The 115343-nt window shown below is 35.3% G+C and carries 115 protein-coding genes, 1 tRNA gene and 4 pseudogenes (1 of these 120 cut by a window edge); 82 read left to right on the forward strand and 38 right to left on the reverse strand.

What is annotated here, in order from left to right; genetic code table 11:
- The first annotated feature begins 29 nt into the window (after positions 1 to 29).
- Genes PSR14_RS05955 through PSR14_RS05975 form a run of 5 tightly spaced genes read left to right on the forward strand, consistent with a single transcriptional unit; the run spans position 30 to position 8393 of the window.
- Positions 30 to 1505 (forward strand): distal tail protein Dit, encoded by a 1476-nt coding sequence (locus PSR14_RS05955; RefSeq protein WP_169509375.1) that lies wholly within the window; start codon positions 30 to 32, stop codon positions 1503 to 1505.
- The gene (locus PSR14_RS05960) at positions 1502 to 5467 is read left to right on the forward strand and encodes a phage tail spike protein (protein ID WP_257230158.1); all 3966 of its coding nucleotides are present in this window, start codon (positions 1502 to 1504) and stop codon (positions 5465 to 5467) included. Before PSR14_RS05955 ends, PSR14_RS05960 begins: the two co-directional genes overlap by 4 nt.
- Positions 5468 to 5484: 17 nt before the next feature.
- Positions 5485 to 6993, forward strand: a complete 1509-nt coding sequence (locus tag PSR14_RS05965; protein WP_262726983.1) for a tail fiber domain-containing protein — start codon at positions 5485 to 5487, stop codon at positions 6991 to 6993.
- A 39-nt stretch (positions 6994 to 7032) separates the two neighbouring features.
- Positions 7033 to 7458 carry a holin family protein gene (locus tag PSR14_RS05970; RefSeq protein ID WP_069355143.1) on the forward strand — a complete coding sequence of 142 codons (426 nt, stop codon included), beginning with the start codon at positions 7033 to 7035 and terminating at the stop codon, positions 7456 to 7458.
- Positions 7458 to 8393 (forward strand): N-acetylmuramoyl-L-alanine amidase, encoded by a 936-nt coding sequence (locus PSR14_RS05975; protein WP_169509374.1) that lies wholly within the window; start codon positions 7458 to 7460, stop codon positions 8391 to 8393. The genes PSR14_RS05970 and PSR14_RS05975 overlap by 1 nt, the downstream gene beginning before the upstream one ends.
- A 137-nt stretch (positions 8394 to 8530) precedes the next feature.
- Here the strand turns inward: PSR14_RS05975 and PSR14_RS05980 are convergent, their stop codons facing one another.
- The 4 genes from PSR14_RS05980 to PSR14_RS05995 all read right to left on the reverse strand — a co-directional run bounded on the left by PSR14_RS05980 (position 8531) and on the right by PSR14_RS05995 (position 13903).
- Positions 8531 to 9253, reverse strand: coding sequence for a geobacillin-26 family protein (locus tag PSR14_RS05980; RefSeq protein WP_069355145.1), 723 nt, complete (start codon positions 9251 to 9253; stop codon positions 8531 to 8533).
- 1529 nt (positions 9254 to 10782) lie between these two features.
- A tRNA-Ile gene (locus PSR14_RS05985) sits at positions 10783 to 10856 on the reverse strand.
- 445 nt (positions 10857 to 11301) lie between these two features.
- Positions 11302 to 12990 carry a S8 family peptidase gene (locus tag PSR14_RS05990; protein ID WP_113733084.1) on the reverse strand — a complete coding sequence of 563 codons (1689 nt, stop codon included), beginning with the start codon at positions 12988 to 12990 and terminating at the stop codon, positions 11302 to 11304.
- A gap of 82 nt (positions 12991 to 13072) precedes the next feature.
- Positions 13073 to 13903 (reverse strand): helix-turn-helix domain-containing protein, encoded by an 831-nt coding sequence (locus tag PSR14_RS05995; protein ID WP_218952556.1) that lies wholly within the window; start codon positions 13901 to 13903, stop codon positions 13073 to 13075.
- A 665-nt stretch (positions 13904 to 14568) separates the two neighbouring features.
- Between PSR14_RS05995 and PSR14_RS06000 the strand changes: the two genes are divergently transcribed.
- The 12 genes from PSR14_RS06000 to glpD all read left to right on the forward strand — a co-directional run bounded on the left by PSR14_RS06000 (position 14569) and on the right by glpD (position 26690).
- Positions 14569 to 14766 carry a hypothetical protein gene (locus PSR14_RS06000; RefSeq protein ID WP_000884893.1) on the forward strand — a complete coding sequence of 66 codons (198 nt, stop codon included), beginning with the start codon at positions 14569 to 14571 and terminating at the stop codon, positions 14764 to 14766.
- A 424-nt stretch (positions 14767 to 15190) separates the two neighbouring features.
- Entirely contained in the window at positions 15191 to 16135 is a 945-nt protein-coding gene (locus PSR14_RS06005; RefSeq protein ID WP_000272995.1) for a ring-cleaving dioxygenase, read from the forward strand.
- A gap of 44 nt (positions 16136 to 16179) precedes the next feature.
- Positions 16180 to 17157, forward strand: a complete 978-nt coding sequence (locus PSR14_RS06010; protein WP_061131470.1) for a ring-cleaving dioxygenase — start codon at positions 16180 to 16182, stop codon at positions 17155 to 17157.
- Positions 17158 to 17413: 256 nt separating this feature from the next.
- Complete coding sequence (locus PSR14_RS06015; RefSeq protein WP_071741428.1) at positions 17414 to 18508, forward strand: tetratricopeptide repeat protein; 1095 nt, start codon at positions 17414 to 17416, stop codon at positions 18506 to 18508.
- The gene (locus PSR14_RS06020) at positions 18508 to 18864 is read left to right on the forward strand and encodes a Phr family secreted Rap phosphatase inhibitor (RefSeq protein ID WP_000473356.1); all 357 of its coding nucleotides are present in this window, start codon (positions 18508 to 18510) and stop codon (positions 18862 to 18864) included. Before PSR14_RS06015 ends, PSR14_RS06020 begins: the two co-directional genes overlap by 1 nt.
- A 237-nt stretch (positions 18865 to 19101) precedes the next feature.
- The gene (locus PSR14_RS06025; RefSeq protein ID WP_113732940.1) at positions 19102 to 19974 is read left to right on the forward strand and encodes an alpha/beta fold hydrolase; all 873 of its coding nucleotides are present in this window, start codon (positions 19102 to 19104) and stop codon (positions 19972 to 19974) included.
- A gap of 80 nt (positions 19975 to 20054) precedes the next feature.
- Positions 20055 to 20255, forward strand: a complete 201-nt coding sequence (locus PSR14_RS06030; protein ID WP_000449227.1) for a sporulation YhaL family protein — start codon at positions 20055 to 20057, stop codon at positions 20253 to 20255.
- 173 nt (positions 20256 to 20428) lie between these two features.
- Positions 20429 to 21280 carry a DUF2935 domain-containing protein gene (locus PSR14_RS06035; protein ID WP_061185156.1) on the forward strand — a complete coding sequence of 284 codons (852 nt, stop codon included), beginning with the start codon at positions 20429 to 20431 and terminating at the stop codon, positions 21278 to 21280.
- 479 nt (positions 21281 to 21759) lie between these two features.
- Positions 21760 to 22320: a glycerol uptake operon antiterminator GlpP gene (gene glpP / locus PSR14_RS06040; RefSeq protein ID WP_000394287.1), complete on the forward strand. Its 561-nt coding sequence runs from the start codon at positions 21760 to 21762 to the stop codon at positions 22318 to 22320.
- Positions 22321 to 22548: 228 nt separating this feature from the next.
- Positions 22549 to 23370: a glycerol uptake facilitator protein GlpF gene (gene glpF, locus PSR14_RS06045; protein WP_001272193.1), complete on the forward strand. Its 822-nt coding sequence runs from the start codon at positions 22549 to 22551 to the stop codon at positions 23368 to 23370.
- 13 nt (positions 23371 to 23383) lie between these two features.
- Positions 23384 to 24874, forward strand: coding sequence for a glycerol kinase GlpK (glpK, locus tag PSR14_RS06050; protein WP_000759991.1), 1491 nt, complete (start codon positions 23384 to 23386; stop codon positions 24872 to 24874).
- A 133-nt stretch (positions 24875 to 25007) separates the two neighbouring features.
- Positions 25008 to 26690: an aerobic glycerol-3-phosphate dehydrogenase gene (glpD, locus tag PSR14_RS06055; RefSeq protein ID WP_000672812.1), complete on the forward strand. Its 1683-nt coding sequence runs from the start codon at positions 25008 to 25010 to the stop codon at positions 26688 to 26690.
- 198 nt (positions 26691 to 26888) lie between these two features.
- On the opposite strand, the gene PSR14_RS06060 is transcribed toward glpD, so the two are convergent.
- Entirely contained in the window at positions 26889 to 27053 is a 165-nt protein-coding gene (locus tag PSR14_RS06060) for a hypothetical protein (RefSeq protein ID WP_000561154.1), read from the reverse strand.
- Between the two features lie 238 nt (positions 27054 to 27291).
- Between PSR14_RS06060 and PSR14_RS06065 the strand changes: the two genes are divergently transcribed.
- The 4 genes from PSR14_RS06065 to PSR14_RS06080 all read left to right on the forward strand — a co-directional run bounded on the left by PSR14_RS06065 (position 27292) and on the right by PSR14_RS06080 (position 29941).
- Positions 27292 to 27459, forward strand: coding sequence for a hypothetical protein (locus PSR14_RS06065; protein ID WP_000877814.1), 168 nt, complete (start codon positions 27292 to 27294; stop codon positions 27457 to 27459).
- A gap of 264 nt (positions 27460 to 27723) precedes the next feature.
- Positions 27724 to 28257 (forward strand): sigma-70 family RNA polymerase sigma factor, encoded by a 534-nt coding sequence (locus tag PSR14_RS06070; RefSeq protein ID WP_073541620.1) that lies wholly within the window; start codon positions 27724 to 27726, stop codon positions 28255 to 28257.
- A gap of 4 nt (positions 28258 to 28261) precedes the next feature.
- Entirely contained in the window at positions 28262 to 28669 is a 408-nt protein-coding gene (locus tag PSR14_RS06075) for a PadR family transcriptional regulator (protein WP_000390164.1), read from the forward strand.
- A 6-nt stretch (positions 28670 to 28675) separates the two neighbouring features.
- Positions 28676 to 29941 carry an FtsW/RodA/SpoVE family cell cycle protein gene (locus tag PSR14_RS06080; protein WP_001034637.1) on the forward strand — a complete coding sequence of 422 codons (1266 nt, stop codon included), beginning with the start codon at positions 28676 to 28678 and terminating at the stop codon, positions 29939 to 29941.
- Between the two features lie 57 nt (positions 29942 to 29998).
- Here PSR14_RS06080 and PSR14_RS06085 read toward each other — a convergent pair whose 3' ends face one another.
- On the reverse strand, positions 29999 to 30484 hold the full coding sequence (locus tag PSR14_RS06085; protein ID WP_000841457.1) for a MarR family winged helix-turn-helix transcriptional regulator: 486 nt from the start codon (positions 30482 to 30484) through the stop codon (positions 29999 to 30001).
- A 281-nt stretch (positions 30485 to 30765) separates the two neighbouring features.
- On the opposite strand from PSR14_RS06085, the gene PSR14_RS06090 reads away from it, so the two are divergent.
- The 3 genes from PSR14_RS06090 (at position 30766) to PSR14_RS06100 (ending at position 34150) form a co-directional block, all read left to right on the forward strand.
- The gene (locus PSR14_RS06090) at positions 30766 to 31131 is read left to right on the forward strand and encodes a DoxX family protein (RefSeq protein WP_000156910.1); all 366 of its coding nucleotides are present in this window, start codon (positions 30766 to 30768) and stop codon (positions 31129 to 31131) included.
- Positions 31132 to 31284: 153 nt separating this feature from the next.
- The gene (locus PSR14_RS06095; protein WP_000227532.1) at positions 31285 to 32676 is read left to right on the forward strand and encodes an MFS transporter; all 1392 of its coding nucleotides are present in this window, start codon (positions 31285 to 31287) and stop codon (positions 32674 to 32676) included.
- Between the two features lie 25 nt (positions 32677 to 32701).
- Positions 32702 to 34150: an MDR family MFS transporter gene (locus tag PSR14_RS06100; RefSeq protein ID WP_001097156.1), complete on the forward strand. Its 1449-nt coding sequence runs from the start codon at positions 32702 to 32704 to the stop codon at positions 34148 to 34150.
- 173 nt (positions 34151 to 34323) lie between these two features.
- Here PSR14_RS06100 and PSR14_RS06105 read toward each other — a convergent pair whose 3' ends face one another.
- The 4 genes from PSR14_RS06105 to PSR14_RS06120 all read right to left on the reverse strand — a co-directional run bounded on the left by PSR14_RS06105 (position 34324) and on the right by PSR14_RS06120 (position 39246).
- Positions 34324 to 34887, reverse strand: coding sequence for a hypothetical protein (locus PSR14_RS06105; RefSeq protein WP_001017107.1), 564 nt, complete (start codon positions 34885 to 34887; stop codon positions 34324 to 34326).
- Positions 34888 to 34974: 87 nt separating this feature from the next.
- Positions 34975 to 37305: an RNA polymerase recycling motor HelD gene (helD, locus tag PSR14_RS06110; protein ID WP_001035414.1), complete on the reverse strand. Its 2331-nt coding sequence runs from the start codon at positions 37303 to 37305 to the stop codon at positions 34975 to 34977.
- Between the two features lie 457 nt (positions 37306 to 37762).
- Positions 37763 to 38626, reverse strand: a complete 864-nt coding sequence (gene prsA, locus PSR14_RS06115) for a peptidylprolyl isomerase PrsA (RefSeq protein WP_048557270.1) — start codon at positions 38624 to 38626, stop codon at positions 37763 to 37765.
- A gap of 425 nt (positions 38627 to 39051) precedes the next feature.
- Positions 39052 to 39246, reverse strand: a complete 195-nt coding sequence (locus PSR14_RS06120) for a hypothetical protein (protein WP_000172692.1) — start codon at positions 39244 to 39246, stop codon at positions 39052 to 39054.
- A 118-nt stretch (positions 39247 to 39364) separates the two neighbouring features.
- Between PSR14_RS06120 and PSR14_RS06125 the strand changes: the two genes are divergently transcribed.
- Entirely contained in the window at positions 39365 to 39700 is a 336-nt protein-coding gene (locus PSR14_RS06125) for a DUF1878 family protein (RefSeq protein ID WP_000383662.1), read from the forward strand.
- Positions 39701 to 39705: 5 nt separating this feature from the next.
- Here PSR14_RS06125 and PSR14_RS06130 read toward each other — a convergent pair whose 3' ends face one another.
- The 3 genes from PSR14_RS06130 to PSR14_RS06140 form a co-directional block, all read right to left on the reverse strand.
- Positions 39706 to 40263 carry an HTH-type transcriptional regulator Hpr gene (locus PSR14_RS06130; protein WP_000834918.1) on the reverse strand — a complete coding sequence of 186 codons (558 nt, stop codon included), beginning with the start codon at positions 40261 to 40263 and terminating at the stop codon, positions 39706 to 39708.
- A gap of 298 nt (positions 40264 to 40561) precedes the next feature.
- The gene (locus PSR14_RS06135; protein ID WP_000030301.1) at positions 40562 to 40924 is read right to left on the reverse strand and encodes a YtxH domain-containing protein; all 363 of its coding nucleotides are present in this window, start codon (positions 40922 to 40924) and stop codon (positions 40562 to 40564) included.
- A 178-nt stretch (positions 40925 to 41102) separates the two neighbouring features.
- Positions 41103 to 41537: an HIT family protein gene (locus PSR14_RS06140; RefSeq protein WP_001016840.1), complete on the reverse strand. Its 435-nt coding sequence runs from the start codon at positions 41535 to 41537 to the stop codon at positions 41103 to 41105.
- Positions 41538 to 42096: 559 nt separating this feature from the next.
- Here PSR14_RS06140 and ecsA point away from each other — a divergent pair.
- The 3 genes from ecsA to ecsC are packed head-to-tail and all read left to right on the forward strand — an operon-like array spanning position 42097 to position 44765.
- Positions 42097 to 42840: an ABC transporter ATP-binding protein EcsA gene (gene ecsA / locus PSR14_RS06145; protein WP_001292602.1), complete on the forward strand. Its 744-nt coding sequence runs from the start codon at positions 42097 to 42099 to the stop codon at positions 42838 to 42840.
- Entirely contained in the window at positions 42833 to 44044 is a 1212-nt protein-coding gene (gene ecsB / locus PSR14_RS06150; protein WP_001089163.1) for an ABC transporter permease EcsB, read from the forward strand. Before ecsA ends, ecsB begins: the two co-directional genes overlap by 8 nt.
- 13 nt (positions 44045 to 44057) lie before the next feature.
- Entirely contained in the window at positions 44058 to 44765 is a 708-nt protein-coding gene (gene ecsC, locus PSR14_RS06155; RefSeq protein WP_000634131.1) for an ecs operon protein EcsC, read from the forward strand.
- Positions 44766 to 44875: 110 nt separating this feature from the next.
- On the opposite strand, the gene PSR14_RS06160 is transcribed toward ecsC, so the two are convergent.
- The 3 genes from PSR14_RS06160 to PSR14_RS06170 all read right to left on the reverse strand — a co-directional run bounded on the left by PSR14_RS06160 (position 44876) and on the right by PSR14_RS06170 (position 46140).
- Positions 44876 to 45193, reverse strand: coding sequence for a hypothetical protein (locus PSR14_RS06160; RefSeq protein WP_000759578.1), 318 nt, complete (start codon positions 45191 to 45193; stop codon positions 44876 to 44878).
- A gap of 115 nt (positions 45194 to 45308) precedes the next feature.
- The gene (locus tag PSR14_RS06165; protein ID WP_001027812.1) at positions 45309 to 45638 is read right to left on the reverse strand and encodes a hypothetical protein; all 330 of its coding nucleotides are present in this window, start codon (positions 45636 to 45638) and stop codon (positions 45309 to 45311) included.
- Positions 45639 to 45819: 181 nt separating this feature from the next.
- Positions 45820 to 46140 (reverse strand): hypothetical protein, encoded by a 321-nt coding sequence (locus PSR14_RS06170; protein WP_002163728.1) that lies wholly within the window; start codon positions 46138 to 46140, stop codon positions 45820 to 45822.
- 167 nt (positions 46141 to 46307) lie between these two features.
- Here PSR14_RS06170 and PSR14_RS06175 point away from each other — a divergent pair.
- Positions 46308 to 46538 (forward strand): annotated as a pseudogene (locus PSR14_RS06175) (peptide ABC transporter substrate-binding protein); the annotation flags it as partial.
- A gap of 91 nt (positions 46539 to 46629) precedes the next feature.
- On the opposite strand, the gene PSR14_RS06180 reads toward PSR14_RS06175, so the two are convergent.
- The 3 genes from PSR14_RS06180 to PSR14_RS06190 form a co-directional block, all read right to left on the reverse strand.
- Positions 46630 to 46941: a hypothetical protein gene (locus PSR14_RS06180; protein WP_000710474.1), complete on the reverse strand. Its 312-nt coding sequence runs from the start codon at positions 46939 to 46941 to the stop codon at positions 46630 to 46632.
- 110 nt (positions 46942 to 47051) lie between these two features.
- The gene (locus PSR14_RS06185) at positions 47052 to 47366 is read right to left on the reverse strand and encodes a DUF1433 domain-containing protein (RefSeq protein ID WP_000902682.1); all 315 of its coding nucleotides are present in this window, start codon (positions 47364 to 47366) and stop codon (positions 47052 to 47054) included.
- 538 nt (positions 47367 to 47904) lie between these two features.
- A complete protein-coding gene (locus tag PSR14_RS06190) occupies positions 47905 to 48228 on the reverse strand; it encodes a hypothetical protein (protein ID WP_001220548.1) in 324 nt (107 codons plus the stop codon).
- Positions 48229 to 48341: 113 nt separating this feature from the next.
- Here PSR14_RS06190 and PSR14_RS06195 point away from each other — a divergent pair.
- Positions 48342 to 48637, forward strand: a pseudogene (locus tag PSR14_RS06195) (hypothetical protein); the annotation flags it as partial.
- Between the two features lie 215 nt (positions 48638 to 48852).
- On the opposite strand, the gene PSR14_RS06200 reads toward PSR14_RS06195, so the two are convergent.
- Both PSR14_RS06200 and PSR14_RS06205 read right to left on the reverse strand, forming a co-directional pair.
- A complete protein-coding gene (locus PSR14_RS06200; RefSeq protein ID WP_000234843.1) occupies positions 48853 to 49185 on the reverse strand; it encodes a hypothetical protein in 333 nt (110 codons plus the stop codon).
- A gap of 219 nt (positions 49186 to 49404) precedes the next feature.
- A complete protein-coding gene (locus PSR14_RS06205; RefSeq protein ID WP_000511535.1) occupies positions 49405 to 49731 on the reverse strand; it encodes a hypothetical protein in 327 nt (108 codons plus the stop codon).
- A 114-nt stretch (positions 49732 to 49845) separates the two neighbouring features.
- Between PSR14_RS06205 and PSR14_RS06210 the strand changes: the two genes are divergently transcribed.
- The 3 genes from PSR14_RS06210 (at position 49846) to PSR14_RS06220 (ending at position 52159) form a co-directional block, all read left to right on the forward strand.
- Positions 49846 to 51051: a lipase family protein gene (locus PSR14_RS06210; RefSeq protein ID WP_370647151.1), complete on the forward strand. Its 1206-nt coding sequence runs from the start codon at positions 49846 to 49848 to the stop codon at positions 51049 to 51051.
- 14 nt (positions 51052 to 51065) lie between these two features.
- A complete protein-coding gene (locus tag PSR14_RS06215) occupies positions 51066 to 51362 on the forward strand; it encodes a hypothetical protein (protein ID WP_001137439.1) in 297 nt (98 codons plus the stop codon).
- A 200-nt stretch (positions 51363 to 51562) separates the two neighbouring features.
- Positions 51563 to 52159 carry a TetR/AcrR family transcriptional regulator gene (locus tag PSR14_RS06220; protein ID WP_406644167.1) on the forward strand — a complete coding sequence of 199 codons (597 nt, stop codon included), beginning with the start codon at positions 51563 to 51565 and terminating at the stop codon, positions 52157 to 52159.
- A 121-nt stretch (positions 52160 to 52280) separates the two neighbouring features.
- Here the strand turns inward: PSR14_RS06220 and PSR14_RS06225 are convergent, their stop codons facing one another.
- Positions 52281 to 53510: an IS110 family transposase gene (locus PSR14_RS06225; protein ID WP_098487274.1), complete on the reverse strand. Its 1230-nt coding sequence runs from the start codon at positions 53508 to 53510 to the stop codon at positions 52281 to 52283.
- A 369-nt stretch (positions 53511 to 53879) separates the two neighbouring features.
- On the opposite strand from PSR14_RS06225, the gene PSR14_RS06230 reads away from it, so the two are divergent.
- The 10 genes from PSR14_RS06230 to PSR14_RS06275 all read left to right on the forward strand — a co-directional run bounded on the left by PSR14_RS06230 (position 53880) and on the right by PSR14_RS06275 (position 61789).
- Complete coding sequence (locus PSR14_RS06230; RefSeq protein WP_406644168.1) at positions 53880 to 54047, forward strand: hypothetical protein; 168 nt, start codon at positions 53880 to 53882, stop codon at positions 54045 to 54047.
- 79 nt (positions 54048 to 54126) lie between these two features.
- Positions 54127 to 54603, forward strand: coding sequence for a PH domain-containing protein (locus PSR14_RS06235; RefSeq protein ID WP_098487467.1), 477 nt, complete (start codon positions 54127 to 54129; stop codon positions 54601 to 54603).
- Complete coding sequence (locus PSR14_RS06240) at positions 54596 to 56047, forward strand: PH domain-containing protein (protein ID WP_098487468.1); 1452 nt, start codon at positions 54596 to 54598, stop codon at positions 56045 to 56047. Before PSR14_RS06235 ends, PSR14_RS06240 begins: the two co-directional genes overlap by 8 nt.
- Positions 56048 to 56152: 105 nt before the next feature.
- On the forward strand, positions 56153 to 56587 hold the full coding sequence (locus tag PSR14_RS06245; RefSeq protein WP_000514473.1) for a hypothetical protein: 435 nt from the start codon (positions 56153 to 56155) through the stop codon (positions 56585 to 56587).
- A 9-nt stretch (positions 56588 to 56596) separates the two neighbouring features.
- Complete coding sequence (locus PSR14_RS06250; protein ID WP_000877827.1) at positions 56597 to 56863, forward strand: CPCC family cysteine-rich protein; 267 nt, start codon at positions 56597 to 56599, stop codon at positions 56861 to 56863.
- Between the two features lie 432 nt (positions 56864 to 57295).
- On the forward strand, positions 57296 to 57667 hold the full coding sequence (locus tag PSR14_RS06255) for a DUF1304 domain-containing protein (protein WP_061535852.1): 372 nt from the start codon (positions 57296 to 57298) through the stop codon (positions 57665 to 57667).
- 632 nt (positions 57668 to 58299) lie between these two features.
- Positions 58300 to 59283 (forward strand): hypothetical protein, encoded by a 984-nt coding sequence (locus PSR14_RS06260; protein WP_046198652.1) that lies wholly within the window; start codon positions 58300 to 58302, stop codon positions 59281 to 59283.
- A 246-nt stretch (positions 59284 to 59529) separates the two neighbouring features.
- Positions 59530 to 59826: a hypothetical protein gene (locus PSR14_RS06265; protein WP_061185146.1), complete on the forward strand. Its 297-nt coding sequence runs from the start codon at positions 59530 to 59532 to the stop codon at positions 59824 to 59826.
- A gap of 75 nt (positions 59827 to 59901) precedes the next feature.
- Positions 59902 to 60378, forward strand: a complete 477-nt coding sequence (locus PSR14_RS06270) for a PH domain-containing protein (protein ID WP_098487469.1) — start codon at positions 59902 to 59904, stop codon at positions 60376 to 60378.
- Positions 60371 to 61789, forward strand: coding sequence for a PH domain-containing protein (locus PSR14_RS06275; RefSeq protein ID WP_000278160.1), 1419 nt, complete (start codon positions 60371 to 60373; stop codon positions 61787 to 61789). Before PSR14_RS06270 ends, PSR14_RS06275 begins: the two co-directional genes overlap by 8 nt.
- A 189-nt stretch (positions 61790 to 61978) precedes the next feature.
- Here PSR14_RS06275 and hmoB read toward each other — a convergent pair whose 3' ends face one another.
- On the reverse strand, positions 61979 to 62476 hold the full coding sequence (gene hmoB / locus PSR14_RS06280; RefSeq protein ID WP_000644059.1) for a heme-degrading monooxygenase HmoB: 498 nt from the start codon (positions 62474 to 62476) through the stop codon (positions 61979 to 61981).
- Between the two features lie 127 nt (positions 62477 to 62603).
- On the opposite strand from hmoB, the gene PSR14_RS06285 reads away from it, so the two are divergent.
- From PSR14_RS06285 to hemY, 4 genes are all read left to right on the forward strand, one after another.
- Complete coding sequence (locus tag PSR14_RS06285; protein WP_098487470.1) at positions 62604 to 64721, forward strand: transglycosylase domain-containing protein; 2118 nt, start codon at positions 62604 to 62606, stop codon at positions 64719 to 64721.
- A gap of 179 nt (positions 64722 to 64900) precedes the next feature.
- Positions 64901 to 65947, forward strand: coding sequence for a uroporphyrinogen decarboxylase (hemE, locus tag PSR14_RS06290; protein WP_000252614.1), 1047 nt, complete (start codon positions 64901 to 64903; stop codon positions 65945 to 65947).
- Between the two features lie 14 nt (positions 65948 to 65961).
- Entirely contained in the window at positions 65962 to 66897 is a 936-nt protein-coding gene (gene hemH, locus PSR14_RS06295; protein WP_000726777.1) for a ferrochelatase, read from the forward strand.
- Positions 66898 to 66916: 19 nt separating this feature from the next.
- Positions 66917 to 68338: a protoporphyrinogen oxidase gene (hemY, locus tag PSR14_RS06300; protein WP_098487471.1), complete on the forward strand. Its 1422-nt coding sequence runs from the start codon at positions 66917 to 66919 to the stop codon at positions 68336 to 68338.
- Between the two features lie 39 nt (positions 68339 to 68377).
- Here hemY and PSR14_RS06305 read toward each other — a convergent pair whose 3' ends face one another.
- Positions 68378 to 69730 (reverse strand): DUF4026 domain-containing protein, encoded by a 1353-nt coding sequence (locus PSR14_RS06305; RefSeq protein ID WP_000453738.1) that lies wholly within the window; start codon positions 69728 to 69730, stop codon positions 68378 to 68380.
- A 241-nt stretch (positions 69731 to 69971) separates the two neighbouring features.
- Here PSR14_RS06305 and PSR14_RS06310 point away from each other — a divergent pair, with 241 nt between their 5' ends.
- On the forward strand, positions 69972 to 72338 hold the full coding sequence (locus PSR14_RS06310; RefSeq protein WP_098487472.1) for a DUF6359 domain-containing protein: 2367 nt from the start codon (positions 69972 to 69974) through the stop codon (positions 72336 to 72338).
- A 152-nt stretch (positions 72339 to 72490) separates the two neighbouring features.
- On the forward strand, positions 72491 to 72790 hold the full coding sequence (locus tag PSR14_RS06315; protein WP_001148847.1) for a hypothetical protein: 300 nt from the start codon (positions 72491 to 72493) through the stop codon (positions 72788 to 72790).
- A 54-nt stretch (positions 72791 to 72844) separates the two neighbouring features.
- On the opposite strand, the gene PSR14_RS06320 is transcribed toward PSR14_RS06315, so the two are convergent.
- Entirely contained in the window at positions 72845 to 73690 is an 846-nt protein-coding gene (locus tag PSR14_RS06320) for a membrane protein (RefSeq protein ID WP_000984154.1), read from the reverse strand.
- A gap of 427 nt (positions 73691 to 74117) precedes the next feature.
- On the opposite strand from PSR14_RS06320, the gene PSR14_RS06325 reads away from it, so the two are divergent.
- From PSR14_RS06325 to PSR14_RS06340, 4 genes are all read left to right on the forward strand, one after another.
- Positions 74118 to 74690 carry a TetR/AcrR family transcriptional regulator gene (locus PSR14_RS06325; RefSeq protein ID WP_086707448.1) on the forward strand — a complete coding sequence of 191 codons (573 nt, stop codon included), beginning with the start codon at positions 74118 to 74120 and terminating at the stop codon, positions 74688 to 74690.
- Between the two features lie 215 nt (positions 74691 to 74905).
- Positions 74906 to 77719 carry a YhgE/Pip family protein gene (locus tag PSR14_RS06330; RefSeq protein ID WP_098487473.1) on the forward strand — a complete coding sequence of 938 codons (2814 nt, stop codon included), beginning with the start codon at positions 74906 to 74908 and terminating at the stop codon, positions 77717 to 77719.
- A 143-nt stretch (positions 77720 to 77862) separates the two neighbouring features.
- The gene (locus tag PSR14_RS06335; RefSeq protein ID WP_002163726.1) at positions 77863 to 78075 is read left to right on the forward strand and encodes a hypothetical protein; all 213 of its coding nucleotides are present in this window, start codon (positions 77863 to 77865) and stop codon (positions 78073 to 78075) included.
- A gap of 38 nt (positions 78076 to 78113) precedes the next feature.
- Positions 78114 to 78419 (forward strand): DUF2087 domain-containing protein, encoded by a 306-nt coding sequence (locus PSR14_RS06340; RefSeq protein ID WP_000138195.1) that lies wholly within the window; start codon positions 78114 to 78116, stop codon positions 78417 to 78419.
- A 31-nt stretch (positions 78420 to 78450) separates the two neighbouring features.
- On the opposite strand, the gene PSR14_RS06345 is transcribed toward PSR14_RS06340, so the two are convergent.
- The 4 genes and pseudogenes from PSR14_RS06345 to PSR14_RS06360 form a co-directional block, all read right to left on the reverse strand.
- Positions 78451 to 79644 (reverse strand): hypothetical protein, encoded by a 1194-nt coding sequence (locus PSR14_RS06345; protein WP_000721064.1) that lies wholly within the window; start codon positions 79642 to 79644, stop codon positions 78451 to 78453.
- A gap of 64 nt (positions 79645 to 79708) precedes the next feature.
- Positions 79709 to 80446, reverse strand: coding sequence for a hypothetical protein (locus PSR14_RS06350; protein WP_098487474.1), 738 nt, complete (start codon positions 80444 to 80446; stop codon positions 79709 to 79711).
- A 581-nt stretch (positions 80447 to 81027) separates the two neighbouring features.
- A complete protein-coding gene (locus PSR14_RS06355; protein ID WP_000713022.1) occupies positions 81028 to 81528 on the reverse strand; it encodes a DinB family protein in 501 nt (166 codons plus the stop codon).
- An 84-nt stretch (positions 81529 to 81612) separates the two neighbouring features.
- A pseudogene (locus PSR14_RS06360) lies at positions 81613 to 82556 on the reverse strand (helix-turn-helix transcriptional regulator).
- Positions 82557 to 82753: 197 nt separating this feature from the next.
- Here PSR14_RS06360 and PSR14_RS06365 point away from each other — a divergent pair.
- Positions 82754 to 83767, forward strand: a complete 1014-nt coding sequence (locus tag PSR14_RS06365; RefSeq protein WP_000103718.1) for a LacI family DNA-binding transcriptional regulator — start codon at positions 82754 to 82756, stop codon at positions 83765 to 83767.
- A 39-nt stretch (positions 83768 to 83806) separates the two neighbouring features.
- Here PSR14_RS06365 and yhfH read toward each other — a convergent pair whose 3' ends face one another.
- Complete coding sequence (gene yhfH / locus PSR14_RS06370; protein WP_000567010.1) at positions 83807 to 83935, reverse strand: protein YhfH; 129 nt, start codon at positions 83933 to 83935, stop codon at positions 83807 to 83809.
- Positions 83936 to 84115: 180 nt separating this feature from the next.
- Here yhfH and PSR14_RS06375 point away from each other — a divergent pair, with 180 nt between their 5' ends.
- The 11 genes from PSR14_RS06375 (at position 84116) to PSR14_RS06425 (ending at position 92966) form a co-directional block, all read left to right on the forward strand.
- Complete coding sequence (locus tag PSR14_RS06375) at positions 84116 to 84850, forward strand: MBL fold metallo-hydrolase (RefSeq protein ID WP_000784663.1); 735 nt, start codon at positions 84116 to 84118, stop codon at positions 84848 to 84850.
- Between the two features lie 9 nt (positions 84851 to 84859).
- Positions 84860 to 85849, forward strand: coding sequence for a lipoate--protein ligase (locus tag PSR14_RS06380; protein WP_000897258.1), 990 nt, complete (start codon positions 84860 to 84862; stop codon positions 85847 to 85849).
- 234 nt (positions 85850 to 86083) lie between these two features.
- Positions 86084 to 86512: a hypothetical protein gene (locus PSR14_RS06385; RefSeq protein WP_000832616.1), complete on the forward strand. Its 429-nt coding sequence runs from the start codon at positions 86084 to 86086 to the stop codon at positions 86510 to 86512.
- 161 nt (positions 86513 to 86673) lie between these two features.
- Positions 86674 to 88206 carry a fatty acid--CoA ligase family protein gene (locus PSR14_RS06390; RefSeq protein WP_098487476.1) on the forward strand — a complete coding sequence of 511 codons (1533 nt, stop codon included), beginning with the start codon at positions 86674 to 86676 and terminating at the stop codon, positions 88204 to 88206.
- 112 nt (positions 88207 to 88318) lie between these two features.
- Complete coding sequence (locus PSR14_RS06395; protein ID WP_000435468.1) at positions 88319 to 88570, forward strand: hypothetical protein; 252 nt, start codon at positions 88319 to 88321, stop codon at positions 88568 to 88570.
- Positions 88571 to 88659: 89 nt separating this feature from the next.
- Complete coding sequence (locus PSR14_RS06400; RefSeq protein ID WP_098487477.1) at positions 88660 to 89685, forward strand: S-layer homology domain-containing protein; 1026 nt, start codon at positions 88660 to 88662, stop codon at positions 89683 to 89685.
- Between the two features lie 263 nt (positions 89686 to 89948).
- Entirely contained in the window at positions 89949 to 90434 is a 486-nt protein-coding gene (locus tag PSR14_RS06405) for a barstar family protein (RefSeq protein ID WP_001217227.1), read from the forward strand.
- Positions 90435 to 90615: 181 nt separating this feature from the next.
- A complete protein-coding gene (locus PSR14_RS06410; protein WP_000282232.1) occupies positions 90616 to 90861 on the forward strand; it encodes a hypothetical protein in 246 nt (81 codons plus the stop codon).
- 43 nt (positions 90862 to 90904) lie between these two features.
- Positions 90905 to 91429 carry a hypothetical protein gene (locus PSR14_RS06415; protein ID WP_001008519.1) on the forward strand — a complete coding sequence of 175 codons (525 nt, stop codon included), beginning with the start codon at positions 90905 to 90907 and terminating at the stop codon, positions 91427 to 91429.
- Between the two features lie 115 nt (positions 91430 to 91544).
- Positions 91545 to 92147, forward strand: coding sequence for a hypothetical protein (locus tag PSR14_RS06420; protein ID WP_000382051.1), 603 nt, complete (start codon positions 91545 to 91547; stop codon positions 92145 to 92147).
- Between the two features lie 168 nt (positions 92148 to 92315).
- A complete protein-coding gene (locus PSR14_RS06425) occupies positions 92316 to 92966 on the forward strand; it encodes a hypothetical protein (protein WP_001037221.1) in 651 nt (216 codons plus the stop codon).
- A gap of 101 nt (positions 92967 to 93067) precedes the next feature.
- Here PSR14_RS06425 and cytK2 read toward each other — a convergent pair whose 3' ends face one another.
- Positions 93068 to 94078, reverse strand: a complete 1011-nt coding sequence (gene cytK2 / locus PSR14_RS06430; protein WP_000830619.1) for a beta-channel forming cytolysin CytK2 — start codon at positions 94076 to 94078, stop codon at positions 93068 to 93070.
- A gap of 315 nt (positions 94079 to 94393) precedes the next feature.
- Here cytK2 and PSR14_RS06435 point away from each other — a divergent pair, with 315 nt between their 5' ends.
- Positions 94394 to 95500 (forward strand): metallophosphoesterase, encoded by a 1107-nt coding sequence (locus PSR14_RS06435; protein ID WP_098487478.1) that lies wholly within the window; start codon positions 94394 to 94396, stop codon positions 95498 to 95500.
- A 213-nt stretch (positions 95501 to 95713) separates the two neighbouring features.
- The gene (locus tag PSR14_RS06440) at positions 95714 to 96691 is read left to right on the forward strand and encodes an HD domain-containing protein (protein ID WP_098487479.1); all 978 of its coding nucleotides are present in this window, start codon (positions 95714 to 95716) and stop codon (positions 96689 to 96691) included.
- A gap of 40 nt (positions 96692 to 96731) precedes the next feature.
- On the opposite strand, the gene PSR14_RS06445 is transcribed toward PSR14_RS06440, so the two are convergent.
- Together PSR14_RS06445 and PSR14_RS06450 are read right to left on the reverse strand one after the other, a co-directional pair.
- A complete protein-coding gene (locus PSR14_RS06445; RefSeq protein WP_098487480.1) occupies positions 96732 to 97850 on the reverse strand; it encodes an anti-sigma factor in 1119 nt (372 codons plus the stop codon).
- 5 nt (positions 97851 to 97855) lie between these two features.
- On the reverse strand, positions 97856 to 98341 hold the full coding sequence (locus tag PSR14_RS06450; protein ID WP_061131517.1) for an RNA polymerase sigma factor: 486 nt from the start codon (positions 98339 to 98341) through the stop codon (positions 97856 to 97858).
- A 137-nt stretch (positions 98342 to 98478) separates the two neighbouring features.
- On the opposite strand from PSR14_RS06450, the gene PSR14_RS06455 reads away from it, so the two are divergent.
- From PSR14_RS06455 to PSR14_RS06465, 3 genes are all read left to right on the forward strand, one after another.
- On the forward strand, positions 98479 to 99381 hold the full coding sequence (locus PSR14_RS06455; RefSeq protein WP_098487481.1) for an AraC family transcriptional regulator: 903 nt from the start codon (positions 98479 to 98481) through the stop codon (positions 99379 to 99381).
- Between the two features lie 59 nt (positions 99382 to 99440).
- Positions 99441 to 99806: a VOC family protein gene (locus PSR14_RS06460; protein ID WP_098487482.1), complete on the forward strand. Its 366-nt coding sequence runs from the start codon at positions 99441 to 99443 to the stop codon at positions 99804 to 99806.
- Between the two features lie 182 nt (positions 99807 to 99988).
- Entirely contained in the window at positions 99989 to 100141 is a 153-nt protein-coding gene (locus PSR14_RS06465) for a hypothetical protein (RefSeq protein WP_000394952.1), read from the forward strand.
- Between the two features lie 413 nt (positions 100142 to 100554).
- Here the strand turns inward: PSR14_RS06465 and PSR14_RS06470 are convergent, their stop codons facing one another.
- Positions 100555 to 102297, reverse strand: coding sequence for a sensor histidine kinase (locus tag PSR14_RS06470; RefSeq protein WP_406644171.1), 1743 nt, complete (start codon positions 102295 to 102297; stop codon positions 100555 to 100557).
- A 9-nt stretch (positions 102298 to 102306) separates the two neighbouring features.
- The gene (locus PSR14_RS06475) at positions 102307 to 103011 is read right to left on the reverse strand and encodes a response regulator transcription factor (RefSeq protein ID WP_000272687.1); all 705 of its coding nucleotides are present in this window, start codon (positions 103009 to 103011) and stop codon (positions 102307 to 102309) included.
- Between the two features lie 141 nt (positions 103012 to 103152).
- Here PSR14_RS06475 and PSR14_RS06480 point away from each other — a divergent pair, with 141 nt between their 5' ends.
- The 10 genes and pseudogenes from PSR14_RS06480 (at position 103153) to aceA (ending at position 112440) form a co-directional block, all read left to right on the forward strand.
- Positions 103153 to 104001 carry a CPBP family intramembrane glutamic endopeptidase gene (locus PSR14_RS06480; RefSeq protein WP_001067975.1) on the forward strand — a complete coding sequence of 283 codons (849 nt, stop codon included), beginning with the start codon at positions 103153 to 103155 and terminating at the stop codon, positions 103999 to 104001.
- Between the two features lie 37 nt (positions 104002 to 104038).
- Positions 104039 to 104338 carry a hypothetical protein gene (locus PSR14_RS06485; protein WP_001006054.1) on the forward strand — a complete coding sequence of 100 codons (300 nt, stop codon included), beginning with the start codon at positions 104039 to 104041 and terminating at the stop codon, positions 104336 to 104338.
- Positions 104339 to 104349: 11 nt separating this feature from the next.
- On the forward strand, positions 104350 to 104538 hold the full coding sequence (locus PSR14_RS06490) for a hypothetical protein (RefSeq protein ID WP_000949420.1): 189 nt from the start codon (positions 104350 to 104352) through the stop codon (positions 104536 to 104538).
- A gap of 134 nt (positions 104539 to 104672) precedes the next feature.
- Positions 104673 to 105938: a M48 family metallopeptidase gene (locus tag PSR14_RS06495; RefSeq protein WP_001233284.1), complete on the forward strand. Its 1266-nt coding sequence runs from the start codon at positions 104673 to 104675 to the stop codon at positions 105936 to 105938.
- A 95-nt stretch (positions 105939 to 106033) separates the two neighbouring features.
- On the forward strand, positions 106034 to 106936 hold the full coding sequence (locus PSR14_RS06500) for a DMT family transporter (RefSeq protein WP_076856150.1): 903 nt from the start codon (positions 106034 to 106036) through the stop codon (positions 106934 to 106936).
- A 123-nt stretch (positions 106937 to 107059) separates the two neighbouring features.
- Positions 107060 to 107290, forward strand: a pseudogene (locus PSR14_RS06505) (S-layer homology domain-containing protein); the annotation flags it as partial.
- Between the two features lie 411 nt (positions 107291 to 107701).
- Positions 107702 to 108361 (forward strand): S-layer homology domain-containing protein, encoded by a 660-nt coding sequence (locus PSR14_RS06510; protein ID WP_000739933.1) that lies wholly within the window; start codon positions 107702 to 107704, stop codon positions 108359 to 108361.
- A 339-nt stretch (positions 108362 to 108700) separates the two neighbouring features.
- Complete coding sequence (locus PSR14_RS06515) at positions 108701 to 109360, forward strand: S-layer homology domain-containing protein (RefSeq protein WP_000726288.1); 660 nt, start codon at positions 108701 to 108703, stop codon at positions 109358 to 109360.
- Positions 109361 to 109549: 189 nt separating this feature from the next.
- Positions 109550 to 111139 (forward strand): malate synthase A, encoded by a 1590-nt coding sequence (gene aceB, locus PSR14_RS06520; RefSeq protein WP_048557247.1) that lies wholly within the window; start codon positions 109550 to 109552, stop codon positions 111137 to 111139.
- Between the two features lie 23 nt (positions 111140 to 111162).
- Complete coding sequence (aceA, locus tag PSR14_RS06525; protein WP_000787354.1) at positions 111163 to 112440, forward strand: isocitrate lyase; 1278 nt, start codon at positions 111163 to 111165, stop codon at positions 112438 to 112440.
- Between the two features lie 183 nt (positions 112441 to 112623).
- Here the strand turns inward: aceA and PSR14_RS06530 are convergent, their stop codons facing one another.
- A complete protein-coding gene (locus tag PSR14_RS06530) occupies positions 112624 to 113415 on the reverse strand; it encodes a phosphotransferase (RefSeq protein ID WP_406644173.1) in 792 nt (263 codons plus the stop codon).
- Between the two features lie 353 nt (positions 113416 to 113768).
- Here PSR14_RS06530 and cspA point away from each other — a divergent pair, with 353 nt between their 5' ends.
- Entirely contained in the window at positions 113769 to 113972 is a 204-nt protein-coding gene (gene cspA / locus PSR14_RS06535) for an RNA chaperone/antiterminator CspA (RefSeq protein WP_000301522.1), read from the forward strand.
- Between the two features lie 200 nt (positions 113973 to 114172).
- Here cspA and PSR14_RS06540 read toward each other — a convergent pair whose 3' ends face one another.
- Entirely contained in the window at positions 114173 to 114376 is a 204-nt protein-coding gene (locus PSR14_RS06540) for a hypothetical protein (protein WP_000412679.1), read from the reverse strand.
- Between the two features lie 307 nt (positions 114377 to 114683).
- Positions 114684 to 114869: a hypothetical protein gene (locus tag PSR14_RS06545; RefSeq protein WP_000659565.1), complete on the reverse strand. Its 186-nt coding sequence runs from the start codon at positions 114867 to 114869 to the stop codon at positions 114684 to 114686.
- Between the two features lie 284 nt (positions 114870 to 115153).
- Here PSR14_RS06545 and PSR14_RS06550 point away from each other — a divergent pair, with 284 nt between their 5' ends.
- Positions 115154 to 115343, forward strand: partial view of a competence protein ComK gene (locus PSR14_RS06550; protein WP_000444431.1) — the beginning only. Its footprint extends 392 nt past the window's final position; only the first 190 of its 582 coding nucleotides appear in the window; it begins with the start codon at positions 115154 to 115156; its stop codon lies off the right edge, out of view.

The following is a 115343-nucleotide window of genomic DNA, read 5'->3' on the forward strand; positions in this document are numbered from 1 at the left end:
TTTATTTTATAAAGAAATGAGGTGTCAAAATGAGCTCTTTCAAATTTAACAATGAACGTAAAAAGTATATCCAAATTGCAAAAGGTTGGAAAAGACCAACTTGGGCACCATTGAAACGGAATTTCCTAAGTACTCCAGGATATCCAGGGGCAAGATTATTAAATACACAAACAGAAATGCGTGTTTTATCAATTCCTGTAGGGATCATAGTTCCTGATAATTCGGATTTGGAAATGTTAAAAGAAGAAATTGCAAGTTGGTTAATAACAGATCAACCAGTAGAGCTTATTTTTGATGTAGAACCCAATAGAACATATTTAGCAGTTGTGGATGAAAGTTTTGATCCAGATGAGTTTGTAACACTTGGAATAGGTACACTTAAGTTCATTTGTCCAATGCCATACAAATTAGGTCCTGTACAAAGTAAAACTCTTGCTATTGAGAACAGTGATTTAAAGTCTAACTTTATTAACAAAGGATCTGTAGAGTCTAATCCAATTATTGATATAACTGTAGGGGCAAAGAGTCCTTTTCTTGATGTATGGAATGGTGACGAATACTTTAGGCTAGGTTATCCAGTTTCAGTACAGACGGTTGTGGTATCTAGAGAGGAACGTATTTTATGGGATGAAATGACTGACTTAACTAAATGGACACCGTATACTCAAAAAATCGGTTATATTCAGCCCGCAGGTAGTTTTAAAGTATGGCAAGGTTACGCATTCTATGCTGAAGATTATGGTAATGGTACCGCATGGCATGGACCTGTAATGACTAGAGCAATCCCTCAAGATGCTACTGATTTTATTTTGGATTGTCAATTCACACTACGTTCTAATAGAGTTGGTCAGATGGGTTCTGTAGCTGTATTCCTTCTAGGAGACAATGATGAAGTTATGACTATGCTGGATTTAACAGATTACTACAATACTATGCAAAATATTAACGCTAGAGTTGGTGTAGGTTGGATGGAATCCGAAGTCAATAAAGATAACTATAGAATTATCGAATCTACAGGTGGTATTCGTGAAGGATCGTTCAATGACTTTAGAGGTCATTTGTCAATGAAGCGTGAGGGAAACAAGTGGTTTGCTAAAGCATCTAAATATAGAACGAATACAGAGATTGATAACGATACTGAATTAGATTATTGGATAGACATAAGCAATACATCTAAATACACAAGTATGAAGCCCAAAAAAATTGCTGTAGCAGTTACTAAATACGGAAATAATGATGCGATGGAAGTCGCATTTATTGAAGATGTTAAGTTTTACAAGATTAATCATTTTGATAAAGATGTAACACCTTATATTTTTGATATAGGAGATAAAATTCAAATAGACACAGAAAGATCATTAGTAACAATCAATGGAACAAATGCGATTGCACTAAAAGATATATTCAGTTCATTTCCTGTTATAAAGCGTGGGAAAAATGAAGTTATAATACGTCCAGCAAATGTAGGAATAGCAAAATTGACGTATAGGGAGCGATTTAGATGAGTGCACCAAGTGGAGACTTACATGTTGTTGATTTTAAAACAAATCAAATCGTCTCAGCTGTACAACCTAAAGACTATTGGGATGACAAACGACATTGGGAAATCAAAAATAATATCGATACTCTAGAGTTTAGGGTATTTGAAAATACAGATCATGCAGCAACACTTGTACAACAAAATTTAGTACTAAAAGAAGTACGCGGTGGTAGAATCGTTCCTTACGTCATTACAGAAACGGAAAAGGATTCTAAAGATAGATCATTAATGGTTTATGCATCTGGTGAATGGATTCAGCTTGCTAAAGCAGGAATTATTGAGCCACAAAAAATAGAAAGTAAAACATTGAAACAATGTATGGAAATAGCCCTTAAAGGGATGAAGTGGAAAATAGGTAAAGCGGAACATGACGGAGCACATTCAATGGTAATTGAAGAATTTACCGATCCATTGAATTTACTTAAGAAAATTGCCGCTTCATTTGAATTAGAAATTCAATATCGTGCTGAAGTTGTTGGTTCTAAAATTGTTGGTCGTTACGTGGATATGGTTAAGAGACGAGGACGAGATACAAGAAAAGAAGTAACCTTTGGTAAAGATTTAATAGGAATTAAGCGTATTGAGAACTCTCAAAACATTTGTACAGCCTTATTAGGTTTTGTAAAAAAAGAAAATGGAGAATTTATTACAATCTCATCCATAAATAAGGGTATTCCTTATCTTGTGGATGATGCAGCTTACCAGCGTTGGAATGAGAACGGAAAACACAAATTCGCTTTCTATACTCCCCAAACAGACGACCAAAATATGTCTCCAGAGAGACTTTTGATTCTAATGAAAACGGAAATGAGTAAGATTGTGAATGCTTCTGTTTCTTACGGAGTCGATGCACAAAATATAGCAAGAGTACCTGGTTTATCACATGAAGAAATCAATGAAGGAGATACAATCCGAATTATAGATGAAGGGTTTACACCTAAGTTATATCTTGAAGCGCGAGCTATTGCTGGTGATGAATCTTTTAAAGATCCTACACAAGATAACTATGTGTTTGGTGATTATCGTGAAATCGTTGATCAAAATGATGAGTTGCGAAGATTGTATCAAAAGATACTAAGTTCATTGTATGACAAGGTTCCACAGGAGTTATTTGACCAATTAAATAATAAAGTAAAAGAACAAAACAAAGACATCATTGATGCTAAAGATAAAGCTGATCAAGCTCAAAAAGAAAGTCAAACAGCAAAAGATTTGGCAGAAACAACACAGAAATATATGGAGCAAAACATGGTTGATATTATCGAACAACCAACGGCTCCTACTGAGAATTTACGTGATGGAAAAACTTTGTGGATAGATAGTTCTGATCCTGAAAATAAGGTGCAGAAACTTTGGAAAGGTGGTCAATGGCAAAGGGTTACTCCAGATACAGGACCATTAAAGCAAAGTATTAAAGAGGTTAAGGAAGATATTGAAACAGCTAAAACAGAATTGAATCAAAAGGTTCAAAGTGTGGAAGGTAAAGCGCAAGAAATAGCTGGACAAATAGTGGATGTTCAAAAGCAAGTTAATGGAAAAGTGGATCAAACATGGATTAATACACAGTTAAAAGATAAAGCTGATAAATCTGGAGTGTTTACAAAAGAGGAAATTAACAATGGATTTATTGGTAAACAAATCTATGAAACTGATAAGAATGGTAACGTTAAAAAGTTCCAAGATATTAATACATCTATGGATCAAACGAATGAAGCTCTTAGACAGAAAGCGGAGAAGTCAGAGCTAACGAAAACAAATGACGATTTAACTAAACTACAAAACAAAACAAATGAAATTGAAACAACAGCAAGTGGCACAAAACAAAAGTTAAGCGAACTAGAAACCGCTGTTGAAAATACGGAAATCAGTATACGTAACCTAGTTCCAAACAGCGCAATCAAACAAACATCAAGTGATTACGGTTTCGGATTAAGAATCACAACTATTGATTTAGTTGCAGGTGAAACATATATCTTAATGGGAAATGGTCGAGTAGACCAACAAACACTAGATGATGGGAAATACCTAGTTATTTACATCTATGAACCTACTTGGAAGTATGTCAGTAAAAACTTTACGATAAAAACATTAACTGATTCCACAGGATACACATTGTTCACCCCTACGTGGACTGGGAAATATACGGTTGCAAGTTATTTATCGCCTACTGGTGGAAACCGTTTAGGTAAAGTTACAACAAATTGGGTCGCTTTATACAAAGGTAACGTTCCAATGGGGTGGTCGCCTGCTCCCGAAGACCAAGTTACGACAACTGATTTTACTAAAAAGACAGTAGAAATTGAGACGACTATTAAAGGGATTAATACCTCTGTTTCTAGCATACAAAGCGAACAAGGAAAGCTTACAGAACGTCTGACGAAAACAGAGCAAACCGCAGATGGATTTAAAACTTCTATTGAATCGTTAACTAAAAAAGATACTGAAATTAGTAATAAATTAAATACGGTTGAATCGACTGTGGAAGGTACGAAACAGACGATTTCTGATGTACAACGAACAACAAGTGAGCTTAAGAAAACAACAACTGAAATTAAAGAAGAAGCAGGAAAAGTCACCGAGAAGTTGAGTAGTGTGGAGAAAAAGTTTGATGATATGAAATTTAGTGGACGTAACCTTCTGTTAAGTACAAGTGGCACACTTAAATCTGACACTGGAACGACCATTTCAAATACTGATTTAAAATCTTTTAAATTTGCTCCTGATACTTTCGAAATGATTAGAGGTCAAGAAGTTGCTCTTTCTATTACGGCTAGAACGCAAGCTTTTTCGAAGGGAACACCTAGCCCTTGGATGGGTATGGAATTATCAGTGACATATGAAGATAATGAGCAAGTTTGGCTACCTATTCGTATAGAAGACAAAGTTGCTATCTCTCAAGGTTGGGTTCGTTATTCTGCTGTTGTTACAATAAAAAATAAAGCAGTTAAAACTGGTTATCTAAATAGTTTAATTCGAAATGTAAAAGGTATGGTTGAACTTAAAGAATGGCAAATTGAAATTGGAAATAAAGCAACTGAATATAGACCAGCGGCAGAAGATCAAGTAACAACCGATGAATTCACCAAGAAAACAACCGAAATTGAAAAAAGTGTGGATGGTGTGAAAACTACTGTATCAACTGTTCAAAAAGATCAAGGTACAATGCAAACTACCTTGAATCAAGTTAAACAAGCAACAGATTCTAATGCACAAACCATTACAACTCTATCGCAAACACAGGGCAAACAAGGGGAAATTATTCAACAAAACACGAGTGATATCACACAGTTGAATAATCAAATCAAATCCAAAGTAACAGATACTCAAATGCAAGAGTATGTGGGTAGAGTAGGAAGTACGAACTTACTATTTAATGCTGCATTTGAAGACCGAGTAATAAACTCTACTACAGGAGTTGTAACGAGTAGAAAACCGAGTATTTCTAAATGGAGTGTCGGTCCAAACGGCAGTAACTTTACAGCTGTACCAGAAACAGCGAGAAACCATGACGGTATGAATTCCGTTAAATTAGAATCGTCCGGGCAGACAGTAGACAGAAATGCAGCGTTCTATCAATCATTACCTGTATCTCCTAACTCCGGTGATTATGTGTTATCTGCATGGTTCTACACAGATGCAGTTGCTACGATAGATAATACAGCATTTGTAATGATTGAATTTTACAATGGTTCTACTTGGGTTACGAATAAAGTTGTACAACTTGTACCGTTACTGACTAATGGATCATGGAAATTTATTAGTGTAACTATGCCGGCTCCTGCATCAGGTGTTACTATGATACGTTTAATGGTAGTTATTGGAAAAAAGGTAGACTGTGGGTATCGCAACCGCAACTACAACAAGGTATTACACCTTCTAGTTTCATGGAGAATCCGAAAGACTATGCTAACTATGACCAACTTGTAGGCGAAATCGGAAAGAAAGTGGCTACTTCTGATTTTGATAGTAAAGTTTCTAAAATGGAAACAACTATCAATCAGCAATCTAATCGTATTGACTTAAAGGCTGAGAAAAATGATGTTTATACGAAAACAGAAGCAAACGGTCAATTTGGAAGTAAGGCTTTAGTGGATTCGCATACTTCTCAGTTATCTGTAATGAGTAATGAAATTAATTCTACAGTCAAAAAGGGCAATATTATCTCATCTATCAATCAAACTGCAGAACAAATTCAAGTCCAGGCTAATAAAATCAACCTTGTAGGATACGTTACAGCCGAACATCTTAAAGGGGATGTTTTGGAAGGGATGAATATTAGGACTTCCCGGCAATCGAATGACCCTAGATGGGTAGAGATAATGAAATCTAATGTTCGATTAAAAGAGGATGGACTTGTAAGAAGTTATTGGGGATTTTATACGCGTAATGATGGTGGGGTTCAGCCTTCTTTATTTTTGGGGAAAGATTCAACAGATACTGTAGGTTCTATAGCAATTACACAAGTGACGCCGAATAAAACAGATTTTGCAAATGCTTGGGGAACAATTGGTATGGTTAATGAAATTAGTAATAATATGTTTAAAACAAATGCTACTGTAGGGTTCTTTAGAGATAGTGGTGGTAGGTTAGAGTTGAGTGCGGGTGGACATGTTCTCATAGATTCTAAGGGATTAATTAACGTAAGAAGCGATGATTTTCTGTTATTAAGAGCTAAGAGAACAATGAGGTTGGAAACTACATGGGATAATGGTGGTACCAATATTAACATGGAAGCAACAAAAAGTTTTAATGTTATGGCTCATTCTCAAATTTGGCTAGCTTCTAATGAGGAACATTTTTACGATAATAATGCAGGTAAGTTTTATTTTAGAAATAGAAATAAACCATCTGATCAGAATAGTGTCTTAATTGATGATGATAATGCTAATGCTGATATAAGACTAGCATATATACGAGTGAGAGCATCTCATGTTTCGGGATATCAAAATTCTCTTCAAGTTAAGAATTATAACGGTACTGAATTTAGGGATTTGGAATGCCGAAGTCTAACTGTTAATGGGAACTTTTACAATAAATCAACTAAGAATATTAAAGCTAATATTAGGGATTTGCCGTTTGATCCTGTAGAAAAAATTATGGCTTTGCAACCAAGGAGTTACAACTTAAAAACGGAAGTAGAAAAGTTGTATAAGATGAGAGAAGGAAAAGAAGAAGGAGAAGAGCCGTTCACAACAAAAGATATTGTAGCGAATTATGGTTTTATAGCAGAAGAGACCGATGAAATATTCAAATCAGAAGATGGTAAGGCTGTTAATATATATGGAACTTTGGCAATTCATATCGCAGCCACTCAAAAGATGCATATTGAATTGAAAGAAGTAAAGGAAGAAAATAAACAATTAAAAGAGCAAGTTTCAATGCTTATAAATGAAGTATCCACATTAAAAGATTTAGTTCGAAAATTAATAGACGAGAAACCAGAGCAGCCATAAGTTGGTCTATTTTTATTATCTAAAAAAGGAGAGGAAAAGATGGGTCGTATTGATGTATTATTAAAAACTTTTATTGCCACTTTTGGTGGCTTCTGTGGGTATTTTTTGGGAGGATGGGATGCAACATTGAAAATCTTATTGACGATGGCAGTTATTGATTATTTAACTGGCATGATTGCAGCAGGATATAACGGAGAATTAAAAAGTAAAGTTGGTTTCAAAGGCATCGCCAAAAAGGTGGTGCTTTTTCTTTTGGTCGGAGCGGCCGCTCAACTAGATTCAGCACTGGGAAGTAACAGTGCAATTCGTGAAGCGACTATTTTCTTCTTCATGGGTAATGAGTTACTTTCACTTTTAGAAAACGCTGGTCGTATGGGAATCCCCTTACCTTCAGCATTAACAAATGCAGTTGAAGTTTTGGGGGGAAAACAAAAACAAGAAGAGAAAAAGGGAGATGTCCAATAATGGAAATTAGAAAAAAATTAGTTGACTCAAGTAAATATGGTACAAAGTGTCCGTATACAATGAATCCAGAATTCATTACAGTCCACAATACGTACAACGACGCTACAGCAGAAAATGAAGTCTCTTATATGATTCGCAATGATAATCAAGTATCGTTTCATATCGCGGTAGATGATAAGGAGGCTGTACAAGGAATTCCTTTAGAGCGTAACGCCTGGCATACTGGCGACGGTAACGGGAATGGTAATCGTAAATCTATTGGGGTTGAAATTTGCTACTCTTTAAGCGGTGGAGATAGATATTATAAAGCGGAACACAATGCAGCTATCGTTGTAGCTCAACTAATGAAACAGTACAATGTTCCAATTAATAAAGTCCGTACACATCAATCGTGGAGTGGGAAGTACTGTCCTCATCGTATGTTGGCAGAAGGACGTTGGAATAACTTTATTGAAAGAGTCCAAAATGCATACAATGGAGAAGGCAAAGAAAATCCTACGCTTATTTCAACGTCATCAACTAACGGGACAGGTATTGCGTATATTGAGGGCAATGGCATTAACCTTCGTAAAGGCCCAGGCACTGGATACGGGATTATTCGTCAATTAGGTAAAGGTGAGTCCTACGAAGTATGGGGACAATTAAATGGATGGTTAAATCTTGGTGGGGATCAGTGGATTTATAATGATTCATCTTACATTCGTTATACTGGAGAGAGCACATCAATAAGTTCGCAATCAGTCAATAATGGTGTAGGAATAGTTACTGTTACAGCAGATGTATTACGTGTTCGTAAAGGTCCAGGAACTAATTATGGCATTGTAAAAAATGTGTACCAAGGAGAACAGTATCAATCGTGGGGATATCAAGATGGATGGTATAACGTTGGTACCGATCAGTGGGTTTCAGGTGGATATGTGAAATTGGAAAGGTAAAACATATTATGTAACAGCAAATGTGAAGCCCATGTATATGCTAAATAAATGGAAAGAAGGTCTACTCATGGATAGGGAGGACCTTCTTTTCGAACTATGTTTACTTTTTTTCCTTGTAATTAAACAAATAAGCTGCTTTATATTCTATTAAAGTGGTATCTACAATTATCAGCTTCTTGAAATACTTTATATAAATCTGGAACTGCCCATGCTGCAAGTCCTATAGTAGCTGCTGCTCCAGAAACTACTGTCCAAGGAGTTGGAGTCGATAATAAAGCTATACAAGCTATAGCTACATCTCCTGAAACTTTAGAAAGAAAAGCAATTTCATGAGTCATCAAATTATTTACTGAATTTCTAAAACCATTTAAATCAGCTTTATTATCACTATTTTCAACAGGATTTTTAGCATTTTCTCCAGGAACTCGAAGTAACCATACGTTTTTATTGTAATAAGTATATTCAAACTTACCATCTAAAGAAGAAGCGTGATCTAAAACTTCAATGTCCCAACTTTCACGTTTTTTTCTAATATTTAAAAGGGAATTAGCATGTTGTAAATTAACAGTTTTAGTAGATATAGTATTATCAGCTAAATTTTTAGTTACGATATTTAATGTTTTATTTTTTTTATCATATGTAGAAGTAGAAACTATACGATTATCACTTGCTTCTACTATTTTTTCATTCGTGTCATCCTTTAAAACTTTTAAGTTAGGTTGCTGAGTTTGAATGAGTTGGGTAGGCTTGTTAGAAGATATAGAATTCTTTTCTTCTGCCAATGATAATGTTGGAAGTGAAGTTGTTAATAAGCCTAAAGCCATAGCTGAACTAGCTATTTTTCTGTTTGTTGTATTCATTTAAAATTCCCCTCTTATTTAATTGTTATTTTTTGTGTTGCCATATATAGGTAACTGACAATTGAGATTTTATCATAGAAATTTTAGAAGAAAACCTCATAAAAAGTCCTTTAGTAAAAGACTTTTTATGGTATATTTTATTTGCAAGAATGTGATAGACTGTATATTTGAATGCATGTTGGGATATCAATCAACCTATATCAGTGATTCTTAAAGCTCAGCTATTTTTATAGTAATTAATTTTTCAGGGGTGAGTATATGAATAAAATATTTGGTATAATGGCATTAATTTGTTTGCTTATAGCAATATGTTCTTTTCAATTATATGTATCAGGAGTTGACCTCAAATTTAATTCACATATTTTATTAGGAATTATGGGTGTAACATTATGTTGTACTGCGATATTCGCAATATTTAACAGAGAAAAATTCTTAAAAAAAACACTCATTACAAGTTCAATATTCCTTATAATTCTTATTTGTTATCATGTTGGATTATATGCAAAATAAGAAGTAACAAGTGAAGCTTATGTGTATGTGAAGTAAACTAAAAAGAACATTCCCCTGGCGAGTGTGAGGAATGCTCTTTTTTACATTACAAAGAAATATATATCTAAATTGATTTGCCATGGTATTATATGTAACACGTGGAAGTAATATGAACATGAAAAATAAAAAAACAGCGGATTCTTGACAGGAGTACACTGTTGTGTGATAGAACCATCTATGTGAAGCGATGCTGAATCACTTTTAGTATATGTGACCAAATCTTTGGTGTGATAATTTATTAAAAATAAAAATTAGCGTAAATTTATGCTTATATTTCGGTTTAAATAACCATAAAGGAAAAACATTCAAATGAAGCGTTTGTGTACGTGGGACAGTAGGAAAAGAAAAAGCAAGGATAGTAAACACCTTGCTTTTTTCTAAAAGAATGTCTTCTTGAGGGAACCCTCCTTTAATCATCCACAGAAGGATATCAGGCAACCACATGATGAGCACACTAAAGATAATTCCTAGACCTAGCCCGAATAGTAAGGAAGAGCGTATAAAGTAGCTAACGACAATCAAAGTGAATCCTAGTATGAATAGTAATGTGATCAAGCATAATTTATATAACAACCTAGTCCCTCCGATATAGATGCTTATACATTGGAGTATATCGATTTTCAGAAAAGAAGTATATAGTATTTCCGTTCAAATAGCGAAGCGGTAGGAAAAATAACAAAAATTAGTGAGGAAAATAAGCATTAAAAAAGATGAATGTCTGAATAGCATGGAGGTATAGAGGAATATACAGAAAAGAGCATCTCGGATTGAGTGGAGGATGCTCTTCGGGATGAAGAAATGTTGATGTTTCCTCATGTAATATGAGTCTATGTAGTGAAACGGTGTAATATGCCAGAAAGCAATCTAAGGTGGGTGAACTGGGATGTTTTTTTGTGCCTCAATTCTGGAGGCTTTTTGGCAAGTAGGGATAGAAAAAGCACCTAGTACAGATTTGAATGTGATAGGTGCTTTTTATTAGATGGACCTTGTAGGACTTGAACCTACGACCGGACGGTTATGAGCCGCCTACTCTAACCAACTGAGCTAAAGGTCCAATTTGGAACAACACCCTTTCGAGTGTGTGTTCCTTAGCTAGAGCTGGTAGGAAGTTTTGTTGTCATCTAATACATATTGCGTACACATATAGGATAAACAACATCTTCTAAGCAATTGTACCATGCGTATTAAAATGCAAAATGGGCATTTTGTATTTTTTTAAAGGTAAAAATAATTTTTTGTAAAAACCTCTTCTGGTAGGGTATACATTTCCAACATGGTATTTTTTAAGATATTTTAGATAATGTCTTTAATATAGGATTAATCATTTTGTTCAATAAATGGAAGTCTCTAACATATAGATTCAACAACCTTTATACAATCGCCCTGTAAATTAAGTAAATATACCAATTTAAGGAGGAAATTGTAAGCGTTTCTCTGATTACATCCAGAAGTCAGTTCCATCTATATTTTTTGATGTTTTTGTCATAATTTAGAAAAGTTTATTTGATTAGAGTTTCATATTGTCCAGGTCGAGAATCATAATTATAAATAATGAGATAATACGTTCCTTTTTCAGCGGTGTAGGTACTTGCAAGGATATTGTTATTACTAGTAGATGGATAGGAGACATATACGGAGGGAGAAGAAGCATGAACAAGAATCCAACTTAATCCAATGTTGTTTTTGTTTTGTACAGAAATTGAAAGATCCATTTTTGAAGGAACATCTATTTTAAATATGTCCTGTGCATCATTTTGATTTAAAGAACCATTAAGAGGCCTATTGAAAGGTAGAGAGTTTGCACTGGCAATAGCATTATTAGGCTCGGATTCATAAGAGATAGGTTGGTATGTTTGAAGAGCTTTTCCAGCATTAATTAAACCGCCTGTTAAGACTTTATTCGTTAATGTTGAAAGAGGCGAGGTATTATTCATTATTTTGTTTTTAATTTCGGTAGGGCTATAGGAAGGGTAGGCAGATTGAATCAATGCTGCTACACCAGACACATGAGGAGTTGCCATGGAAGTTCCAGAATAAAATCCATAGGAGTTATTTGGAAGTGTGCTTAAGATATCAGTGCCTGGTGCTGTCACATCTACGGAAGTTTTTCCGTAATTTGAAAAAGAAGATAAAGAGCCTTTGTTGGTAATGGAAGCGACAGAGAGAATGTTGGAAAGGCTGTATGCGGCAGGGTACATAGGTGTTTGATCTGCGTTGGTTCCATTATTTCCTGAAGCTGCAATGAAGAGTGAGTTGGATTGTTGAATGGCATCGTAGAGGGTTTGACTAAATCCGCCACCTCCCCAGGAGTTATTGGTGATTTTAACACCCTTATTTTTAGCATATTCAATGGCTTTAATAGCATTTGAAATAGTCCCACCATTGGTACCTAAAAATTTCAGTGACATTACTTTGACTTGTGGTGCGACACCCGCAACACCAATGGTATTATTTTTTACAGCTGCGATTGTCCCAGCGACATGTGTACCATGGGAATCTCCTGTTCCGTCATATACACTATTATTGTTATTTACAAAATCCCAGCCGTAGATATCATCAATATAACCATTATTGTCATTATCAATGCCATCACCAGGTATCTCATCTGGATTTTTCCAAATGTTATTTTTTAAATCAGGGTGATTAATATCAATCCCTGTGTCGATAATACCGATAGTTATATTTGAGGATCCTTCTGTTTTAGTCCAAGCCTCTTCTACATTAATGTCGATATTAGGTGACCCCACACTACCTTGGATATTTTGACCAATATTTTTTAATCCCCACAAAGAGTTATAATAACCATCATTAGAACTGGCTGCAGGAGATACGATATAATTAGGTTCAGCATATTCAATATTAGGTGATTTATTTAGTGTTTGTATAAGTTCTTTCATGTTAATGTCTGTATGAAATTTGATTAATTGTATTTGAGTTAGCGGAAAAGTATTTTGCACCTCAAATGAAAAATGATTTTGTAGTTGTTTTAAGTTTTCGAGGTTATTAAAATCTTTGAACTTTACAAGAACTTCGTTTTGTTTAAAATTAGTATTTCGCTCAAGTGAATGCATGATGGAATCTTTGACAGATGACTTAGTAGCAGCTTGAACATGTAGAGAAGAGCCAAATGAAAAAATTGATAACCCCAGTGATAGTGTTATGGCAATAAGTCTTTTAATTGTAATCACTTCCTTTTTTGTAGATAGTGCAATGTATGCTTGTTCGCATTAGAAGGTTACAATATCTGGTTATACGGAGTTAGATTTAATGTTAAATTGTCATGAAAGTATGATCAAAATAAAACTTATCCATTAAGTTATTTACAATTCCATTGAAATAAGCGAATTTACCCTTCTTCATTTTTACTCCAGATTTAATTTTCATAACAAACTCTTTAATAGCTTTTAAGCCAATAGTAAGTTCCTGGTCTTTAGTAAATGCTTTATCACCTGTAGAGAAGTTTGTAACTTTATTACACTGTCTTACGACCTTCCACAGTTCTTGAATTGTTTTAGATTCACTGTAAAAAGAGTTGACTAAAGAAATAAAACGTTCTGGCACCCAATGTGCTACGAAATTAGCGTCTTTAATGTTTTCTTCTGAAATATTGCTATTCTCATTACTATTACGTTTGTTTATATTTTTTATATTTTGTTTTAAGAAAACAGGTTTTGTTTTAATGGCAGGACACTTTGTAGGACGTTCACCTTGTGTCTTGTTGGCCACTTCTTCCACAATAGGTTGAATAATAATAGCGTTAGAAGTTTGAAGCATATCTTTTTTACGTTTCATTGCCACCTGTTTAATCATCTCTAGATCCACAAGTTTCTTCATTAAACGTTGTACAGTTTTATATGAAACTTCCATTTTTTCAGCTATTCTGTTTTTGCACAGGAAACTAACACCTACATATTTGCAGCTATAGCGCTTTAAAATTTCAAGTAATGTAATGAGTTTAGATTTTACATCTGTACGCTTAATAGACATACGGATAGTGTCTCTGTATGCACGTACAGTTTTGTTTAGTTCTTCTAATTCTATAAATGGTGATAAGTTACGAAATGACTCTTCACGTGCTATAACATCAATACGGTTTTTCATTATAACGGCTCCTTTGATGAACAAAAAAGCAACGTCACCAATTTGGCAAACGTTGCTTAAGAAACCCTACATGATGTACAATATGTCATGAGAGTATAGCAAGTGTTTACCTGGCCTAATCAGGTGGACGGTATATACAGTGTTGGTAGCACTGTATATACACGCTGTGCTCTTTTGTCGTATTTATTATTTTTGCCCACATTTCGCCCACAAATTTTTCTTTTTCTAACGGTTTTTATCAATAAAGAAAAAATGTGAACGAAACGTAAAGCTTGCTGTTTAAACGTTTTAATCTTTTTATCGTTTATTATCTGGAACTAGATTAAAATCGTTCGTTCTATAAGCCGACGTTTCATAATTAAAATCGCTTTTTTAAATATGGAATGCCAATATGGTTATAAAAAATGGTGTGAAATTAAGTTTTCACACCATTTTTTATTGCCCGATAAGAGAAGAAACTATAGGAAATTAATGTTGAATTAGCCGGTGTAAAGCTAATGGTTGAGAATCTGTTTACAATAAAGTAAAAATCTTTAACAAAAAATTGCATACGATGTGATGCAAAGAAGGTAAGAGCGAGTGCCCATTGATTGGAAATCTTTTGTAGGTTACTCTAAATGTATAGGTGTATTAGGAAGATTCTTTAAAGGGGGAGTGATCACTTTATGTTAGACAAATGGCTGAATAAAGTAAAAGAACCTAAATGTATACACAAATATAAATTTATTAAAACTCTGGATAGTGAAAACTTTAAAACAGGTCAGATGGGCACAGCTAATTTTTATAAGTGCGAAAAGTGTGGTAAAGAAAAGGTTGATTATAAATATAATAGTGATATAAATAGTGATTTTTGGAATATATAAAACGAAACTATAATCAGTGTGGGACATCCGGCACTGATTATAGGCTATTGTGTTTTTGAAATTGAAATGAAGTGATTTTATTATCGTAAATATGTAAATAACCGCTTTAAAAAAATATAGCAATTAACGATTCTTTATCCTAAAATGTTATTTAACAAAAAAATATCTCAAATTCGAGATTTTTCTCTTGCTTTTTAATCACTTGAGGTGTAAAGTGATAGTAACGAAAGCGATTGAGTCATATGAAAAACATACACTCAGTTGCTTTCGATAAAAAACAAAGTAAGTTATGCAGTAAAAACTAAGATGAATTTACAAAAACATAATGAAGAATAAATTGAAACGTTAAAAACCATATTAGTTGTGGGAAATGTTATTTTTTTAGTTATCACTTGACTAGTAAAACGAAACGGAGGAATAAACAATGTATGAGATTAAAGGGCATCATCACATTTCGATGGTTACGAAAAATGCAAATAAAAATAATCATTTTTATAAAAATGTACTTGGTTTACGTCGCGTGAAAATGACAGTGAACCAAGATGATCCATCAATGTATCACTTATTTTATGGAGATAAAACAGGAAGTCCAGGTACGGAATTAACGTTTTTTGAAATTCCTTTAGTAGGAAAAACATATCGCGGTACGAATGCCATTACTCGAATTGGGTTACTCGTTCCTTCAGAGGATAGCTTGCATTACTGGAAAGAACGATTTGAGACATTTGATGTGAAACATAGTGAAATAACAACATATGCAAATCGTCCTGCTTTGCAATTTGAGGATGCTGAAGGTCTTCGCTTAGTATTACTCGTTTCAAACGGAGAAAAAGTAGAGCACTGGGAAACTTGGGAGAAATCAGAAGTTCCTGCAGAGCATCAAATTCAAGGAATGGGTTCTGTGGAAATGACAGTTCGTAGACTTGATAAAATGGCGAGTACACTTACAGAGATGTTTGGTTATACAGAGGTTAGCCGCAGCGAAGAGGAAGCGATTTTTCAGTCCATTAAAGGCGAGGCTTTTGGAGAAATCGTTGTGAAATATTTAGATGGTCCTACTGAAAAACCGGGCCGCGGTAGCATTCACCATTTAGCAATTCGTGTGAAAAATGATGCAGAGCTTGCTTATTGGGAAGAACAGGTGATACAAAGAGGCTTCCAGTCTTCAGGAATCATCGACCGTTTCTATTTTAAAAGCTTATATTTCCGCGAATCAAACGGAATCCTATTTGAAATTGCGACAGATGGACCAGGATTTACAGTTGATGGAGATGTGGAACATTTAGGAGAAAAGCTTGATTTACCACCGTTCCTAGAAGATCAGCGTGCAGAGATTGAAGCGAATTTAGCACCTATTGAAGAGAAGTAATAGAAGAGAAAACATAAATTTTAAAACTATTGGAGGAATATAAAATGAACCAATTAAAAGGAATTCACCACGTTACAGCAATTACAAGTAGTGCAGAAAAAAACTATGAGTTTTTCACTCACGTTTTAGGAATGCGTTTAGTTAAAAAAACAGTAAACCAAGATGACATTCAAACATATCATTTATTCTTTGCAGATGATAAAGGTAGTGCAGGAACAGATATGACATTCTTTGACTTCCCAGGTATTCCAAAAGGAGTACACGGTACGAATGAAATTTCAAAAACTTCATTCCGCGTGCCAACTGATGCAGCATTAGAATATTGGGTAAAACGTTTTGACCGTCTGAAAGTGGAACATACAGGAATTAAAGAACAATTCGGTAAGAAAACTCTTTCTTTCGTTGATTTTGATGACCAACATTATCAATTAATCTCAGATGAACTTGATAAAGGAATCGAATCAGGTACACCATGGCAAAAAGGTCCAGTTCCATTAGAATATGCAATTACTGGCTTAGGACCTGTATTTATCCGCATTGCGAACTTTAGTTTCTTCAAAGAAGTGTTAGAAAAAGTTCTATTATTTAAAGAGGTTGCGCAAGAAGGAGAATTCTATTTATTTGAAGTAAACGAAGGCGGAAACGGTGCTTCTGTCATTGTAGAACATAATACAGTTCTTCCAGAAGCACGACAAGGTTTTGGTACAGTGCACCATGCTGCATTCCGCGTAGAAGATCGCGCTGTATTAGAAGAATGGATTGAGAGAATCAGTAGCGTAGGGCTTCCTTCATCTGGTTATGTAGACCGTCACTTCTTCGAGTCATTATACGCAAGAGTTGCACCACAAATCTTATTTGAATTTGCAACAGACGGCCCAGGATTTATGGGGGATGAGCCATACGAAACACTTGGCGAAAAATTATCTTTACCTCCATTCCTAGAGCCAAAACGTGAAGAAATCGAAAAATTAGTTCGTCCAATTGATACAGTAAGAAGCACGAAGGAATTTATTAAAGAGTAAAAGTAGAGATAATAAGTAGGAGAGCAAGTAGTTTTAGCTGATAGCTGGAACTGCTTGCTTTTTTATTTGTTCTATTAAGTTTTCTGACAACTCTTTCTCAAGTTATCGAAAAGGAAAACTTTGGTATAATTAATTAAAATATTTAATTTTCTGATAATTATTTTTCGATACATAGAAAAGAGGTGATACTATACAATTTTGATAATTCTATAAATATCCTAATTTTGTAATTTTGGAGAAAAGGGGATGCGAGTGTATGGGAGCAGATGTAGTAACAAGGGAGCAAATGAAACATTCTTTAGATGATTGGTATCGTGTAATGTTGCAGCAAAACATAGAGAAAGCAACGGAGATGAAGGAAGAGATTGAGAGTGAATTTTCTAATGTAAAAGAGGATGGGGATTTGTGGCTATATTACTCTTTATTAGATTTTAGATATAAAGTGCTGGCGGATGGTTTACAAATTACTAAAAATAGTTTTGATAAAATTGATGAAATTTATAAAACGTCTGAAAATCGTTTGTCATATTACTATTATTTTTTTAAGGCAATGCATGCAACTCTAATATCAAATTACAATGATGCAAGTAGATGTTATGAGAAGGCCAAAACACTAATAAAATATATCCCTGATGAATTAGAATATGGGGAATTCTGTTATCGTCTTTCTGCATTTTTCTACAATACAAGGCAACCAATGAATACAATAAAATATGTAAATAAAGCTAAAGAAATTTTTTCAAAACAAGCAGGACAAGATATGAATATTGCTTTATCTCAGAATCTTTTAGGACTAACTGCCATACAAATAAAGCAATATGAACAAGCAGAAGAGTGTTTAAATTCAGCGATAGATATTCTACAAAAACAGGATAACGCTATATTGCTTTTAAGGGTACGTCATAATTTAGGCTGGCTATACGCAAGTCAAAACCTTTCTGCACTAGCTATTCGACATCTTTCAGAAGTAACAGAGAAATTCCCAGCACATTTCAAAGCGATTTTCCTACAAGCTAGGGAACATTTTAAACTGGGAGAAACAAACATTGCTGAAGAATTAATTGATAGAGGATTAAATATTTGTATGGAGTTAGAAAATGAAGAGTATATACATCATTTTAGTATTTTAAAAGCAGTAAATGGTAATGTTCCTATTAAAGAATTAGAGCAAATTATTCTTAAAGGAATTACTTATTTTGATAAAGAATCTTTATATAGTTACACTCAGGAATATGTTGAAAAACTTGCAATAAAGTTTCGTGAGGATGCTAATTACATGAAAGCAAGTGACTATTTTTACAAAGCATTACAGGCAAAAGAGAAGAAGATAGAGAGAGGAGCATTAAAATAATGTTTAAAAAAATTGGTATGGCTGTAACTGGTATAGTGTTAGTTGGTATTGTATCTGTCGGTTTAAATAGTTCTTTTGTACAACAAGCGGAGCACGGTGATGTTCCAGCACCAGCAAGACCAGACTATGTTAGTTTTAATAAAGGAGATACTGGTGGGGCACCAGTAAAACCAGACTATGCTAGTTTTAATAGAGGAGACACGGGTGGAGCGCCAGCAAGACCAGACTACGTTAACATTGGTGAAACAGGCGGAGCACCAGCAGATAATAGAGGCGATGGAGGAGCACCAGCCAACTTCAATAAAGGTGACGGTGGCGGTATTAGCAAACAAGACTCACATGCTGACCATTTTTAAATTAAATAATAAAGTGAAGGGACCTCACAACGAGGTCTCTTTTCTTTTTGGTCGTAAAAAGAATTGACTTACTTTAAATATGTAACTATAATAGTTACAAAATAACCATCAGTAATAAAAGTGAGAAATATTTTTTTGGTATAATTGTAACCGATACAGTTACAATTAAAAATAATTATAAAACAACCAAATAATGTAAAAACTTTAAATAGCAACAAGAGAAAGGAGACGGGAATGTTGAAACGGTTTAAGTTTTATTTGATTAGCGGTATTGTGCTCGTTTTGCTTATCGTATGTAACTTCGTTGATAAGCCGATTGCGAAGGTTGGAGAAGTGAAAGATACTGTTATGATGAAGCTGCATACGAAAGAGAGTATGGCGCAAATTGATGGGCAGACGATTTATTTTAAGAAAATTGGTGAGGGGAAACCACCTTTACTTATGCTGCACGGGTTTGGTGGTTCTTCAGATGGATTTAGTGATATTTATCCGGAACTTGCGCGGGACCACACGATTATTGCAGTGGATATTTTAGGGTTTGGGCGTTCTTCTAAGCCAATTGATTTTGAGTATTCGTTTCCTGCACAAGTGAATTTATATTATAAGTTAATGAAAAAGCTCGGATACGATCAGTTTGCGGTGCTCGGTCATTCAATGGGCGGAGAGATGTCACTGAATTTAGCGTATTTATATCCGGACGCAGTGACGCATCTCATTTTAGCAGACTCTACAGGAATTGAATCTTTCCAGCAAAAAGAAAGTTATGAAGTGCCGCCGTTATCGACAGACTTACAAACTGTAACTGAGATTACGGATTACAATAAAAATGAAGTGAAAAATAGTCGTGACGATAAAGAGCACTATGATCAGCTGACGAAAATGAGAGAGCGCCGCATTGCGATGGAAGCCGATAAAATTAAGGTGCCGACTTTAATTATATGGGGACGACACGATAAGAGTGTTTCTTGGAAAAATGGTGAACTGTATCATGGACTATTTGCAAATAGTACGTTTCATATTATTGAAAAGGGATACCATGCACCGTTTCGCCAGGAACCAATCGAGTTTATGGAATATGTACAAGCGTTCTTCGCGAAGAATCCACAATGATAAAATTTTAAGCATAAATGTACTTCTTTCCTCATACAGTGAAACTAATAAGGCTTGTCTAAGGAAAGGAATGAAGTAGAGTGGAAACTTTACCATGGTGGGTGTATCTTGTAATCGTTGGGATCGTATTAAGTGGCTACATGGTTTTATATACTTCAAAAAAAGAGCAAGAGATGGATAATGAGTTTATTGAAAAAGAAGGCGAAGTGTATATGAAGCGTTTAGCAGAAGAGCGCGAGAAACGTAATCAGGATAGTGATAAAGATTCTGTATTGCTTTAATAGAAATGTTGAAAGGCTATTATCTAGTAGAAGTTTACATCTAGGTGGTAGCCTTTTTCTTTGTTGGGAAGCATGTATACGAAATTCATTATGAACTTTTATTGAGGGCATTTATATATATGTTTCCTCATAAGAATGGAACTAGCGGGGTATTTTACTGGGGGGGATTAACAATGCATAGGGATGAAACTCCATTACATCCGGATACAGGTGTTACATCTGTAATGTTTGTTGAGCGTTCATTAAATGAAATTCGTTTTTGGTCTAGAATCATGAAGGAGCATTCTCTTTTTCTTCGCTTAGGGTTTAGATGCGAGGATACGCAACTAATTGAAGAGGCGAATCAATTTTATCGATTGTTTGAACATATTGAACAAATAGCGCATTCCTACACAAATGAAACAGATCCTGAGCAAATCAAAAGATTTAATGCAGAAGTACAACAAGCCGCAACTAATATTTGGGGATTTAAACGAAAGATTTTAGGGTTGATTCTCACATGTAAATTGCCGGGACAAAATAACTTTCCACTGTTAGTTGACCATACGAGTAGGGAAGCTGATTATTTTAGAAAACGTTTAATGGAATTAAATGAAGGAAAATTAGATGCTCTTCCTGATGCTATTATTAAAGAAAATGTTTTCTTTTTGAGGATTATGGCAGACCATGCTAAATTTATTGGCCATCTTCTTGATCCATCGGAAAGAAAGCTTGTAGATACAGCGCGAAATTTTAGCAATGATTTTGATACATTAATGTATCAAGCAATTGACTTAGAATCAATGAAACCACAATCCCAAACTGTCCCTCTTCTAGATCAATTTTTAGATCAAAATCGTGTGTCGGTTGCATCTCTTCGGGACTTTAAGAAAACAGCACGTGATTTAATTGAGCAATGTAAAATAAAGAGTATCATCCACCCATTATTGGCAGACCATGTCTTCCGTGAAGCTGATAGATTTCTTGAAATCATTGATATGTATGATGTTCATCTTACAAATATTCAATCACAACCTAGATATTAGAAGGTAAGGAAAGATACTATTTTGCTTTCAGTTGAGAAGTTAACACTGAATTGTTAGCTTCTTTTTTTGAAGAAAAGGTTTGAAAATGAAACTTTACGTTATTCTTTCTGGAGACTGATAAGAAAGGATAGCGTATTTTTTATGCCCCATTTAGTCTTTATTCGTATTAATTCTTTGTATTATTGTTCGGGAAATTATTATAGAAGAAAAATATCTGAAACCTACATTGTATAGCACATGAAATAGCACCATTACAACCTGTAACGCACAAGTTGCACAGCCAACGCAACGACAACTCGCTTTACTCATCATGTATTTGCTCATACTAGACGTAGATAGGTGAGAAACATCGTATGATTTTTAGTGAACGTTTAAAAGAAGAACGAGAAAAATGAAAGAAATCCCCTACACTAGCTGTTCTTTTCACTCAAATTGTGTACTATAAAGGATAGGATGACATAAAGAAGGGGACATTTAGAATGGAATTTCATGAACAAAAGATTTTGCCGGCAGTAAGGCAAATTAAAGATTTGGAAAAGCTATTACATAGTTCGTATGAGTATATCGTTATTTTAGATATTCATGTCGGTCAATTGAAGAGTGTTATATCACTTGCGAAGCAATATTGTAAAAAGGTGTTTTTACATGTGGATTTAATTCATGGCTTGCAGAGTGATGGGCATGCGACGGAGTATTTATGTCAGGAGTTTAGACCGTACGGGTTACTTTCAACGAAGGCGAGCGTCATTATGAAGGCGAAGCAAAAAGGTGTTGTGGCAATTCAGCGTATTTTTTTAATCGATTCGAGTGCAATGGAGAAGAGTTGCAATCTTTTAGAAAAGACGAAGCCGGATTATATAGAGGTGCTCCCAGGAGCGTTAACGGATGTGATCGCTGAAGTGAAAGAGCGTACTGGTGTACCAATTTTAGCGGGTGGTTTTATTCGTACTGTTGATGATGTAGAGAGAGCTTTAAATGCTGGTGCGACAGCAATTACGACATCAAAACGCGAACTATGGAAACATTACCAAAAAAAGTGACGAAAATGTGAAATAATTCTGTTGACACCGCTTTCATTAACGGTTAACATTATAGACAAGTTAATAAACGTGACGGAGAAAAGTAGAGATCCACATTTCATTGTTTCTATATAAATTTATATAGAAGCGTGCAAAGCTGTGGGTCTTTTTCTTTTGACAAAAACGAATGGCCATTCATTTTACCTCTATCACATTTGAAAGCGTTTAAATTGATTGTGGAGGGATACTATGTCAGCATTTTTAGGAGAGTTAATAGGGACTGCGTTGTTAATCGTACTTGGTGGCGGCGTTTGTGCTGGTGTAAGTTTAAAGAAGTCGTTTGCGAAAGATTCTGGTTGGATTGTTATTACAATGGGCTGGGGCTTAGCGGTAGCGGTTGCAGCGTACGCGGTTGGATCAATTAGTGGGGCACATTTGAATCCAGCTTTGACGATAGGATTAGCATTTAAGGGAGCGTTCCCATGGAGTGACGTACCTGGTTATATCGCAGCACAAATGATTGGGGCAATTATCGGGGCAGTTATCGTATATTTACATTACTTACCACACTGGAAAGAAACAGAAGATCCAGGAACAAAGTTAGGTGTATTTGCAACAGGTCCAGCAATTCCGAACACATTTGCAAACCTTTTAAGTGAAATGATTGGGACATTCGTTTTAGTATTTGGTATATTAGCAATTGGTGCAAATAAATTTGCAGATGGATTAAATCCATTTATCGTAGGTTTCTTAATTGTAAGTATTGGTTTATCATTAGGTGGAACGACAGGATACGCAATCAACCCAGCACGTGATTTAGGTCCGCGTATTGCGCACTTCTTCCTTCCGATTGCAGGAAAAGGCGGTTCAAACTGGAAATATGCATGGATTCCAGTAGTAGGTCCAATTTTAGGTGGATCACTGGCAGGATTATTCCATCAAGTTGTATTTGAAGGAAAACAAAATGCAGCACTTATTTATGTGATTATTGCAACTGTGATTGTACTAGCAATCTCTTATATGACAAGCAAAAAAAGTGGAAGCAATACAAATAGTAGAAAAGTAGCATAAGGGGGAAACCATTATGAAAAAATATATTCTTTCATTAGACCAAGGAACAACTAGCTCACGCGCAATTCTTTTCAATAAAAAAGGTGAAATTGTTCATTCAGCTCAAAAAGAGTTTACGCAACATTTTCCAAAGCCGGGCTGGGTAGAGCATAACGCGCAAGAAATTTGGGGATCTATTTTAGCGGTTATCGCAACTTGCTTAAGCGAAGCAGATGTAAAACCAGAACAAATCGCTGGTATCGGTATTACGAACCAACGTGAAACAGCGGTTGTATGGGATAAAACGACTGGTAAACCAATTTATAACGCAATTGTATGGCAATCTCGCCAAACAGCTGAAATTTGTGATGAGTTAAAAGAAAAAGGTTATAGCGAAATGGTTCGCGAAAAAACAGGTCTTTTAATTGACGCATACTTCTCTGGTACGAAAGTAAAATGGATTTTAGATAACGTTGAAGGTGCAAGAGAGAAAGCAGAAAACGGCGATCTATTATTCGGAACAATTGATACGTGGCTTGTATGGAAACTATCTGGTGGTAAAGCGCACGTAACGGATTACTCAAATGCATCACGTACATTAATGTTTAACATTCACGACTTACAGTGGGATGATGAACTTCTAGACATGTTAACAGTACCGAAGAGCATGCTTCCAGAAGTACGTCCATCATCTGAAGTGTATGGAGAAACAATTGACTATCACTTCTTCGGTCAAAATGTACCGATTGCCGGTGTAGCTGGTGATCAACAAGCGGCATTATTTGGACAAGCTTGTTTCGGTGAAGGTATGGCGAAAAATACTTACGGAACTGGTTGCTTCATGCTAATGAACACTGGTGAAAAAGCGGTAGCTTCTGAGCATGGCCTATTAACAACAATTGCATGGGGAATAGATGGTAAAGTAAACTACGCATTAGAAGGAAGTATTTTCGTAGCAGGTTCTGCAATTCAGTGGTTACGTGACGGAATGCGCATGTTTAAAGATGCAAGTGAGAGTGAAGTGTATGCGAATCGCGTTGAATCAACTGACGGTGTATACGTTGTACCAGCATTCGTAGGATTAGGTACACCTTACTGGGATAGTGAAGTACGCGGCGCTATGTTTGGTGTAACACGCGGTACGACGAAAGAGCATTTCATTCGTGCAACACTAGAATCTTTAGCTTACCAAACGAAAGACGTATTATGCGCAATGGAAGCAGATTCAGGTATTGAACTGAAAACATTACGCGTTGATGGCGGAGCAGTTAAAAATAACTTCTTAATGAAGTTCCAAAGTGATATTTTAGATGTTCCTGTAGAGCGTCCAGTGATCAATGAAACAACAGCTTTAGGTGCAGCGTACTTAGCTGGTCTTGCGGTTGGATATTGGAAAAACCAAGATGAAATTAAAGAACAGTGGCATATGGACAAACGCTTTGAACCAACAATGGAAGCGGAAACAAGCGAAGAGCTATATGCTGGATGGAAAAAAGCAATTGAAGCAACAAAAGCTTTCAAATAATCATAAACAGTGTTATAATGGTGACAAGTTAATAATTCGGTAGGAGATTTGGAGAGACCACAACACGCTATAGAGGCGAAATCTATAGCGGAGTTTGTGGTCTCTTTTTTCGTTATCAAAGGGAGGAATTACCATGAAATTTTCAAGTAAACAACGTAAAGACGTATTAAACGGAGTAAATAAACAAGAATTAGATGTGATCGTAATTGGTGGAGGTATTACTGGTTCTGGTATTGCATTAGATGGAGCAACACGCGGATTATCAACAATTGTGTTTGAAATGCAGGACTTTGCAGCAGGTACATCAAGTCGTTCAACGAAGCTTGTACACGGTGGTCTACGTTATTTAAAACAACTTGAAGTGAAAATGGTAGCAGAGGTGGGTAAAGAGCGTGCGATCGTATATGAGAACGGTCCCCATGTAACAACACCAGAGTGGATGTTACTTCCGTTCCATACAGGCGGTACGTTCGGATCATTCAGTACATCAATTGGTCTTCGTGTATACGACTTCTTAGCAGGCGTAAAACGAAGCGAGCGCAGAAAAATGTTTAACCGTGAAGAAACGCTGAAGAAAGAGCCTCTTGTAAAACAAGAAGGATTAAAAGGCGGCGGTTACTACGTAGAATATCGCACTGATGATGCGCGTCTTACAATTGAAGTAATGAAAGAAGCAATTGAGCACGGTGCAAAAGCTGTTAACTACGCAAAAGTAGATAGTTTCTTATATAAAGATGGAAAAGTATGTGGTGTACGTGTAATCGATTTACTAGATGGTGAAGTATACGAAGTTTACGGTAAGAAAATTGTAAACGCAGCTGGTCCTTGGGTAGATACACTTCGTGAAAAAGATAACTCGAAAAAAGGAAAAGTACTTCAGTTATCAAAAGGTGTTCACTTAGTAATTGATCAAAAACGTTTCCCATTAGGTCAAGCGATTTACTTCGATACACCAGATAAACGTATGGTATTCGCGATTCCGCGCGGAGGAAAAACATATGTAGGTACAACAGATACGTTCTATGATAAAGACGCAGCTGTACCACAAATGACAACAGAAGATCGCACGTACATCATTAATGCGATTAACTACATGTTCCCAAGCGTAAAAATTACGGAAAAAGACATCGAGTCAAGCTGGGCTGGCGTACGTCCGTTAATTTACGAAGAAGGTAAGAGTGCATCTGAAATTTCTCGTAAAGACGAAATTTGGACTTCTGAATCTGGTTTAATTACAATCGCAGGTGGTAAATTAACAGGATACCGCAAAATGGCTGAAATGGTAGTAGACTACGTAACGAACTTACTACAAAAAGAAGGGCATAGTGCATATCCGAAGAGCACAACGAAACATATGCCAATCTCTGGTGGACATGTAGATGGCTCTAAAGGATTACCAGCATTTATCGCGAAAAAAGCAGGCGAAGGTACGAAATACGGTTTAACAACAGCACAAGCAGAAGAATTCGCGAAATTCTACGGCTCTAACGTTGACGTACTATTTGACCTAGCGAAAAAACATAAAGATGAAGCGAAAGAATACAACATGCCGCTAGACGTTCTAATCCCACTTGTATACGCAATGGATTACGAAATGACAGCAAAACCAGTCGACTTCTTCGTACGCCGCAGAGGCGCTGTATTCTTCAACATCCACTGGGTATACGAGTGGAAAGAAGCAGTAATCAACTACATGGCTGCAAAACTAGGCTGGAGCAAAGAAGAGCAAATGAAATACACAGCAGAACTAGAAAAAGCATTAAGAGACGCTGTCATTCCTGTAGATCAACAAGAGCATGCAGCTGCATTAGCGTAAAATAGAGAAACACCTGAAGAGAAACTCTTTAGGTGTTTTTTATCTTGACTAAAAATAAATAAAATGTGTTACAATGATGGTAGAGTATATAGTATGAATTTTGCATAAAATAAAGAAGACAGAAGCCTGAGAAACTTCTGCCTTTGTAACCTAACTTGCTATTGTGGTGGTAGTAGGTGCGGTTATAAGACAATTACATTAACGTTTTAGCCGAGAACCGCCCTTACCTTTTCCACGAAGCAGGGTGGTTCTCGCTTTTTTGTATACAGAAATTAGCCACGGACCGACGTATCTTCTACCGATGACAACGCCAGCTCCGGTTAGGATACCATACACTAATTTAATGACAAACATCGCGATCATATTATCACCTCCCCCTTTTTTCAAAATGGAAGAGATGATTACCACACCTACTAGTTATAGCTTATTAAGTTACGTATTCATTGTATTATGTTTTAAAATAGGGAACAAGACATATAGATAAAAAGCCCTAGCGTTCAAACTCAACCCCCCACTGAAAGGCTTTATCTCAGTGGGGGGAGTTGACTCCTTGTTAAATAAACATAACTAAAAAAATAAAGATACTGATAACAATATCCAAATGAAATACACGGCAGAACTAGAAAAAGCAATAAATCAACAAGAACAAACAGCTGCGTTATGTATAGAATTTCAAATACTACACTTGTATGAAGAGTGTACTGGTTTTGATAGTATCGATCCATCTTTGTATGGCCATGAAATATTAGATTCTTTAAGTGAGCGTTAGAAAGAAGGAGGACTCGATTAAATCGGTTCTCTTTTTCATTTAGCGATAGGAAACGAAGACGCCCCTCTTATTGCAAACTTAAAGAGCGCCGTGGGAGAAAGACGCTCTTTAGGTGAATGTATTGTAACGACTATTCGGTTTATTATATGTAAGTTGCTGAGGAAGTGTTTTATAAAAAACGTTATTACCCTCTGTATTTTTTTATAAATTTATAAAACTTTTCCATACAGTGCGTCGTCTAATATATGGGAAGGAGGGAAGGCTGTGGATGAATTAACGGTAGAAGCGTTTGAAATAGAAGATAAGGAGGACCTTATCGACGAAATCATGAACAAGTATGGACAAGAAGTCTTACAGCTTATGTATTCATATGTGAATAATAAAGAGGTTGCGGAGGATTTAACGCAAGATATATTTGTGAAATGTTATAAATCTCTTCATACATATAAAGGGAATTCGAACTTAAAAACATGGCTATGGAGAATTGCAATTAATCATTGTAAGGACTATTTAAAAAGTTGGTATAACAAAAAGGTCATCGTGACAGAGGATGACTTTACGTATATGGAGAGTCAAAAAGAAAGTGTGGAACAAATAGTTATTCAAAGTGCAGAGGATAGTAGGCTTGCTTCTGCAGTAATGAATTTACCGATCAAATATCGAGAAGTCATTTATCTATTTTATTATGAAGAATTATCAATTAAAGAGATTGCGATTGTAATAGATGTGAAGGAGAACACGATAAAAACGAGGATGAAAAAAGCGAAGGAGCTTTTGAAGAAAGGATTGGAGGAATAGTCAAATGGAAGATCGATTAAAAGGTTTGCGAAAATCAATGGAGAACACAACTTTTAAACATTTGAGTTTTTCTGATCAGCACCAGAAGCGGGTGCGTGAAAAAATCAATCAATCGTCCGAAAAAGAAGAAGACATCCTTTTAGCAGTGTTGCAACTTCTTATGAATGAAAAAACAGGTTATGAATTGATGCAGTTACTGCGCGGGAGAGGGATTCAAACATTTGAAGGTAATGAAGGGTCTCTATACACTTTGTTACATCGTCTAGAGCAGAATCGCTTTATCCAATCTAGCTGGGACCACGAAGGAGCTAAATATTATCAATTAAATGATAAAGGAAACAAGATGCTGCGAAAGGCAGAGAAGAATGCTACGAAGGCACGATTTATATTAAAAGGATTCGTACAGGAGTGAGAAAAATTGAATAAAAAAGGGGAGCGTTTTTTAACAGAAGTTACGAACCATATTAAATCAAAAGAAGCGAAGGACTTAGTAGCAACTGAACTGAATTTTCACTTAAAACAGGCAAAGAATATGTGGATGGATAAAGGGTTAAGTGAGGAAGTTGCTGAAGATAAGGCTGTTGAGCAAATGGGGAGTCCAATTAAACTGGGACAAGAACTTAACAAACTGCATAAGCCAAAGGTTGATTGGTTTTTAATTGGTTTATTAGTGGCTGCGATGGGGTTAGGGTTTTTGCCGGTTATAGCTTTTGGATATATGAATGATTTACTAATGGATAAGGTGATATTTGTTGTTCTTGGTATTGCAACAGCGTTAGGGATGATGCTGATTAATTATCGGAAGTTAGAGAGATTAGGATGGTTGTTTTATACAATTGGTGTACTTATCTTGTTAATGCTATACTGCTTTCCGAATGCTGGGATGCTTGGAGAACCGATAATAAAAGTTGGTCCTATTGCAATTGACCGTTTAATGGCAGTGCCGTTCTTTTTTCTAGCTTGGGCTTCTTTTTTCAATAATAGTAGGATAAAAGTAATGCATCTTGTGGCTCTTTATTTATTTTCTTTGTATTTATTTTTAATTGGCGCAGCTTTTTCAGTGATTTTTATTTATATCACGATGGTATTCGTTATGCTTTGGTGGAGTAAGTTAGGGAAGAAAAAGGCATTAATTATTACAATTGTACCAATCTGTTTATTGATTATAGGGGCCTATTTTTCCTGGCACACAGTAAAAGGAGTTTATTTGGATAGATTTTTAGGGTATTTGAATCCAGAGCGTGATGCACAGGGCGCAGGATTTATGTATATACGTTTAAAGGAGGTAATGTCGTCAGCAGGTTGGTTTGGTACATATGGAGATATGAAATTCATCCCTGCTCCGGATACTGATTTTGTATTTGCAAGTTTGACTTACTATTATGGGTATTGGCTTGCGTTAATTCTTGTCTTCGTTCTTTCTCTTTTTGTAGCAAGATTAATAGTCATCTCTTATAAAATAAATGATCGGTACGGTAAATTGCTGCTCGTTGGTGGATTGACTCTTTTCGTAGTACAATTCCTTTATAACGTCGGTATGATTTTAGGTTTATTACCGATTACTGCTATATCACTACCTTTTATTAGTTATGGATTAACACCAACTGTATTTCATGCGCTTATAATGGGAATCGTACTAAGTGTATATCGACGTAAAGACATTCCAGCGAGAAAATCAGCTTAAAAAACAAACCACCTAGTCCCTATATTTTTTAGGGTGTAGGTGGTTTTATTTACACACTTAACAAGTTTTTCCGTTCTCAACTTCTCCGCATGAATCTGGAATTTGCTTATCTTTTATTAATAGTAATAGAAGTTCAAAAAACTGTTCGCGTTGTTCTAATGTGAGGTTTTGTAAAATATCGTTTGCGACCTTGTCTTGGAACGCGAGCGCCTGCTCCATATTGGAATGCGCGCGTTCAGTAAGTTGAATTAATGTAGCTCGGCGATCAGTTGGATCTGGTATACGAACTAGGAGCTTGTCTTGTTCGAGTGCATCGACAAAATCGGTAACTGTACGTGCTTTGACGCCTAATTTAGCAGCTAATTCATTCATTCGAATGGGACCATTTTCAGAAACGGTGGATAGAACGCGTAACCTAGGACCTGTTAGATGATAAGGTGTGTCAAGGGCTGACAATTGAGATTGAAATTCTCTTTGAACATAGTTGGACGATTGCATTAAAATATGGATGATATCTATTGCAGCTGGATTATTTGATTTCATGAATGGGATGACCTCCTCATTATTTTGTAGTTCATTTTTGCACGTTTCATAAATATATTGTATATTATTAGTGAGTATCCTCTCTATATTATAAACAATTAGTGAGTAACCTCATTATATCGCGTACTCATAATGTGTAATAGCGGGATAATTACTATTATAACTGATGCGGGGATCTATAGAAAACGATAATAGAGAGAGGTGGATTTATGTAAGGAATTTCAAATCGTTTCAGCATTTAATAGCAATACCCTTAAAAAATATATAATGGAGGATTGTACATGACTATTGTAGCATTAGTACTTCAATGTTTATTAATTTTTGCATTTTTCTTTTCGAGTGTGAGTAAAATTGCGGGAGCAAAAATGCAAGTAGAGGCTTTCGCTCATTTAGGTTTACCGCAATGGTTTAGAATTGCGACAGGTTGGATTGCTTTGGCAGGCGTGGTTGGACTAATTTTTGGTTTCTGGAATGAGATCGTATTAGTTTTAGCAGCATTATGGATTGCTTGTATTATGTTAGGAGCTGTATTGTCACATATGCGTGTTAAAGATCCAATTGGAAAAATCATGCCAGCAGCCGTGCTTATGATTTTAGCACTAGTTCTTGCGGTCATTCATTTTTCAGCGGTAACAGAACTTCTGTAAAGCGAATTGTAGATTTGATTGAATAGAGGTAGAAACTGAGCACGTACGATAAAAATGATATCCTCATTATAATAAAATAGTGAGGATATTCATTATGTTGATACTCATTTAAATCTATGTAGATTATGGGAAAGAGGAAGGGAGGTCTACACGATGGTAGATCATTCATCACAAAATGCGGATAAATTACTAGCAGTTTTAGTAGTTACGCTAATATTTTCGGTTATGAACGGTACGATGTTTAATGTAGCTCTTCCTGAAATCGGTAAAGAATTCAACCTTGTTCCTTCAGAGGTTAGCTGGATTATGACGAGTTATATGGTTGTTTATGCTGTTGGTTCCATCGTAATGGGAAAACTGGCGGATAAATATCGGTTAAAGGATTTGTTAACGTATGGACTACTTATTTTCGCTCTAGGTTCCTTGCTTGGTCTACTTGCTACTGAGTATTGGGTTATCATTTTAGGCCGTGTCATTCAGGCAGCGGGAGCTTCTGTTCTTCCTGCGACAGCAATGATTATTCCGGTTAGATACTTTGCGCCAGAGAAAAGGGGGCGTGCGCTTGGAACTTCAGCAGTTGGTTTAGCGCTTGGGAATGCTTTAGGGCCCGTTGCCGCTGGATTAATTACGAGTTTTGGAAGCTGGAGACTCATGTTTGTTCTTTCATTACTACCGCTTCTAACGCTACCTTTCTTTAGAAAGTATTTAGACAATGCAAAAGGAAAGGCGGGTAGTATTGATATTCTTGGCGGAGGGTTATTAGCTATATCAGTCGCGTTCTTCTTGCTTGCCATTACGCAGATGCAAGTGCTGTTATTCCTTGGAGGATTTGTTATGTTAGCTTTCTTTATTTTGCGAATTAGAAAAGCTACAGAGCCTTTTATTAAACCGACTCTGTTTAAAAATAAGAATTTTTCGATTGGGTTACTCCTTGCCTTTATGACGACAGCGATGAGCTTTAGCATGACATTCATGACGCCGCAATTTCTATCGGCAGTAAATGGATTGACTCCTTCGAATATTGGTTTTGTTTTAGTTCCAGCTGCAATTGCCTCGGCAATTATGGGAAGAAAGGGAGGAAGGGTAGCTGATACTCGGGGCAATTTTGTACTCGTTTTTATTGCCTCAGTATTCATATTCCTTGCTTTCTCATTATTATCTACTTTCATTGGGGTCTCGGCTTTTGTCATAGCATTGATTTTAATTTTCGGAAATGTAGGACAGACCTTTATGCAGATTTCAATGTCTAATACGATTTCACAAACACTGTCAAAGGAAGAGACAGGTGTGGGAATGGGATTACTGTCGATGATTAATTTCATATCTGGCGCGATGGCTATGAGTGTAGTAGGGAAATTGCTTGATAAAGGATCGACTTCACTAAAGCTAAATCCTTTTGTTGCAAATGAAGCTGCAAATATGTATAGTAATATCTTCGGCGTGATGTCATTGTTGATCTTACTTGTAGTTGTGCTCTACCGTTTTCAATTTGGTATGGGCGTTTCTACGTTAAATATGACTAGCAAAGGTAGTAAAAACTTATAAAAGAAAATACAAGGAGGGTTTATGTATGAATACTCAAACTGCACCTGTTTCTTCGCAGTCAAAGGAGTTTGACAATGTGAAAAGACTCCCAATTTTAATATCAATGATCATTGGAGCGTTTTTCACCATTTTGAATGAAACATTATTGAACGTTGCTTTTCCACAATTAATGGTTGAGTTGAATGTAACAGCGTCGACTCTTCAATGGCTTTCAACAGGGTACATGCTTGTAGTTGCTGTACTCATTCCAGCTTCTGCTTTATTAGTACAATGGTTTACAACAAGACAAGTATTCATAGGTGCTATGGTAATCTTTACTTTCGGTACACTTGTAAGTGCGATTGCGCCTGGATTTTCTATACTATTAATGGGTCGCTTGTTACAAGCAGCAGGTACGGGATTAATAATGCCCGTATTAATGAATACGATTCTCCTTCTATATCCTCCTGAAAAGAGAGGAGCGGCAATGGGGAGTATTGGGCTTGTAATCATGTTTGCCCCTGCCATTGGGCCGACACTTTCAGGGCTCATTTTGGAAACATTGAATTGGAGATGGCTATTTTATTTCGTTCTTCCATTCGCGATTTTTTCTATCGTTTTTGCATTTATTTATTTGAAAAATGTCTCTGAGCCTACTAAACCAAAGGTGGATGTATTATCTATTCTTTTATCTACAATTGGATTTGGCGGAATTGTTTATGGATTTAGTAGCTCAGGTGAAGGTTGGGGTAGTTTCCAAGTATATGGCATAATCCTAATTGGTCTTGTAGCAATTCTATTCTTCGTATTGCGTCAATTGAAATTGAAAGAGCCATTACTAGACCTTAGTGCATTTAAGTATCCGATGTTTACGCTCACGACAATTTTATTGACGATCATGATGATGACGATGTTCTCGACAATGACTTTATTACCATTTCTATTCCAAGGTGCTTTAGGCTTAACTGTCTATGCAACCGGTCTTATCATGCTTCCAGGTAGCCTGTTGAATGGTCTGCTTTCTCCAGTTTCAGGGAAGCTTTTTGATAAATTTGGTCCAAGAGCGCTTATTATTCCTGGTACGCTATTATTAGCAGGTGTGATGTGGTTCTTTACACAAGTAACGGCAGATACGTCTAAAATAACTTTCATCCTATTACACGTCACTATGATGATATCTATTTCAATGATCATGATGCCGGCGCAAACGAACGGTTTGAACCAACTTCCGAAGCGATTTTATCCTCACGGAACAGCTATTTTGAATACTCTATCGCAAGTAGCGGGTGCGGTAGGAGTTGCGTTCTTTATTAGTGTTATGACTTCCGGACAAAAGAAATATTTGGATGCATCTTCAAATCCAACTGACCCAGCTCAATTGACAGAAGCAATGGTTTCAGGCGTGCATAACGCATTTACAATTGGCTTTGGTTTGGCACTACTTGCAGTTGTTGTAGCTTTATTTATAAAACGCTCGCAGACCTCAGAAAGTTAAGGGTAGAAGTAAAGAGGGTATGCCGAGGGCAACCCTCTTTATTATTTTGTTCCTACATATTAATTTGATTTTGGTTCCTTCTTATTAAAATAGTATTTGTCGGATAGCACACCACACCTTTTTAAACTTATAATGGAACAGCTCTAACTTAGCGATAAAGTTTCATTTTATGTTTAAATAAGTGAACTCGCTTTAATAGAAGTACACAATTCAGAACGAGAAATTGATTCAGCTAATTGTTGCAAATAAACATATTCTGTCGCATCTTTTTCAGAAGTGTTAGGATCCAATAAAGGTGAAGAAAGAAGTACATCAATCGTAAGTATGTCTGCATCATGAGAGACGATGTTATAACCTGCAAATACAGGTCGTTTTAAGTCTTTTACTTTTTGAATCATCTGATGGAATTTCGTAACACTTATATTGATTTGTGCGAATGGAAAGCATTTTTGGGTAGGATTCTCGATGGTCTTTCTAATTTTATAATCGTATACATAGTAGTACTTTTCTTGCTGCTCAAGTGTTTGCAATTCTTTCGTTAATAAGTGGTATTTGTCTGTAAGTTCAATTGTAAGTGCATCGTGTTCTTCGTCAACTAATAATGTGAAAGGTCTTGGTGATGAGATTGAAAGGGTGCGGACGTTTAGATCAGTAAAAGTGGGATTAGATTGTAAAATGGTATGTAATTTCTCGGTAGGAAACTCACCGTCATAAATAGCAATAAAATAATGGTTCATCTTTTCGCTCCTTAATTTTTTTCTAAACTGATATATTCTACTTTAAAGGTGTAAATCCTGCACAAAAAAGAAACACCTTGATTGTTATCAAGGTGTAATAAGCTCAAAACTCTCCGAATCAGCCCCAAGTATAAAAGGACTAACCTCGCCAACGCTATAAAGTTGTAATTCATGCATCGCGCGTGTACAAGCAGTGTAGAATAATCTACGAACGCTCTCATCGCTGTATACATCTTTAGAAGCATTGTAAATAATAACAGCATCAAATTCGATACCTTTCGCTAAGTAAGCTGGGATCACGACGATGCCTTGCTCATACTCGGCTGAGTTACTCTTCACGAGTTTAATATTCTCGATATGATTAAGTGCTTCGTATGCAGCGGCACTTTCAGCTGCAGATTTACATATAATTGCGATCGTATTGTGCTGCTCTTTTTGCAGTTCAGCAACTTTAGCAGTAATATGTTCGTGCAGTTCGCTGTCATTTGATACTTTCGTCACTGTAGGTTTCTCGCCGTCACGTTCAAAGGCGTGAATGTTCTTTCCTTCTGGTACGAGAGCACGTGTGAATTCAATAATTGGTTTTGTTGAGCGATAGCTACGAGTTAAGTTAATGCCGTCTGTTTCATCCGGTCCGTATAAGCTAGTGAGCGTATTGAAATTCACTGTTTCACTTGCATGGGCAAATATCGCTTGGTTAAAGTCTCCGAGTACAGTCATTCTTGCAGCAGGGAAGAGACGTTTTAAAAACTCGAACTGAAATGGTGAATAATCTTGCGCTTCGTCTACGAGTACGTGTTTAATTGATCGGTTCGTTTGGAAGCCTTCAATTAACTCTTTCAAAAGTAAAAATGGAGTTGCATCCTCGTAATATAATTTTCCTTCATCGAGCATGTTCACCGTTAAAGAACAAATGTCATCCCAGTCTTTCGGCTTTTCTCCCGTAACCCATGATGCATCTGTGAATAGCTGTTTATATATGCCTGTGAAATTGATGAAACGCAATGTTTGAACACCTTTGCGAAGTGGTTTCAATTTTTTACGGACAATCATACGTCCAAGTACTTTCGCTTCTTTCTCAAAATCGTTAAAGGAGTTGTCGTCAAACTCACCTTTTTTCTGTAAATATTTATAAGCCTTTTGATATTCATCTTTACTCAGTAGTTCAATTTCTTCTTCTACCCAAGGCTTTTTCAGTTCTGCTTTTTCAAGTGCATCTATTTGCTTATTTAGCCAATCCGTTAACTTTTCAATTCGACTATGGAAGCGGAGGGAGGAGTCGGTATTGTAAAACTGCTCTGTAATTTCTTTTGCAGAAACAATTAGCTTTCCTCTAAATTTCATTCCTCTAAATAGCATGCCTGATGATTCAAGAGATTGTCTGTACGCTCTAATCATCTCGAAAAATTGAGTAGATGCTTTAAAGCGAATGCTCGCATTTCTCGTTTTATAGATAGGGTTATTCGTTTCAGTTAACATATATTCTAATTGTTCATAAGGATCTTCAACATCAAATGACTTGCTTAGTCTATGGTTTAAATATTCTTGGAATGTCACTTGCTGCATATTTTCTTCGCCGAGTTCAGGTAGTACGTTAGAAACGTAGCTATTGAACATAGAGTTAGGGGAGAAGAGAATAATTTGATCCGCTTTTAGCCATTCGCGATATTTATATAGTAAGTAGGCGATTCGTTGCAGCGCAGCTGATGTTTTACCGCTACCAGCAGCTCCTTGCACGATAAGGAGTCGGCCTTCATCGTGACGAATAATTTCATTTTGCTCGCGCTGAATCGTAGCGACGATACTTTGCATATGTTTGTTCGTACCTTTCCCGAGCGCTTGTTGCAAGATTTCATCGCCAATTGTAAGGCTCGTATCGAACATAGAATCAATCTCGCCATTTTGAATAATGTATTGTAATTTTTTCTCCACGTTACCGTGAATTACGCCACCTGGTGTACTGTATTCAGCCGGTCCTGGTGGATAATCGTAGTAGACACTTGAAATGGGTGCGCGCCAGTCATATATAAGAAAATTTTCTCCGCTTGCATCAGTAAGTGTAGCTACGCCAATATAAATTTGCTCCGCAGCAGATTCTCCTTCTTCTTTAAAATCAATTCGTCCAAAATAAGGTGATTTATGCATGCGTTTTAGTGCGGCAAGCCGATTAAAGGTGTGCTTATGAGTAATTTGTGTGACAGCTAGTGACTGAGCTTGTTGTCTTAAGTTGATAACTGTTTCAAGATAATCATCAAAAGTATCAGTATTCACTTTCACGTCATCCCAGAAATGTTTACGAATATTGATTACTTCTGCCCGGCGTCTACCAGTTTCGTTTTCCAGCTTATCAATTTGTTTCGCAATCGTTTCGATTACGGTATCCAAGCGTTTTTGCTCTAAATCAAGTTTTTTATTCATACGGTAGCACTCCTTTAAAAGTGAAAAATAGAGGTTGACTGAAGATGTGTTTTGGTGTACAATTAAGATACGGATAAATACGTTCTTTGTATTTATGAAAACGTGTTTCTGTACTAATTTAACATAGTTTTTTAATTTAATCAATGATAATAAGATAAACCTTGGTTCCATGATACGTGGATCAAGGTTTTTTTGTGTTTATAGAGGGAGTCACGCTTGTTGTCGTTTTTTGTCGGTAAGTCGATATATTTTGAAAATCGCTGATATATTTGGAATTGCGCCGATATATCTCGAAAATCGCCGATATAATTGGAGTTGTGGTCGATATATTTAAAAAATCGCCGATATAATTTATTCGAAGGACCAACTATATAATTTCATTTACCGAATCGGACATAACTACCGAGAGAAGAGGGTATAAAAAAAGCTCGGACCTAAGCCCAAGCTTTTTATTTCATTATTTCTTTTCGTCTTTTTTAGCGTCAGCTTTTTGCTCTTTGAAAAGATCTTTTAAATCTTTATCGTCAACTTTTACGTCAGCTTTTTTGATTTCTTTCATCATAAGATCGTTCATGAATTCGCCGTCTTGTGATTTCTTCTGAACGATTTCTTTTTTGATGTCAGCTTTAGATTGTTCGAATGATTTTTCTGGCTCTTTAATGTCAGTTACTTTAATGATGTGGTAACCGAATTGTGATTTCACAGGTTCGCTTACTTCATCTTTTTTCAGCTTGTAAGCAGCCTCTTCGAATTCTTTAACCATTTTGCCAGGTCCGAAGAATCCTAAGTCGCCACCTTTTTCTTTTGAACCAGTATCTTCAGAGTATTGTTTCGCTAACTCTTCGAAAGATTTACCTTGTCCAAGTTCTTCTTTTACCTTTTTCGCAGTTGCTTCATCTTTTACAAGAATGTGGCTTGCTTTAATTTCAGGCTTGTAATTATCTTTCAATTCTTTATCAGTGATTGTTTTCTCGATAGCTTTTTCTTGCGCTAATTGAGCACGCACACCAGTTTTTAACGTTTCTTCTTTAATACCTTGTTGTTTTAATAGTGTATCGAATTGATCACCGTATTGTTTTTTCATTTCATCGAACTTTTTGTCTACTTCTTTGTCTTCAACTTTGTAGTTTTTAATAAGTACTTTTTCCATAACCATGTTATTTAGTACTTGTTTACCAGCTTGTGTCTTCATTTGCTCGTAGAATTCTTCTTTTGTAATGTCACCAGCTTTAGATGTAACGATTTTGTCTGATGATGATGTTCCACATGCTGATAATGCGATTACACTTGTTGCGGCTAAGGCAAGCATAGCTTTCTTCATTCGATAAACACTCCTACTATTATGTATTTTTAATTTATCCTATACCAATGAATTTTAGTTCATCAGAGCCCGGTTAAGTCTCACTGATACTTTTGCTTTTTATGTTGGTAAAGCGCGCTTAACAGGGCTTACCGTGGCTTAAGGATAAAGTTAAGATGCGTGTCATTTATTTCATAGTATAAGCAATATGTACAAAATTTAATATATCATATTTCGACGTGTTTTCATATTGATAAAGAAAAATTAACCAGTACGTGTCAGATTTTGAAGGTGTGCCATATTGGGCGTATGCCGCATATACAGAAAAGAGGAGGGGATGGGGATGAATTCTCAACTTATTTTATTACTTGTACTGTTTATTTTATTGGTTATAGTAGGTATAATTTGCTTATAGAGGAAAAAAGTGAGGAAGGGGCTTTCCTTCCTCACTTTCCATGAAATATAATTTCTATATAACTAGAAATTAATAAAATTGTTATACATACATTAATAACCCGAAAGACACCGGGTTGGCGGCTCGCAGATATTTGTTTTCGTTCACACAGTGTATGTGTCATGAAATTCGTGTAAAATATAACAAGAAGTGCGAATGCGACAAAAACAACTGTTATAAGTGTCATGAGGCGAGACCTCCTTTTGGCTAAAATACATATACTTTATATATTGTATCATACGATATTTTGTTCGTGTTATAAAATTCAGAAATAGAAGACTTTGTGTTAGAAAGTGAGGGAGAAAATGGACGTTGTTAGAAGATTAGAACAAGCTGAATACTACGTAGACCTACTATTTAAAATGATTGATGAAGAAAAGTGTCCATTTTATTCTTTGATCATAAAGAAAAAAGCTCGTAAAAAAGATGTTGAACGTATACTAAATCTTTGTGAAAAACTGAACGAACAATATGTAGCGGAGAAAGCAGAAGGCCTTCTTTTGTTCGATGCGCTGTTAGATCAATTTGAAAAAGCGCTTCCACATCAGCTCGAAGTACACGAAACTGCGGAAGCGCTAGCAAAACAAGGTTTATTCAAACCGCTTATGAATGAATTCTTAAGCATGATTGCGAAAAAATAAATAGATTACTTCTTAACTAACTTCTGATCGGATTCTGTAAAGTTCTCTTCAATATCTTCTAATGATTTCTCAAAAATATCGATGAAGTCTTGTCCGTAAATGTTACGCAAGATAGCAATCAGTTCGATGTTTTCTGGGAACTTCCCATAAAAATTACGAAGTGCAAGAGCCCCATTAAACACTGAATTATTTTCAGGGTCATACTCCTCCATTAAGCGAAGTAGTAATTCTTCCCCTTTGTCTGTAATTTCGATGTACGTATTTCGTTTATCATCTTCTTTTTTCGAGAATACAAGATAGCCGCGTTCTTCCAACTTTTTCGAGAAGTTAAACGCCGTTGATACGTGCATAACTCCAAACTTAGCAATCTCAGAAATAGAAGCCCCTTTTAAATGATAAGCGATTGTTAAAATATGATGCTCATTAATGTTTAAATCATAAGGTTTAATCCACATCTGCCAATCTTTCTCTACACATTTCCATAACGCTTTCGATAATTGAGCAATGCGTTGGCTGAAAATCATCGCTTCTTTTACCGAGTAATCTTTTTCTCCACTTTTCATATACTCACCCACTTTAACATTCTTTTTCATTACTATCTATTATGCCAGTAAAATAAAAATTAATAAAGTCTTTTTGTGAGAATTGTGAAAATTTTTTAAAAAAATGACATTCTATACAAATCATGCATAACTATGGAAGCGGTTTATGAGTCATGAATACATGTGTTGTCCATACATGTTAAGTGATAACATATATTGTAAATGCATAAAAACACGGCATATCTATGTGATATGCCGTGTTAAGGTCAATTTATATAAAAAATATTTGTTATATGCAAAAAACTAAGCAGGAATTTGTTTACGCTTTTTCCGGAACAGCTTCTTGTAGTTTCTCAATTGATTTTTGAATGTCCAAAATCTCTTGCTCAATATGTCGTTTGTTTTGAGAAATATCTTGCTTCCAGTTAGAAAGTGTATCGTGCATATCGTCTTTTAATTCTTGGAACACTTCTTTACCTTCTGAAGCAGTTTCAACGATTTGACGTTTTAATAATTTTGTATCAGCTGTAATATCAGCTAAAGTCTTTTTAATATCATTTCCTTTTTCTTTTAACTTGCCGCGCATGTCTTTGCCAGAAGAAGGAGTTGAGAAAAGAACAGCTAGTCCAGCAACTGCTCCGCCGCAAATGACACCGGTAATAAAGGATTTAGCTTTTGACATAAAAGGAGACCTCCTTATTTTTTGTTCGTATTCATGATGTAAAAAAATATGCATATCTTTAAGACGAGGGAAAGGAAAGTGTGCAGTCCCTGGCATCTTAAGTGGAGAAACAAGCCGTGCCATATTTAATCACTTTAGGAAAGTGGCTTGTTATGTATGACTACTTATTATAGTGTCACTATTTCACGCTATTTGCAATTGTACTTGCGATGTTTTGTAAATTTTCCATTGTGTATTCATTTTGATGTGATTTCCAAACAGCACCGAAACCATCGTTTTCACCGTAGCGTGGAATTAAATGAAGGTGGAAGTGGAACACAGTTTGTCCAGCTTTTTCACCGTTGTTGTTAAGTAGGTTAAAGCCAACTGGATTAAACTCTGCTTTAATCGCATTTGCGATTTTTGGAACGACAGAAAAAATGTGTGATGCGATTTCTGGCGTTAACGCAAAAATGTCTTGTTTGTGAACTTTCGGAATAACAAGAGTATGTCCTTTTGTCACTTGACTAATATCTAAAAATGCAAGCACATGTTCATCTTCGTATACTTTTGAGCAAGGGATTTGCCCGTCAATGATTTTGCAAAAAATACAATTATCCGCTGTATGATTCATTGATCTCATCCTTTCAAATATCCTTAGCCGTATTTTACCATAATTACATAAGAGAACAAACACGAAAAACAGGAAGCTGACTCAGCTTCCTGTTTTCTGAAGATGGATTGAAAAAGCATTATCGTAATTTACGTTTCGCAGACACCTCATTTATTTTAAGAAATGCACGGTAAATCGGCTAAAGTTTCTGCCGTAGACACCCCATTTTCAAGTGAAATGAATTGCAATCTTTTTAAATGAAATTGTTTACTTTTTAAAACAGTATATGCTCTTTCGGAGACACCCCGTTTCGAAAATAAAACAAATAATCTGGTTATGTGTAAATTCCTTTGTCCAACTTGGACACCCCATTTCATGATGACTTCACTATGTTGTTGTACTCATCAATAGATGGTCGCTTTTTCAATGTGTTCCTTCTTCAATAATTATGATGTCCGCTTTCGTAATAATATATGCGAACAAATTTAAAATTTTTTTGAACGCATCGATACTATGTAGTACAGCGTAATTTTTGGTAAGATGAATATAGAACGAATATAAATGAAGAAAGTGGTGTCGTATGAGCGAGTTATTGCGTGTAGAAAATGTTACAGGAGGATATACGAAACGACCTGTATTAAAAGATGTTTCGTTCTCTGTGAATAAAGGTGAACTTGTCGGCTTAATCGGTTTAAATGGAGCAGGTAAAAGTACGACGATTAAACATATTATCGGTTTAATGGAACCGAAAAAAGGAACTGTCACAATTAATGGGAAAACAATTCGTGATGATATGACAGCGTACCGTTCTAGTTTTTCGTTCATCCCAGAAACACCAGTATTATATGATGAGCTAACGCTAGAAGAACATTTGAAGTTAACAGCGATGGCTTACGGCGTTGATGAAAAACAATATGAAGAACGTGTAGGACAATTATTACAAGAATTCCGTATGAAAAATCGTTTGAAATGGTTTCCGTCTCATTTCTCAAAAGGGATGAAACAAAAAGTAATGATTATGAGTGCGTTTTTAGTAGAGCCATCTCTTTACATTGTGGACGAACCGTTCGTTGGGCTTGATCCGTTAGCAATCCAATCACTCCTTCAAATGATGGACCAAATGAAAAAGAGTGGTGCAGGTATTTTAATGAGTACACATATTTTAGCGACGGCAGAGCGTTATTGTGATTCGTTCATTATTTTGCATCAAGGCGAAGTGAGAGCGAAGGGAACATTATCTGAGCTGCAATCACAGTTTCATATGCCAGGTGCAACGTTAGATGATATTTATATTGCATTAACGAAGGAAGAAGATTATGAATAGCACAGCGTTATGGAAAGAACGATTTCGTTACTTTTTACAAGAAGTTCGTACATATAGTAAATACGTATTTAATGATCATTTAAAATTTATTTTCGTATTCATCATCGGCGCAGGAGCGTATTATTACCAGCAATGGTTACAAACGTTAACACCTTCGTTTCCGACTGCGCTCGTTATGGCAGTGTTACTTGGATTCGTATTAACGGCCGGATCCATTCAAACGTTATTAAAAGAAGCGGATCTCGTTTATTTACTGCCAGTGGAAGAAAAGTTAAAACCATATTTTACAAAGGCGTTTCTTTTTACGTTTATGATTCAGTTATACATAATCGCAATTGTAGCGGCAGCGCTTGCTCCGTTATACTTCCAGCAAATGAAGCAAACAGGAGCGGCTTACATATGGGTTGTAATCGCGTTTATCATTGTAAAAGCATGGAATTTATTCGTAGCGTGGGAAAAGTCATTTTTAACAGATCAAAATATACAAAGAGCCGATTGGTTCATTCGATTTATTTTAAACGCCTTATTTGTGTATTTCCTTGTAGAACGTACTTCCGTTATCTTTATTGCTGGAATCGTCCTTCTCATGGTGTTATACCTTGCGATTATGTATCAAATCGTGAAGGGGAAACCACTAAACTGGGAGTATTTAATTTCTGAAGAAGGTAAGAAGATGATGCTGCTGTACCGCATCGCGAATATGTTCGTTGATGTACCAGCATTAAAAGAGAGAGTAGCACGTAGAAAATGGCTTGATTTCATTCTTTCGATGATCGGTGAAAAGCGTACCTATTTATACTTATATACGAGAACGTTCTTAAGATCTGGTAACTATTTCGGCTTATATGTGCGCCTGCTCGCTCTTGGAGGCGTTATTCTTTACTTCATCCCGTTTTTATATGGACGATTTATCGTAAGCCTTATCTTCCTATATTTAATTGGTTATCAGCTATTAACTTTATGGAAGCATCACCGCATGAAGATTTGGCTGGATTTGTACCCAGTCGGGGGAGAAGAGAAGAAGAAAGATTTTCTTACTTTACTAAATGCGATCCTTATTACAGGTAGTATTATCTTTACAATCATATTTCTACTAGCAACGAAAGATTTCATGATGACGGGAATTTTACTAGTCGTAAGCATAGTATTTAGTATCGGTTTCGTTTATCAATACGGGGCGAAACGAATTGAGCGTTTAAATTGAAGGGAATGAACCTATGATTACATATGAAGAAAAGGTTATAAAAGAGCTGGAGCAGTGGAAAGCTACATTCATGAAAGATTCTTCTATGATGACACGGTTCTCAAAGAAAGTGCAGACGAAAGTACAACAGCTTATTCCGGCGAAAGTGCAAAAAGTATTAACAGAAACGATTCGGATGATGGTACAAACGATTAGTGCCGGATCAAACTTTATAAAGCCGAAATTAAAAGAGACGAACTGGTCATTGCAAAGACGAGACGATGAAGTACGTAAAAAAATGGATGAGTACAAAAAAATAGCAGCGGCAGAAGGAGCAGGGACGGGAGCAGGCGGTATTCTCCTTGGCCTTGCTGACTTTCCGCTGTTGCTCGGCATTAAAATTAAATTTTTATTCGATGCAGCAACGTTGTACGGATTTGATACGAGCGATAAAGAAGAGCGCCTTTTTATCCTTCACGTTTTCCAACTTGCCTTTTCAAGTGATGAACACCGAAAAGAAATATGGAAAGCCATCGAAACGTGGGATACAGAAGAAGAAAATCATATGGACTGGGAAAAGTTCCAAACAGAGTACCGAGACTATATCGATTTAGCAAAAATGCTTCAGCTCGTACCAATAATAGGTGCCCCGGTCGGCGCATATGCGAACTATCAATTACTGCAAAGACTTGGGGAAGTGACGATGAATTGTTATCGTATGCGATTGTTGAATAGGAATTAAAAAGAAAGCATCCTAAATGTGTGATTTAGGATGCTTTTTATTTTTTATAAAGAACACTCCTGAATTAAAAAACAAATTTAAATAGTTATGTTGAAGTGAAACCGTTAGATTTAGTGTTTTAAATCAAAACCTTCAGATGTGGAAATGGAACCGATGTGATAATCATTAGCATATTCAACATCTGCCGAGAATGTTTTATTTTTATCATCTTTCACATGTCCTGAAATCCAAACACTTTGAAAGTCCTTCGGGGCAAATTGATGTTTAGTAATCACTACGTCTAGATTTTCTTTTTCTTTAAAATATTGAATTGTAGTTTCTGTTGCCTTATTAACTATTTGTTGTTCCTCATTCTTTTGATCTATCGTACATCCACCTAAAAGGATAAGTGTAAAGATAAAGAATAATCTTATAGCATATTTTTTCACGAATAATCACCCCGTTAATAGTGCGTTATATTCCTCTTCACTAAATTTTATATTCACTGAACATTGTGTGGTGGGGGATAAAGAAAGGGCTCTTTAAAAGAGTGCCTTTTCTTTATTATTTTAAATGTAAATTTTCACTTGTAGAGATAGAACCTATTGTATATTCATCTCCACCGTATTCTATTGTAATATTAAATGTTTTGCTTTCATCATTTTTTATATAGCCGGAGATAAAGATACCTTGTAAATCACTTGGACCAAACCTATAATCAGTGATTACTACATCTAAGTCTTGTTTTTCTTTGAAGTATTGGATTGTTCTTTCTTGTGCTTTTTCAACTATTTGTTGTTCCTCATTTTTTTGATTTATCGTACATCCCCCTAAAATACTTAAAATAAATATAAAGAGTAGAAAAAAACTAATTTTTTTGATTGTAATATTCATATTTATCCTCCAATAATGACATCTTGATTATATAAAATATCGTGATAGAAGGAATGTTTTTAGTGAAAAAAGCACTCACTTTTTCTGGTAGCGGGTGCTTTTTAGTTTTCTTTCTTATAAGGAATAATCCTGAATGAAAAAAGCAAACTTAAATAATTATGTTGACGTGAAACTATTAGATTTAGTGTTTAAAATCAAAATTATTAGACGCTGTGATAGAACCAATATGATAATTATTAGCGTATTGGACTGAAGCGGTAAACTTTTTGCTTTTGTCATTTGTTACATAACCTGAGATAAGGATAGTTTGAAAATCTTTTTGTCCAAATTTATGATCAGTGATTGTTACATCTAAGCCCTCTGTTTCTTTAAAATATTTAATGGTTACCTCTTCTGCCTTTGTTACTATTTCTTTTTCTTCATTTGTTTTATTATTCATACTGCATCCTCCTAAAAGGATAAGTGTAAGGATAATGAATAATCTTATACCATTTTTTTTCAATCAAAATCCCTCCATTAATGTTATTCTATATTTAGAATATATTAAAATATCTGGTAGTGGGGATATTTTGAAGGAAAATGATAAACTTTTAGATTCTTGTTATTATTAGCTGTCAAGGTTTGCTTATCGTGGTGATGAGAATTTAGGAAACAGTATTGAGGTCACCGACAACAAAGGTAATTGATGAATTAATTCATAAGGGGAAAACTGATTTATCTAGTGATGAAAAAGCATGTTGGGAAGCGATGATACAAGCGGGAAAAGTCTTGTTAGAAGATAGTGCAGTAACTCCTTTCTATCAAACGGGACGCTCATACTTATAACGCTCGTCTATTAAAGGGCTTGTGACGAATGATTTTGAGGGAGAATTTAATTTTAAATGGACTGAAGTTAAATAATGAAATGACATTGCTGTATGATAGTAACTAAAAAGAGCCTCTAAGGAGGCTCTTTTTTAACTAGTCCTGAGTATCTAATGACCTAGTTTTTTCATTCTAGACTTTCAGAATATGTTCTAGAAGTGACTCTATAATCACTATCTCCATATTCGACATGCACTGTAAATGCTTGAGTTTTATCGTCTTTAACATGTCCTTTTATAAAAACAGTTTGAAAATCACTCGGAGCAAATTCATATCCAGTAATTACTACATTTAGATTTTCTTTTTCCTTAAAATATTTAATGGTTGTTTCATTTGCTTTTTCTACTATTTGTTGTTCCTCATTCTTTTGATCTATAGTACATCCTCCTAAAAGGATAAGTGTAAAAATAAAGAATAATCTTATATCACATTTTTTCACGAACAATCACTCCATGAATGTTGAGTTATATTCCTCTTCAATAAATTTTATATTCACTGAACATTGTGTGGTGAAGTATAAAGAAAAGGCACTCTAAAGTGCCTGGATTATTAGTTTTTAAGCTCTAAATTTTTGGTGGTTGAAATAGCGCCGATATGATAATTATTTGCGTATCCAACTGAAGCAGTAAATTCTTTCGTTTTATCATTAGTCACATAGCCTGATATAGAGATAGTTTGAAAGTCTTTTGGTCCAAATTCATGATCAGTAATTGATACATCTAAGCCCTCTGTCTTTTTCAAATATTGAATGGTTTCTTCTTTTGCTTTATTAATGATTTCTTCCTCGGTATTATTTTCATTATTACAGCCTCCTAAGGTAGTAATAATGAAAACTAAATAAAAAAACAATCTTTTATGCAACATAATTCTCCTCCAATCATTGGTTCCTAAATTAGGGATATATCAAATGTTGCAGAAGAGAAACTTTAAAATGTTTTAATAGGTTCAAATCAATCTAGGTTTTTAAGAATTATTTGAGGGGCTCCTTTTGAAAATAAAAATAGACACCTTATTGTTAGGTGCCCAAAAGTTTGATACATTGCTTCTAAATTTTTAACGTTAGAAGTTGAGCTTATTGAATATTGATATCATCCTTTATATACATATGAAATAATTGGAATTAATATAAAGGGCCAACAAAAATATACTTTATTTTCATATTAATTTCAGTCATCATAACTAATACTTTCAACCTTATTTTTATAATTTATATCTGCAGTTATTTTACGGTTTGGATTATTTGTTACATGACCTGATACAAAAATCACCCAAAAATCTGAGGGGGCGAATTCCACTCTTGTCACTGTGACACCTAGCTTTTTATCTTCTTTAAAATGTTGGATTGCGATCTTTTTTGCTTTTTCTTTTAATGCTATTTCCTCATTTTTTTATCCATATTGTATTATTTTTTTAGAGAAAAATTCGTTGAAACAGAACCAACATTATAATTATTATTGTAATCTATTGTAGCAGTGAATTCCTTGCTTTCATCATCTTTGATATGACCAGTTATGAAGACTGATTCTAGATCATTAGAAGGGAACCTGTAATCAGTAATAGTTACATCTAAATTTTGTTTCTCTTTAAAGTAATTAATTGTTTTTTCTGTTGCTTTATCTACTATTTGTTTTTCTTTATTATTTTCCTGCATATTACATCCCCCAATTATTGTACTTACAAAGATAAAAAAGACAAAAAAGGTAAATTTTCGGATTTTAATTCTCATGTTTATCCTCCGTTAATGTTGTTCTATAATTTAGAATATACTAAATATCCCGAGGAGAGAATACTTTGGATAGCAAAAATACACAAGAAGTGTTAGATTTAAGCTTTTATCGAATGGCTAAAGATGCGTATAAATCAGATAAAGAGTTAAGAAATGAAATTACAGTGAATAATGCGAATGATGATACTTTACAAACATGGAAGGTCCGTGAAACATTCCACGACAAACAAACCGGAATGGACGCAGTAGTCTTTGAACGAGATGCCGATGGGAAAAAGCAAGTTAGGGTATCTTTCCGAGGAACAGAAGGGAATAAAATTATAGAGAAAAACTCTTTAGGCATTCCGATGAAGCCAGGGAAGGTATGAAGGATTTAAAAACGGATACAAATCATTTTGTTAAGAAAAAAATTCATATGCTAAAATATTTTACGTGAAAAGGGGCATTTATCAATATATTGATATCGTTTATAGATGTCCCTACGGTTTTTAATAGCTTGTATGTTTCTCGATTGTACTTAAGGAATGTAAAAAAAGCACTCATAGATACAATCTACGAGTGCTTTTGACGGTATGGATTTGTTTAGGGTTTTCATAAAGAAAAAATATTACAACAAATCGTTAACTAATCATGTTTTAGTTCAAAATTTTTGGTGGTTGAAATGGTACTGATATGATAGTTATTAGCGTATTCAACTGCAACACTAAATTCTTTGCTTTTGTCATCCGTTACATAACCAGATATAAAAATTGTTTGAAGATCATTTGGAGTGAATTTATGTTTAGTAATAGTTACATCTACGTTTTCCTCCTCCTTGAAGTATTTAAAAGTTTGTTCTTTAGCTTTATTAATGATTTGTTGTTCATCATTCTTTGGATTTATTGTACACCCTCCTAAAGTAGCAAATACTAAGATTAAAAGGAAATAAAAACTAATTTTTTTGAATTTGATAACCATTTTCTCCCTCCAATGATGTTGTCCCAGTTATTAGGATATATCATTTTTTACAAGGAGGGAGTGTTTTGAAAGAAAATAATAAAAATACAGATGAAACCTTTTTTCGTTTATCCAAATAGGAATTGATTTGTTTTATAAAAAAGACATCCTAATCACACATTTAGGATGTCTTTTTGTTCTAATGATTAATGTTTAAAAGGAAAATTTCAGATTGTCTATTCAGTGTTTTAGGCTGAAATTAGTGGTAGAGATAGAACCGATATTATAATCATCTTTATAATCAATTGAAGTAGTAAATTTCTTATTTGTATCATCTTTGATATGACCAGTTATAAAAATAGTTTCGATGTCATTAGAAGGAAATCGATGATTCGTAATAGTCACTTCTAAATTTTCTTTTTCTTTAAAATATTGGATTGTAGTTTCTGTTGCTTTATTAACTATTTGTTGTTCTTTTTCATTTTGTCCCATGTTACACCCTCCAATCATTGTAGTTAACAGGATAAATAAAGTTAAGAAGGTATATTTTTTAATTTTTATTCCCATATATATCCTCCAAAAATGTTATTCTTATTATTAAGAATATACTAAATCACCTAGGAGGGGAATACTTTGGAGAATAAAGGGTCGGAACAATTATTAGATATAAGTTATTATCGAATGGCTCAAGATGCATATATGACAGATGAAGAGCTGGGAAGCGAAATTACAGTGAAAAATAGGAATAAAGAAACATTACAAACATGGAAAGTAGGAGAAACATTCCACGACAAACAAACCGGAATGGACGCAGTAGTCTTTGAACGAGATGTGGATGGGAAAAAGCAAGTTATGGTATCTTTCCGAGGAACAGAAGGGGATAAAATTATAGAGAAAAACTCTTTAGGCATTCCAATGAAGCCAGGGGAAGGTATGAAGGATTTAAAAACGGATACGAATCATTTTGTATTACGAGAAGGTGTTCATGAACCAGCAGCACCTCCAGTAGCAGGAACTGAGAATGCAGGTTCAAAGAAATATTGGAATGAAGAGAATCAGCGCTGGGAAACACATAATCAATTTGAACAAGCTGAAAGGGTCATGAAACAAGTAACGGATACATATAAGGGCAGGGATGATGTGGAGATATATACGACGGGTCATTCACTAGGGGGCGCTTTAGCAGAATATGTAGCGGCATCTAATGACAATGTAAGATGTATGTCATGGAATGCGCCAAGTGCAAAACATTTGTTACCGCCTGATTTACAAGAAAAAGCAAATAATGGTGAGTTTAATAATAGAATTGTAAGTGTTGTTCACGGAAATGATTCCATTGGCTATGGACCATTTGGTGCATATGAAAGTCATATAGGCTCTACTTATGCGGTAACCCCACCAATTTCGAAAGAAGAAATGTCAAAGCTATCATTACAGCAAAAGCTTGGGATGGATGTTACTCGATTTTTGAATTCGATAAGTGGCCCTGGTTATCATTATCAAACAGATCAAAACTTCCAATTTGGAGAGAATGGGTCTTTATCAAATAAATACTTGTTAAATGTAGACACGAATGAAAGAGTTTATGATTCACCGGGCGCGTTATTAGGCGGGGGAGAGATTCGTGTAGTTGTAGAGAATTTGGAAAAAGCCGTAGGAGATATGAAGCGAAACGCACAAGAATTTCAAGATAGAGTACCAAGGTTAATTTCTAATATGATGACATTATTAGAAACGGCTGAAAGTAGGCGGGTAGAAGCTAAAGTAAATAATATACGTGCACATGTAGAGCATTTAAGTTTTTGGTACATACGAACAGCGACGGAAATTTCAGAGTTTATTGAGAAGAAAGCCGATGATTATAAGAAGACGGATCAACAATATTAAGGGAGAAGATTAGGATGCCGAGAATTTACTTAAATGAAGAAGTATTGAGCCAAGCTTTACAACAATTTGACCAGATGATTCAAGATTTAAACCATAATAAAAGGGTTGTAAGTAATGTACATAATTTACTCTTATCAAGCTGGTCTCAACTTGGAGTAGGAAAAAAAGCCATTAGCGATTTAGAATCTTTTAAAAAAGATATTGAAAGAAGAATGGAAGAATTAGAGTCTGATAAAAGAGAGTTAAAGGGTGCGATTGATTTATTAAAAGCTTTAGATCAAAGTTATGATTACATGGGGCCTAAATATTAAATTACAAGAAGCACTCACAAAGGTGCTTTTTGTAGTTTAACTGGATGAAAGATTACTGTAGTAATTATGGAGGAATATGATTCTGATTCATAAAGTAAATGGAGAAAGTGATATGTAGTTTTGAATCCAACTTGCAAACGATAATTTTTTATTTTACAATTTACTTACCGACCGGTAAGTAAAAATAAGTGAGGTACAGTATGACAAAAAATTTACAAACATCGCAAAACATTGTAGAGGCTTCATTTAAACTTATGGCAGAGCACGGCATTGAAAAGATGAGCCTTTCCATGATTGCGAAAGAGGTAGGTATTTCAAAACCGGCCATTTATTATCATTTTTCTTCTAAAGAAGCGTTAGTCGATTTTTTATTTGAAGAAATTTTCTCTGGGTATCATTTCGTGAGTTATTTCGATAAAGAGCAATATACGAAAGAAAACTTTGCAGAAAAGTTAATCGCAGATGGTTTACATATGCTCTCTGAGTATGAAGGACAAGAAGGAATACTGCGCGTCATAAATGAATTTATCGTAACTGCGGCGCGAAATGAAAAGTATCAGAAACGCTTATTTGAAATACAAGAAGAGTTTTTAAATGGTTTCCACGAATTATTGAAGAAAGGCGCGAGACTGGGCGTTGTGTCACAAGATGCAACGGAAGAAAACGCTCATACGCTAGCGCTTGTAATTGATAATATGAGCAATTACATACTCATGGGATTTCAGTTAAAGTATAAGGAAATTTGGATTCGAAATGTGAAAAACGTCATGAAGACCTGCGGTAGTATGTCAACTTAGAAATAACAAAGTTTAAAGTTGTCAAAGGTCAATTTGTTTAAAAAAGGCATCACAAAACTAAACCAGTAACGAATGTAATTTACTGGAAAATAATGAAAGGTAGCGATGACAAAATTTTATGTCATTCTTTCACACACCTTCCAGGCGTAAAAAGTTGGTGGCTACGTAGTAGCGCATCCACCAATCGCACAAATTTTCTTGCGGTTAGAACGAGTGCACGTTTGTGTTGATGTTTTGGTACTTCATTATATTTTTTCACGTAATACTCTTGATAATCTGATACATGCTTTCTTACTGAATTGGCGGCTTCAACTAAGTAATAACGCAAGTAATGATTACCTGTACGGGATAATGAAGTATCTTCGGCTGTAAAACGACCGGATTGGTGCTTTCGCCAGTATAATCCAGCGTATTTGGCTATTTTTGTTTCATCGTCAAATCTTTCGATTTGGCCAATTTCAGCAATGATACCGGCAGCGAAAACAGGGCCTACTCCAGGAATAGATTCAAGTGTTTGGGTCAAACCAGCCATGATTTTTTTAATAGACTTTTCTAATTCCTTGATTTGCTGTTGAAACGTACGAATGACTGCGATGGATGTACCTAAGATGACATCTATTGAATCTTCTACAACCTTATCCAAGCGATAAGAAACTTTCACAGCTTTGTGAATGGATGCTGCTACGCATTTTGGATCACCAAAACGGTTTCGACTTTTTTTCTGTAGGAACTCAGCGAGTTCTTCTAAAGGCATATTAGCGAGTTCCTCTAAGCTGAATTTTTCAAGAAATAGTTCTGTCATGGCGCTACCGAATACGGAAGTATCCACCTCTTGTGAAAATGTATTACATTTAAAACTTAGGTGTTGAAGAAAGTGTTGTTTTTCTTTCGTTAACATTTTGACAAGTTGGTATCGTGATCGAGTTAATTGCTGCAGTGCCACGTACTGGCTTTCTTTTACGATAGACATTTGATTACGGCCAAATCGTAAGTAATCAGCAATGACAAAGGCATCAATCTCATCGGTTTTATTCATGTCAGAATAACTTTTCTTAAAATTTGCGACTTGCTTTGGGTTTAGGAGAAATACTTTTGCTCCAAAACGCTGTAAATCTATATCATGGTGAAGAAACATAGAAGGATGAAAGCTGTAAACAGAGGTGGATTCTAGACCAATCTTAAGGATGTCGACCTCTTTACCTGCAACACACTGTAATAATTTTTCTTTGAGTGTAGTAGCTCCCGGTAGGTCATTACTGACCGAAAAAGAATCCAGTTTTTCTCCATCACCATTTAAAAAGCAAACTTTCATATCAAACGAACTTACATCTAAACCAACAAATAATCTCATGTAAGAGACCTCCCTTCTATATTAGAATCATTTCTTGGACGTCTCGAGATATCTCTAGTGTGTACGCCGACCAACAACCTCGTGTATGAGAGCTAGTCCTGAATCGAAAGCCGCCCTAGAGCTACTATCATCTAGGTTCGAGGGTCAGGCTGCTCAGCCTGCGAGTAGGGAGTCCCGCACGTTCACTGAGAAACACTCTTCAAATGTGGTAAATCCACAGGAGGTGAAAGAATTGTCCCAAATGATCCTAAAATCATTATCTAGAAATATCTTGGGACGTCCAAGTATTTTTATTTATAGGGCTCTTATTAAGAAGAAAATCTAAGCCTGTAATAGGGCTTAAATATTAATATACGAGGAGGAGTAAAGATGAAAATGCAAAAAAACTGGTGGCTCGGTTTTCTTGGATTCATTGGGATGTATAAAATTCCAGGCATGATAGAAGCTTTTCAAGCGGATGGAAATTGGATGAAGTTAATCGGTTTCATTTGGCTACTTTGGTTCGGATATTTTATTCCTGAGAAGAAAGAAGATTAAATTTCAATTTTATGTAAAGTTATGTAAAATATAGATTGAGACTATTCATATAGTAGATTACTAGATTTGGAGTGGTTACATGGATCCATTGAAAAATGAAATTCACCCTGACATGGTCAAGGTGTGGAAAGTTCGGGCTGTAATTGAAGAAGGAATCGGTATTCTTGTCATTTTAGCTTACCTTTTCCTCATGATAAAGTTTGATTGGTGGGCGTGGATTTTGTACGTGTTAATCGGTTTAACAGTTGCGTTAGCACCATTGGAGTACTTCGTATTCCCAAAACTACGTCAACGTTATTACAGCTACCAACTAAATGAAGAAGAACTTGAAATTCAACACGGTCTTTTCGTCGTAAAGCGCGTATTAGTACCGATGATTCGTGTACAGCACGTGACGATTGAACAAGGGCCGATTATGAGAAAATACAGTTTAGCAGAATTACACATTTCAACAGCAGCAACTTCTCAAAGCATCCCAGGCTTAACGATGTATGAAGCGGAAATATTGAAAACGAAAATCGCAGAATTAGCGAAAGTGAGTGATGAGGATGTATAAGAGGCAGCATCCAATCACGATGTTACTGGAATTAAAAATAACAGATTTTATACCACTCTTTATTTTCATGTTTAGCTTAAATGGAAAATTCCCGTTTTGGTATTTAATTCCCGCTGCATTCGGTTTACTCACCGTTTTTTCAGCGTTTGAAAAATGGTATTACACAACATACTGGGTTGAAAATAACGTATTACATGTAAAACAAGGCCTCTTTGTGAAGAAGGAGAGCTACTTAAATAAAGAACGTGTTCAAACGATTAATACAAGTTCTAACGTGTTATATCAAATGCTTGGCTTAAAGAAAATCCAAATCGAAACAGCTGGTGGGGGCGATGAAGCGGAGGTTAGCTTAGCCGGTATTACAGTAGAAGAGGCAACTGAGCTTATTGCTTTGCTAAATGAGCCAACTCCAGAAGTGAAAGCAGAAGGAACGCTAGACGAAAAAGCGGAACATGCAATAGAAAAAGAAATCATTACAGAAGAAAAACAATCGACAGAATACAAGTTAACTTGGAAAGAGATTTTATTAGCTTCTGTTACATCTGGTCAGTTTGGACTATTATTCTCATTAATCTTTTTCGTGTACCACCAAGTAGATGAGTACATTCCGAAATGGATAGAGAATGGCGTAAAGTCGTATGTAATGGACCACGATATATATGGCTTGATTTTCATGATAGCCATTTTGATCGTCCTTTCATGGATTATATCGACAATCGGTTATGCGCTAAAACATGGAGATTTCACAGTGAATCGAAGAAATGATGAGGTCCGCATTTCACAAGGATTACTTGAGAAAAAAGAACTCGTCCTAAAATTGCACCGTATTCAAGGTATTACGATAAAAGAAAGTATTTTACGTCAGCCATTCGGCTATTGTGCTGTGCAAGTAGAAGTGATTCAAAGTAAGGGAACGGGTGACGAAAAAGAAAAAGTTACACTCCATCCAATCATTCGAAAAGACCGAGTACAACAGTTACTCGCACATTTACAATTACCATACGAACTGAATACAAATATTATTTCATTACCAAAAGCAGCATTACGCCGCTATCTCATTGATAGCTTCATCTTCTTCGCAATGCTAGCTATCCCGCTTATTGGAATAAGTATATACTTTGAAAAGCACTTCATTATGTGGGCACTCATTCCGCTTGCGATCCTCATCTTTATACTTGGATACGCAACATTTAAAACAAATGGTTACAGTGTAAATGGAGAGCAAATTACGCTTGTATATCGCAGCGTCGGAAAATATACAGGACTTGTTAGAAGAAGACACGTCCAATCAATGGAAAAGACGCAATCCTATTTCCAGCGCCGCGCGGATTTATGTACGTATAAGTTTTCGAGCGCATCATCGAGTTATAAATTAGAGCATACGAGAGTAGAAGATGCGGAGAGAATGCAGGATTGGTATAAGAAGAGAATAAGTGAGAATTAAATGGAATGGCTCGTCTTTTGCGGAAGGCGAGTTATTTTTCTATGTAAAAATGATAGGAAATAATGAATAATATATGTGACGCAAAAAAAAGTGAGGTGAGCAGGATTGGGGAAATTTTTAATTCCGTATTCCCATTCTTTATTAAGCTTATTTATTTCAATGACGATAATTCAAATATACGATGAGAAGGGGATTTTTGAAGGAGAGCTATTTTCTATTTTTACGAATCTTTTTATTGCTATGACCCAAATGTTGGCCGCTACTTTAATAGTTGGAGTCCCTGTTGTTTTAGTTGGATGTCTTCTTGGAGAGATATTGTTTAGGTGCGTTATTTTACCTATAAAGCTACATTTTATCCCATCCTTAATTTTATATATTCTTTTAGCCATAAGTATTGTTTTTTGCTATGAAGTTATATCTGACGGGGTTCCTACAACATATGAAAATACTCGTATTATTAAAATGATGTACTTTATGGGATTAACTATAATTTGCTCTATTACATTTTTAGTAAGTAGGACTACATATGAAGGAAAATAAGGTGATTATATGAAATACACTTGTCCATGCTGCGGATATAAAACATTAGAAGAAGAACCACCAGGTACATATGAAATTTGTAACATATGTTTTTGGGAAGATGATTCTGTTCAATTTAAAGAGCCTGACTATGAAGGCGGGGCAAATGAAGTTTCGTTAAGACAAGCGCAGGAAAATTTCATTGTGTTTGGTGCCTGTGAAAAGCGATGTATTGAATTGGTTAGAAAGCCGACTAGTGAAGATGTGAAGGATGCTAGTTGGAAGCAAATTTGTTAAATAGCTTTAAATAAAAATGTTATTACTCAATTTAACAAGAGTAATAACATTTTTTTATGCCATGATGAAAGAATGAACGCCGCCTTATCAAATAAAAAAGAAATAAAATTTTCGTCTTTGGAGACAACTAATTATTAATTTGATGATTTAGCTGATTTTTTTTGTAGTTATTGAAAAACACCATAGTTTCTAGAGAGTGAACAGGGGTTTTGAATTGATTTGAAGTTGACGGAACAAAATAAAACGAATAGAGCAAAAAAACTTGCAAAACTAAAAGAGGAGTTGTATATTAATTGATGCATCAAATATTGATGTATCAATTAATATTTTAATAAGTAAGAAGGAAGAATTTTCGAAAACGTGTTATTCAGACGATGTCGGATTTTTATATAAGCTATAAGATTAAAGCGAAGATAGAGGGGGCACAATACTATGGAAATAATCGCAGCTATTTTAGTCGGGATCGTAGCATTAGAACATTTATTTATCATGATCCTCGAAATGTTTTTTATGAATTCAAAATTGGCAAAACGTGCTTTTCAATTACCCGAGCATTTAGAAGGAGATCGAAACGTAGCCATTATGTTTGCAAACCAAGGTTTATATAATGGATTTTTAGCCGTTGGTCTCATTTGGGGACTTATACTTGGTCTCAATTCAATTGGTTATATGGTTCAATTATTCTTTGTAATGTGTGTGGTAGTAGCAGCTCTGTTTGGCGGTTTCACATCTAATAAATCAATTATTGTAAAACAAGGACTTCCAGCTATATTAGCGTTGATTGCCCTTTTAATTGTGATATAGAACTAAAGCGTTTGTATAAAAGAACTCATTTTTGAAAAATACGTTATTCTTTCTTCCTATAGGCTCATAGGAAAGAATAGCGTATTTTTTCTTTTTAAGGGGGTATATCCTTCAATTTAATCAAAAATGTAAATTCTTTTTTTAGCGCGATTGTTATGAAAATACGTATTACATTAAGGATTAGAACCGGATTAACGCTTTAAAATATAGAAGGTGGGGAAAATAATGTAAAAAAACTATTGTATGTTTAAAAACCGTGTGTTACATTTGTGTTACAAAATAGTTACAAACTGTAACTTATATTGCAGTTTATTTTCTTTTTGTTTTTTGGTATGTTACAAATCGGAGTGTGTATCAAATCATCAGAAGATATATGAAGTTCAAAAAGTTTTTCTATGTGTATAAGAGTGTGTGTAGTAAAGAGCTTGGTGAGAACTTTGCGCACATTATTAAAATTCCTTTCTGTCTTTAAAAGAAGAAAACCAACTATTTAGGAGTTTTAAGTAATGATAGTAAATGAAATGTACTTCCTTTCCCGCACATAAAGTACATATTTACGCTCAGTCTAATTACTACACAGACTTTTATACATATAAAGCTATTGTTTTAGGGGATATATAGGAGGAGAAAAAATGAAAAAGTTATTAATGGTAATTGGACTTACACTTTTAATGTTAGCTGGATGTAGTAATGGGAATTTTGACAAAGTAATGGATGAAGGAAAGACCGCGTTAACGAATAAAGAATATAAAAATGCCTTATCATCATTTGAAAAAGCACTAGATGAGAAAAAAGACGATTCAGATGCAAAGGTGCTTGTAGAACAAACAAAAGCAATGATTGAAGCTGTGAAGTTAAAAGAAGAAACAAAGGTAGAAGAATCAATCAAGTCATTTGAAAAAGTAGAGAACATGAAGGATGGAAATAGTACGTTAGTAAAACAAGCGAAGGAAGAACGAACAGCATTATTAGCTATCGTCGAACAAAAAAAGAAGTATAGCGAGCAACTAGTGAAAAGTGAAGAGTTAATAAATAAGAAAAATTACGCAGAAGCGAAAGATATATTAAATAAGCTAGTTTCAGAAACAAAAGATAACAAAAATCTTGAAGAATATAATAAAAAGGCTTCAGGATTAATTACTAAAATTGGTGAAGCAGAAAAGAATGCAACGGTAGCGAAGGCAGAAAAAACTAATGTAGCAACGAATCAAAAGGTAACAACAGAGAAGCCTCAAAAGGTAGAGACAGAAAAGAACCAGAAGGTAACGACAGAGAAGCCTCAAAAGGTAGAAGCAGAAAAGAACCAAAAGGTAACGGCAGAGAAGCCTCAAAAAGTAGAAACAGAAAAGAACCAGAAGGTAACGACAGAGAAGAACCAAAAGGTAGAAACAGGAAAGACTCAAGATGCATTTACTTTTGAGAAAGCGAAAGAATATATTAAAAATGAATATAAAGAAGACTATGATTATACGCTAGAAAATACGCAAGTAGAGAATGGAAAGAAATATTATCAAATTAGAGTGCGTACGACATATAAAATAGAAGGCGCAGCTGGATCAGGATTTACGGGCGTATTTAAAGTATTTGAAGATGGTACGATTGTTGAAGTGCACTAAATTAATGGAAAGGTATCCTCAAAGTGTTTGAGGATACCTTTTTAGCGTAAAAAAAGCATCTAGCAAAAGTACTAGATGCAAATAAAAACACAAGGGAAGACAAAATTCTTCCCTTTTCCCGTAAGTAATTATATCAAAAAATTTATAAAAAACTAGCTTTATTTTTAATATAATTGATGTGTGAAGCTATGAAAGTATAAGATTACACTATTTTTGTAGTGTTTTGTTGAAAAAGGAGCCACGTATATGATTAATTTTAAACCAGAAAATTTGAACCAACTATTAAAAGTAATGTTAATTAGTGCCAATAAGTCTTATGATGCGATTAAAGAGTATGAATGTACGGGAGAAGCAGTCGTATTCTGTGTAGACTTCGAATATATTGACGTTTCTCTTATGATTGTAGATATGCTAGGAAGATCGGTTTCTAGATTTAACATTTTGCCATTTGCTAAGCCAGATACGAATGAGATAGATTACATTCAGTTTCAAGTGTATTCCATTAATGAAGGGAATTTTAAAGAAGTTCTCGATACGATGTAAAAAAACTATAATTTTACAAAAATGTATATACCAACTAATATATAAGTAATACATTCATATAATTGGAGTGATGAGATGCAGCCGTTAGAAAGGGAGATTCATTCTAATATGCTGAAAGTGTGGCGAATTCATGCTTTAATTGGGGCGGCAGTTATACTAGCAGTCGTAATTGCATATTTCTTTTTTATGATCAATTTTAATTGGTGGGGTTGGTTGTTTGGCTTGTTAGTCACAGGAGCTATTCTATTTATTCCGCTCGATTATTTTGTATTTCCAAATTTACGTCAGCGCTATTATAGTTACAGATTAAATGAAGAAGAGATTGAGATTCAAAAGGGAATGTTCGTTGTAAAACGCGTGCTTATTCCGATGATTCGTGTGCAGCACGTAACGATTGAACAGGGCCCGATTATGAGAAAGTACAATTTAGCAGAATTACATATTTCAACAGCAGCAACTTCTCATAGTATTCCAGGTTTAACGAAAGAAGAAGCAGAGCAGTTGAAAAGACAAATTGGAGAACTTGCGAAAGTGAGTGATGAGAATGTATAAGAGGCAACATCCGATCACGATTTTATTAGGTATTCGAGTTGCGACTTTGTTGCCTTTTATTTTTCTTGTTTTATTTCGATCAGATGGTGAAGTAGAACCATGGTATTTCTTGCATCTTGTTCTTTTGTTTGTATTATTCATTATGGCTATTTTCTCAGCTATAAAATGGTATTTTAAAGTGTACTGGGTTGAAAATAATATTTTACATATTAAACATGGCGTCTTTGTAAAGAAAGAAAGTTACTTAAATAAAGAACGTGTGCAAAATATTAGTACGTCTTCTAACATCATCTATCAAATATTTGGACTGACGAAATTAAATATTGAAGTGGCAGGCGGCGGTACTGAGCCAGAAGTGATGTTGGCGGGTATTAGAGAAGCAGAAGCGAAGGAACTCATTGCTTTATTACATAAAGAAAGAAGTGTTGTGAGTGAAGAAGGGCCTGCGGAAGAAGGAAGTAAGACGGTATATCAGTTAACAACGAAAGAGATTTTAGCAGCATCTATTACATCTGGTAGATTCGGATTAGTGTTTTCTATGTTAGTCATCCTTTACACAGAGTTTAATCAATTTCTACCAGAATGGCTTATCAATAAAGTAGAAACGTATGTGATGGATAACGGTGTATATGAATTAATCGTTATGGCGGCGATTTTAATGGCAGTGTCGTGGGTCATTTCAACAGCAGGTTATGCATTAAAATATGCGAACTTTAAAATTGAGCGAAACGGAAATGAAGTTCGCATCGTGCAAGGTTTATTTGATAAGAAAGAGTTTGTTTTAAAATTACACCGTATTCAAGCGATTACGGTGAAAGAAGGCATTCTCCGCCAGCCTTTCGGATATTGCTCTGTCGAAGTAGAAGTCATTCAAAGTATAGAAGCGGCAGGAAATGAAGTGATGTTACATCCTTTTATGAAGAAAAAAGATGTGCAGCAGTTACTCGCATATTTACAGTTGCCGTATGAAATGGAAGCGGAAATCGTTCATTTACCGAAAGCAGCATTACGTCGTTATGTCATCATGGGCTGGATTACAAGTGCCGTACTCGCTGTGCCAATCATAGGTGCGAGTATATATTTTAAACAAAATATCGCGTTATTCACTCTCATACCACTATGTATTATATTTACGTTACTTGCATACGCGCGGTATACAAGTAGTGGTTATATGATACGGGACAATCAGTTAGTCATGGTATACCGAGGACTCGCGAAATATACAGGAATCATGCGAAGAAGGCATGTGCAAGCAGTCGGATACAGTCAGTCGTATTTTCAAAAGAAAGACAAGCTATGTGCAGCTGTCGTATCAGTAGCAGGGCATCGTTATAAAGTGAAACATATGCAAAAAGAAGATGCGCTTCGTATATATAATTGGTACAAAGAAAAAGGAAACAACGGTGTGTAACGGTGTTTCCTTTTTTGTGTCGTGATTTGTCGATAAGTCGATATATCTCAAAAATCGCTGATATAATTTGAGTTGCGCCGATATATTTTAAAAATCGCTGATATATTTCGAGTTGCGCCGATATATTCGAAAAATCGCCGATATAATTTCATGTACCGCATCCTTGGAGAAACCACAATACAAAAAAAACTAAACTAACACATCAAAAGTAGTTACAAATGACGGACGAGAGAAAATACTCTTTTGCTGTTCTGCATGTGGATGCGCCGGAGCTTGTCCTTCTGCTTGTGCGGGGCGTTTTTTATGAGCATTTTCGAATGAACGTGATTCTGTCCAGTCTTTAAAGTTTTGCTCTGTTTCCCACATCGTTAAGATGACATATGTATCGTTACTTAATGGGCGTAGAACGCGGATTGCTTGGAATCCTGGTTCGTTTTCAATAAGGCCTGCGCGATTTTTAAAACGGTTTTCAAATACTGGGCGACCTTCATCTGTTACAGAAATGTTGTTACAAACGATGTAGCCAGGTTGTCCTTTAAATTCTCCAACAGCGTCTAGTACGTCATACTGAAGTGATCCTTCTACAGATTCTTCTGTATTTTCTTTATAAAACATATTTTTTTCATCATTTTTTGCAGTGAAATGTGCTTGTTCTAGAGGTGTTTCGTATGAAATAATAGCCTTCATTTTAATGCCCCCTTATTTATTTGTTTCTATTATATCAACTCTCTTAAAAAACTTCGAAGATTATATACATAAAGATACCTCTTTTTCAAATAATAAATGTACCATCATTTGGAAAGAAGGCCGATGTATGAAGAAAGTAAAGTGGACTTTATTAGGTGGGTTAGCAACGCTACTATTAGCGATTGTCCTTTATAAACTAATTGTGTTAGCTGGTGGCTATATGATGGATGAAAAGCAGCTCGTTTTCCACTCTTCATCACGTATCGTTGACCAGAAAGGGAAAGAAATTACGAAATTATACGTAGAAAATAGAGACCTCGTACCAATCGAGCAAATTCCGAAATATGTGCAGCAGGCGTTCGTTGCGGTGGAAGATTCTCGTTTTTATGAGCATCAAGGAATTGATTACCCGTCTATATTTCGTGCTCTTTATAAAGACACGTTAGCTGGAGGGAAGGTCGAAGGCGGCAGTACGATTACGCAGCAACTTGCTAAAAACGTCTTTTTAACTCGTGAAAAAACATTTACGCGCAAGTTGAAGGAAGTCGCAATTTCCCTTCAATTAGAGCAAAAATATACGAAGCAACAAATTCTTGAAATGTATATGAATCATATTTATTTTGGCCATGGAGCTTACGGTATTCAAGCAGCAGCAAAGTTATATTTTAATAAAAATGTAGAAGATTTAACAGTAGAAGAAGGAGCAATGCTTGCAGGTCTTCCGAAGTCGCCAAACGGTTATTCACCTTATTTTTCTCCAGAGAAGAGTAAAGAACGCCGCGATCTCGTATTGTCACTTATGCATAAACAAGGCTATTTGACTGCCGAAGAAAGCGTACGTTATCAAGGAAAGACAATTGCACTATATAAAAACTTAGATGAGAATGAACTCGCATATATGCCGTATATTGATATGGTTATAGATGAAGCAGCTCGTTTATACGGATTGTCTCATCAAGAAGTGCTTCGCGGAGGATATACGTTTGTCGTACCGATGGATGAAAAAATTCAAAAGGTAGCGTATAACCAGTTTCAAGATGCAAGGAATTTCCCTGGGAAAGAAGAGGGGGCGCAAGGTGCTTTTTTATTAATGGATAATCGTACGGGCGGGATTAAAGCTGCGATTGGCGGAAGAAAGTACGTTCCGAGAGGGTTCAATCGTGTTTTTGCAAAAAGACAGCCCGGTTCTGTGCTAAAACCACTTATCGTTTATGCGCCAGCACTCGAAACGAAAAAGTATAATCCGTATTCTTTATTAAAGAATGAAAGACATTCTTTTGAAGGGTATGAACCTCGAAATTATAACCATGAGTATTCGAAAGAAATGACGATGTACGATGCGATTGTAGAGTCAGCAAATGTACCAGCAGTTTCTTTATTAAATGAGTTAGGGGTAGAAGAAGGAAAGCAATATTTAGAGAAAGGAAATGTTCACATTGCTGATGCTGGCTTAAGTACAGCGCTTGGCGGATTGAAAAATGGTGTTTCAACATTTGATCTTGTGAAAATGTACCGTGCGTTTTTAGCAAATGGTGATATTATTGAGCCGCACGTTATTGATAAAGTATTCAATAGACACGGCGCAGTCATTGGAGAGTCGCCAAAAGTAGAAACGAAAATTTTCTCGAAACAAACGGCTTGGTATATGACGAAAATGTTAGAAGGAGTTGTAAAGGAAGGGACAGCGAAAGCCGGTGTATATAACGGGGCGTTAGCTGGGAAAACAGGTACAACTTCCTTACCAAATGACGATAATGGGGCGAGGGATATGTGGTTCGTTGGCTATACGCCAAATTTAGTAGGCGCTGTTTGGATTGGTTATGACCGCATAGATAAAGAGCATCAGTTGCAAGGAGAAAGTGCGTCAGCAACAAAATTATTTAAGAAAATTTTAACGAAAGCAAATGTAGAACAGAAAGAGCAGTTTAGGAAACCAGAAGGTGTGGAAACAATCGGTGCTCCAATTCGGCTGCGCAAGATTGAAGATGTGAAAATGAAATTAGCATTTAGCCCTTTCGGTTTATTTAAAGCGAAATTAAGCTGGACACCACTTCCAGATGAAAGAATTATGTATCGTATTTATAGAGTGGAAAATGGAATTCATACGCATGTAGGTACTGTAAATGGTGCCGGGGAATATGAGGAAAAGTTCGTTAACATCTTTTCAAAACCGAGTTTTTACGTTGTACCATATAACACACAAACGAATCGCGAAGGAGAAAAGTCAAAAGTAGCTAAACCATAGTTTTTCTCTGTGTTATAATAAGAATGTTGTGAAAATAGTAAGCGTTTTTAAGAATGTTTGTGTCAATTTAATGAACAACGTACATAATATTATGCATTTTGTTTTTACAAGCTGTATAGTAAAAAAAGATAAATATCGAACGTATTCGAAGCATTGTGGTAAGGAAGGGAGCTAGGGTCTTGGTAAGAACTATAAATGAGACATTTTTAAAAGCATGTAGGGGGGAACGTACTGATTATGTACCAGCATGGTATATGCGTCAAGCAGGTCGTTCGCAGCCGGAATATAGAAAGATAAAAGAAAAGTATTCTTTATTTGAAATTACACATAATCCAGAGTTATGTGCTTACGTTACAAAACTGCCAGTTGATCAGTATAACGTAGACGCAGCAATTCTTTATAAAGATATTATGTCACCACTACCTGCAATTGGTGTGGATGTAGAAATTAAATCAGGTATTGGCCCAGTTATTGATAATCCAATCCGTTCTTTACAAGACGTAGAAAAACTAGGGGAAATCAATCCAGAAGATGACGTACCGTACATATTAGATACAATTCGTTTATTAACGACTGAAATGCTAGACGTACCGTTAATCGGTTTTTCAGGAGCTCCATTTACATTAGCGAGCTATATGATTGAAGGCGGTCCATCTCGTAACTACCATAATACGAAAGCGTTCATGTATGCAGAGCCAAAAGCTTGGTTCGCTTTAATGGATAAGCTAGCAGATATGGTTATTACATATTTAAAAGCGCAAATTAACGCAGGGGCAAAAGCAGTTCAAATTTTCGATTCTTGGGTTGGAACAGTAAACGTAGCAGATTACCGCGTATTTATTAAACCAGCAATGGAGCGTATTTTTGCAGAAGTTCGCACGATGGGTGTACCGATGATTATGCACGGCGTAGGAGCTGCACACTTAGTAAATGAATGGCACGACTTACCGCTTGATGTAGTCGGTTTAGACTGGCGTTTACCAATTGAAGAAGCACGTGCACGCGGCGTTCACAAGGCGGTACAAGGTAATATGGATCCTTCGTTCTTACTTGCGCCATGGTCTGTTATTGAAGAACATGTAAAAGGTATTTTAGATCAAGGGATGAAACAGCCGGGTTATATCTTTAACTTAGGTCACGGTGTATTCCCAGAAGTAAATCCAGATACATTAAAACGTTTAACTACATTTATTCATGAATACTCTAAAGGGCAGTTAGCGAAGTAAAGGAGAATTGCTGTATGAAAAAGAAAATTGGTTTGCTTGTAATGGCATACGGAACGCCATATAAAGAAGAAGATATTGAACGTTACTATACACATATTCGCAGAGGAAGAAAGCCAAGTCCTGAAATGCTAGAAGATTTAACAGAGCGTTACCGTGCAATTGGTGGTATTTCTCCTTTAGCTACTATTACATTAGAGCAAGCTAAGAAGTTAGAGAAGCGTTTAAATGAAGTACAAGATGAAGTCGAGTACCATATGTATCTTGGCTTAAAACATATTGAACCGTTCATTGAAGACGCGGTGAAAGATATGCATAACGACGGTATACAAGATGCAATCGCACTTGTTCTTGCGCCGCACTATTCTACGTTTAGCGTAAAATCATACGTTGGACGAGCACAAGAAGAAGCTGAGAAACTTGGAAACTTAACAATTCATGGCATCGATAGCTGGTATAAAGAACCGAAATTTATCCAGTACTGGGTTGATGCAGTGAAAGGTATATATAACGGTATGTCAGACGCAGAACGTGAAAAAGCAGTATTAATCGTATCAGCTCATAGCTTACCAGAAAAAATTATCGCAATGGGCGATCCATATCCAGATCAATTAAATGAAACAGCGGACTATATTGCAAGAGGCGCTGAAGTAGCAAACTATGCAGTAGGTTGGCAAAGTGCAGGAAACACACCAGATCCTTGGATTGGTCCCGACGTACAAGATTTAACGAGAGAACTAAATGAAAAGCACGGTTATACTTCATTCGTATATGCACCAGTTGGATTTGTTGCGGAACATTTAGAAGTTTTATATGACAACGACTTTGAGTGTAAAGTGGTAACGGATGAAATTGGCGCGAAATATTATCGTCCAGAAATGCCAAACGCATCGGACGCATTTATTGACTGCTTAACAGATGTTGTAGTAAAGAAAAAAGAATCTGTACTGTAAGAAGAAAGGGGGAGCCTGCTTGAGGAAAAAAGTTGTGATCATCGGCGGAGGCATCACTGGATTAACAGCAATGTATAACTTACAAAAAAATATTCATGAAAAAAACTTGCCGATTGATACATTACTGATAGAAGCATCGGGTAAACTTGGCGGAAAAATTCAAACCGTTCGAAAAGATGGATTTACAATTGAGCGCGGACCGGATTCTTTCTTAGCACGAAAAGAAAGTGCAGCTAGATTAGTGAAAGAATTAGGTCTTGGCGATGAACTTGTAAATAATGAGGCCGGTCAATCATTTATCCTCGTAAACAATCGGTTACATAAAATGCCGAATGGATCAATGATGGGAATTCCAACGCAAATTACGCCGTTTCTATTTTCCGGGCTGTTCTCCCCAATTGGGAAACTAAGAGCTGGTTTTGATCTATTAATGCCAAGATCAAAACCAGTATCTGACCAATCACTCGGGCACTTTTTCAGACATCGCCTCGGAAATGAAGTGGTTGAAAATTTAATAGAACCATTACTATCTGGTATTTATGCAGGGGATATTGATGAAATGAGCTTAATGTCAACATTCCCGCAAATGTATCAAATTGAGCAGAAACATCGCAGTATTTCACTCGGTATGCGTACGCTCGCTCCGAAAGAAGAGAAAGCTGAACCGAAAAAAGGAATCTTCCAAACAGTGAAAACAGGTTTAGAATCTATCGTAGAATCTCTCGAAGCAAAGATGCATGAAGGTACGATAATAAAGGGAACTCGCATTGAAAAAGTTGTAAAACAGGGTGATGGCTATACGATTACTCTTAGTAACGGAAAAGAAATAGAAGCGGACGCGGTCGTAGTGGCAAATTCACATAAAGTATTGCCATCTATGTTTGCACAGTACAAGCAGTTTCGTTTCTTTCGCAACATTCCGTCCACATCAGTTGCGAATGTAGCAATGGCTTTCCCGAAATCAGCCATTCAGCGAGATATTGATGGTACAGGATTTGTTGTCTCTCGAAATAGTGATTACACAATTACAGCATGTACGTGGACGCATAAAAAGTGGCCACATACAACGCCAAAAGGAAAAACGCTTCTTCGATGTTACGTTGGACGACCTGGTGATGAAGCAGTTGTAGAACAAACAGAAGAGGAACTCGTTCAGCTCGTACTAGAAGACTTACGAAAGACGATGGATATTACAGAGAATCCAGAGTTTACAGTCGTAAGCCGTTGGAAAGAAGCAATGCCCCAATATACAGTAGGCCATAACGAGCGAATGAAGAAACTCACAACATTTATGGAGAAAGAGTTGCCAGGTATATACTTGGCAGGTAGTTCTTACGCTGGTTCTGGTCTGCCGGACTGTATTGACCAAGGTGAGAAGGCTGCAAAACGTGTACTCTCTCATTTGGAGAAAGTAATGAATACGGAATTAATCGCACAATAAAGAGAAACGCCTTCAATCATATTGAAGGCGTTTTGTTACTTATTCACCAATAAACATATATAAGTTATTTGGCTTTATAACGGCATCTCCTGCATAAATAACCCATTCTGTTAAGTCATCAAAATCTAAATGATAACTATTTCCTTCACTCATATCTTCTATAAAATATGGTTCATTAATGAGTATTCCTTGAATAAAGTCTTCTGTAATATGTTGCATTTCAAACCACATATGCTCGCTTTTACCCTCTTCATAGGAAACGCCAAACTTAGCGAGAAAACGAAACTCCTCATTTGATTGTTCAATTTGAAAAATGTTGCTGAAATACCCGAAAGTATTTTTTGCATTGTAAGCCATACGAGCCGTTTCACTATTTGTTTTATAGAACATGAGCCCTGTAGCTTCCTCGTGTTCTTTGAAAAAGCTTTCGATACATTCTTCTGAAGTATCAAATTTGAACAAGAGAACAGATGGCGATTGATGGTATTCATCTCGGTCATCCATCCCGCCTAAGAATGTGTTTTGTGCATCTATTGGTTGTAGCTTCACTTCTTCATCCTCAATTGAAGATAATTGATCTATACTCGTTTTATGCCCAATATAAGATAAACCTTTTTCCCACGGCACAGCTACTGTATGTATAGAACCTTGCTGACTATGTGCGATAACGATAGGCTCATTCATAGGGACTTGTCCATTTTCAACGGCATTATTCGCAAATGTTTGAAAGAGGTCACCAATGCCATAGTAGGAAGGAATGCGATTTGGAATAATTAATTCTATTTCTGTTACGCCCGCTCTTAAAAGGCCATGTGTATGAAACCAATATTGCGTAGGCTCGCCTTCTTTATCGTCTTCATAAACGGAATGAATAACGTACAAGTCAGGAATGTCAGGTAATAATTCATTTTCAACGTGATATTCAATATAGCTTCTAGATATTACCTTCATTGCTGCACTTGAATCAATTACAAATAACAAATCTGGCGCAAGGTTCCATAAAAACTGTAACTGCTGGAAAAAGCAGTCCAGCACATCGCCTACAAATAGCGTACGGGTGAAAATTTCAGTACCATAAGCCGCATCTTCAAAAGTACGGTCTACGATTGTGGAATCTTGTCTATTGTATAGTTTGTATTCTTCTGGATCATCCGTTTCATCAATATGCAGTTCATACGGTATGACATTTTCATCCATATGTAACTCAACAATAAGGCTTGTCTCATCACTATAAACAACTTTTAACTCATCAACTTTAGTAGCGATAGTTTCTAGCCGTTGTTTTAACTGCTCAATTGTAATTCTAGTCGGTATAACAGCAATCATATCTGAAAAATGACGTTCTAATGTTCCATTCATAGCTGCGCGGTATGTTTCTGTCTGTACTTCCATCCAATCACTCCTATTCAAATGAATCCATTTTACATGCCAATGAAATATCGATATTTTCTGTTTTCTCTCTCTAACATTATAGAGTGCATTCGTAGAAAGTGTAAAATTATTATTTTGTATTATAGTTTGAAAACGAGTAAATTAGATTAATTTGTTGTAAAACTTGTCGAAATATCATTCTATATAACGAATCATTTGATATGATAGACATGCTGAGAAAATATGAAATAGGGAGAGGAAAATGGCTGTGAAGAAATTGTTAAGTATCTTTTTATCATTCATACTATTGCTTTCATTTACTGGAACTTTAGTACAAGCAGAAGAAACTACTTCTATGTCAGTAGAAAAAGCAATTCAAGTATTTAAGCAGCAAGGGAAAACGAAGGGGACAGTGGAAGGGTACATCGTCGGATATACGCAAAGTCCTTCGAAATACACGAAAGATCCGGCTAAGTTTGATGATACAAACGTAGCAATTGCTGATTCGCCAAATGAAACGAATCCAGACAAAATCATGCCTGTTCAGTTACCAAAAGGCGATGTGAGAGCGGCAGTAAACGTGAAAGATCATCCTGAAAATATCGGGAAGAAAGTTAGTTTAACAGGGACGCTTGAATTATATTTTAGTAGCCCAGGTTTAAAATCAGTAACAGCTCATAAGTTTCAAGGGGAAGAACAAAACCGTGTTAGTGATGTAGTAGCTTCACCGAATGGAGGAGAAGTTGCGAAAGGAACAGCAGTAACGTTAACAACGAATACAGAAGGAGCAACAATCTACTATACGTTAGATGGCTCTAACCCTACAAATAAAAGTGTTCGTTATAACGGACAAATTATCGTGAATGAAAATAGTGTGATTAAAGCAATTGCAGAGAAAGAAGGGCTTACTTCTTCAGCAATTTCAACATTTTCATTTGTTATCGTAAACAATGAACCAGTTCGTATTCATGATATTCAAGGAAAATCACATATTTCTCCTTACAACGGGAAGAAAGTATACAATGTGGAAGGCGTTGTAACAGCGCTTGATAAAAATGGTTTTTATATAGAAGATAATCAGCCAGATAATGATCCAGCTACTTCAGAAGGTATGTATGTGTACAAAAAGGATGCGAATGTAGCAGTAGGAGATCTTATTCAAGTTGATGGAGTAGTAGAAGAATATGTTGGACCTGGATATGCAGAAAGGTTTGACACAGACTTAACGACGACGGAAATTAAAGCGAGCCGCGTTGCTGTAATCGCAAAAGATCAAGTTTTACCAGCACCGATTGTACTTGGAGAAAACGGTGTGAAAATTCCTGATCAAATTATCGATAATGATGCATTTGGTTTATTTGATCCAAATGAAGATGCAATCGATTTTTATGAAAGTATAGAAGGTATGCGCGTTACGATGCCAACGCCAAAAATTATTGCACCTCAGAAAAACGGGAATTTATATGTAACAGTGAAAAATGGCGGAAATAAAGTCGTAACGAAATATGGCACACCTGTATTAGATGAAAATCAATTAAACCCAGAGCGTCTTTCTGTAAAAGTACCTCGTAATTATGTAGCAAAAGTAGGAGATACTTTCACTGGAGATATAACAGGAGTAGTCGGATATGATTACGGTGCGTTCCGCATTGCGCCAATAACGGAATTACCATCTGTAGTAGACGGTGGATTTAAGCAAATAGGAGCAAATATTCAGCCGCGTCTTGATAAGTTAACGGTTGCTACATATAATATTGAAAACTTCTCGGCGAATAAAAAAGAAACAACAGATGAAAAAGTAAAAGCGTTAGCGTATTCTATTAAATACAATTTAAAAATGCCGGATATTATCGGTGTAGAGGAAATGCAAGATAATAACGGAACGGTTAATGACGGTACAACAGATGCTTCGTTAAGCGCAAAACGTATCATTGATGCAGTGCTAGAAATTCGCGGGCCAAAGTATGAGTATGTAGAAATTGCTCCGAATAATAATTTAGACGGAGGAGCACCAGGCGCTAACATTCGCGTCGGTTTCTTCTATAACCCATCACGCGTGAAATTAGCAACAGTACCGAAGTTGCTTGATAAAAACGTTGTCCGTATTGGAGACGAAAATCCATTGTTTGAAAGTACACGTAAACCGCTTGCGGCAGAATTTACGTTCCAAGGACAAAATTTAGTTGTTGTTGCAAATCACTTAAACTCAAAAATAGGAGATGCAACACCATTTGGAAAAGTACAGCCGCTCGTATTAAAAAGTGAAGAAAAACGAGTTCAATTAGCACAAGAAGTCAATCATTTCGTACAAGGAATTCAGAAAAAGAACACGAATGCACCAGTTGTTGTGTTAGGGGATATGAACGATTTTGAGTTTGCTAAACCACTAAAAGCACTAGAAGGAACAATCTTGAAAAATATGTTAAATACAGTGCCGAAAGAAAATCGCTACACGTATATTCATGAAGGAAATGCACAAGTGCTAGATCATATTTTAGTAACAAACAACATCGCACCGCACACAATCGTAGATCCAGTACACTTAAACACAAACATTATGAAAGAGCACGGACGTGTAAGTGATCACGACCCAGTACTTGCTCAAATTGATTTGAAGAAGGCATCTTAAAGTAGGGGAACGCTTAGGTAACTAAGCGTTCTTTTATTTGATAAAAATAGATAAGGATAGTGTATAAGCGATTTTTTAGAATGATATAGATTGGTCTTCTGCAGTTTTATGGTAAAATTGGTTGAATATTTAGTTTTTAAGGAGGGTCAATGATGCAAGCACAACTAAATGGAAAATTAATAAATCAGCTTGCAATTTTTTTTAGTACAATCGTCATGCTTCAATTTGTAGCGGAGGTAATAGGACTTACGCAAAATTTAGATATTACATATAACTTAATACATACAGCAGCATCTTATATAACGTTTAGTTTAGCAGTTATTTTTACTTTAATTGGCGCAAGGAGAGAATTAAGTAAATATGCAATTATTTCATTATGTTTAGTTGTAGGTATTAAAGCGATTTATTTTGTAGGGGTCGTTATTTTATGGGGATTGGCTGGCACGCCATAAAAGGATAGTAAATAAACCTCTAATTTTCAAGATAGTAAGGAAATTAGAGGTTTATTATACTTGAAATGATTTTCTACACCGATCTCTTCTTTGCAATCTTCTTCTATATTTTTTTCTATCCCGCTTTACCCCTCGTATATACATAAGTAAGCTAACGAAAAGAAAGAAAGCACATTGCACCGTTAAAATGTACGGTGACATTCCATCCAATGGTTGTTTTGGATCATATAAATGAATTGGTGCTCCGCCTATTGTAGGGAAGACGGTATTTAGCAGGACGTAAGGGATGGAGGTAGCTGCAAATGGAAATAGAAGCGACATATAATCTTTTTGTGACCATGCAGATGCAGCAAGTCCTAAAAGAGCCATTAAACCTGCAAATAAAAAGTTAATTCCAATATATACAGTAATGTAAATAATGGGAGAAGCCTCATATAAGTTTGCAAACATCCCATTAACATTTATGATGCCTGAACCAGCCGGCGTTTCTCCGTCTGGAATGGTTAATTTGCAAAATAATAAAGATAAGATAAATGGAAGCGTATAAAGAAGTCCGCCGCAAAAGAATGTAACAATATATTTCGTTATTGAATAAGAAAATAAATTAATTCCTTTACTTACAAACTGTTTAAAGCCATCAGATTTATCCGAGTTGTAACTTGTACTAAAGGGAAGGCTCGCAATAATTGGCATTAATAATAAATAAACATCCATTTCATTGTCACGAAATCCAATCCATTTTATATCTGTTGATATAGGTCCGCTTGCAGCGTCCCCTAAATAACGAATGACATAATAATAATGATAAATACAAATAAGAACGAATCCACTAAACATAATAATTAAAGAAACACGATTACAAAAAGCTTGCTTTATATTTAAACGAAGTGCACGCATCATGACTGAAAAAGCCCCCACTGATTATTAGTCTTCACCAATCGGACTTTTATGGACAGCCCGATCCCCACCTAAATTCTTTGCTTTCGCTGAATTTTGAGGTAGGGTCTTACTGCCCGTTAAAGTCGGATAAACTTGTCTATTTTCTATATTACTATTAAATGTAAAGATTTTCTTGTTTTTTTATTTGATTATTTAAAAAAAGAGAAATTTGTTGTTGGGAAGTAAGGTTTAGCTGTATATCTCAAGAACACCTTTTCCTTTTCTCTTTTCTTCTGATAAACTATGGACAGTATGATACAATTTGACTGGAATTTTTTATACTGGAAATAATAAAAAAGAGAACTTGTATAGAATGTAAGCGTGTGGTAATATCAAAGATGTACTAATTGACTATATTATCCAATTGGTCATTTTTGGAGGTGACGATGTGGCGATAGATCGAAAACGTTCTATTATTGAGGCTGCAACAAAGTCTTTTTCAGCATTCGGTTATAAAGCAACAACGATGGATCAAGTAGCGAAGTTAGCGAATGTAGGAAAAGGGACGATTTATACTTTTTTCAAAAATAAAGAAGAGCTATTTGGCGAGATTATTTCTAATTTAATTACAGAAATGAAGCAAGTTGCAGAAAATGCAATTCGTTCAGATGTTTCATTTTTTGAAAATGTACATAGAGCATTATATAGCATATTAGAATTCAGAAAAGAACATCAGCTCATGATTAAGTTAATTCAAGAAGAGCGCGATATGGGAACGAAAGAAGTACAAGAAGTGATGCAACAAGTAGATGTGGAAATCGTTTCTGTCATTCAATCCTATTTAAAGATTGCGATTGATAAAGGTGAAATTAGCAAATGTGATCCAGAAATTACAGCATTTATTATGCTTCGCTTATATGTATCGCTTATTTTTGATTGGGAAAAAAATCATGAACCGCTAGAAAAAGAGGAAATTGCAGAATTATTTGAATTTTATTTATTAAAAGGATTGTCAAACTAAGATAATCCTTTTATTATTATAAAAAAGTGACCGATTGAACAAGGTGGTCATATATTTAATTTAGGAGGGATAATAGAAATATTCACTTCATAGTAAGGAACAGTTGCATAGTATAAATTCGGGGATAAGGCATATGTATGAATCAGTATAGCCTTTTTGTTTGGGTAAAAGTGACCAATTGAACAATATGGTCATTTTGAAAAGGGGGAGAAATGATGAAAGGAAATCAGTTACTTCGTAAAGAGTTCACACAAATTATAAAAAGTAAAAAAATATTAATTCCAATTATCGCGGTTCTATTCGTACCAATTTTATATGCAGGTATGTTTTTATGGGCCTTTTGGGATCCATATAAACAGTTAGATGATTTACCAGTTGCGGTAGTCAATTTAGATAAAGGTGCAGTATTTGACGGAAAACCAATTGAGGTCGGAAAAGGGCTTGTTGATAATTTAAAAGATAATACCAGTTTTAAATGGGAATTTGTAAGTGAAAAAGAAGCGAAAAAAGGAATGGAAGGCAGAAAGTATTACATGTTAGTACGCATTCCAGATGACTTCTCAAGTAACGCTACAACGTTATTAAAAGACGATCCGAAGCCATTAAACTTAGAATACATTCCAAACGAAAGCTTAAACTTCTTATCTTCCCAAATTGGCGGAACAGCCATTGAAAAAATTAAAGGTGAAGTAGCAAGTACGTTAACGAAAACATATGCAGAGAAAATGTTTGATTCCATTCAAGACGTCTCAAAAGGACTAGCAGATGGGGCGGAAGGTGCAAGTAAACTACATGACGGATCAAATGAGCTGCATGATGGTTCAAGTAAAGTGACGGATGGACTTCATACACTTCAAGGGAAGTCTGGGGAGATGAAGGATGGAGTTCAGAAATTAGCAGATGGATCTAATAAGTTACAAGATGGATCCGGAAAAGTGACAGCAGGTTTAAATACGTTAAATAGCAAAACGGGTGAGATGCAGGTAGGTATAGGGAAATTACAGGATGGCTCTCAGAAAATAACAGTAGGTTTGAATACGTTAAATAGCAAAACGGGTGAGATGCAGGTAGGTATAGAGAAATTACAAGATGGCTCTCAGAAAGTAACAGCAGGTTTGAATACGTTAAATGGAAAAACGGATGAAATGAAAAAAGGAATTGACGAATTACGTGATGGATCTGAGCAAGTGACTGGTGGTTTGAACAAATTGGTAAGTAAATCTGGCGAATTAAAAGCAGGAACAACCGATCTATCAAATGGTATGGGAAAAGTTGTTGAGGGACAAAGCCAATTAGAGAAATGGTCTCAAGGGATTCAAAAGGGATTGCAGGAGTTAAATAGTAACGTACAAAACTCTATTGCAGGTTTAGAGGAAATGCAGTCAAAAGCTCCTTCTACATTAAATAAGGTAAATGAGAAAATAAATGAGGCTGGAGAAAAAGTAAATCAGTTAAATGAATTCACGCAATCAACAGCAGAGGATGCACAAACTGCAGCGCAAGATGTAGCAAATTTGCAAAAGCAAATCGAGAGTTTACCAAAAGAATATCAAGATCAGTTGCAACCCTTTATAACAAGTGCGGCAAAAAGTACAGCGACAGTGCAACAAAAAGCTGTTGGAGTTGCAGGTGGAACAAATAAATTAAATGCAGAAGTAAAACAATTAAAAGGTGAAATACAACAAACGACAAGTGGAGTACAAAGCGAATTACCAAATCCAAAACGGGTGAAAGCTTTAACGGAGGGTATTGAGAAACTAACGAATGAACAAGCGAAATTTGTTAGTACGTTTCAGGATTTTGGTGAAGGGTTAGGAGATACAAAAAGAGGTGCTGATAAATTAAAAGAGGGATCAGTTCAATTAATTGATGGCGCAACTCAATTACAAAGTGGATCTGGAAAAGTGACAATAGGATTAGGGGAATTATCTGTAGGAGCAAACCAAATGACAGGTGGTGTAACTCAATTAGTAGATGGCTCTGGTCAAGTGACAGGCGGTTTAGGCGAATTATCTACAGGAGCAAACCAAATGGCAGGTGGTGTAAATCAACTAGCAGATGGCTCAAGCCAAGTAACAGGCGGTTTAGGTACATTATCTGTAGGAGCAAACCAAATGGCAGGTGGTGTAAATCAACTAGCAGATGGCTCTGGTCAAGTAACAACTGGCATAGGTACGCTAAATGGTGGTCTAAATAAAATGTCAACCGGCTCAACCCAGCTAATCGACGGCGTTAATAAACTAGCAGACGGTTCCGGGAAAGTAACGGATGGCCTTGTAAAAGTAAACGACGGTTCAGGTGAACTTGCTGAGAAACTTGGCGAAGGGGCAGAGAAAACTGGTGAAGTAAAAGGAACGGATAAAACGTATGATATGTTTGCAAGTCCTGTAAAAGTGAAGACGGAGAAAATGGCGGAAGTTCCAAACTACGGAACTGGATTTACACCGTATTTCTTATCACTCGGTTTATTTGTTGGGGCATTACTATTATCAATCGTATATCCATTACGTGATACAGTGGGCGTTCCAAAATCAGGATTTAGCTGGTTTATTAGTAAGTTCGGCGTATTACTATCAGTCGGTATTATTCAAGCAGTAGTAGCTGATGTTATATTACTGTTTGGATTAGGTGTAGAAGTACAAAGTATTCCTTATTTCATACTCTTTAGCATTGTTACAAGTTTAGCGTTTATCGCATTAATTCAATGTTTAGTAACAGCATTCGGTGATGCAGGGCGTTTCATCGCCATCATCACATTAATTATTCAGCTTACAACAAGTGCTGGAACATTCCCACTAGAATTGATTCCGAAGTTTTTACAACCATTCAATGCTTGGCTACCGATGACATACTCTGTATCAGGGCTGAAAGCAGTCGTATCAAGCGGAGACTTTAACTTCATGTGGCAAAACATAGGAATACTCATGATCTTTATCGTGGTGTTATCACTTGGAACAATTGCTTCATTAACTTGGATGCACAAACGACAGTTTAAAAATATTGCTGAAAATCAATCGGTTGAAGCGTAGAAAAAAGCACCTTTTTGGTGCTTTTTTATTGTAATGCAGGGCATCTTTTTTGTAGTTCGGATATGAATCTGTCTAAAAACTATAGAAACGAAAGAAAAGGAATTACAACAATTTAAAGAGAAAACTAGAATAGAGGAGCTGATATGATGAAAGGAAAGCTTACTTATTATTTTATCTTAAATCCGCTAATCATCTTTCTTGTTTACGCCCTTTCACCTATCTTGTTTCATAAAGAAAAATATATAAATATGAAAGATGCACTAGGAATACTTGTAGTTTACTATGTGCTTATTAGCGGGTATTACTTTATGGATGTTGTAAGTAAAAGAATGAAGAAAAACGGTAAAGAAAAATAAAGAGTTTTATTACATAAAAACCGATGGAGGATAACAACATGACCGAAAATGAAATCAAATTCAGAGATACAACCATTCGTAATTTTTTCGATAAAGAGGACCGCCTAAAATCGATTCCAGGTCAAAAGAAGAAAAAACTAGTATTGTTAGAGTATTTAATTAGCAAGTTAAATGCGGAGAATCAGTATACGGAAAAAGAAATCAATGCATTCATCAAACAATATCATGACGATTTTTGTACGATTAGACGCGAGTTTATTGTGCAGGGGTTTATGGACAGAGAGGATAATATGTACCGTATAAATGGGAGAGAAATGTGGACGAAGTGGGAGGAGTTAAAATAAAAAGCTCTGTTATGGAAAACAGAGCTTTTTATTATTTATTCGGATGTAAAATTTTAAAATCGTAGGCGTAAATGGATTTACCACCTTTAACAGATGTAATAATTTGATCCATATCTTTAATTTTAGTAGTTTTAATTTTTTTACCGGTTGTTAGAGAGTATGTTTCTATAGAATATTTATGTTCTTGCTTTTCATTATAACGTAATACATATAATTGATCGTTTTCAAAATATGTTTGTTCATTATATCTAACGCCATCCGTTACATGGTAATCAATTTTGAATTTAGGATTGACTGCATTTGTTTCGGTATTAAAAGTTATGACCTCACCTAGTCCATTTATAAAAAATAATTCATTGTTATGTAGATAAGCGGAATTATTTTTTGTAAATGGTATGGAAGCTGTGGAATTCTCCTCGGAAGAAAGTAAAATTAAATCTTGTTTTAATGATTTTTTATCAATGCGTAATAAATATACTTTGCCTTTAATGGAGTTATCGTTCTCAATTAAAATCGTATAATAAAAATTTGAGTCACTTAAAATAGATGAGTAACTAGAATACGACATGTTTTTATTAAGATTAATTGTTGTAACATCTTCAAGGTGCATAGTTGAATCATTAAATAGTAATTTTTTTAAACTATGCTCATTTTTATCTATATCTTGAGTTAAGACTAAGACTTCATCTGTATTGACGCCAGAGCTAATAAGATAATGAGGAATATTTCCTTTATGAATCTGTTTTTGATTACCAAAAATTACATTCGAATCATAATTTCCAGTAGATGAGTTACTACCTGAATTGTAAATGTTAACAAATAAGCCTTGTTTTTTTAAATATATCCTTTGATCTCCTGTATGTTGGTATTTCATTTTAAAATTTTTAAAATCATCTCCAATAAATTTAATATTATCTTTACTTTCTAGTACGATTTCTTTTTTGTTATCAGATACACCTATTCCTCCGAGTTCTAAACCATTCATTTTATATCCATGTGCTTTTGCATTTTTATCGATGAATATCGCATAACTAATCCCGTTGCCATCCATATCTTGATCGGCAGTCGAAGAGAGATATATAACAGCTTGTTTATCTTTCAAAAAATCTTTTTTCTCAATATCTTCTTCAGATATTGAATTTACATTATTGTTTTTAAAGAAGAAAAAGTAGATGAGTGCTACAATTAAAATTATGCTTAGAATAAGAACAATTATTTTTTTCACTGTTATGAGCTCCTTTTATAAGAAGAAGTGCAACAAATATAGTTGTTGCACTTTTTCTTCAGTATTAAATATTACGAATTGTTGAGGTTTGTTTTGCGTCACGAACATCCCGTGGATATACACCAGCACCGCCATCTTTATCTAAATCTAGTCCGCCATGAAGTTGATAAGCAGACCAAATTAGTTTAGAACAGTTTTTAGCCCCATAATGTGTTGTACTTCTATTTGTAGCAAAATTATAAGAATATGAATCTTTACCTACACGATCTTTTGCCCACCATGCCGCATCATTTTTGTTTTGCCAAGATGTATTTACGGATTTTACTACCGCATCTCCTTTATCTACTTTACGGGATGTAGTACTAATTGTACGAACGCCATCACCTGGTACAGATTCTACAATTGTATTTGAACTATAATACATACCAACATGTCCATGATTTAAGTATGCAGTGTATGAACCAGTATAGAAGAAATCCCCCATATTGCTGTTCCCAACTGAAACTGTACCACCACTAGCTCCTAAAGTATTCATTTTTTTACTTGCTTCTTTTTTGCCTTGTTCTTCATCTGCTTTTAGCACTTTATAAATCTGTTCAGAAACAGCTTCTTTTGTATTCCCAGTGTTGTTTGCTAATTCATTAATACTAGATATTAGCTCTTGTGTACTTACATCGGGCTGCATTTTTTTGATTTCATTTAAGTAAGGTAAATCATCACTTTTTGCCAGAGAAGCAGTAGGTACAATCACAGTAGAAGCTAGTAACCCCATTGTTAATGTTAATGCATGTAGCTTTTTCATAATCCATCCCCTTTGTGCAATTTATTTTTTCTGGGAATTTTACCTGTATTTTATCTAAATGGTAAAATTATCCTTAATGATAAGTGATAGTTTTATAGCCGTAAATCGTATTTTAGTAATTAATTGTTGAGAAAGTTTGGCTTGTAATAGGTTTGAAAAATAAGGTTATTATGTTTTTAAGTGTAGATAAATTATATGGAAATGTATAATACAGTTTGTGTGAATATTTGTCTAAGGAATAAAAGGAGGGAATGATTATGGCGGGCTTTATAAAAATTATTCTTTAGTCGTACCATTTGTTATAATACGTGATATTCGTAATTTGTTATATTCCCTACGTTTTTTTGTTGAGAAATAAAAATAGTACTTTATTTGAACTTTCACTTTCAGTAATGTATATAATTGTCTCAATTCAGTTTTTCAACGAGGGTTCTTACAAAGTAGTAGTTTACTTTGTATAGTTCCATTTTAATAGTCATGATTAAAAAGATGGCCAGGTAAATATCTGAGCCATCTTTAAAACATTTTATTCTTCCTCCCACTATATTGGTGGGAGGATTCCATTTTCCCTTTATGAGAAATTATGAAATTGCGTTCTCTAATCGCTCTTTCTGACGAAGATGATGTGCAAAATGCATAGAAATAAGTTGAAACCATTCTGCTGCATGTAAGTAACCAAGCCCAGGATGTTCGACTTTACAATCACTTGGGATAGAAGAAAGTGTTGGCTCAATGTCTTTAACAATTGTAATTAATTCTAGAAGCTGTTTCTGTATGTCTTCTTTATTAGAGGGATTTTCAGGTGTATATCCAGGATGATTTGGTACTTTGATTTGTATATCCGGGAAAGCACCAAGTTTATATACTTTTTCACCCATGTCCGTTTTCTTGTTAGTTGCTGATGGTGTTTCAGTTTTACATTTCGCAATTGCATCTAACTGCATATATGTAGAGGCAATTAAATGACTATACATTTGACCGAGGGACCATTCTTCGCTAGACGGCTTCGTCCTAAATTGTTCTATAGAGTACCTTTCTAATTCCTCTATGTAATACGTTGCTAATTCCTCAAATTTCTTCATATTGTTAACCCCTTTTTATAAAAATGTATTTGCTAATACCTAATATAAAGGATGGCTACTGACAACATTATGTCAGTAGTGAAATTAAAGTTTTAACATTTTTTTTGCTTCATCACGGATTTTCTCAGAAAGAATTTTTGGCTCAAGTACTTGCACTTGGCTCCCCCAGCTAAATACCCATTGAAATACTTCGTCTATGTTTCTTGATTTCAAAAAAACGTAAAAACTGTTATCTCTATGCTCGTATGAATCTATAAAAAAGTAGCGGGACTCAATAATCTTATGTGCAATATGAGATGGAAACAATAAATGAACCGTAACAGTCCGATTGCTTTCAGGTTTATAGTTTTGTAAAGAAAAATCTTTCGGCTTTGTAAAGAATTCTTGTTCTTGCTGTAATGTATCCATTCGATCTAAACGAAAATTGCGTATTTGTTTTCGAAGTAAACAGTGGGCAACGATGTACCAAATTCCTGAAATATTGACTAAGCCATAAGGATGAACGGTCCGCTTTATTTTTGTAGTTTCTCTCGGTTTCCGATAAGAAAAAGAGATAGCTTGTTCTTTTTGAATAGATTCTTGCAATAGAAGAAGTTGATTTTCTAGTTTTTCTTGTTCAGATTGCTGATGTGAAAATATAGGAGAAAGGAAACGAAAAGTTTCTCGTAATTCCTGGGCTTTCTTTTGTTGATCAGCAGGGAGAACAATTTCAAGTTTCTCTTTTGCTGATCGTGCATGTACAGAAAAAGAAGAAGTGAAAGTTTTCTCGATATAATCACCGCCTAGTAAAAGAGTAACAGCCTCTTCAGGCGTAAGCTGAATGGGGGGCAAGAAATAACCATCCATTAATGAATAACCGTGACCAGGCATTGAATAAATAGGAACACCCGATTCGTTAAGTGCATCCATATCTCGATAAATCGTTCTTATACTTGTCTCAAATTTTTCCGCTAAAAGCTTTGTGCTGTAACAGTTTGTCTTCTTTGTAATTCAATTAATATAGCTAATAAACGATCGGTCCGATTCATGAAATATCTCCTTTTATCTTTAATAAATATGCCTCCTGTAAACTTCTAAAAGTAATATAAAATCCCCTCCCATTAACATACTTTTCCCTATGTATAATATTAATATAGTAAAATCATAAGAAGCCGTATTGCAGTTTCCAATAATATACTATATAATCAATTTAAGAAAACGTTTTCATGCAAAGGGGGAGAATTTCGTGTCGACTATAGAGGACGTGGCGAAATTAGCGGGGTTATCAAGGACAACGGTTTCTAGGGTGATTAATAATCATCCATATGTTTCAGATGAGAAGAAAAAAAGGGTTCAATTAGCAATGAAGCATTTAGGCTTCGTTCCTAATTCTGCGGCGAGAAGGCTTCGTAAACAAAAAACGGAAACAATTGCGGTGCTAGTTCCAAGGATTACAAATCCTTTCTTCAGTAGATTTATTGAAGCAATCGAGATTGCTGCTTCTGAACATAAATATAAACTGATTATTTGTCAAACAAGATATTTACCGGAAAAAGAGATGGAGTATTTACAATTATTATCTACGAAACAAGTAGATGGGATTATTCTATGTTCACTAGAAAATCCGTGGGAAGATGTAGAGCCATACTTACAACACGGTCCAATCGTGTTATGTAATGAATATATTGAGGAAGCAAATATTCCAACAGTGAAGTTTGATCATGCGCAAGGAGCATACATAGCTGCTAAGCATGTGTTAGAACAAGGATATCGTAATCTTATTTTTTGCCGTGGTAACGAAACCAAAGTGGTTAGCCAACAGCGAAAAATGGGCTTTTTACGTGCAATAACGGAGAAGAGCCGCCAAGTAGAAGCGATTGATTTTCTTGAAAACGCTTTCTCTTGGGAAGATGGAAAACGAATATTCCATGAAGTATTAAAGGACAAAAAAAATCCTACCGCGATTTTGGCAGGAGGCGATGAGGTAGCAGCTGGAATTATTTCAGAGGCGAAACGCCATGACTGGAGCATTCCAGATGATCTCGCTGTTATCGGTTTTGATAATCAAATTTTATCACAGATTACAGAGCCAGGTATTACGACAATTGAACAGCCAATCGATGAGATGGCCCGAAAAGTTGTCGACCTGATGATGGATAAAATCCATACGAAAAATTATCGAAAAAAAGAATTGTATGAGTTTGAACTGGAGCTCTTGGTGAAAGGTTCAACGATGAAGGATACGATGTTATTAGCCTAGTAGACTATGTCTGCTAGGTTTTTTTCTGTTCACAAACTACTATTCTTCGTGAACGCAGTCATCACATTTGTTATGGTATGCTTCGTGTTGCTCATCAATTTCTTTCCCACAGTGCGCACAAGTTTTCGTCGGTAAATTTCTGAAAAACTCCATTGGTTGATCGATCATGTCAATCCCTCCATTTCCATTTCTTACTATCATTGTATTAGTACAAAAAACAAAAGTCAACAACTGTTTTATAACAAAATTGAAAATTAATGAAAAAGTTTAGGAAATGGATTATAGTTAACAATGTAGAATGTAAGTGAAACATGCATTTCTACTCGGTTTTAGAAAGGATGGATACATATGAAAATGACTGTTGTCGGCTTTTGGGGCGGCTTTCCAGAAGCGGGAGAAGCAACGTCGGGGTATTTGTTTGAACACGATGGTTTTCGTTTACTTGTAGACTGTGGTAGTGGTGTACTAGCACAGCTTCAAAAATATATAACACCATCTGATATAGATGCAGTTGTACTTTCGCACTATCATCACGATCATGTTGCAGACATTGGGGTATTGCAATATGCGAGACTAATTACGAGTGCGACAAAGGGACAACTACCGGAACTACCAATATACGGTCATACGTTTGATGAGAGTGGATTCCAGTCTTTAACGCATGAACCGCATACGAAAGGAATCGCGTACAATCCAGAAGAAACACTTCAAGTTGGACCGTTCTCGATTTCATTCTTAAAAACTGTTCATCCTGTTACATGCTTTGCGATGCGTATTACAGCAGGTAATGACGCTGTAGTATATAGCGCAGATTCCAGTTATATTCCTGAATTTATTCCATTCACGAAAGATGCTGATCTTTTCATTTGTGAGTGTAATATGTATGCACATCAAGAGGCTGCAAAAGCAGGGCATATGAATAGTACAGAAGTAGCAAGTATTGCGAAAGATGCGAATGTAAAAGAACTTTTATTAACGCACTTACCGCATACAGGCAATCCAGCTGATTTAGTAACAGAAGCAAAACAAATTTTCAGTGGCCATATTACGCTAGCGCATAGTGGCTACGTATGGAACTCATGAGGTGATACGATGTTATTTATTGATAATAAAGGGATTACAGATCCTAGAATAAACTTAGCGATTGAAGAATATTGTGTGAAGAATTTAGATATTAACGAAACATATTTACTGTTCTACATTAATGAACCTTCGATTATCATTGGTAAAAACCAAAACACAGTAGAAGAAATTAATGCAGATTACGTAAAAGAAAAAGGTATTCATGTCGTTCGTCGTCTATCAGGCGGAGGCGCAGTATATCATGATTTAGGAAACTTAAACTTCAGTTTTATTACGAAAGATGATGGAGACAGTTTCAGCAACTTCAAAAAATTCACAGAGCCTGTAACGAAAGCGCTTGGTAAATTAGGCGTAAATGCAGAACTAAGTGGTCGTAACGACATTTTAGCTGAAGGCAGAAAAATTTCAGGTAACGCGCAGTTCTCAACGAAAGGTCGTATGTTCAGTCACGGTACGTTACTATTTGACTCTGAAATCGATCACGTCGTATCAGCACTGAAAGTAAAAATGGATAAGATCCAATCCAAAGGAATTAAATCAATCCGTAGCCGCGTTGCGAACATTACAGAGTTCCTAAACGAAGAAATGACGACAGAAGAGTTTAGACAACTTCTTCTAGAAACAATTTTCGAAGGAGAAACAGAAATTCCAACGTATGAATTAACAGAAGAGGATTGGAAAGAAATCCACAAACTTTCTGAAGAGCGCTACCGCAATTGGGACTGGAACTACGGAAAATCTCCGAAGTTCAACTTACAACATTCACACCGCTTCCCAGTTGGACAAGTTGACGTTCGTCTTGAAGTGAAAAAAGGAACAGTAACAGAATGTAAAATTTACGGTGACTTCTTCGGTTCACTAGATGTGCATGATATTGAAGAACGTCTAACAGGCGTACAATTTGATAAAGATGCATTCACTGCAGCTTTAGAAGGCGTAGATATCGCACGTTACTTCGGTAATATTACAACAGAAGATTTCTTACATTTGTTCTTCTAAAAATAAGGGAGGCTACCGTAACTGGCAGCCTCTTTCTTTTTGCGTAGATTGTCACGTTTTGTCGGTAAGTCGATATATTTTAAAAATCGCTGATATATTCCGGGTTACGACCGATATATTTAGAAAATCGCTGATATATCTGAAAAATCGCCGATATAATTTTATATACGATAAAATCACAGGACATCTGCCTCTTATAAAAGAATATACATATTCAAAAGGAGGCGGATCGAAATGAAAAGAGTAATGTATGTTGTATTATTGCTCAGCTTCGTTATTGGAATAGCAGCTTGTAACGATGAAACTTCCTCAAGTCGCATACTTTTATCGATCGGAAAACCAGCGAAAGATAATGTTATATATTTTACGCATACAGATAACAGACGAAAGATACAGGAAATACAAGACATGTTTCAAAATAAGAAGTGGAAAAGAAATGAAACATTCAGCACTGTTAATAAGACACCAGATGTCGTCTTTTCAATAGATGAAGACAATGCAGGGTTACCGGCACTATATGTTACGGTGTATTTTCATGAAGATGGAGCGGACGCGATTAACTTGTTTGGAGAGCATACGACGTTAAATAAAGAGGAACTTACTAAACTTAGAGAAAAGATGAGTGCATATTATCCTAAAATGATTTTTGGTTTAGTTTCATAAATTACTTGCAAATAAAATTCCCTTATCCTTCCAAAGTAAATGAAGAGGAGGTGATCTGTTTATATGCAGTTAATGGAATAACACTTGCCACTTTAATTTTCTTTTAATATAATTAATTTAGAATTTTTAAATATTCTAAATTTTATAAAGGTGGGGTTTGTGTGAATCTCGTTCAATCTTTGGCTGAAACGGCGAAAAAGAAGGGGGATAAACCGGCTTATATATTTATGGATCAGTCGGTCTCATATGACCAATTAAACAAAATGGTCACAAGGTTTTCTAGCAATTTAGCAGAAATGGGCATTGGAAAAGGGGACAATGTTGCATTAGTTGTTGGAAATTCACCACATTTTTTGGTCGGTTTATACGGAACAATGAAAGCGGGAGCAACTGTTATTCCAGTTAATCCAATTTATACAGCAGACGAAATGCATTACATTTTACAAAATGGAGATGTAAAAACAATTATCGTACTCGACGTCCTTCTACCTGTTATACAATCTCTTACAACAAGACTTCCTTCACTTGAAAACATCATCATATGCGAAACCTCATCAGATTTTAACCATACAGAAACCGAAAAAATGAAAACGTTTACTATAATGATAGGGGCTGGAGATGTAACTTACGAAGGCCCAGAACTAGATGAAGAAGATGTAGCGGTTATTTTATACACTTCGGGCACAACTGGAAAACCGAAAGGCGCTATGTTAACGCATAAAAATTTATATAGTAATGCGAGCGATGTGGCGTCGTATTTACAATATACGGCTGATGATCGCGTCGTTGCGGCACTGCCAATGTTCCACGTATTCTGTTTAACAGTGGCGGTCAATGCACCGATTGTGAACGGGGCAACGATTTTAATGTTACCGAAATTTAGCCCGAAAGAAGTATTCCGTATTTGCCGCACGTACGAACCGACAATTTTTGCCGGTGTACCGACGATGTACAATTACTTATATTTATTCGAAGAAGCGAGCGCAGAAGATGTGAAGACGCTTCGTCTTTGTATTTCAGGTGGTGCTTCAATGCCTGTTGCTCTTCTGCAAAACTTTGAACAACGTTTTGACGTTATCGTTTCAGAAGGATACGGTTTATCAGAAGCATCACCAGTTACTTGTTTTAATCCACTAGATCGTCCGCGTAAGCCAGGGTCAATCGGTACAAATATTTGGCATGTAGAAAATAAAATTGTAAATGAACTTGGAGAAGAAGTACCTGTTGGTGCAGTTGGGGAATTAATTGTTCGCGGGCCTAACGTTATGAAAGGATATTATAACGCACCAGAAGATACAGCTGCGACATTAAAGGACGGCTGGTTGTATACAGGAGACTTAGCGAAAATGGATGAAGAAGGTTACTTCTATATCGTTGATCGCAAAAAGGATATCGTCTTAGTTGGCGGCTATAACGTATATCCTCGTGAAGTAGAGGAAGTATTGTACATGCACGAATCAGTGGCGGAAGTTGTCGTAATCGGTGTTCCTGATGAAAACTTAGGAGAAGCAGTGCGAGCGTACGTCGTTCTGAAACAAACGAACGTAACAGAAGAAGAACTGATGCATTACTGCACATTACATTTAGCAAAATATAAAGTACCAAAGAGTATTGAATTTTTAACAGAACTGCCGAAGAATACGACAGGCAAGTTGCTGAGAAGAGCTTTGAGAGAAAGAGCGATGCAAGTTTAAATATAGGGGCAACCATCTTTATGAAGATGGTTGCCTTTCTATTTTTTAGCATTGGTTAAGCTATGGTGCCATATATTTAAACCGTAATATGACTAATAAGGAGGAGATATAAGTGGAACAGAAGGAATTACGTTTACGGCGAGTGCAGTATCTTATTTGTGACATTATGGATGAAATGAATGCGGAAAGTGAGAAGAAAAACTTAGAGATTTTGCAGCAAGTCATTGATCACCTTTCAGGAGCGATAGGTGATTTAGTTGATCCATCAAGCTCGTATTCTATCGATTATTTAGAACGAAAAGTTCATACAGCGCATTATTTACTTTTTAAAAATGAGCGGAAAGCGTACTTATGTAGGAAATAATAGTATTATTTTTATTTGACATTGATAATCATTATCAATATGATAGTTGTGTTAAGTATATTTATATAAAGGGAGATGTCATATTGATAATGATTAAGAAAAAATATATGAATGCATTTGTTATAGCAGCAACGTTAGTAGTTCCATTTAGCGGTATGATGGCACCGATTGCGAAAGCAGAAGCGGTAGTAGAAATGAAAGCAGCTAGCAAATTAGCAGATGGTACGTATGACGTTATTTTAAAGACTTATAAAGATCAAACGAATGATACATCAGTTGCTTCTACATATTTAAAAAATGCAAAAGTAACCATTCAAGGTGATAAAAAAATCGTTACGTTAACAGTTCAAGATAGTAGCTATTTCCAGTATCTTAGAGTAGAAGATCCGAAAAAATTAGGGACATTCCATGATGTAAAAGTAATTTCCGAAGATAAAGCAAATAACGGTACGAAAGTTGTTCAATTTGAAATTGATGAGTTTTCGAAAAAATATAATATGCAAATGCATATATTAATTCCAGCAATTAAATATGATCATACATATCAAGTACAGTTTGAAATCGATGCGAGTGCAATTGAACAGAAGCCTAAATTCTCTGACGTACCAGCATGGGCACAAGAATCAGTTCAATATTTAGTAGATAAAGAAGCAGTACACGGTAAGCCAGATGGTACGTTTGCACCAGCTGAAAATATTGATCGTAGTTCCGCTGCAAAAATAGTAGCAACTGTTTTAGGATTAGAAATTCAGAAAGATGCAAAGCCATCATTCCTTGATGCACAAAATCACTGGGCAACGCCGTATATTGCTGCTGTTGAAAAAGCAGGTATTGTAAAAGGTGATGAGAGGGGAAACTTTAATCCGAGCGGGTTAATTAACCGTGCATCAATGGCTTCAATGTTAGTAAATGCATATAAATTAGAAAGAAATGAAAATATAAAACTACCGAAAGAATTTGCTGACTTAAACAATCATTGGGGTGCGAAGTATGCCAATATTTTAATCCAAGAAAAGATTTCAATTGGAACAGATAATGGCTGGGCTCCAAATAAAGCGGTAAGTCGTGCGGAAGCAGCACAATTTATTGCGAAGGCGGATAAGTTGAAGAAATAAATGAAATAGAATGAGAAATGAAGGCGCACAACGTTCACTTTTGTGAATGGATTGTGTGCTTTTTTATGTGTCAATTATTGATAGGATAGTGTAGAAGATAATATTAATCCGTTATTAGTGGAAATGGACCTCGGCAATATGTATACTTTACAGGTGCGTATGTCTAGCAAAGGATTGTAATTGGTCAAAATAGAAAAGCATATTATACAAAAAATCATTATAAAACTTTTGTTCAATTACCACGTAAAAAGGATGATAAGATCATGCGAATTGATAATAAAATAAAATCGTTAACTCCTCCATTTATACATTTACTATTTAATCATTCTAAACATTTAAGAATAGAAGAGAATATCCAATTAATATCTATTGATGGTAGTAAATGTATGGATATGAATGGGTTATTTAGCGAATTCTCAAAGAAAATGAATTTCCCAGATTATTTCGGTGGTAACTGGAATGCTTTTGATGAGTGTATAAACGATTTAAGTTGGTTAACATCTGAGCAATATGTAATTTTGATTAGTAAAACAGATAAATTGTTGGTGAATGACAATGAGAATTTTGAAGTGTTAATAAACATATTGTCTGATACGTGTATGGAGTGGGCAGAAGGTAGGGAATATGGGGAGTTAATAACTTTTCCAACCCCTGTTCATGTGTTTTTTTGTTGTATAGATAATAAAGAGAAACATATAATTGAGAGGTTTAAGTCCACAGGCATAATTGAATTTGATATTATAAAATAAATTTGCAGTTATAAAAAAACATTGTGGTAGTAATCACAATGTTTTTTTATAACCATCCCTCTAAATATTACAGGTTCATAATATTTTAAAATGTAGCTAGTAATTGTTGAAACGTATTATAAGATGAAAAGAGGAATCTCTTTGAGGAGTTCGCCGTTGTTTATAGAAAGGAAAAGTCAACTTGTATAATTTTAAGCAGGATACAAAAGAATTATTGCAGCAGATAGTAAGGAGAAAGGCACCTGAACTATTATGGATTGTAGATTGTAAAGACTTTCGTATGTTAGAAATTGAAATCATCCATGAGTTGAGAGACATTTTGGCAGATGAGTTAATTGAAAAAGGCTTTGATGAACAGGATAATATTAATGATTTTGGTAGAGTTTTAGAGGAATGGATTGATATATTTGGAGATTCGCTTGAATAATACTTTGCGCTTTATAGCTTAGAACTGAATAAGGAGGACTAAAATGAACTTTGAATTCAAAAAAGTTCAGTGTATAGAAGATAGTAATATATATCGGGTGAATGATTTTACTGATATATATGAAACGGATTTACATAATAATGATGATTTTAATATTGATAATTTGAATTTGCTTTTTCAACAGAGGATTCGTCAATTCATTATACATGTAAGTAAATCAGAAATATTACATTTTAAAAAGGAAGTCGATTCTAAAAAAATTTTTTATAAGATGCTAGACTTTGGCAGGGATAATGTTTTCTTTGTTTTTGAATCTATACAAAAGAAAGAAGTACTTTATATTATCAAATTATTTTATAGTGTAAGTATAGAAAACACGTTAGCTATAATTTGTTTGGGAGAAAAGGTTGATATTAAATTTAAAAAATTAAATCAAAATAAGATTATAGAGTATGTAATGGGGAATTGTTTTGTTCCGAAAATTACATTAGTCCCCTCATCGGCGTGTGCATTTATTCAATATGATGGTGCATTATTAACAATTGCTAGTAACAATTTAGAAATATAGAAAAAGAGTAAGGATGGATAAAGATATTAGAGAGAAGAGTGAATATAAGCTCTTCTCTCTTTATATATGCCAGGGTAATTTAGTCGTAAATAAAAATTGTTTTTAAGGAGAAAACATGGACACATACATCGAAATACACAAACCTGCAACAGAAAAGAACGACTATTTTCTAGTGTTAGATGAACATGATAATTTTGAAAATGATAAAATTTTAAATTTGTTATCAATAATTAATAGATATATAGTTGATGTGGATACAAGCATGGAACAATTTATGAAAACAATGATGTCGAAATTTCATTTATATATTTTAGTGAATTGTGAAGGGGTTCAAGAGGAATTAACAAAGGTACAAAATTACGTTTTTGAAAAAGAATTAAAAGAGTTAAATTGGAGAAAATCCACTGTAAAGAGCACAATTTTAATAAACCAGTATGATCCTGCAACTGATATTTTCGATGTGATTTCTCCTGTATGTATGGAAGGGAGCCTCATGTTCCTTTTCTCTGAGAAGGAAGTAAACGAAAATGAGTTAGAGAGTATCATAAAACATATAAAATTTGAGCAATCAAGAGTATATTTTAATAAAGAAACAATTGAACTGGCTGGGGAAATGGGGTATATAGTAGGGCATTTTGAAGATGAGTATTATTTAGTATCTTTACGTTCGGAAAAGCAAGTATTTGTTTGTTATGCGGAAGAACGTGTTATGGACTAAAATCAAAGCAGCAACGCATGAAACAAGTTCAGCCTTTATGTACTTCGCCTTATAAACTCTCCAACCTGGGTTGTTAGATAGTATTCACCTGTTATACAAGACGGATCATAATGAATGATTAAAAGTGAAGTAGACTTATTATGTAATTTATAAAGCGGAGGCAAATATATGAATAAATTAGGGTTTAGAGTTATTCGCGGAGAAGAGGGATATGGTCATTATTTTGGTGGAGACACTTGGAAACTTCCCATATGTCCACAATGTAATGAACAAGCGCATCAAATATTTACCTTTGATTTGAATGATTCTAGATTAGAGGAACTTAAGACAGATGAATTAAGAGAGTTGCCATTGATCACTTGTTTAAATTGTTCCTTATATGAAGATATACAAAATTTCAAAATAAATATAATGGAACGTTCTATACATACCGTTACTCAAAGTGAGATGTTTAATTGGAAGTATGAATTAATTGATAAAATACCAGTTCCTTTGCCGAAATATGATATGAAATTAATAACGATGGAGAATTATGATGTCCCTTGTGATGAAGATGAAAATGATCAAGCTTTTGATGCGATGGGAAGAGATTATATTTGTAGAATACTTGGAGCGCCCCTATACATAGACGATTTTATAGAGGCAACGTGTCCTTGTTGCTCGAAAAATATGAACTATGTGGCTATGTTGACCGGAGAAGATTATGGGAATGAAGGGGGACTTACAGGAGGAATAACTTTTCAAATAGGAGAGAGTTTTTTATACTTTTATCTATGTAAAGAATGTCTAATCATACAAACTTCCATGCAGAGCGCCTAAGTTTGTTCCGTAGTATTAAAAGTTTTATTTTAATGTGAAGAGAAAGAATTTGTTATTTAAATAAAAACCGAACCACCATCTAAATGGCGGTTCGGTTTTCTTTATTTTTTCTCTACTAACTTTTTATTCTTCCAATCTAGTGTAAACGATTTATTAAATGTTTTTTGATCAACATCTTTTACGTTGTTTCCAACCCAGTTTGCAGTTCCAAATGTGTAGCCTGGACGAAGTTGGTAGTCGTCGGCGTGTTTCGTATAAGCGACTTGTAAGTTAGATTGGTCTGTATTTTTTTCAGAGATAACAACAGCGATCATACCAGGAGAGAAACCGCTATTTGTTAATGCTGGAAGTTGATCCATCGGTATTAAATTACCTTTTGCATCAGATTCATATAGATATGTGCGAGAGTACATGAACAGTTGGTTTCCATATAAAGAATGGTAGGAATCACGTGTGTAAATCCCCCAGTTTTGATTGTTATATCCGTTAAAGAATACGTTCCATTTTACGTTTTTATTTGTTTGGTCAATTAAATTTGTTTTATAGCTTGTTTGTTTATAGCTTACAGAGTCAGACCAAGTTATTTGACCAGTTGCGCCAGCTTCAGCGCTAGGGCCATTTGGCGTTGCAGAAGCTTTAACAGAACCACCAAGTTGATATGATACACTAGATGTTACAGTCGTTTCTTCTACAGCATTTGTAGGTGCTACGTTAAAGAAACGAGCGCTATTATCTTGAAGATTAAAGGCAATATCATATTGTGAAGGATAGCGTAATGTTGCACTAGCGCCAGGGATTGGGTAGTTATCAATAGGCGCACTACTTATAGTAGGATTTGCTTTTAGAAAACTACCAGTTGTATTAATAACGGCAATCTGTTTATCAGCGCTTGGATCATCGATGAAAGTTACCTTTAAAGACATTGTCATATTATCAGTTTGATCATTATTAAATGTATTATAGCTCGTATGTGTTTTTGCATTTTGTCCGATATCTGTTACAACTTGTGACGTCGTTTGAGCGTAAGCAGCAGGTGTTGAAAGCACTAAAGCGCTACTAGCAAAAACAGCGGATAATGCTAAACATTTTAAATACGTTTTAGAACGTTTCATACAATCACTTCCTTTTATTTTTGTCGATATATGTCGTATTTCATTTATATCGTAACATGAAAATAAAGCGGAAGGCATGATTATGCATAATTGCATAGGTGAGTTTTGTATAATGAAATTTTATGAATTTTTATCAAGAGAATCGTCGCTGTATTGTTTATATATTCCTCCTCATCAACTCCCCCAACCTGCGTCGCAACAAACGCAATATCACTAAACAATTAGAGGTTTTTATTGTGAAGATCATTGTGCTTAATATTTACGCTATAAGTGCATAACAAGATATAATAGAAGAAATGAATAAGGAGGCTAGTTGTGAAGAATCTTCGTTATCTTAATATATTTACGATATTAATTATATACACACTACTTATGCTTTACATAGGCTGGAACGGCTGGGTTTGGCTTCATGCGGTATTTGGCTGGGAGTCTTGGGGATATTACGCTTTCATAGTTGGCTTCATTTCGTATGCGTACATTCTCGTGCAAGTGTTTAAGTTTTTGCCTTTCCTACGAACAATAGGTTCGATTTGGTTTGCGGTTATACAATACGCGCTTATGTTATTACCGTTAGCTAATATTACAGTCTTTCTTTTACAGTTTTCAGTAGAGAAAGAAGCGGCAATTATTTGGACAGGGGTGGCTGTGTTAGCTGCATTCATTTTTATCTTTGCGTACGGAGTATTTAATGCATATAGCCCGGTAGTAAGAAAGTATGAGGTGCACATTCCGAAAAAAGTAGAGGGACGTAAAAGCTTACGCATTGCGATGGCTTCTGATATGCATTTCGGTAAATTATCTGGCGTTTCGCATTTGAAAAGGCTTGTTCGTCATGTAAATGAAATGGAGCCGGATATTATTTTACTGCCAGGAGATATTATCGATGATCATCCAGGTGTGTTCATTCAAAAAAATATGGGACATATTATGAAACAAATGACAGCTCCACTAGGCGTATATGGTGTGTTAGGAAACCATGAATATTATGGACGGGCAGTTCCTGAATTTTTACAGGAGATGGATAAGATTGATATTCGTATTTTGTTAGATGAAGTGATCACAATTGAAGATGACTTTTACCTCGTTGGAAGAAGAGATAAAACAGAACGCGATCGCCAAAGCTTTGAAAAACTTATGAGTACAGTGGATAAAACGATGCCAGTTATCGCAATGGATCACCAACCCTTTGAGTTGAAACAAGCAGCGGATGCTGGCGTAGATTTACTATTATCCGGTCACACGCACCGCGGACAAATGGCACCAAACCATATTGTAACGAGAAGAATGTACGAACTAGACTGGGGATACGCACAAAAAGGTGCATTTCACGCAATTGTTTCTTCAGGCTTCGGATTTTGGGGACCACCGCTTAGACTTGGAAGTAGGTCGGAGATTGTGCAGGTGGAGGTTACGTTTGAATAAGTTTATGTAATAGGGAGCTAATGGCTCTCTATTTTTACAAATAAAAAAGGCTCCATATAAGGAGCACTCAATAAAAATAAATGAATTAAAACAAATAACAGACATGTATAATATACAATATTAATAATTTAAAATCAATATATTTGAATTCAATATTTTATTGGTGTCGATTTCATAAAAGAGTTACGATTATAAGATAAAGGGGGATTATAAGTGATCATATCAGATGTGCTATACGGAGAATTTGAAGTGGATCCAGTAGTAGAAGAATTAATTGTAAGTAAGTCTGTGCAAAGGTTAAAAGGTATTCATCAAACTGGCGCAAGCTACTTAATAAATGAGGAATGGAATGTAACGCGCTTTGATCATTCAGTTGGCGTTATGTTGTTAATTAAGAAACTCGGTGGCTCAGTAGAGGAACAAATTGCTGGTTTACTGCACGACGTATCGCATACTGCTTTTTCTCATGTGATTGATTATGTTTTTGATAACAAAAATGAAAGTTATCATGAAGAAATATTTAGTGCTGTTGTGAAAAATTCAGAAATTCCAGCGATTCTTTCAAAGTATGGTTATAACTATGAAGAGATTTTGTTAGATGATTCGAAGTGGACGTTACTGGAAAGGTCAGCGCCAGAATTATGCGCAGATCGAGTGGATTATACGTTACGAGATATGTATACATATGGGTATATTTCTTTAGAAGAGGTTCATAGATTTTTAGAGGATATTATCGCAGTAGAGGGGAGAATGGTCCTTCAAAATATCGAAATAGCTGAATGGTTTACAGAAACGTATTACAAAGAAGTCATCGATTTCTTTATGCAACCAATGAATATTTATGGAAATGACATGTTAGCAAAAACGCTAAAGTTAGCTCTACACAAAAAGGTTATTCATGCAGATGATTTTCTTCTTGAAGATGATGAGCTAATTTCGAAATTGCAGCAATGTAGTGATCCAGAAGTACATGCTTTAGTAAGCAAAGTTCATCCGAATGTAAAAGTAAAAGAAGATAAAAACGATTATGATTTGTATCAGAAAAATAAAGTACGCCTTATTGATCCTCCGATACTTCGTGAAGGGGAAGTCGTTCCATCGTCTGTTGTGTCAGAAAACATAAGACAGATGAGTGATAGCGCTTATGAAAAAGCGGTGAAAGGGATGTATGTGAAAGTGATTTCGGATTAAAAAGGAGAGCATCACTCCTAGATGCTCTCCTTTTCCCACATCACTGATCAAACCAATTCCAAACCTCAATATCTCCAAGAGTCGCATAACGTACGTGAGGCGAGTTTTGTAATTTTAACAATTCTTTCGATGGTCCGGTAATGACGATCCCGTATACTTTTACACCGTTCTCTTTTACATACTCATAACGCTTATCTAAGTTCAGCTCTTTTTCAGGAGTCCAAGTAGTTTTACTTACAGTTTCTTTATGTGTAGAAAGAATACGCATCATTTCGATTACTTCATCTTCTTTTGTCTTCGGTCGTTTTGCTTCATTATCAGGGAGATTTATATGTTCTGAAAATCCGATAACCTCTCCGCCATGTAGAATGAAATCTTCTTCATCTATTCTTTCTTGCCCTGTGTCTAAAGCGTACCATATAGGAGTGGGCGGCATTTCTTGTGCTTCAAATGTGCTATATAGAATGGATGCTAATTCTTGTAAAGTGTAAGGTTTGTCAAAAGATATCGCTACTTCTGCAACGGTGCCCTCATGTATCTTTCCGAGTGTACTCCAAACTTTTTTAGAGATTTCTTTCAAATGATCATCTTGCTTTATTTTTGGATGAACAAAGGAAAGTTTGTTGGAATAGGGTTTATTTGCCCATGATTGATTTGTGTCAGTTACAGATGATAAGAAGCTACGCGTTGTTACTGTACCAATTGGCATTTCTTTTTTACCGACCGTTTTAACTAAATTCATTTCAATTTCTGTACGGAAAAAGGGTTTAATCTTTGTACTGCCTCCAGTGGAACGACTATTTGGAATTGTTGCTTCTAGTGCGAGTGCTGGAATCTCATTTACTTCAACTAATTTTTTCATATTATAGAAGTAAAAAGAAGATGAGAAATGACCAACAAAATAGATTGCAATACAAACGGCAAGGACAAAACTAACGGTTTGCCAACGTTGTTTCCATTTTATTTTCCAAAACGGAACTTTCAGGTTTTGTGGTGGTAGTTTTTTCTTTATTGTTTCACTTTTTGAAAGCAATTGATCTAAGTAAGCCTCGCATTCTTCACATGTCTCAATATGACTTTCCAACAGTTTCTGTTCATCATGCATGAGCGTTCCGTTTTCGTACTTCTCCCATAGTTTTTTAAATTCTGTACAACCCATCCGTATCACTCCTTTATGCTTTTCATTTCTTTTCGACCACGGTGTAATTCAATTTTCACTTTCGCTAGTGAGAGACCGGTCATCTCTGCTATTTCTTTATATGAGAATCCGTAGTAATCTCGTAGTAACAGAATATTTCGTCTTTCAAGCGGAAGAGAAGATAAACCTTCTAACCAACTAGCAATCTCATGTTTTATGAAATAAGAGTGCTCTGTACTTGGCACGTTTGGTAAATGGAATTCTTCCACTGTAGTTGTTTTATATTTTTTCTCTTTTCGATACCAATCGATAAAGGCGTTGTAGGCAATTGTAAATAACCACGGTCTAATTTCTTCGCCTTTGTAATAGTCAATATGGACGAGCATGCGGTAAAAGGTTTCTTGCATGAGATCTTCAGCAAAATGGGAATCTCCGGTTAGGGAGAGAAGATAGCGAAATAAATCTTGCATATGTTCTGAATAAATTTCTTCTAATGATTGTTTACGTTTCACTACATTTCCCTCCCTTCACACATAACAACGAAAAACATATAAAAAAGTTACAATTTTTCATGGAATTATAGTAAAAAACGTCAAGAATTGGATAAGATTCTCTTTTATCATAATACATATAAGGCGGGTGAACAGAGATGGAAAGCTATGAAACACAAATTCAAAGGTCCATTGATTATATTGAGGAAGATGTAATGGAAAAACAGACGCTACGTAAGTTAGCTCGCATTGCAGGTTTTTCTGAGTCGCATTTTCATCGTGTATTCCAGGCGTTAGTAGGTGATACGGTAATGGAGTATGTTCGGAAGAGGAGGTTAGCCCGGGCAGCTTATCAACTTTCTCATACGGATGAAAAAATTATTGATATCGCATTTGAACATGGCTTTCAATCTCACGAAACGTTCACGAGAGCCTTTAAAAAATTATTTCAAATGACACCGAGTGAATATCGAAAGCAGGAAATAGAAACACCGATGTATTACAGCGTGAATGTAAAGCAAAGAAAATTAAATCCGTATTTAGGAGGCATACAAATGGAATATCGTATTGTAAATAAACCGGAATTTTTAGTGGCGGGTTATGAACTGAAGACGACAAGTAAAGAAGGGAAGAACTATCAAGACATTCCAGCATTTTGGCAAGAATATTTACAAAAAGATCTTGGAACGACAATTCCGAATCGTAAAGATACGAGCCAATGGGTAGAGCTTGGATTATGTACTGATTTTAATTTAGAAACAGGGGACTTCACTTATATTATCGGAATGGAAGTCACAGACTTTGAAAATGTACCAAATGAAATTGCAAAGCGCACGTTCCCGGCAGCAACATATGCGGTATTTACAACGCCGAAAGTTCCTCATGAAGAAATGGTATCGTCTATTCACCAAACGTGGAATGTAGTATTCTCAGAGTGGTTCCCGCATTCAGGATACGAACATTGCGGCGTTAATGAGTTTGAGCTATACGATGAGCGTTCCCATGCAGATAAAAGTGAGTTCGCTCAAATTGAACTTTGGATACCGGTGAAGAAAAAATAATAGAGTAAGAGTGAATCATTGGGAGGTGGTTCGCTTTTTTATAAAGGGAGAGTGGGAATATGTTCAAAAAACTAGAATGTGTATCTATATATACGAAGGATATAGAAAAATCCGTTTCTTTTTATAAAGAAATGGGAATGGAGCAAAACTGGGTTATAGAAAGAGAACTAGAAGAAGGGGTTATTTGGACGTTAATCGGATTGAAGTTTCCAGATGAGAAAAGTTCGGAGTTAGTAATAAGCAATCATCCGGATATTCATTTTATGGAAGTCGAAGTATTAGTAGAAGATGTGCAACAAACGTATGAAAGTTTAAAAGATACTAAAGATGTTAAATGGATTCGTGAACCATTTCCAACAGAATCAGGACACGTTGCGGTAATGGAAGCACCTGATGAGAATGTGTTTGTATTGGTAGGAAAATAGCTGAAATATGGAGTGCCCTTTCATAGTGAGTTATGAAAGGTTATTTTTTATGAGTGGATTGTTAAATTTGTATTGCTTTATATGTAATACATTTGAAAATGGTAAAATAAAATAGCAATTAAATATTGCGGGTGGAAGGTTACGCCCTTTCTTCATTTGGTGAAGAAAGGAGGTGTAATCGTATGGAATTTCTTTTGCAAATTTTGTTGGAAATCACAAAAACTATAGCTAGAGAAGGTATAGTTATGGGATTTAAGAAATTAACGACAAAAAAGCGCAAAAAGAAGACCACCCGTCTGCCTGCGAAGCGTGGGAAGTCTTCTAAGCGCAAATAAGCTTTAGTTGCAACCTTCCACCTTGCGGTAATTAGTTGCAGTGACGGGGTGTTGGAAGCACCTCGTCTACTTCATTTTATGCAAAACTTAGTTAGTTTATACTTCTATTTATAGTATAACAGTTTAGAAATGTATTTGTTAATAGTTTTATTTTTACTTTGTATAGTAGAGGAAGTAGGTTAGCGTTGTCGATTTTTGTCGATAAGTCGATATATTTAGAAAATCGCTGATATAATTTGATTTGCGCCGATATATTTGAAAAATCGCTGATATATTGTGAGTTGCGCCGATATATTCGCAAAATCGCCGATATAATTTCATATACCGCTAAAACAACTCAGAAAGATGGTCTATATCATTTCATATACCGCTAAACTCTCCCAAAAAAGAAAAGACGCCACATAGCGCCTTTTCTATGAACGAAACGGAAATACAAGTATAATCGTCGTTCCTTTTCCAAGTTCACTATCAATAGAAATCGTTCCGTTATGAGCATGAACGAGCTGTTTTGTAATGGCGAGGCCAAGTCCAGTTCCAATGTTGCTTTCTTCTGTATTTGTTCCTCTGTAATATCGCTCAAATAGAAGCTCTTTCGTTTTATCATCCATTCCTTTTCCGTTATCTGAAATAGAGAGTGTAAATGAAGTAGCGTTTTGCGAAAGTTTTACGATGACATTAGTCGTTTCATTATTATGTTTTACAGCGTTTGCGAGTAAGTTTTCAATAATACGTTGGAACCATTTTTCTTCAATGAAATATTGAATTTTATTTGAGCTTGGTACGAATTCAATATTTTGATTTTGAAGTGTCGGATTATTAATGAATTGTAATAATACTTTTTGGACGAATTGATTCATTTCAATGTTTACATGCTGCGCAGGAAGACTAGTATTTTTTAATTGATACGTTAAGCTTAAGTCATCAATTAGTGTGGTCATATATTGAGATTTCTCTTTCATAACGCTGCCAAATTGCTGAATGTCACGATCGGTCCAGTTATACTGTTTTGATTCTAGTAATAATGCGTAGCCGTATATAGAACTTAGTGGTGTTTTTAAATCGTGCGTTAGACCAGTAATCCATTCTTCACGTGTTTGCTGCAGTACTTGCCTCATCGCATCATTTTTTTTGAGTGTAATAGAAAGGTGCTCTAGTGAATTTGTAACATCACTAAATAAGCGGAATGACCATTTTTCTTTACCAGATTTCCTGAACCTGATAGGTTTTCCTTTTTTACTAACAGGCTCTTCGTACTTTCCACCAGCTATGTTTTTAAGCCAGCGCATCGCATGTAATAACGGTTTTCCAAATTTATTACCGTACCAAATAGAAAGAATGACTAAATAAACAAATACGATAAGAAGGATTAATCCGCATCCGATTAGAAACTTTTTAGCAAATACATCGTCTATTTCATCATCTGGGTAGTAGTACTCATTTTTGGCAGTTACAACGAGAAGATGATTGCTATTTGTGTCGTAAAAGCTAGACGTGTTTTCTTTATGATTCCACGGTTCCCTTTCATTAAGAGCAGCTTGTATAACAGAAAACGTTTTTTTCTTTCCGTTTGGATAGGAGAATACTTCTTCGCCGCCACTATTAAAGATTTGAAGAGTAGCCTTTTCTTTAGAAAGTAACTGTTTTTCTTCTTCTGTTAATGCGAATGAATCTGTAGATACAGAAGGGTGCGTTTTCTGAATTGTTTTTAGTAGTGCATTGCTTTTTAACATGCCGCCGTAAATAACAAGTACGTTTTTTTCTTCTAATTCAATTTCCCAATATGTAAATGTATAAGGACTTTCTATGTGATTCTGTATATACGAGAATAAAGATGTTTTCGTATAAGATGTCGGTACGTCATTTGGCGTATTAAAGTGATAGAGAACTTTTCCGTTTTCCTCGACAACTTGAATCCAATCATTTTTCTCTTTAATTAAGTCTTTTACTTCAGCTTTTAACGAAATATTGCCATCTTCTGAAGAGATGTATCTTGCAATCATAAAATTTTCAGCATCTGGAATGTTCGGTTCGTATGAAGTACTCGTAACAAGAAAAATTAAATACGTGAATGCAGCTACTACAGCAATCAGTAATGTAACTAAAACAAATACGTGTTGCATGATAAACTGGATAATAAGTCGTTTATTAAAGTTCATATCGTCACCCTACTTTGTAATGAACTTATAGCCAAGCCCGCGAACGGTTTTTATATATTCTGGTTTACTTGGGTCTTGTTCGATTTTTTCACGTAGTTTTCGAATGTGGACCATAACGGTATTGTCATCGCCATTATAGGCAGGTGCTCCCCAAACTTTCTCGTATATTTCTTCTTTTGAAAATACGTAGTTCGGATTCTCGCAAAAGAAGAGTAATAGCTGAAATAGCTGGGCGGAACATTCGACAACACGCCCATTTACTGTAAGCTCTGCGGAATATCGATCAATTTCAAATCTACCAAATGAACTGGATTGTGCTTTTTGTTCGTGTGGCATAACTTGCTTCATATGTCTTCGGAGTTGTGCTTTCATACGAGCTACCACTTCAAGTGGATTAAATGGCTTCGTAATATAATCATCTGCACCGTGTGAAAATCCAGATATTTTATCTAAATCAGATGTTTTAGCTGTGAGGAAGAAGATAGGACAATCTGTTTTTTGACGAATGATTGGACAAATATCAAAACCAGATTGTCCAGGAAGCATGACATCTAAAATAATTAAATCGTAATCGTTTTGCTGAGTGAGAGATAAAGCTATTTCAGCGGATGTTGCAGTTGTAATATGAGAAAAACCTTCTTTTTCAAGAATGGTAGTTAGTAATTGTAAAATTGCTGTTTCATCATCAACGAGCAAAATATTTGCTTCATACATAAAAAATCCCTCCTAATTTCCTCGAATATCATATCATCTTTCGGTAACTTATGGAATTTTTAAGGAAATTTTAAGGTTTTCTTTCTCAAAAAATTAAGAATCAAATGATATGATAAAAGTAACATAGGGGAGGAGATGAGTGTGAATCCGTTTCAAACGATGCGAGCTAGATATTTTTTAATTGTATTTGCACTATTAACTGTAGTTGCAAGAGCCAGTAATGAATTGATAGAAAATACATTTCATATGCAAAATTCTACTTTTATAAATATTCTTATATTCTATATCCTGCCGATTACGTGGATTTATTTTGAGTATAAAAAACACCGTGTTTCATTTTCATTATTTATTAATAGAAATGAAACATTTAACCTGGTGCAAGTTTTATACATTACGATCATGTTATGCGTGTTTAGTTATGGATATCTTATTTTGTACATGTATAGCTTTGCATGGATTACACCGACATTTATTATGAACGCATTACGCGAACCGATTATGGATAGCACTGGAGGATACGTTTATCAAGTTATTATGGTCGTATTCATCGCACCAATTATTGGGGAATTTGTTTTTCGCGGATTTTTACTGCAACGCTTCGCAGCAAAATGGGGAACGAGTATAGCGATCATTGTTGTAGCAATATTGTTTGCATTGTTACACGTTGATTTCCTAGGTGCAATTGTATTTAGCGTTGTACTATCAATCGTATATATTCGTACGAATAGTTTACTCATGCCAATTGCTATTCACATGTTAAACAATGCATTTGTAATCGGTGCTTCTTTTTTAATAAATAAAGAAGAGATAATGAGTTTTACAGATTTCTCAAATTATACGACGTTCTTTCCAGGACTTATTATTTTTATAACAGGATTAAACTTAGTACTAATCTTTTTATTTGTTAACCGCAAGTATTGGAGTAAAGAAATGCCAGCTATATATGTAGAGCAGGAAAAAAGCTTTTCAGACGTAGTGGGGAGTAAATGAGATGAAGAAGACGATTGAAAGGGATGTATAAAATTATATGAATGAAACAATATCATCAAATAAGTTTTTTTATTTGATTGTGCTTAGTATAGTGCTAATAACGACAGTCAACGTTATTCTTCGCTGGGAGGAAGCTTATTTCTTTATGTATTTAGCGCTTCATTTGTTAGGAATTCTCTGTATCAGTGGTGGTGTAGTTGCTGAAAAAAAGAGTGAAGAAAGCGTTAATTATATGTGTGTGACCGGCCTTATTTTACTTTTAGCTGTACAAGGGATTATGAAATATAGTTCTTTTTCTCTGCAAGATTTTAGCTTATTAATGGATGTACTTCCTTAAGGAGGTACGTTATGTTATCTAAGAAGCAAATAGGATATGTACTAGTTTTAATTGGATTTTTTACGCTTATTGTAACGACTTTATTTTTTCAAGACTATGAATATATACGCTATATAAAAGGCGCTGGTTTAATATGCTGGGTTGTAAGTACGTTTCTTATCCCAGAGTATGAACCGAAGAAAGCGTCTAAAGGTAGGTAAAACTCTTCTATTTGTAGAAGAGTTTTTTTATGTAAATAAAAGGATCGCGAGCAATTCGCGTAATAAGCTTGTTCTAATTTAGCACGTACGAACTTACAATAATAATAGACAGGCAGCATAGAGGAGGGAATAGCGTGAGGAAGGTTATCGGGTGGTCGCTTTTTTTGTACGTTGGGTTTGCGTTATTTATATATTGGTATTTATTTGGATGGAATCATGAACTAATTCCTGACATGTACAAAGGAACGAGTGCAGATCCAGAAACGTTTATGAATGCAAGAGAGCTTACGCTAAGCCAAGATTATTCGCGCGTGAAAAATTTACTGTATTTTTTAGCGACGCCTCTTGAATGGATTATTTTATTATTTGTACTTGTGCTCGGTATTTCAAAAAAGTTTGAGAAATGGTCGAAGGAAACGACGAAAATAAGTGTCCTGCAAGTTGCGATTTATTTCTTTTATTTATCACTACTTACAACAGTTCTTGCCCTGCCGATGCAATGGATTAGCCGAAAAGTTTCTGTTGATTACGGCATTTCAACGCAAAGTACACAAAGCTGGATAAAAGATCATGTTATCGGTTTTTGGGAGAGCTATGCGACGATGTTAATTGTAGTTACGGTTCTTCTATGGCTTATTCGCAAATTCCCGAAGAGATGGTGGTTAGCAGGGTGGGCACTCTCTGTTCCGTTTACAATCTTTTTAACATTTATACAGCCTGTCGTGATTGATCCACTTTATAACGACTTTTCGACGCTGAAAAATAAAGAATTAGAAACGAAAATTTTAGCGATGGCAGACAAAGCCGATATTCCAGCGAAACATGTATATGAAGTCAATATGTCGGAAAAAACGAATGCGTTAAATGCATATGTAACAGGAATAGGACTTAACTCGCGCATTGTAATGTGGGATACAACGCTAAAGCAATTAAAAGATAAAGAGATTTTATTTATAATGGCTCATGAAATGGGGCATTATGTTATGAAACATATATATTGGGGCGTTGCGAGTTATGTGTTGCTATCGTTTATAGGGATGTACCTCATTAGTCGTATTATCAATATGTGTATTCGAAAATGGGGGGATACGCTGCAAATGTCAAAAGCAGCATGTTTCTCAATTTTACCTTTATTTTTCTTAATTTCTTCTGTCCTCTCTTTTGCATCACAGCCAGCAACAAACTATGTTTCTCGTATAGAAGAACGAGCGGCAGATCAATACGCTCTAGATATGACGAAGGACGGGAAATCTGGTGTAAAAACGTTTCAATATTTATCAAAAACGAGCTTAAGCCAAGTAAATCCGCCTGCGTTAGTAAAGTTTTTCTTATATACACACCCACCAATTTTTGAAAGAATTCATACGTTTGAACAATATGAAAAGGAAAAGAAGCGGTAGTGTACTGCTTCTTTTTTTATGCGTTATTCGAGTTTTGGAAAATTATAGTGTATAATATATGGAATATTCAGTGAAATGTTTAGGAGGTTAATATTTTGTTTCATTCAAAATCAATGCCGGCTATAAAAATGATCCTTTCGATGTCTATTTTCGGATCAATTGGATTTTTTTCTGTTCAAACAGGTTTACCGTCTTTTGAATTAGTATTCGTTCGTTGTATTTGTGCGACTATATTTTTAGCATTATGTTGGCTCGTAACAGGACAATATAAAAGTGAGCAATGGAATAAAAAAGAAGTCATGCAAATATTAGCATGCGGTGTATTTCTCGTTTTTAACTGGGTATTTCTATTTAAAGCATTTGAAGTTATGTCGATTACAATTGCGATTTCAGTTTATCATCTAGCACCCATTATCGTATTAATGATTGGTAGTATTGTATTTAAAGAGAGACTTACAATGTTTGCTGTTTTGTCCATTGTTATTTGTTTTATCGGTACAGTGTTAGTGGCTGGAGTAGATGGAAGTCTATCACTTGAAAAACTGATGTCATCTGGCATGGTATGGGCACTACTTGCGGCACTATTTTATGCTTTTACCACTTTATTAGGAAAAGGAATTCAGCATACGAGCGCCTATGCGATGACATTTTTACAAACATTTTTAGGTATATTTTTATTGCTACCATTCGTAGACTTTGGCAAGTTTCAAGGGTTAACAGAGATGAATTGGATGATGATTACAGCGACAGGTCTTATACATACGGGATTTGTATATTACTTATTTTTTGACAGTTTAAGAGATTTATCGACGAGATTAATTTCTGTATTAGTGTTCTTAGATCCTGCGGTTGCAATACTATTAGATACAGTCTTTACCGGGTTTAGACCGACTAGTATGCAAATAGTAGGAATTGTTCTTATATTTGTAGGAATGGCATTTACTTTTCGAAAAACGAAGGATGAAAAAATAGTAGTAGAAGAAAAATTATATTCTTAATTGTAAATAATTAGGTTGAAATGAATTTATAATTTTCAGATTTATTGTATAATATAATTTGCAGGGAAATAAAGGAAAAGGTAGATGAGAGAGATGAAAAAGCTAGTAAAGATAGCGACATCGTTAACACAAATTTTAACGAAAGCATATGAGTTGAAAACAAAGCATCCGCATACATTTACAGATATACCAGAAAATCATTGGGCAAGGGATGCAATTAGCGCATTGCAGTCTAATAAAGTAGCGGTAGGAACGGGAGATGGCAAGTTCCAGCCTGAAATGCTCGTTACACGCGGACAATTTGCAAAGTTTTTACAACGATCAATTGATAATTCTCCAGGGAAAATGGAATAGATAGAGAGAAAGCTCATAATGTGTAGAAGAGGTATCTTCCGCTCATTATGAGCTTTTATTAATAGAGAGGTTACTATTGTCGTATGTTGTAGGTAAGTCGATATAATTGCATTTTTTGTCTAGAAAATGAACTCTTAAAACGTGAAGGATTTCTTTTGAAAAAAGTAGAATATTTATATTATAGAAACACCTTTACATGAATACAGGAAAGAAAATTAGTTTGCGTACAATTTGGTATAAAAATTGAAATTGAGAGCGAATTGGCTCTCCTTTAGTAGTGATTTTCACAATAATAGATTTTTTAAATGTAATATATTGCATAAATGGTGCAAAGGCAACATATGTAATATTGGAAAGGATTTCAGTCTATTATTTTCCGTTTTTTAAAATGGAGGTAAAGGGGAGAGGGCAATGAAGAAGAACATGTTACGTATAATGGCAACGATGACTATTATGGGCGGCTTGTTTGTAAGTACGAATGTTCCCAACGTAAAAGCAGAAGAATATCCAGAAATGATTGTGTTTGATGATGTTCCAGTAAACTACTGGGCATATGACGATATAATGGATGTAGTATACAATAAAGTAATGTTAGGGTATGGAAATGGTAAGTTTGGTGTAGGTGATAATGTAACAAGAGAACAAGTAGCAGCAGTGCTGTATCGTACATTGAATTTGAAAAGGGAAGGACCTTTAAAAAATCCATACAAAGATATTTCTGAGAGAGCAACAATGTTTTTAGATGAAATTTTAGTATTAACAGAGCATGGTATTTTTAAAGGTGATGAAAAAGGAAACTTTAGACCAACTGCACCAGTAACACGCGCAGAAATGGCACAAATTCTTACGAATGCATTTACATTTGAGGTGAAGAAGAACCATACATTTAAAGATGTACCAAATAATCATTGGGCAAAAAATGCGATTAGTGCACTACAGTCTAATCATGTCATAGTAGGAACAGGAAATGGGCAATTTGAACCGAATAAAGTTGTAACACGTGAGCAATATGCAACGTTTTTAAATAGAGCTGTTTTTTATTTTCCAGTAAAAGATGAAGATTATGAATGAAAGTTAAAGTATAAGGATGTTTAAATTATATTGATATAATATATATTAAGAAAAAAGCGCGGGGATTCCACGCTTTTTTCTTATTTAAAATTATTTGTAATTATATTGATTTTCTATTCGTAATTTAATTTTCCGATTTTAGTGGATAAGAAGAGATTGAATAAAGTGACTTTTTATTGTTTAAATATACGTTTTAGTAACTTTATTGTTAATCAAGTGTAAATGAAAGTATATGAAATATAGTTTATAAATTAGACAAAAATCACATGGAAATTATATTGTTACGCTTCCATTAATTCTTTATATTAGAAAAAAATATGTTTTTAGGGAGAGAATACTGTGAAGAAAAAGTTTTTAAAAGTAGCAACAGCTTTAACAATTATGGGTGGAGTGGCATTTAGTGCTGAAGGGACAACAGCAAAAGCTGAATTAGCTGCAAAGCCACAACAAGCAAGTCAGGCATTCTTTAAAGATGTACCAGCAGGACATTGGTCTTATGAAGCAATTCAAACTTTAGCAGAACAAGAAATTATGCTTGGTTATGGAAATGGTGTGTTCGGTTTTGGACATAACGTAACACGTGAACAAGTAGCCGCTTTAATTTATCGCACAATGGATTTCAGTGAAGTATTCGAGGAAGGCGATATTCTTGAAAATCCATATAAAGATATTAATGAAAGATCAACAATGTTCTTAGAAGAAATTTTAGTATTAACAGAATTAGGTATCTTTAATGGTGATGGAACTGGAAACTTTAGACCGAAAGATACATTAACACGTGCAGAAATGGCACAAGTGCTTACAGTAGCATATGAGTTAGAAGTAAAAGAAACAAAAGGATTTAAAGATGTACCAAAAGGACATTGGGCAGAAAATGCGATTAATGCAGTAGGTTCAAATGGTATTTCGGTAGGAGATGGAAAGGGTAACTTTGCTCCAAACATGAAAGTAACACGTGAACAATATGCGCAATTCTTATTTAAAACAATTTTTGAATAAATAATAGAAAAAGAAGCTGGTGTTGTATAACACCAGCTTCTTTTTTATGTGTAATACCGGTGGAAGAATACAGTTTTACAAAAAAACAATTAAATTTTCAAAAAAAACTTCCTTTTCTGAAGATTTGTTATATAATATAAAACATAAAATAAAATCTGTTATAAAACAGTTTAAGAAGGGGATGCTAATATGTCGACGCAAACTTCACGGGTTACATTGCCCGGAGAAATGTTGCCAGCGTACAACGAAATATTGACACCTGAGGCGCTTAGTTTTTTGAAGGAACTACATGGAAATTTCAATGAGCGCCGCATAGAACTTTTACAAAAGCGTGCGGAGAAACAAAAGAGGATTGATGCAGGGGAGTTTCCGAAGTTTTTAGAAGAAACGAAGCACATACGTGAAGCTGATTGGACAATTGCTAAATTGCCAAAAGATTTAGAGGATCGCCGCGTAGAGATTACTGGCCCAGTAGATAGAAAGATGGTTATTAACGCTTTAAATTCAGGAGCACATCTTTTTATGGCGGATTTTGAAGATTCGAATTCACCAACTTGGGAAAATGCGATTGAAGGTCAAATAAACTTACGAGATGCAGTAAAGGGAACGATTTCACATAAAAATGAAAACGGAAAAGAATATCGTTTAAATAGTAAAACAGCAGTATTAATTGTGCGTCCAAGAGGATGGCATTTAGAAGAAAAACATATGCAAGTTGACGGAAAGAATATGTCTGGTAGCTTAGTAGATTTTGGACTTTATTTTTTCCATAATGCGAAAGCTCTTTTAGCAAAAGGAAGCGGTCCATACTTTTACTTACCGAAAATGGAGAGCCATTTAGAAGCAAGGTTATGGAATGATGTTTTCGTATTTGCTCAAAAATATATCGGTATTCCAAACGGAACGATTAAAGCCACGGTGTTACTGGAAACGATTCACGCTTCGTTTGAAATGGATGAAATTTTGTATGAGCTTAAAGATCATTCTGCTGGATTAAATTGCGGAAGATGGGATTATATTTTTAGTTTTCTAAAGGGTTTCCGTAATCATAATGAATTTTTACTTCCAGATAGAGCGCAAGTCACGATGACGGCGCCGTTTATGCGCGCGTATTCTTTGAAAGTCATTCAAACGTGTCACCGTCGTAATGCACCAGCTATTGGAGGAATGGCAGCACAAATTCCGATTAAAAACAATCCAAAAGCAAATGAAGCTGCTTTTGAAAAAGTGCGTGCTGATAAGGAGCGCGAAGCTTTAGACGGTCATGACGGGACTTGGGTTGCCCACCCGGGACTTGTGCCAGTCGCGATGGAAGTATTTAATCACATTATGAAAACGCCGAATCAAATTTTTAGAAAACGTGAAGAAATACATGTTACAGAAAAGGATTTATTAGAAGTACCAGTGGGAACGATTACAGAAGAGGGTCTTCGTATGAATATTAGCGTAGGCATTCAATATATCGCATCTTGGTTAAGCGGACGGGGAGCAGCACCAATTTATAACTTAATGGAAGATGCGGCAACAGCGGAAATTTCTAGGGCACAAGTATGGCAATGGATTCGCCATGAAGGTGGAAAATTAAATGATGGCCGTAATATTACATTTGAATTAATGGAAGAGCTAAAAGAAGAAGAGTTAGCAAAAATAGAAAGAGAGATTGGTAAAGAAGCCTTTAAGAAAGGGAGATTCCAAGAGGCGACAACGTTATTTACAAATCTTGTTCGGAGTGATGAATTCGTACCATTTTTAACATTACCGGGTTATGAAATTTTATAAAAAGTGAAAAGGGGATGGAACAAATGAAAAATGAAAGAATCGAGAAATTACAAGAAAGCTGGGAACTAGATACGCGCTGGAAAGGGATCACACGTCCATATTCGGCAGAAGATGTAATTCGCCTGCGCGGGTCAATTGATATCGAGCATACATTAGCGCGCCGCGGTGCTGAAAAGCTTTGGGCGTCGCTTCATACGGAAGATTACATTAACGCACTTGGCGCATTAACAGGAAACCAAGCGATGCAACAAGTAAAAGCTGGGTTAAAAGCAATTTATTTAAGTGGATGGCAAGTAGCAGCAGATGCAAACCTGTCTGGACATATGTATCCAGACCAAAGTTTATATCCAGCAAACAGCGTACCTGCTGTCGTAAAACGAATTAATCAAACGCTTCAACGTGCGGATCAAATTCAGCATATGGAAGGAAGCGGTGATACAGATTATTTCGTACCAATTGTAGCAGATGCAGAAGCTGGATTTGGCGGACAATTAAACGTATTTGAACTGATGAAAGGTATGATTGAAGCGGGTGCATCAGGTGTGCACTTTGAAGATCAATTATCTTCAGAGAAAAAATGCGGTCATTTAGGGGGAAAAGTATTACTACCAACGCAAACAGCGGTACGTAATTTAATTTCGGCACGCCTTGCTGCAGATGTAATGGGTGTACCGACAATTATCGTTGCAAGAACAGATGCGGATGCAGCAGATTTAATTACGAGTGATATCGATCCTGTTGATAAAGCGTTTATTACAGGAGAAAGAACACCAGAAGGATTTTACCGTACGAAAGCGGGTCTTGACCAAGCGATTGCACGTGGTTTAGCATACGCTCCTTATGCAGACCTCGTTTGGTGTGAAACATCTGAACCAAATTTAGAAGATGCAAAACGATTTGCGGACGCAATTCATAAAGAGCATCCAGGGAAATTGCTTGCATATAACTGTTCACCTTCATTTAACTGGAAACAAAAACTAGATGAGAAAACAATTGCGAGCTTCCAAAAAGAAATCGCATCTTACGGTTATAAGTTCCAGTTCGTAACACTTGCTGGATTCCACTCATTAAACTACGGCATGTTCGAATTAGCACGCGGCTATAAAGAGCGCGGCATGGCAGCATACTCTGAACTACAACAAGCAGAATTCGCAGCAGAAAAACACGGCTACTCTGCAACTCGCCATCAACGAGAAGTAGGAACAGGTTACTTTGATGAAGTAGCACAAGTGATTACAGGTGGTACTTCATCAACGACAGCATTAAAAGGATCTACAGAAGAAGCACAATTTACGAAATAAAAGGAAGGGGCCCCTTTTTGAAGGGTGCCCCTTATTATTTTTCGCACGATTCGAGAGTAAATAAAAATATATCGACGATTTTTTCGATATATCTATCATAACTTAAAATATATCAACGATTTTTCAAATATATCGACGATTCGACAAAGGATATCGACTTACCGACAAAAAAAGACAATATGATCAAATCCACTCAGCTCCATGATCACGAATAAACTTCATATCTTTTTCATAATGTTCTAAATGTCCTTCGTCAATCATTCTTTGGAAATTTATGTCGCCTTCGTTTGCTTTTCTTTTCATATATGTACATAATGCTTCTAGACGTAGTAGTACCATACCTAAGTAATCTTCATCCATACTTTTACCGTAGGACTGGACGAATAATTTTATTCTTTCTTTCATACGGCCAGCATGTTGTGCCGATTCATAATGAATTGTCTCGTCTGATTCCGTATAATACACTCTACTTAAAGGCACGCAAGTATACAGTGTATAAGCGATATCCCAACTTCTTGGTCCAGGGGCAGCAACATCGAAATCAATAATTCCTACTGGCTTCTCGTTATTAAATATAATGTTATATATAACAAAATCATTGTGGCATAAAACCTCAATATTATTTGGGGTATGGTCCATAGGTTTCCAATCATCTAATAACGGAAAGTCACTTACAGCATCATGATAAAGGCGAAGCATCTTTGCTATTTCTTTTAACACATCATTAGATCGCATATATTCTTTTAAAGGATAATTCCCAGCCTCTCCTTCAATAAAAGATAAAATCTCTCTATTTTTCTCATCTATACCTAAAAATTTTGGTGCGTAATGAAAACCTTTGTTTTCTAAATGCTGTAATAACTTATGAATTTTTACACTGTCTGGCTTCAATTCTCGCCCAACAGTATTTTTAGAACGATATACGTTTGAGACGTTTCCCACTGTAAGCTTTTCTTCGTTTGTGTAGTTTGACATTTCATCCCCTCCAGTAAAGTACTGTCAGATTACATTTTAACACTTAGAAAAAGGAATAAAGTGGCATTCGAAAGATTTGTTTATTTTTATTCAAATAAGATATTGATAATTGCATACGTGATTTAATTTGTCAGTTATTTTCAAAAAAGATTGTACATTTTATTTTAATGTGCTATGATAATATCAGTTGAATAGTTAAATTAAGCAATCCATATATTATCAAGTGCTGAAAACGAACGAGAAAAAGTATGTGAGAACTAGTTTATGTTTCGTATTTGATAATGTGTGGATTCTTTTTTTAGATAGGAAAACTAAAAATTTAAAAAAATGTATTTTCTTAGGAGGAAATAATTATGGCAGTAACAGGACAAGTAAAATGGTTTAACAACGAAAAAGGCTTCGGTTTCATCGAAGTTCCAGGCGAAAACGACGTATTCGTACACTTCTCTGCAATCGAAACTGAAGGTTTCAAATCTCTAGAAGAAGGTCAAAAAGTTAGCTTCGAAATCGAAGAAGGTAACCGTGGACCTCAAGCTAAAAACGTAATCAAACTATAATTTTATAGTTGATGATGGAAAAAAGGATGGCTAATGCCATCCTTTTTTTAGGTTGTGGAGAAAGTTTCCCCAGAGCCTGTTTTTTATATCTAAATCTCTTTTTCTATGTTACAACGGGTGAAAAATTATCTGGAATGCGTATTAGTTTCTGTAGAAGAATTAGTTCAGCAAGAGCATTTGCTGCGTATGATAGTAAATAACTATAAATTTGTATTCTCTGTTGAAATGGGGAAATCTTTTCCAGATAGACCTTGAGTAACATCTTTTTTGTTAGTATTGTTGTTAGAATTTTGTTCGTCTTGAGATGATGTTTCTAACATTTGTTCTTGCTCCTTACTAGGGGTATTCAGAGCATCTGATGGGACGCTATTAATCTGTTGGCTTAATAGACTTTTTTTCTCCATATTATACAGCTCCTTTTTGGAATTAGATAAAAAACGAATGTAATCATAAATAATCACCTACATATTTTGTGTTTTGAAGCGGAATTATATACAAAACTTATATTGCAGATTTAACGAGTTAAAAAGTTGCTAGTGATTTATAAAGGTGAAGTTCTTAATAAAAATGGGTAACACGTACAAGTACTTTTTAACGTAGTGGATAATTTTTTATATGTAATAATATTAGAAAATAAAGGGGATACAGGGACACTCGGAAGAAAATATGAATATGAAGAAGAGTAAAAGGCTTTCCAAAATAGAAGGCCTTTTACTCTTCTTTTTCAACTTTTTTCTTCGCGCTTTTCTTACATTCAGAGCATTTCGATTTACGAAAAGGCTTTGCAAAAAATAATAGAATGAAAAATAAAGCGAATATAATGCTAGCTGAGTTGTTCACGATCACAATGCTGCTATTTTTCATGTGAATCGTTGGTTGCATTTCTTTTTCTTTCATAGTGGACCTCCATATATTGGATTTTTATTTTAATTATAGCAAAGTTAATTGTCTTAATGATGCGAAATGAGGAAGTAGTTGTAAATATTTATAGGTAGTATAAATAGATTTTGTATAGGTTTATTATTATAAAAATAATATATTTTTATTTTATAATTTAAAAGGTATTTGACAAATAATAAAGTATTGTAAAAAAGCGGAATCTGTAAGCCATTTCCTTTTCATAGATGCTAAAATTATACATGCAGCTGCTAATATAAATAGAAAAAAGGAGATAGTGGAATATGGAAAGTAAAGTAGAACGCTACGTCGAAAACTATGTTGTAAATAAAAATACAATGGCCTTACTTCCTGTAATTCTCAGTGAAAAGAAAATTGTTACGCGAGTTGTTGAAGTGCAAGACTCTTTTTTCGTATTTCAAAAACCTCTAGATATTATAGAAAGAAGTTGTCGCAAGCATGGTTCTAGTTTTT

Origin of the sequence: Bacillus sp. A01H, assembly GCF_045277205.1 — a bacterium.
GTDB classification, from domain to species: Bacteria; Bacillota; Bacilli; order Bacillales; family Bacillaceae_G; genus Bacillus_A; species Bacillus_A paranthracis.

Coding starts and splice junctions, on each gene's coding strand:
- hemH (WP_000726777.1), top strand. CDS start 65,962: ATGAAAAAGAAAATTGGTTTGCTTGTAATGGCATACGGAACGCCATAT.
- PSR14_RS06220 (WP_406644167.1), top strand. CDS start 51,563: ATGACAAAAAATTTACAAACATCGCAAAACATTGTAGAGGCTTCATTT.
- PSR14_RS06205 (WP_000511535.1), bottom strand. CDS start 49,731: ATGGGAATAAAAATTAAAAAATATACCTTCTTAACTTTATTTATCCTG.
- PSR14_RS06085 (WP_000841457.1), bottom strand. CDS start 30,484: ATGAAATCAAATAATCCAGCTGCAATAGATATCATCCATATTTTAATG.
- PSR14_RS06350 (WP_098487474.1), bottom strand. CDS start 80,446: ATGAAAAAGCTACATGCATTAACATTAACAATGGGGTTACTAGCTTCT.
- PSR14_RS05960 (WP_257230158.1), top strand. CDS start 1,502: ATGAGTGCACCAAGTGGAGACTTACATGTTGTTGATTTTAAAACAAAT.
- PSR14_RS06190 (WP_001220548.1), bottom strand. CDS start 48,228: ATGAGAATTAAAATCCGAAAATTTACCTTTTTTGTCTTTTTTATCTTT.
- PSR14_RS06240 (WP_098487468.1), top strand. CDS start 54,596: ATGTATAAGAGGCAGCATCCAATCACGATGTTACTGGAATTAAAAATA.
- glpK (WP_000759991.1), top strand. CDS start 23,384: ATGAAAAAATATATTCTTTCATTAGACCAAGGAACAACTAGCTCACGC.
- yhfH (WP_000567010.1), bottom strand. CDS start 83,935: ATGATCGATCAACCAATGGAGTTTTTCAGAAATTTACCGACGAAAACT.
- PSR14_RS06060 (WP_000561154.1), bottom strand. CDS start 27,053: ATGATCGCGATGTTTGTCATTAAATTAGTGTATGGTATCCTAACCGGA.
- PSR14_RS06135 (WP_000030301.1), bottom strand. CDS start 40,924: ATGTCAAAAGCTAAATCCTTTATTACCGGTGTCATTTGCGGCGGAGCA.
- aceA (WP_000787354.1), top strand. CDS start 111,163: ATGAAAAATGAAAGAATCGAGAAATTACAAGAAAGCTGGGAACTAGAT.
- PSR14_RS06185 (WP_000902682.1), bottom strand. CDS start 47,366: ATGTTGCATAAAAGATTGTTTTTTTATTTAGTTTTCATTATTACTACC.
- PSR14_RS06270 (WP_098487469.1), top strand. CDS start 59,902: ATGCAGCCGTTAGAAAGGGAGATTCATTCTAATATGCTGAAAGTGTGG.
- PSR14_RS06255 (WP_061535852.1), top strand. CDS start 57,296: ATGGAAATAATCGCAGCTATTTTAGTCGGGATCGTAGCATTAGAACAT.
- PSR14_RS06335 (WP_002163726.1), top strand. CDS start 77,863: ATGATGAAAGGAAAGCTTACTTATTATTTTATCTTAAATCCGCTAATC.
- prsA (WP_048557270.1), bottom strand. CDS start 38,626: ATGAAGAAAGCTATGCTTGCCTTAGCCGCAACAAGTGTAATCGCATTA.
- PSR14_RS06455 (WP_098487481.1), top strand. CDS start 98,479: ATGGAAAGCTATGAAACACAAATTCAAAGGTCCATTGATTATATTGAG.
- hmoB (WP_000644059.1), bottom strand. CDS start 62,476: ATGAAGGCTATTATTTCATACGAAACACCTCTAGAACAAGCACATTTC.
- PSR14_RS06415 (WP_001008519.1), top strand. CDS start 90,905: ATGAACTTTGAATTCAAAAAAGTTCAGTGTATAGAAGATAGTAATATA.
- PSR14_RS06010 (WP_061131470.1), top strand. CDS start 16,180: ATGAACCAATTAAAAGGAATTCACCACGTTACAGCAATTACAAGTAGT.
- PSR14_RS05995 (WP_218952556.1), bottom strand. CDS start 13,903: ATGAAAAACCGTATTGATGTTATAGCACGTGAAGAGTCATTTCGTAAC.
- PSR14_RS06425 (WP_001037221.1), top strand. CDS start 92,316: ATGAATAAATTAGGGTTTAGAGTTATTCGCGGAGAAGAGGGATATGGT.
- PSR14_RS06275 (WP_000278160.1), top strand. CDS start 60,371: ATGTATAAGAGGCAACATCCGATCACGATTTTATTAGGTATTCGAGTT.
- ecsC (WP_000634131.1), top strand. CDS start 44,058: ATGATTACATATGAAGAAAAGGTTATAAAAGAGCTGGAGCAGTGGAAA.
- PSR14_RS06315 (WP_001148847.1), top strand. CDS start 72,491: ATGCAAGCACAACTAAATGGAAAATTAATAAATCAGCTTGCAATTTTT.
- PSR14_RS06020 (WP_000473356.1), top strand. CDS start 18,508: ATGTTTAAAAAAATTGGTATGGCTGTAACTGGTATAGTGTTAGTTGGT.
- glpP (WP_000394287.1), top strand. CDS start 21,760: ATGGAATTTCATGAACAAAAGATTTTGCCGGCAGTAAGGCAAATTAAA.
- glpD (WP_000672812.1), top strand. CDS start 25,008: ATGAAATTTTCAAGTAAACAACGTAAAGACGTATTAAACGGAGTAAAT.
- PSR14_RS05970 (WP_069355143.1), top strand. CDS start 7,033: ATGGGTCGTATTGATGTATTATTAAAAACTTTTATTGCCACTTTTGGT.
- PSR14_RS06465 (WP_000394952.1), top strand. CDS start 99,989: ATGGAATTTCTTTTGCAAATTTTGTTGGAAATCACAAAAACTATAGCT.
- PSR14_RS06165 (WP_001027812.1), bottom strand. CDS start 45,638: ATGAATATTACAATCAAAAAAATTAGTTTTTTTCTACTCTTTATATTT.
- PSR14_RS06510 (WP_000739933.1), top strand. CDS start 107,702: ATGAAGAAGAACATGTTACGTATAATGGCAACGATGACTATTATGGGC.
- PSR14_RS06090 (WP_000156910.1), top strand. CDS start 30,766: ATGACTATTGTAGCATTAGTACTTCAATGTTTATTAATTTTTGCATTT.
- PSR14_RS06265 (WP_061185146.1), top strand. CDS start 59,530: ATGATTAATTTTAAACCAGAAAATTTGAACCAACTATTAAAAGTAATG.
- aceB (WP_048557247.1), top strand. CDS start 109,550: ATGTCGACGCAAACTTCACGGGTTACATTGCCCGGAGAAATGTTGCCA.
- helD (WP_001035414.1), bottom strand. CDS start 37,305: ATGAATAAAAAACTTGATTTAGAGCAAAAACGCTTGGATACCGTAATC.
- PSR14_RS06065 (WP_000877814.1), top strand. CDS start 27,292: ATGAAATACACGGCAGAACTAGAAAAAGCAATAAATCAACAAGAACAA.
- PSR14_RS06490 (WP_000949420.1), top strand. CDS start 104,350: ATGTTATCTAAGAAGCAAATAGGATATGTACTAGTTTTAATTGGATTT.
- PSR14_RS06215 (WP_001137439.1), top strand. CDS start 51,066: ATGCCGAGAATTTACTTAAATGAAGAAGTATTGAGCCAAGCTTTACAA.
- PSR14_RS06230 (WP_406644168.1), top strand. CDS start 53,880: ATGAAAATGCAAAAAAACTGGTGGCTCGGTTTTCTTGGATTCATTGGG.
- PSR14_RS06310 (WP_098487472.1), top strand. CDS start 69,972: ATGGCTGTGAAGAAATTGTTAAGTATCTTTTTATCATTCATACTATTG.
- PSR14_RS06475 (WP_000272687.1), bottom strand. CDS start 103,011: ATGTATGAAGCAAATATTTTGCTCGTTGATGATGAAACAGCAATTTTA.
- PSR14_RS06485 (WP_001006054.1), top strand. CDS start 104,039: ATGAATGAAACAATATCATCAAATAAGTTTTTTTATTTGATTGTGCTT.
- PSR14_RS06100 (WP_001097156.1), top strand. CDS start 32,702: ATGAATACTCAAACTGCACCTGTTTCTTCGCAGTCAAAGGAGTTTGAC.
- PSR14_RS06285 (WP_098487470.1), top strand. CDS start 62,604: ATGAAGAAAGTAAAGTGGACTTTATTAGGTGGGTTAGCAACGCTACTA.
- PSR14_RS06200 (WP_000234843.1), bottom strand. CDS start 49,185: ATGGTTATCAAATTCAAAAAAATTAGTTTTTATTTCCTTTTAATCTTA.
- cytK2 (WP_000830619.1), bottom strand. CDS start 94,078: ATGAAACGTTCTAAAACGTATTTAAAATGTTTAGCATTATCCGCTGTT.
- PSR14_RS06260 (WP_046198652.1), top strand. CDS start 58,300: ATGAAAAAGTTATTAATGGTAATTGGACTTACACTTTTAATGTTAGCT.
- PSR14_RS06530 (WP_406644173.1), bottom strand. CDS start 113,415: ATGTCAAACTACACAAACGAAGAAAAGCTTACAGTGGGAAACGTCTCA.
- PSR14_RS05980 (WP_069355145.1), bottom strand. CDS start 9,253: ATGAATACAACAAACAGAAAAATAGCTAGTTCAGCTATGGCTTTAGGC.
- cspA (WP_000301522.1), top strand. CDS start 113,769: ATGGCAGTAACAGGACAAGTAAAATGGTTTAACAACGAAAAAGGCTTC.
- PSR14_RS06375 (WP_000784663.1), top strand. CDS start 84,116: ATGAAAATGACTGTTGTCGGCTTTTGGGGCGGCTTTCCAGAAGCGGGA.
- PSR14_RS06340 (WP_000138195.1), top strand. CDS start 78,114: ATGACCGAAAATGAAATCAAATTCAGAGATACAACCATTCGTAATTTT.
- PSR14_RS06125 (WP_000383662.1), top strand. CDS start 39,365: ATGGACGTTGTTAGAAGATTAGAACAAGCTGAATACTACGTAGACCTA.
- PSR14_RS06250 (WP_000877827.1), top strand. CDS start 56,597: ATGAAATACACTTGTCCATGCTGCGGATATAAAACATTAGAAGAAGAA.
- PSR14_RS06445 (WP_098487480.1), bottom strand. CDS start 97,850: ATGGGTTGTACAGAATTTAAAAAACTATGGGAGAAGTACGAAAACGGA.
- PSR14_RS06225 (WP_098487274.1), bottom strand. CDS start 53,510: ATGAGATTATTTGTTGGTTTAGATGTAAGTTCGTTTGATATGAAAGTT.
- PSR14_RS06470 (WP_406644171.1), bottom strand. CDS start 102,297: ATGAACTTTAATAAACGACTTATTATCCAGTTTATCATGCAACACGTA.
- PSR14_RS06540 (WP_000412679.1), bottom strand. CDS start 114,376: ATGGAGAAAAAAAGTCTATTAAGCCAACAGATTAATAGCGTCCCATCA.
- PSR14_RS06095 (WP_000227532.1), top strand. CDS start 31,285: ATGGTAGATCATTCATCACAAAATGCGGATAAATTACTAGCAGTTTTA.
- PSR14_RS06320 (WP_000984154.1), bottom strand. CDS start 73,690: ATGATGCGTGCACTTCGTTTAAATATAAAGCAAGCTTTTTGTAATCGT.
- PSR14_RS06545 (WP_000659565.1), bottom strand. CDS start 114,869: ATGAAAGAAAAAGAAATGCAACCAACGATTCACATGAAAAATAGCAGC.
- PSR14_RS05975 (WP_169509374.1), top strand. CDS start 7,458: ATGGAAATTAGAAAAAAATTAGTTGACTCAAGTAAATATGGTACAAAG.
- PSR14_RS06105 (WP_001017107.1), bottom strand. CDS start 34,887: ATGAACCATTATTTTATTGCTATTTATGACGGTGAGTTTCCTACCGAG.
- PSR14_RS06120 (WP_000172692.1), bottom strand. CDS start 39,246: ATGACACTTATAACAGTTGTTTTTGTCGCATTCGCACTTCTTGTTATA.
- PSR14_RS06380 (WP_000897258.1), top strand. CDS start 84,860: ATGTTATTTATTGATAATAAAGGGATTACAGATCCTAGAATAAACTTA.
- PSR14_RS06015 (WP_071741428.1), top strand. CDS start 17,414: ATGGGAGCAGATGTAGTAACAAGGGAGCAAATGAAACATTCTTTAGAT.
- PSR14_RS06385 (WP_000832616.1), top strand. CDS start 86,084: ATGAAAAGAGTAATGTATGTTGTATTATTGCTCAGCTTCGTTATTGGA.
- PSR14_RS06330 (WP_098487473.1), top strand. CDS start 74,906: ATGAAAGGAAATCAGTTACTTCGTAAAGAGTTCACACAAATTATAAAA.
- PSR14_RS06210 (WP_370647151.1), top strand. CDS start 49,846: ATGGCTCAAGATGCATATATGACAGATGAAGAGCTGGGAAGCGAAATT.
- PSR14_RS06140 (WP_001016840.1), bottom strand. CDS start 41,537: ATGAATCATACAGCGGATAATTGTATTTTTTGCAAAATCATTGACGGG.
- PSR14_RS06400 (WP_098487477.1), top strand. CDS start 88,660: ATGATTAAGAAAAAATATATGAATGCATTTGTTATAGCAGCAACGTTA.
- glpF (WP_001272193.1), top strand. CDS start 22,549: ATGTCAGCATTTTTAGGAGAGTTAATAGGGACTGCGTTGTTAATCGTA.
- PSR14_RS06355 (WP_000713022.1), bottom strand. CDS start 81,528: ATGAAGAAATTTGAGGAATTAGCAACGTATTACATAGAGGAATTAGAA.
- PSR14_RS06130 (WP_000834918.1), bottom strand. CDS start 40,263: ATGAAAAGTGGAGAAAAAGATTACTCGGTAAAAGAAGCGATGATTTTC.
- PSR14_RS06075 (WP_000390164.1), top strand. CDS start 28,262: ATGGAAGATCGATTAAAAGGTTTGCGAAAATCAATGGAGAACACAACT.
- ecsB (WP_001089163.1), top strand. CDS start 42,833: ATGAATAGCACAGCGTTATGGAAAGAACGATTTCGTTACTTTTTACAA.
- PSR14_RS06420 (WP_000382051.1), top strand. CDS start 91,545: ATGGACACATACATCGAAATACACAAACCTGCAACAGAAAAGAACGAC.
- PSR14_RS06000 (WP_000884893.1), top strand. CDS start 14,569: ATGTTAGACAAATGGCTGAATAAAGTAAAAGAACCTAAATGTATACAC.
- PSR14_RS06405 (WP_001217227.1), top strand. CDS start 89,949: ATGCGAATTGATAATAAAATAAAATCGTTAACTCCTCCATTTATACAT.
- ecsA (WP_001292602.1), top strand. CDS start 42,097: ATGAGCGAGTTATTGCGTGTAGAAAATGTTACAGGAGGATATACGAAA.
- PSR14_RS05955 (WP_169509375.1), top strand. CDS start 30: ATGAGCTCTTTCAAATTTAACAATGAACGTAAAAAGTATATCCAAATT.
- PSR14_RS06005 (WP_000272995.1), top strand. CDS start 15,191: ATGTATGAGATTAAAGGGCATCATCACATTTCGATGGTTACGAAAAAT.
- PSR14_RS06035 (WP_061185156.1), top strand. CDS start 20,429: ATGCATAGGGATGAAACTCCATTACATCCGGATACAGGTGTTACATCT.
- PSR14_RS06235 (WP_098487467.1), top strand. CDS start 54,127: ATGGATCCATTGAAAAATGAAATTCACCCTGACATGGTCAAGGTGTGG.
- PSR14_RS06460 (WP_098487482.1), top strand. CDS start 99,441: ATGTTCAAAAAACTAGAATGTGTATCTATATATACGAAGGATATAGAA.
- PSR14_RS06305 (WP_000453738.1), bottom strand. CDS start 69,730: ATGGAAGTACAGACAGAAACATACCGCGCAGCTATGAATGGAACATTA.